At 60.7% G+C, this 114,636-nt stretch carries 107 protein-coding genes and 1 pseudogene (2 of these 108 running past the window's edge); 25 read left to right on the forward strand and 83 right to left on the reverse strand.

What is annotated here, in order from left to right; translation table 11 throughout:
* The 6 genes in view from KP001_RS06915 to KP001_RS06940 are tightly spaced (at most 42 nt apart) and all read right to left on the reverse strand, a layout consistent with a single transcriptional unit that may run on beyond the window.
* On the reverse strand, nt 1–639 hold the 5' portion of the coding sequence (locus tag KP001_RS06915; protein ID WP_217288800.1) for a TSUP family transporter. The gene continues 120 nt to the left of window position 1, outside the view; 639 of the gene's 759 nt are visible here — the first part of the coding sequence; its start codon is at nt 637–639; its stop codon lies off the left edge, out of view.
* Between the two features lie 3 nt (nt 640–642).
* A complete protein-coding gene (locus KP001_RS06920; protein WP_217288801.1) occupies nt 643–2,814 on the reverse strand; it encodes a Y4lR family protein in 2,172 nt (723 codons plus the stop codon).
* Between the two features lie 28 nt (nt 2,815–2,842).
* Nucleotides 2,843–3,427 carry a D-glycero-beta-D-manno-heptose 1,7-bisphosphate 7-phosphatase gene (gene gmhB / locus KP001_RS06925; RefSeq protein WP_217288802.1) on the reverse strand — a complete coding sequence of 195 codons (585 nt, stop codon included), beginning with the start codon at nt 3,425–3,427 and terminating at the stop codon, nt 2,843–2,845.
* 42 nt (nt 3,428–3,469) lie between these two features.
* Complete coding sequence (gene gmhA, locus KP001_RS06930; RefSeq protein ID WP_217288803.1) at nt 3,470–4,039, reverse strand: D-sedoheptulose 7-phosphate isomerase; 570 nt, start codon at nt 4,037–4,039, stop codon at nt 3,470–3,472.
* Between the two features lie 38 nt (nt 4,040–4,077).
* Entirely contained in the window at nt 4,078–5,091 is a 1,014-nt protein-coding gene (locus KP001_RS06935; RefSeq protein ID WP_217288804.1) for a glycosyltransferase family 2 protein, read from the reverse strand.
* Nucleotides 5,092–5,133: 42 nt separating this feature from the next.
* Nucleotides 5,134–6,177, reverse strand: coding sequence for a rod shape-determining protein (locus KP001_RS06940; protein ID WP_015720676.1), 1,044 nt, complete (start codon nt 6,175–6,177; stop codon nt 5,134–5,136).
* Nucleotides 6,178–6,420: 243 nt separating this feature from the next.
* Here KP001_RS06940 and KP001_RS06945 point away from each other — a divergent pair, with 243 nt between their 5' ends.
* Nucleotides 6,421–8,001 carry a peptidylprolyl isomerase gene (locus KP001_RS06945; protein ID WP_217288805.1) on the forward strand — a complete coding sequence of 527 codons (1,581 nt, stop codon included), beginning with the start codon at nt 6,421–6,423 and terminating at the stop codon, nt 7,999–8,001.
* A 106-nt stretch (nt 8,002–8,107) separates the two neighbouring features.
* Nucleotides 8,108–8,998: a phosphoribosylaminoimidazolesuccinocarboxamide synthase gene (locus KP001_RS06950; protein WP_217288806.1), complete on the forward strand. Its 891-nt coding sequence runs from the start codon at nt 8,108–8,110 to the stop codon at nt 8,996–8,998.
* Between the two features lie 100 nt (nt 8,999–9,098).
* Here KP001_RS06950 and KP001_RS06955 read toward each other — a convergent pair whose 3' ends face one another.
* Nucleotides 9,099–9,455, reverse strand: coding sequence for a YtxH domain-containing protein (locus KP001_RS06955; RefSeq protein WP_217288807.1), 357 nt, complete (start codon nt 9,453–9,455; stop codon nt 9,099–9,101).
* Nucleotides 9,456–9,620: 165 nt separating this feature from the next.
* Between KP001_RS06955 and KP001_RS06960 the strand changes: the two genes are divergently transcribed.
* On the forward strand, nt 9,621–10,724 hold the full coding sequence (locus tag KP001_RS06960) for an NAD(P)-binding domain-containing protein (RefSeq protein WP_217288808.1): 1,104 nt from the start codon (nt 9,621–9,623) through the stop codon (nt 10,722–10,724).
* A 320-nt stretch (nt 10,725–11,044) separates the two neighbouring features.
* On the opposite strand, the gene KP001_RS06965 is transcribed toward KP001_RS06960, so the two are convergent.
* Nucleotides 11,045–11,836: a tetratricopeptide repeat protein gene (locus KP001_RS06965; protein WP_217288809.1), complete on the reverse strand. Its 792-nt coding sequence runs from the start codon at nt 11,834–11,836 to the stop codon at nt 11,045–11,047.
* 156 nt (nt 11,837–11,992) lie between these two features.
* On the opposite strand from KP001_RS06965, the gene ptsP reads away from it, so the two are divergent.
* Nucleotides 11,993–14,338, forward strand: a complete 2,346-nt coding sequence (gene ptsP, locus KP001_RS06970) for a phosphoenolpyruvate--protein phosphotransferase (RefSeq protein WP_217288810.1) — start codon at nt 11,993–11,995, stop codon at nt 14,336–14,338.
* A 43-nt stretch (nt 14,339–14,381) separates the two neighbouring features.
* Here the strand turns inward: ptsP and KP001_RS06975 are convergent, their stop codons facing one another.
* Entirely contained in the window at nt 14,382–14,618 is a 237-nt protein-coding gene (locus KP001_RS06975) for a YtxH domain-containing protein (RefSeq protein WP_217288811.1), read from the reverse strand.
* 192 nt (nt 14,619–14,810) lie between these two features.
* Between KP001_RS06975 and KP001_RS22195 the strand changes: the two genes are divergently transcribed.
* Nucleotides 14,811–16,124 (forward strand): peptidylprolyl isomerase, encoded by a 1,314-nt coding sequence (locus tag KP001_RS22195; protein ID WP_217288812.1) that lies wholly within the window; start codon nt 14,811–14,813, stop codon nt 16,122–16,124.
* Nucleotides 16,125–16,373: 249 nt separating this feature from the next.
* Here KP001_RS22195 and KP001_RS06985 read toward each other — a convergent pair whose 3' ends face one another.
* The 4 genes from KP001_RS06985 to KP001_RS07000 form a co-directional block, all read right to left on the reverse strand.
* On the reverse strand, nt 16,374–16,889 hold the full coding sequence (locus KP001_RS06985) for a ferritin (RefSeq protein ID WP_217288813.1): 516 nt from the start codon (nt 16,887–16,889) through the stop codon (nt 16,374–16,376).
* Between the two features lie 112 nt (nt 16,890–17,001).
* Nucleotides 17,002–17,808 carry a glycosyltransferase gene (locus KP001_RS06990; RefSeq protein ID WP_217288814.1) on the reverse strand — a complete coding sequence of 269 codons (807 nt, stop codon included), beginning with the start codon at nt 17,806–17,808 and terminating at the stop codon, nt 17,002–17,004.
* Complete coding sequence (locus KP001_RS06995; protein WP_217288815.1) at nt 17,790–18,527, reverse strand: class I SAM-dependent methyltransferase; 738 nt, start codon at nt 18,525–18,527, stop codon at nt 17,790–17,792. Before KP001_RS06995 ends, KP001_RS06990 begins: the two co-directional genes overlap by 19 nt.
* Before the next feature lie 168 nt (nt 18,528–18,695).
* Nucleotides 18,696–19,451 (reverse strand): slipin family protein, encoded by a 756-nt coding sequence (locus tag KP001_RS07000; RefSeq protein WP_217288816.1) that lies wholly within the window; start codon nt 19,449–19,451, stop codon nt 18,696–18,698.
* A 141-nt stretch (nt 19,452–19,592) separates the two neighbouring features.
* Here KP001_RS07000 and KP001_RS07005 point away from each other — a divergent pair, with 141 nt between their 5' ends.
* Complete coding sequence (locus KP001_RS07005; protein WP_217288817.1) at nt 19,593–20,969, forward strand: sigma-54-dependent transcriptional regulator; 1,377 nt, start codon at nt 19,593–19,595, stop codon at nt 20,967–20,969.
* Between the two features lie 282 nt (nt 20,970–21,251).
* Here the strand turns inward: KP001_RS07005 and KP001_RS22350 are convergent, their stop codons facing one another.
* The 13 genes and pseudogenes from KP001_RS22350 to KP001_RS07070 all read right to left on the reverse strand — a co-directional run bounded on the left by KP001_RS22350 (nt 21,252) and on the right by KP001_RS07070 (nt 32,245).
* Nucleotides 21,252–21,410, reverse strand: a complete 159-nt coding sequence (locus KP001_RS22350; protein ID WP_217288818.1) for a chromate resistance protein ChrB domain-containing protein — start codon at nt 21,408–21,410, stop codon at nt 21,252–21,254.
* Nucleotides 21,411–21,440: 30 nt separating this feature from the next.
* The gene (locus tag KP001_RS07015) at nt 21,441–22,100 is read right to left on the reverse strand and encodes a 3-keto-alpha-glucoside-1,2-lyase-like domain-containing protein (protein WP_217288819.1); all 660 of its coding nucleotides are present in this window, start codon (nt 22,098–22,100) and stop codon (nt 21,441–21,443) included.
* Nucleotides 22,101–22,163: 63 nt separating this feature from the next.
* On the reverse strand, nt 22,164–23,294 hold the full coding sequence (gene chrA, locus KP001_RS07020) for a chromate efflux transporter (RefSeq protein WP_217288820.1): 1,131 nt from the start codon (nt 23,292–23,294) through the stop codon (nt 22,164–22,166).
* 49 nt (nt 23,295–23,343) lie between these two features.
* Nucleotides 23,344–23,547 (reverse strand): annotated as a pseudogene (locus KP001_RS07025) (DUF1259 domain-containing protein); the annotation flags it as partial.
* An 87-nt stretch (nt 23,548–23,634) separates the two neighbouring features.
* Nucleotides 23,635–23,880 (reverse strand): hypothetical protein, encoded by a 246-nt coding sequence (locus tag KP001_RS07030; protein ID WP_217288822.1) that lies wholly within the window; start codon nt 23,878–23,880, stop codon nt 23,635–23,637.
* Nucleotides 23,881–23,968: 88 nt separating this feature from the next.
* Nucleotides 23,969–24,367 (reverse strand): hypothetical protein, encoded by a 399-nt coding sequence (locus tag KP001_RS07035; RefSeq protein WP_217288823.1) that lies wholly within the window; start codon nt 24,365–24,367, stop codon nt 23,969–23,971.
* Between the two features lie 115 nt (nt 24,368–24,482).
* Nucleotides 24,483–25,721, reverse strand: a complete 1,239-nt coding sequence (locus KP001_RS07040; RefSeq protein WP_217288824.1) for a hypothetical protein — start codon at nt 25,719–25,721, stop codon at nt 24,483–24,485.
* 45 nt (nt 25,722–25,766) lie between these two features.
* Nucleotides 25,767–26,063 (reverse strand): sensor histidine kinase, encoded by a 297-nt coding sequence (locus KP001_RS07045; RefSeq protein WP_275423360.1) that lies wholly within the window; start codon nt 26,061–26,063, stop codon nt 25,767–25,769.
* Nucleotides 26,064–26,170: 107 nt separating this feature from the next.
* Nucleotides 26,171–26,458, reverse strand: coding sequence for a response regulator (locus KP001_RS07050; RefSeq protein WP_217288826.1), 288 nt, complete (start codon nt 26,456–26,458; stop codon nt 26,171–26,173).
* 859 nt (nt 26,459–27,317) lie between these two features.
* Nucleotides 27,318–28,460, reverse strand: a complete 1,143-nt coding sequence (locus KP001_RS07055; protein WP_217288827.1) for a (R)-mandelonitrile lyase — start codon at nt 28,458–28,460, stop codon at nt 27,318–27,320.
* A 53-nt stretch (nt 28,461–28,513) separates the two neighbouring features.
* The gene (locus tag KP001_RS07060; protein WP_217288828.1) at nt 28,514–29,788 is read right to left on the reverse strand and encodes a multidrug effflux MFS transporter; all 1,275 of its coding nucleotides are present in this window, start codon (nt 29,786–29,788) and stop codon (nt 28,514–28,516) included.
* A 76-nt stretch (nt 29,789–29,864) separates the two neighbouring features.
* Nucleotides 29,865–31,052: an iron-containing alcohol dehydrogenase gene (locus KP001_RS07065; RefSeq protein ID WP_217288829.1), complete on the reverse strand. Its 1,188-nt coding sequence runs from the start codon at nt 31,050–31,052 to the stop codon at nt 29,865–29,867.
* A gap of 530 nt (nt 31,053–31,582) precedes the next feature.
* Complete coding sequence (locus KP001_RS07070; RefSeq protein ID WP_217288830.1) at nt 31,583–32,245, reverse strand: transposase; 663 nt, start codon at nt 32,243–32,245, stop codon at nt 31,583–31,585.
* 650 nt (nt 32,246–32,895) lie between these two features.
* Here KP001_RS07070 and KP001_RS07075 point away from each other — a divergent pair.
* Both KP001_RS07075 and KP001_RS07080 read left to right on the forward strand, forming a co-directional pair.
* Nucleotides 32,896–33,426 carry a GNAT family N-acetyltransferase gene (locus tag KP001_RS07075; protein WP_217288831.1) on the forward strand — a complete coding sequence of 177 codons (531 nt, stop codon included), beginning with the start codon at nt 32,896–32,898 and terminating at the stop codon, nt 33,424–33,426.
* 537 nt (nt 33,427–33,963) lie between these two features.
* On the forward strand, nt 33,964–36,456 hold the full coding sequence (locus KP001_RS07080) for a M6 family metalloprotease domain-containing protein (RefSeq protein WP_217288832.1): 2,493 nt from the start codon (nt 33,964–33,966) through the stop codon (nt 36,454–36,456).
* Nucleotides 36,457–36,588: 132 nt separating this feature from the next.
* On the opposite strand, the gene KP001_RS07085 is transcribed toward KP001_RS07080, so the two are convergent.
* From KP001_RS07085 to KP001_RS07110, 6 genes are all read right to left on the reverse strand, one after another.
* On the reverse strand, nt 36,589–37,935 hold the full coding sequence (locus KP001_RS07085; protein ID WP_239027924.1) for an efflux transporter outer membrane subunit: 1,347 nt from the start codon (nt 37,933–37,935) through the stop codon (nt 36,589–36,591).
* A gap of 75 nt (nt 37,936–38,010) precedes the next feature.
* A complete protein-coding gene (locus KP001_RS07090) occupies nt 38,011–40,041 on the reverse strand; it encodes a MacB family efflux pump subunit (RefSeq protein ID WP_217288834.1) in 2,031 nt (676 codons plus the stop codon).
* Between the two features lie 2 nt (nt 40,042–40,043).
* The gene (locus tag KP001_RS07095; protein WP_217288835.1) at nt 40,044–41,228 is read right to left on the reverse strand and encodes an efflux RND transporter periplasmic adaptor subunit; all 1,185 of its coding nucleotides are present in this window, start codon (nt 41,226–41,228) and stop codon (nt 40,044–40,046) included.
* A 1-nt stretch (nt 41,229) separates the two neighbouring features.
* The gene (locus KP001_RS07100; protein ID WP_217288836.1) at nt 41,230–41,667 is read right to left on the reverse strand and encodes a response regulator; all 438 of its coding nucleotides are present in this window, start codon (nt 41,665–41,667) and stop codon (nt 41,230–41,232) included.
* An 11-nt stretch (nt 41,668–41,678) separates the two neighbouring features.
* Nucleotides 41,679–42,062, reverse strand: a complete 384-nt coding sequence (locus KP001_RS07105; RefSeq protein ID WP_217288837.1) for a Do family serine endopeptidase — start codon at nt 42,060–42,062, stop codon at nt 41,679–41,681.
* 5 nt (nt 42,063–42,067) lie between these two features.
* Complete coding sequence (locus tag KP001_RS07110; RefSeq protein WP_217288838.1) at nt 42,068–42,565, reverse strand: Spy/CpxP family protein refolding chaperone; 498 nt, start codon at nt 42,563–42,565, stop codon at nt 42,068–42,070.
* Nucleotides 42,566–42,833: 268 nt separating this feature from the next.
* On the opposite strand from KP001_RS07110, the gene KP001_RS07115 reads away from it, so the two are divergent.
* On the forward strand, nt 42,834–43,538 hold the full coding sequence (locus KP001_RS07115) for a response regulator (protein WP_217288839.1): 705 nt from the start codon (nt 42,834–42,836) through the stop codon (nt 43,536–43,538).
* 31 nt (nt 43,539–43,569) lie between these two features.
* On the forward strand, nt 43,570–44,940 hold the full coding sequence (locus KP001_RS07120) for an ATP-binding protein (RefSeq protein ID WP_217288840.1): 1,371 nt from the start codon (nt 43,570–43,572) through the stop codon (nt 44,938–44,940).
* Nucleotides 44,941–44,967: 27 nt separating this feature from the next.
* On the opposite strand, the gene KP001_RS07125 is transcribed toward KP001_RS07120, so the two are convergent.
* Complete coding sequence (locus tag KP001_RS07125) at nt 44,968–45,264, reverse strand: hypothetical protein (protein ID WP_217288841.1); 297 nt, start codon at nt 45,262–45,264, stop codon at nt 44,968–44,970.
* A gap of 367 nt (nt 45,265–45,631) precedes the next feature.
* Here KP001_RS07125 and KP001_RS07130 point away from each other — a divergent pair, with 367 nt between their 5' ends.
* A complete protein-coding gene (locus KP001_RS07130) occupies nt 45,632–45,886 on the forward strand; it encodes a hypothetical protein (RefSeq protein WP_217288842.1) in 255 nt (84 codons plus the stop codon).
* Between the two features lie 93 nt (nt 45,887–45,979).
* Here KP001_RS07130 and KP001_RS07135 read toward each other — a convergent pair whose 3' ends face one another.
* Nucleotides 45,980–46,633: a hypothetical protein gene (locus tag KP001_RS07135; protein ID WP_217288843.1), complete on the reverse strand. Its 654-nt coding sequence runs from the start codon at nt 46,631–46,633 to the stop codon at nt 45,980–45,982.
* 298 nt (nt 46,634–46,931) lie between these two features.
* Between KP001_RS07135 and KP001_RS07140 the strand changes: the two genes are divergently transcribed.
* The gene (locus KP001_RS07140; protein ID WP_224962150.1) at nt 46,932–47,369 is read left to right on the forward strand and encodes a PaaI family thioesterase; all 438 of its coding nucleotides are present in this window, start codon (nt 46,932–46,934) and stop codon (nt 47,367–47,369) included.
* 84 nt (nt 47,370–47,453) lie between these two features.
* Here the strand turns inward: KP001_RS07140 and KP001_RS07145 are convergent, their stop codons facing one another.
* The 18 genes from KP001_RS07145 to KP001_RS07230 form a co-directional block, all read right to left on the reverse strand.
* The gene (locus KP001_RS07145; RefSeq protein ID WP_217288844.1) at nt 47,454–50,057 is read right to left on the reverse strand and encodes a hypothetical protein; all 2,604 of its coding nucleotides are present in this window, start codon (nt 50,055–50,057) and stop codon (nt 47,454–47,456) included.
* A 40-nt stretch (nt 50,058–50,097) separates the two neighbouring features.
* Nucleotides 50,098–51,675 carry a hypothetical protein gene (locus tag KP001_RS07150; RefSeq protein WP_217288845.1) on the reverse strand — a complete coding sequence of 526 codons (1,578 nt, stop codon included), beginning with the start codon at nt 51,673–51,675 and terminating at the stop codon, nt 50,098–50,100.
* Nucleotides 51,676–51,724: 49 nt separating this feature from the next.
* A complete protein-coding gene (locus tag KP001_RS07155; RefSeq protein WP_239027977.1) occupies nt 51,725–52,357 on the reverse strand; it encodes a class I SAM-dependent methyltransferase in 633 nt (210 codons plus the stop codon).
* A 2-nt stretch (nt 52,358–52,359) separates the two neighbouring features.
* Nucleotides 52,360–53,373: a glycosyltransferase gene (locus KP001_RS07160; protein ID WP_217288847.1), complete on the reverse strand. Its 1,014-nt coding sequence runs from the start codon at nt 53,371–53,373 to the stop codon at nt 52,360–52,362.
* On the reverse strand, nt 53,370–54,974 hold the full coding sequence (locus KP001_RS07165) for a hypothetical protein (protein ID WP_217288848.1): 1,605 nt from the start codon (nt 54,972–54,974) through the stop codon (nt 53,370–53,372). The genes KP001_RS07160 and KP001_RS07165 overlap by 4 nt, the downstream gene beginning before the upstream one ends.
* Nucleotides 54,975–55,220: 246 nt before the next feature.
* Nucleotides 55,221–55,562 (reverse strand): DUF192 domain-containing protein, encoded by a 342-nt coding sequence (locus KP001_RS07170; protein WP_217288849.1) that lies wholly within the window; start codon nt 55,560–55,562, stop codon nt 55,221–55,223.
* Nucleotides 55,563–56,168: an outer membrane beta-barrel protein gene (locus tag KP001_RS07175; RefSeq protein WP_217288850.1), complete on the reverse strand. Its 606-nt coding sequence runs from the start codon at nt 56,166–56,168 to the stop codon at nt 55,563–55,565.
* A gap of 74 nt (nt 56,169–56,242) precedes the next feature.
* Nucleotides 56,243–58,141 carry an Ig-like domain-containing protein gene (locus KP001_RS07180; RefSeq protein ID WP_217288851.1) on the reverse strand — a complete coding sequence of 633 codons (1,899 nt, stop codon included), beginning with the start codon at nt 58,139–58,141 and terminating at the stop codon, nt 56,243–56,245.
* 156 nt (nt 58,142–58,297) lie between these two features.
* Complete coding sequence (locus tag KP001_RS07185; protein ID WP_217288852.1) at nt 58,298–59,209, reverse strand: type II secretion system F family protein; 912 nt, start codon at nt 59,207–59,209, stop codon at nt 58,298–58,300.
* A gap of 9 nt (nt 59,210–59,218) precedes the next feature.
* Nucleotides 59,219–60,181, reverse strand: coding sequence for a type II secretion system F family protein (locus KP001_RS07190; protein ID WP_217288853.1), 963 nt, complete (start codon nt 60,179–60,181; stop codon nt 59,219–59,221).
* A gap of 14 nt (nt 60,182–60,195) precedes the next feature.
* A complete protein-coding gene (locus KP001_RS07195; RefSeq protein ID WP_217288854.1) occupies nt 60,196–61,497 on the reverse strand; it encodes a TadA family conjugal transfer-associated ATPase in 1,302 nt (433 codons plus the stop codon).
* 91 nt (nt 61,498–61,588) lie between these two features.
* Nucleotides 61,589–62,713, reverse strand: coding sequence for a CpaE/TadZ family protein (locus KP001_RS07200; RefSeq protein ID WP_217288855.1), 1,125 nt, complete (start codon nt 62,711–62,713; stop codon nt 61,589–61,591).
* A 33-nt stretch (nt 62,714–62,746) separates the two neighbouring features.
* On the reverse strand, nt 62,747–63,799 hold the full coding sequence (locus KP001_RS07205; RefSeq protein ID WP_217288856.1) for a pilus assembly protein TadG-related protein: 1,053 nt from the start codon (nt 63,797–63,799) through the stop codon (nt 62,747–62,749).
* A complete protein-coding gene (locus KP001_RS07210) occupies nt 63,778–65,181 on the reverse strand; it encodes a type II and III secretion system protein family protein (RefSeq protein WP_239027925.1) in 1,404 nt (467 codons plus the stop codon). The genes KP001_RS07205 and KP001_RS07210 overlap by 22 nt, the downstream gene beginning before the upstream one ends.
* A gap of 87 nt (nt 65,182–65,268) precedes the next feature.
* Nucleotides 65,269–66,189: a Flp pilus assembly protein CpaB gene (gene cpaB, locus KP001_RS07215; protein ID WP_217288858.1), complete on the reverse strand. Its 921-nt coding sequence runs from the start codon at nt 66,187–66,189 to the stop codon at nt 65,269–65,271.
* 24 nt (nt 66,190–66,213) lie between these two features.
* A complete protein-coding gene (locus KP001_RS07220) occupies nt 66,214–66,690 on the reverse strand; it encodes a TadE/TadG family type IV pilus assembly protein (protein ID WP_217288859.1) in 477 nt (158 codons plus the stop codon).
* A 190-nt stretch (nt 66,691–66,880) separates the two neighbouring features.
* A complete protein-coding gene (locus KP001_RS07225; RefSeq protein ID WP_239027926.1) occupies nt 66,881–67,078 on the reverse strand; it encodes a Flp family type IVb pilin in 198 nt (65 codons plus the stop codon).
* 627 nt (nt 67,079–67,705) lie between these two features.
* Nucleotides 67,706–69,172 carry a sigma-54 interaction domain-containing protein gene (locus tag KP001_RS07230; RefSeq protein ID WP_217288860.1) on the reverse strand — a complete coding sequence of 489 codons (1,467 nt, stop codon included), beginning with the start codon at nt 69,170–69,172 and terminating at the stop codon, nt 67,706–67,708.
* A gap of 188 nt (nt 69,173–69,360) precedes the next feature.
* Between KP001_RS07230 and KP001_RS07235 the strand changes: the two genes are divergently transcribed.
* From KP001_RS07235 to KP001_RS07245, 3 genes are all read left to right on the forward strand, one after another.
* Nucleotides 69,361–70,770, forward strand: coding sequence for a DUF8689 domain-containing protein (locus tag KP001_RS07235; RefSeq protein ID WP_217288861.1), 1,410 nt, complete (start codon nt 69,361–69,363; stop codon nt 70,768–70,770).
* A gap of 173 nt (nt 70,771–70,943) precedes the next feature.
* Nucleotides 70,944–71,141 carry a GSU3473 family protein gene (locus KP001_RS07240; protein ID WP_217288862.1) on the forward strand — a complete coding sequence of 66 codons (198 nt, stop codon included), beginning with the start codon at nt 70,944–70,946 and terminating at the stop codon, nt 71,139–71,141.
* A gap of 265 nt (nt 71,142–71,406) precedes the next feature.
* Nucleotides 71,407–71,913, forward strand: a complete 507-nt coding sequence (locus tag KP001_RS07245; RefSeq protein WP_217289574.1) for an ATP-binding protein — start codon at nt 71,407–71,409, stop codon at nt 71,911–71,913.
* 269 nt (nt 71,914–72,182) lie between these two features.
* Here the strand turns inward: KP001_RS07245 and KP001_RS07250 are convergent, their stop codons facing one another.
* Entirely contained in the window at nt 72,183–72,689 is a 507-nt protein-coding gene (locus KP001_RS07250) for a hypothetical protein (protein WP_217288863.1), read from the reverse strand.
* A 181-nt stretch (nt 72,690–72,870) separates the two neighbouring features.
* Here KP001_RS07250 and KP001_RS07255 point away from each other — a divergent pair, with 181 nt between their 5' ends.
* The 9 genes from KP001_RS07255 to KP001_RS07295 all read left to right on the forward strand — a co-directional run bounded on the left by KP001_RS07255 (nt 72,871) and on the right by KP001_RS07295 (nt 85,019).
* Entirely contained in the window at nt 72,871–74,085 is a 1,215-nt protein-coding gene (locus tag KP001_RS07255; protein WP_217288864.1) for a molybdopterin molybdotransferase MoeA, read from the forward strand.
* 306 nt (nt 74,086–74,391) lie between these two features.
* Nucleotides 74,392–75,216 (forward strand): c-type cytochrome, encoded by an 825-nt coding sequence (locus KP001_RS07260; protein ID WP_217288865.1) that lies wholly within the window; start codon nt 74,392–74,394, stop codon nt 75,214–75,216.
* On the forward strand, nt 75,216–78,818 hold the full coding sequence (locus tag KP001_RS07265; RefSeq protein WP_217288866.1) for a nitrate reductase subunit alpha: 3,603 nt from the start codon (nt 75,216–75,218) through the stop codon (nt 78,816–78,818). The genes KP001_RS07260 and KP001_RS07265 overlap by 1 nt, the downstream gene beginning before the upstream one ends.
* A 179-nt stretch (nt 78,819–78,997) precedes the next feature.
* The gene (narH, locus tag KP001_RS07270) at nt 78,998–80,452 is read left to right on the forward strand and encodes a nitrate reductase subunit beta (RefSeq protein ID WP_217288867.1); all 1,455 of its coding nucleotides are present in this window, start codon (nt 78,998–79,000) and stop codon (nt 80,450–80,452) included.
* Nucleotides 80,449–80,994 carry a nitrate reductase molybdenum cofactor assembly chaperone gene (narJ, locus tag KP001_RS07275; protein ID WP_217288868.1) on the forward strand — a complete coding sequence of 182 codons (546 nt, stop codon included), beginning with the start codon at nt 80,449–80,451 and terminating at the stop codon, nt 80,992–80,994. Before narH ends, narJ begins: the two co-directional genes overlap by 4 nt.
* Nucleotides 80,988–81,653 carry a respiratory nitrate reductase subunit gamma gene (locus KP001_RS07280; protein WP_217288869.1) on the forward strand — a complete coding sequence of 222 codons (666 nt, stop codon included), beginning with the start codon at nt 80,988–80,990 and terminating at the stop codon, nt 81,651–81,653. The genes narJ and KP001_RS07280 overlap by 7 nt, the downstream gene beginning before the upstream one ends.
* 344 nt (nt 81,654–81,997) lie before the next feature.
* The gene (locus KP001_RS07285; protein ID WP_217288870.1) at nt 81,998–83,383 is read left to right on the forward strand and encodes a NarK family nitrate/nitrite MFS transporter; all 1,386 of its coding nucleotides are present in this window, start codon (nt 81,998–82,000) and stop codon (nt 83,381–83,383) included.
* Between the two features lie 122 nt (nt 83,384–83,505).
* Complete coding sequence (locus KP001_RS07290; RefSeq protein ID WP_217288871.1) at nt 83,506–84,243, forward strand: sulfite exporter TauE/SafE family protein; 738 nt, start codon at nt 83,506–83,508, stop codon at nt 84,241–84,243.
* Between the two features lie 410 nt (nt 84,244–84,653).
* Nucleotides 84,654–85,019 (forward strand): endonuclease domain-containing protein, encoded by a 366-nt coding sequence (locus tag KP001_RS07295; RefSeq protein WP_217288872.1) that lies wholly within the window; start codon nt 84,654–84,656, stop codon nt 85,017–85,019.
* A gap of 198 nt (nt 85,020–85,217) precedes the next feature.
* On the opposite strand, the gene KP001_RS07300 is transcribed toward KP001_RS07295, so the two are convergent.
* From KP001_RS07300 to KP001_RS07320, 5 genes are all read right to left on the reverse strand, one after another.
* Nucleotides 85,218–85,982 (reverse strand): undecaprenyl-diphosphate phosphatase, encoded by a 765-nt coding sequence (locus KP001_RS07300; protein ID WP_217288873.1) that lies wholly within the window; start codon nt 85,980–85,982, stop codon nt 85,218–85,220.
* 171 nt (nt 85,983–86,153) lie between these two features.
* The gene (locus KP001_RS07305; RefSeq protein ID WP_217288874.1) at nt 86,154–86,561 is read right to left on the reverse strand and encodes a hemerythrin domain-containing protein; all 408 of its coding nucleotides are present in this window, start codon (nt 86,559–86,561) and stop codon (nt 86,154–86,156) included.
* A gap of 143 nt (nt 86,562–86,704) precedes the next feature.
* The gene (locus KP001_RS07310) at nt 86,705–87,952 is read right to left on the reverse strand and encodes a glycosyltransferase family 4 protein (protein ID WP_217288875.1); all 1,248 of its coding nucleotides are present in this window, start codon (nt 87,950–87,952) and stop codon (nt 86,705–86,707) included.
* A 19-nt stretch (nt 87,953–87,971) separates the two neighbouring features.
* Nucleotides 87,972–88,910, reverse strand: a complete 939-nt coding sequence (locus KP001_RS07315) for a glycosyltransferase family 2 protein (RefSeq protein WP_217288876.1) — start codon at nt 88,908–88,910, stop codon at nt 87,972–87,974.
* Between the two features lie 127 nt (nt 88,911–89,037).
* Entirely contained in the window at nt 89,038–89,679 is a 642-nt protein-coding gene (locus tag KP001_RS07320; protein ID WP_217288877.1) for a class I SAM-dependent methyltransferase, read from the reverse strand.
* Between the two features lie 130 nt (nt 89,680–89,809).
* Between KP001_RS07320 and KP001_RS07325 the strand changes: the two genes are divergently transcribed.
* Nucleotides 89,810–90,745 (forward strand): hypothetical protein, encoded by a 936-nt coding sequence (locus KP001_RS07325; protein WP_217288878.1) that lies wholly within the window; start codon nt 89,810–89,812, stop codon nt 90,743–90,745.
* Here the strand turns inward: KP001_RS07325 and KP001_RS07330 are convergent.
* The 25 genes from KP001_RS07330 to KP001_RS07450 all read right to left on the reverse strand — a co-directional run.
* A complete protein-coding gene (locus KP001_RS07330) occupies nt 90,713–91,648 on the reverse strand; it encodes a glycosyltransferase family 2 protein (RefSeq protein ID WP_217288879.1) in 936 nt (311 codons plus the stop codon). The two genes, KP001_RS07325 and KP001_RS07330, sit on opposite strands and share 33 nt — an antisense overlap.
* An 86-nt stretch (nt 91,649–91,734) precedes the next feature.
* Nucleotides 91,735–92,691: a glycosyltransferase family 10 domain-containing protein gene (locus tag KP001_RS07335; RefSeq protein ID WP_217288880.1), complete on the reverse strand. Its 957-nt coding sequence runs from the start codon at nt 92,689–92,691 to the stop codon at nt 91,735–91,737.
* 55 nt (nt 92,692–92,746) lie between these two features.
* Complete coding sequence (locus tag KP001_RS07340; protein WP_217288881.1) at nt 92,747–93,466, reverse strand: FkbM family methyltransferase; 720 nt, start codon at nt 93,464–93,466, stop codon at nt 92,747–92,749.
* Nucleotides 93,467–93,532: 66 nt separating this feature from the next.
* Complete coding sequence (locus tag KP001_RS07345; RefSeq protein WP_217288882.1) at nt 93,533–94,729, reverse strand: glycosyltransferase family 4 protein; 1,197 nt, start codon at nt 94,727–94,729, stop codon at nt 93,533–93,535.
* Nucleotides 94,687–95,850, reverse strand: a complete 1,164-nt coding sequence (locus KP001_RS07350) for a glycosyltransferase (protein WP_217288883.1) — start codon at nt 95,848–95,850, stop codon at nt 94,687–94,689. The genes KP001_RS07345 and KP001_RS07350 overlap by 43 nt, the downstream gene beginning before the upstream one ends.
* Complete coding sequence (locus tag KP001_RS07355; protein ID WP_217288884.1) at nt 95,847–96,563, reverse strand: class I SAM-dependent methyltransferase; 717 nt, start codon at nt 96,561–96,563, stop codon at nt 95,847–95,849. Before KP001_RS07355 ends, KP001_RS07350 begins: the two co-directional genes overlap by 4 nt.
* Before the next feature lie 14 nt (nt 96,564–96,577).
* Nucleotides 96,578–99,217: a polysaccharide pyruvyl transferase family protein gene (locus tag KP001_RS07360; protein ID WP_217288885.1), complete on the reverse strand. Its 2,640-nt coding sequence runs from the start codon at nt 99,215–99,217 to the stop codon at nt 96,578–96,580.
* Nucleotides 99,186–99,785 (reverse strand): class I SAM-dependent methyltransferase, encoded by a 600-nt coding sequence (locus KP001_RS07365; RefSeq protein WP_217288886.1) that lies wholly within the window; start codon nt 99,783–99,785, stop codon nt 99,186–99,188. Before KP001_RS07365 ends, KP001_RS07360 begins: the two co-directional genes overlap by 32 nt.
* Nucleotides 99,782–100,660, reverse strand: a complete 879-nt coding sequence (locus KP001_RS07370; RefSeq protein WP_217288887.1) for a class I SAM-dependent methyltransferase — start codon at nt 100,658–100,660, stop codon at nt 99,782–99,784. Before KP001_RS07370 ends, KP001_RS07365 begins: the two co-directional genes overlap by 4 nt.
* Nucleotides 100,657–101,787: a glycosyltransferase family protein gene (locus tag KP001_RS07375; protein WP_217288888.1), complete on the reverse strand. Its 1,131-nt coding sequence runs from the start codon at nt 101,785–101,787 to the stop codon at nt 100,657–100,659. The genes KP001_RS07370 and KP001_RS07375 overlap by 4 nt, the downstream gene beginning before the upstream one ends.
* Nucleotides 101,788–101,794: 7 nt before the next feature.
* Nucleotides 101,795–102,532, reverse strand: coding sequence for a class I SAM-dependent methyltransferase (locus KP001_RS07380; protein ID WP_217288889.1), 738 nt, complete (start codon nt 102,530–102,532; stop codon nt 101,795–101,797).
* On the reverse strand, nt 102,532–103,800 hold the full coding sequence (locus KP001_RS21940) for an ABC transporter ATP-binding protein (protein ID WP_239027927.1): 1,269 nt from the start codon (nt 103,798–103,800) through the stop codon (nt 102,532–102,534). Before KP001_RS21940 ends, KP001_RS07380 begins: the two co-directional genes overlap by 1 nt.
* 30 nt (nt 103,801–103,830) lie before the next feature.
* Entirely contained in the window at nt 103,831–104,685 is an 855-nt protein-coding gene (locus KP001_RS07390) for an ABC transporter permease (RefSeq protein WP_217288890.1), read from the reverse strand.
* Between the two features lie 52 nt (nt 104,686–104,737).
* Complete coding sequence (locus tag KP001_RS07395; RefSeq protein WP_217288891.1) at nt 104,738–105,493, reverse strand: glycosyltransferase; 756 nt, start codon at nt 105,491–105,493, stop codon at nt 104,738–104,740.
* Entirely contained in the window at nt 105,487–106,278 is a 792-nt protein-coding gene (locus KP001_RS07400) for a glycosyltransferase family 2 protein (protein ID WP_217288892.1), read from the reverse strand. The genes KP001_RS07395 and KP001_RS07400 overlap by 7 nt, the downstream gene beginning before the upstream one ends.
* Before the next feature lie 7 nt (nt 106,279–106,285).
* Nucleotides 106,286–107,269 (reverse strand): class I SAM-dependent methyltransferase, encoded by a 984-nt coding sequence (locus KP001_RS07405; RefSeq protein WP_217288893.1) that lies wholly within the window; start codon nt 107,267–107,269, stop codon nt 106,286–106,288.
* A gap of 35 nt (nt 107,270–107,304) precedes the next feature.
* The gene (locus KP001_RS07410; RefSeq protein ID WP_217288894.1) at nt 107,305–108,348 is read right to left on the reverse strand and encodes a glycosyltransferase family 2 protein; all 1,044 of its coding nucleotides are present in this window, start codon (nt 108,346–108,348) and stop codon (nt 107,305–107,307) included.
* Entirely contained in the window at nt 108,345–109,184 is an 840-nt protein-coding gene (locus KP001_RS07415) for a decaprenyl-phosphate phosphoribosyltransferase (protein ID WP_217288895.1), read from the reverse strand. The genes KP001_RS07410 and KP001_RS07415 overlap by 4 nt, the downstream gene beginning before the upstream one ends.
* A complete protein-coding gene (locus tag KP001_RS07420; protein WP_217288896.1) occupies nt 109,181–110,908 on the reverse strand; it encodes a glycosyltransferase family 39 protein in 1,728 nt (575 codons plus the stop codon). Before KP001_RS07420 ends, KP001_RS07415 begins: the two co-directional genes overlap by 4 nt.
* Nucleotides 110,871–111,749, reverse strand: coding sequence for an ABC transporter ATP-binding protein (locus tag KP001_RS07425; RefSeq protein WP_217288897.1), 879 nt, complete (start codon nt 111,747–111,749; stop codon nt 110,871–110,873). Before KP001_RS07425 ends, KP001_RS07420 begins: the two co-directional genes overlap by 38 nt.
* Nucleotides 111,746–112,630, reverse strand: a complete 885-nt coding sequence (locus KP001_RS07430; RefSeq protein ID WP_217288898.1) for a hypothetical protein — start codon at nt 112,628–112,630, stop codon at nt 111,746–111,748. The genes KP001_RS07425 and KP001_RS07430 overlap by 4 nt, the downstream gene beginning before the upstream one ends.
* Nucleotides 112,627–113,430 carry an ABC transporter permease subunit gene (locus KP001_RS07435; protein ID WP_217288899.1) on the reverse strand — a complete coding sequence of 268 codons (804 nt, stop codon included), beginning with the start codon at nt 113,428–113,430 and terminating at the stop codon, nt 112,627–112,629. The genes KP001_RS07430 and KP001_RS07435 overlap by 4 nt, the downstream gene beginning before the upstream one ends.
* A gap of 81 nt (nt 113,431–113,511) precedes the next feature.
* Entirely contained in the window at nt 113,512–113,919 is a 408-nt protein-coding gene (locus tag KP001_RS07440; RefSeq protein WP_217288900.1) for a hypothetical protein, read from the reverse strand.
* 27 nt (nt 113,920–113,946) lie between these two features.
* Nucleotides 113,947–114,156 carry a type IV pilin protein gene (locus tag KP001_RS07445; RefSeq protein WP_217288901.1) on the reverse strand — a complete coding sequence of 70 codons (210 nt, stop codon included), beginning with the start codon at nt 114,154–114,156 and terminating at the stop codon, nt 113,947–113,949.
* A gap of 218 nt (nt 114,157–114,374) precedes the next feature.
* On the reverse strand, nt 114,375–114,636 hold the end of the coding sequence (locus KP001_RS07450) for a sigma-54-dependent transcriptional regulator (protein WP_217288902.1). 1,112 nt of this gene lie beyond the right edge of the window; only the last 262 of its 1,374 coding nucleotides appear in the window; its start codon lies off the right edge, out of view — the gene reads right to left on this strand; the stop codon is at nt 114,375–114,377.

Below are 114,636 nucleotides of genomic sequence, written 5' to 3' on the forward strand. Positions count from 1 at the left end.
CGCCTGTCCCACCCCCATCAGCAGCCCCGCCCCGAGGAGCACGTGGCCGCCGGCCACGAATACCACCAGCGACACGATGTTGCTCACGAAGTTGAAGAGCTTGGTGTATCCGGTCCCCTTGCGCATGTCGAAGCCCAGCCCCAGCATGATAGCGATCACCCAGAAGGAGCCGGTCCCCGGCCCGAGGAATCCGTCGTAGAAGCCGAGCCCCAGTCCGGCCACCCCGTAAAAGAGCCTGCGTGGCAGTCGCGGGTGCACCTCCTGCGCTCCGAGCCTCGGCGTGAAGATGGTGTAGCAGAGTATGGCGAGCAAAAGAAACGGGATGCACCTCTTCAAAAAGCCAGGATCGATCTGCTGGACCGTGTAGGAGCCGAGGATGGCGCCTATGGCGGTCCAGATCACCCCCGGGAGAGCGTCGCGCAGGTTGACCGTGCCCGCCTTGACGAAGTGCGCCATGGCGCTGCAGGAGCCGAAACTGGCCTGGAGCTTGTTGGTGCCGAGCGCTGCCTGCGGCGGGAGCCCGATACCGAGCAGCACCGGGATGGTGATGAGGCCGCCACCGCCGGCGATGGCGTCGATGAGGCCGGCAACCGCGCCGGCAAGGAACAGGACGGGAAAAAGAACCGGTGAAATCTCCATGAACTAGCTGTCACTCCCCCGCCTGCCGTGGTTGCGCTTGCGGTATGCCGCCAAACTCTGTCGTGCTATCGATACTGCCAACGGAATCTCCTTCAGTGCGATCGTTTCATCGGCGACGGCCTGCGCCACGTGGTACATCCGCTGCCAGGGGATGGGCGCCTCCCTGCCCGCCACCTTGAGCCAGAGCGTTTCCAGCACCAGCCGCAGCGACAGCTCCGGGCGCAACTGCTCCAGAACCTGGTCGCACAGCCGCTCCACCGCAGTCACCCCCTTCGCAGGGCCGCTGCCGCCGCCAGCCGCCTCCATGGCGCTCTCAACCGCGCTCCCCTCCACTTTCCACGACCCGAACAGGGCGCGGTAGCGGTGCCACCCTCCCGACTCCGCCAGGGCCATGACCTCCGCGCCGGGACCATCGCCGGGAGCGCATTCCGCGGCCGCCTCCTCGCCCAACTGCCGCAGCGTCCCGACGGGGTCAGGCTCACATCCCTTCCAATGGTCGCGCCCCAGCAGCTCGGCCGCACGCACCAGCCAGTGTCCGGGCACCCTCCCCCGTTCCATCCCGGCCGCGATGGCCATTCCCAGGCGCAGGTCGAGGTATTCCCCGGTCGACGGCAGGCAGCAGCGCTGGCTGCGGGCGGCCCGAATGAAGTCCTCCCTGTCCCTGCGCGTCTCAAGCCGGACCACCGTGCAGTCGACGATGCCCCTTTCCTGCTGCAGCACGAAGGTGCAGCCGGCATACGCCTCATGGTCCGGGACGATCACATGGAAGACCTGCCCCCCGGTTCCGTCCAGGCAGCTGGCGTACACGCTCTCGTCACCGGGCGGATCGAGGTGGGCGCACGCAACGCGCGCCCTGCGCGCGTTGCTTATGGTCTGGTCGACGATGCTGCGGGCCGGCTCGGGAAACCAGTTGCGCGCCATGATCAGGCGGCGCAGCGTGTTCGGCGTGAGGGTGGCGGCCGCAACCGACACCAGCATCCGTGCAGCCTCCCGGGACAGTTCCGGATCGGGATCGAAGATGAGCAGCGCGGCTATCTCGCGCAGGAAGGGGGCGTCGGCGGTCAGGAGCTCCCAAGTCAGCCCGGGCCTCAGTTCCGGGTCGTTTGCCGCGAAGAGTACGAGAATCTCCTGGGCTCCGGCAAAGGGGCAAGTCACTCCCGCCGAGGCGAAATGCCTGAGAATACCGGCGAGGAATTCTTCCCCCGAGGCGGCGGCCACCTCCAGGGGGGACTCCTTGCCTCCCTCCCCTGACCGGCATATCGCCTGCAGCTCGGGGATAAGCTTGACGCGAGCGCGGACCAGGATGTCCTTCACCGAAAGGCGCAGCTCCATGCCGCTCTTCTCCCGGTACACCCGCAGCGCGAGGGCGCTTTGCAACCGCTGCATCTGCTGCCTCGCTCCGATGCGCCCCCCCGCCGTTTCGACCTCGTAGAACTCGAGGGTGAGGGAAAGTATCCTCAACGCGGCCGAGAGCCTGTCGTGATCGGCCTCCTGGGCGCGACCAAACGACGCCAGCAGGGCGGCCAGCTCCTCCACCGCGAGGGGATCGGCCAGCAGGTGACGGTGCAGCTCATCCTGCAGGGGCAAAAGGATGGAGACCGGAGCGCTCACCCCGGCCCGGGCGTACAGATCCACCAGGCGCATGGTGCCGGTCGGCTCTCCCTGCGTGGCGGCTGGGGGGGGCGGACAACAGGGGGTGCAACCGTGACGGACGGATTCGTTCAGCACGCTCTCCAGGTCCGGGGCGGGCATGGCACGATAGAAAAGGTCGCCGGGAAGCGGAAAAGACCTCCCCTGGTAGGGGGAGCCATCGATCAACTCCCGCACCTCGCCGTAGCGCTGGTACATGCGCGCCACCCACTCCGGGCGCGAGTTGAGGGTATGTACGCAAAAATCGAGGAGTTCGGGGGCGTAGGGAACCTGGTAGCTGGAGCCGTCCAGGTAGGGGCCTGAGAAGGGGCCGTCGCCGTCGAAACCAAGGCAGATCATCGCCTTCTGCCTCTGCTTCTGGTCCAGCACCAAAAAGGTAACCCGGCGGCAGTCGCATCCGGGGCTCGTGCAGTAACATTCGACGAAGGCGTAGCTCCCCCTGGGGATGCCGCCGCTGCGCGCGTGCAGTTCCAGGGTCATGGTGGCCCCGGCTGCGCCCGGAAAGATCTGGTGGTAAGGCTTCATGCCCCACTCCTCGCGGGAAAAAGCCGCTTCAGCGCCTCTTGCGCTTCCCCTTCGCCTCGGCGACGAAGATCGCCTCGACCGCCGCCTGGAGGTCCTCGTAGGCACGAACCCCCTTGGGGAGCCGCGCCGATTCGACGGCGCCGTAACCGGTCAGCACCATGAGCGAGGTGCAGCCGGCGTTGAGCCCCGCCTCGATGTCCCCCAGCTTGTCCCCGATCATGTACGAGCGGGACAGGTCGATGTCCAGGTCGACGGCCGCCTGCTCCAGCATACCCGGCGAGGGCTTGCGGCAGCTGCACTCGACGCGGTAATGGCCGACGGCGTGTTCGGGGTGATGCGGGCAGAAATAGCAGGCGTCGATGGTGATGCCGAAAACGCCAAGTTCTTCGTGCATTCGGTCGTGGACCGCCTGCAGAGCAGTCTCGTCGTAAAGGCCGCGGCCGACGCCGGACTGGTTGGTGACCACCACCAGGAGAAAGCCCGCGTCCTTCAACCGCTGCAAGGCGTAGGGAACCCCGGGAATGAGACGGAAATCCTCCACCCTGCTCAGATACTGCACTTCCTCGTTGATGGTCCCGTCCCTGTCGAGGAAGACCGCACGCTGCTTGCCCATGGTACCCCTGGCCTTTCCCGCCGCCCTAAACCCGCCGCGCCATCATGTGAAAAGTTCCCGCTCCACCAGGTCGCACAGGATGTGGATCATGGTGATGTGCCCTTCCTGGATCCTCGGCGTGTCGTCGCTCGGGACCACAAGGGAGATCCCGGCCACGTCCTTGATGCTCCCGCCGTCCTTGCCCAAAAGGGCGATGCTGCGGCACCCAAGCCTCTCCCCCGCCTCCAGGGCGAGCCGCACGTTCGGCGAGTTTCCGCTGGTGGAAATCCCCACCAGCACGTCCCCCGGAGCGGCGTGGGCCTCAACCTGACGCGAGAAGATACGGTCGAAGCCGTAGTCGTTCCCGACGGCGGTGAGTATGGAGGTATCCGTGCTGAGCGCGATGGCCGGGAGCGCGCGACGCTCGAGCTTGAAGCGCCCGACGATCTCCGCAGCGAAATGCTGCGCGTCGGCGGCGGACCCGCCGTTGCCGAAAACAAGCAGCTTGTTACCGTCCCGAAGCGCGGCCGCCAAAAGCGAAACGGCGCTCTCAAGGGCCGGACAGAGGTCCCTTTCGAGCGCCGCTATGACGTGAGCATGGGCCTGGAGCTGGGCCTTGATCTCTTCTTTCATCAACCCTCCGCGTGCCGCGGGGATATCCCGCGGTGATCCTAGTGAAGGCGCACCTTGATCCGCTCGGCAAGCTCGGTGAACGAAAGGTAGCGCTCGCTCCAGGGAAACGGCATCCCGTCCACCGCGGTGACCGGCATGGTGCCCGGCCGCTGTGCGACAAGTTTCTCATAGAAGCGCCTCCTCTTGCCGTCCCAGGAAAGCCGCGGCAGCGAAACCAGCTTCACGTTCTCGTGCAGACAGCAAAGACCGGACTGGCGGGCGGCCTGGCCCAGCGCGCTGGGGAGCAGCACCGTGTAGCGGTCCCCGTGGCGCGCCCCCTGGACCAGCCACTCCAGTTTCTGGCGCAGCAGCTCCAGCTCGACCCCCTTGGGCACGTGCAGGAGATAGCTCCCCCCCTCGCCCCAGCGCTCGCGGAACGCGGTCATGCTCCTTTGCAGGGTCTCGCGGCGCCTCTGTTCCGAGCCCAGCGGCGCCTCCTCCTGGTGGGAGACCGCAGGGCCCGGCACCTGGCAGGTCAGGTACCCCTTGGCGCAGGCGCGCCTGGTGAAGTCCTTCAGGCACCAGGCGCCGCCGTCCAGGTTCTCGTCGAGGCCGCCGATCTCGCGGTAGAGTTCGCGGCGGATCACCATGGCGGCGAAAGAGCCGCGTTCCACCTCGCACGGCCCCTCGCAGGGATCGCCTGGATCGAGACAGGGAAGGAGGATCCCCGCTTCCGGGTGTGCCTCGGCGAACTGCAGCAGCGGGTCGAGCCAGCGGGCGGCTACTATGCTGGTGTTGCGCAGCAGGGCCAGGAAAGGGGCCGACGAACTCTCGAAGCCGCGGTTGACCGCACGGACAAACCCGATGTTGCTGTCGTCGCGCATCAAAAGGGCGCGATCTTCCAGCCCGTCCGCGAACTCCTGCAATATCCTTTCGGTGTCGCGCTCTGAGCCGCAATCGACAATTATGAGACGCGCTTCCGGGGTGTGATTGATCAGGTTGACCAGGCAGTTTCGAGTCTCGTCGGGCCGGTTCCATACGGGTATGATGACGTCTATGACAGCGTCGGTCATGAGTATCCCTCGGGCAGAAACGGCAAATGGGAGAACGGGAAACTAGGAGCTGACCGCCACGTTGCGCAAGAGCGCGAGCTCGTCCAGCACCTTTCCGGAACCGAGTACGACGCAGGAGAGCGGGTCTTCGGCGGTCACCACGGGGAGTCCGGTTTCCTCGCGCAGGAGCACGTCGAGGTTTCTCAAGAGTGCCCCGCCGCCGGCCAGGACGATCCCCTTGTCCACGAGGTCTGCCGCAAGCTCGGGGGGGGTGCGCTCGAGGCAGTTGCGCACGGCGTCCACGATGGCGGTAACCGGCTCGGAGAGCGCTTCGCGGATCTCGTTGGAGTCGATCTCGGTGGTCTTGGGGATGCCGGAAACCAGGTCGCGCCCCTTGACCTCCATGTGCAAGAGCTGGGTGCCGGGGTACGCCTCGCCGATCTCGATCTTGATCAGCTCGGCCATGCGGTCGCCGATCAGGAGGTTGTACTTGCGCTTGATGTACTGGACGATCGCCTCGTCCATCTTGTCGCCCCCCACCCTGACGCTCTTGGTGTAGACGATGCCGGCGAGGGAGATCACGGCCACCTCGGTGGTGCCCCCCCCGATATCGACGATCATGTTGCCGGAGGCCTCGGTGATGGGAAGACCCGCGCCGATCGCGGCCGCCATCGGCTCCTCGATCAGGTACACCTCGCGGGCGCCGGCGGACTCGGCGCTCTCCTTGACGGCGCGCTTCTCAACCTGGGTGATGCCGGAGGGAACGCAGATGACGATCCTGGGACGCACCAGGGTCTTCCTGTTGTGAACCTTGTGGATGAAGTAGCGCAGCATCTCCTCGGTGATGTCGAAATCGGCGATGACCCCGTCCTTCATCGGCCTGATGGCCGTGATGGTGCCGGGGGTGCGACCGAGCATCTTCTTTGCCTCCATCCCGACGGCGAGCACCTTCTGCTGGCCGTTTGGCATCTTCTGGACCGCGACTACCGAAGGCTCGCGCACCACGATACCCTTGCCTTTGAGGTAGACGAGGGTGTTGGCCGTGCCGAGGTCGATGGCCAGGTCGTTAGAAAACATGCCGAAAAGGGCATCGAAAATCTTGAGCATGCATAACTCCTTTGAATTATCTCAATAAACCGGACCCGGGCCCGGCGTCAAAGGAGGAAATATAGCAAATAGTACGCACCCTTGCAACAAAGAAAACCCGCGACACGTCATGCGGCGGACGCGGCTGGCACGGTATACCGCTTCATTCTACCGTTGCTTTTGCGATTAAAGTATATTATCATTCGCAACTCTTGATTATGTTAACAGACTCTATTCTTATGAGCGCAAAGGAGCCGAACCGGAATGCTAGGCGTAATGAGGAAGTACAAGCAATCCATCGTCATCAAGGTTGTATTCGTCGTCATCGTTCTCTCTTTTATAGGGACCATCTTCCTGGTCTGGGGCAAGGGGGGGAGTGACGGACGCGGTGGCAAGAGCTATGCGGCAACGGTCAACGGCACCAAGATATCGCTGGACGAGTTCCAGAAGAGCTACTATCGCACCCGCGGTCTGTACGAGCAGATCTACGGCCGCACCCTCACCCCGGAGCTGGAAAAGCAGATGGGGATCAAGAAGCTCACCATCGACACCCTGATCGACAACGTCCTCATCCTTGGTGAGGCGAAGAAGATGGGGATCAAGGTGAACAAGGACGAGGTCGCCGCCGAGATCGCCAAGATCCCCGCCTTCCAGAAAAACGGCGCCTTCGACTTCGGCACCTATCAGCAGACCCTGAAGGCCAACCGCATCACCCCCAAGGACTTCGAGGAGTCCCAGGAGCAGGAGATGCTGCTGCAGAAGGCGCGCAACAAGGTGAAGGATGGCGCCACGGTGACCGACGCCGAGGTGAAGGAAGCCTTCAAGAAGCAAAACGACAAAGTGAACCTCGCCTACGTCTCCTTCTCCCCCGCCGACGTCAAGGGGAGCGTGAAGCTCACCGACCAGGAGCTCACCACCTACCTGCAGGATCACCAGAACGATTTCAAAACACCGGAGCAGGTGTCCGTCGCCTACGCCGTGGTGAACCCGGCCCAGCTCGCGGCCAAGGTGAGCGTCACCCCGGACGAGGTGCAGACCTACTACCAGAAGAACATCGACCGCTACCAGGGTAAAGGGGGCATCCTCCCGTTCGCCGAAGTCAAGGACAAGGCCACCGCCGATGCCCAGAAGCAGAAGGCAGCCAAGGAAGCCTACGAGAAGGCCGCCGAGGCGGTCAACAAGTTCAAGGCCAACGGCGACATCGATGGCGCCGCTGCAGCGCTGGGCGCCAAGGTGGAGAAGACTCCGCTCTTCACCGGCAAGGCGCCGGCCGCCGGGCTTGCCGGCGAGACCGAGGTGGTCGCACGTGCCTTCGCCCTGAAGCAGGGTGAGTTGGGCGGCCCGGTCGAGACCGCCAAGGGGATCTACCTGGTCAAGGTGCTGGACAAAAAGCCCGCCGCCGTTCCGCCGCTGGCCCAGATCAAGGGCGCCGTCGAAGCCAAGGCCGTCGAGGTCAAGGCTGCCGACCTGGCCAAGAAGAAGGCCGAGGAGGCGCTCGCGCAGTTCGCCAAGGGCGGCGTCGCCGCCAAGGAAACCGGCAGCTTCGGCTACGCCCCCACCGGCGCTGTGCCCGCCATCGGCACCTCCCCCGAGCTCATGGAGGCCGCCTTCACCCTCAACGCCCCCAACCAGGCCGCAAAGCAGCCCTTCAAGGTGGGTGACCGCTGGTATGCCGTGGCGCTCAAGTCCCGCACCGAGGCCCCTCTTACCGACCTCGCCAAGAACTCCGGCTCCATCAAGGCGGCCCTGTTTCCCAAGAAGCAGCAGGAGGCGCTGGAGAAGTGGGTCAAGGGGCTGCGCGACAAGGCGAAGATCGACATCAATCCGCTGGTGCTCCAGGACTAACGGGTAGCAGGGACGCAAAACAGCTTACAGTGTGAGGTGGAGGGTGCGGGTGCACTCTTCACCTTTCACTTTTCACGCTCAGCGCGAATAAAAGGAGAATGCACCAATGACAACACCGGTACTCAACACTGACTTCCCCGGCCTCAAACTTGCCGCACGCGGGAAGGTGCGCGACATCTACGACCTCGGTGAGACGCTGCTCATCGTCACCACCGACAGGATCTCCGCGTTCGACGTCATCATGAACGAGGGAATTCCCAACAAGGGCTACGTCCTGACCCAGATCTCCGCCTACTGGTTTCGCCAAATGGAAGACATCATCAAGAACCACATCATCTCCACAGATGTGGCGGAATTCCCCAAGGAGTGCCAGCCCTACGCGGACGTTCTGGCCGGCCGCTCCATGTGGGTGAAGAAGGCCCAGCCGCTGGCCGCCGAGTGCATCGTGCGCGGCTACATCTCCGGCTCCGGCTGGAAGGATTATCAGCAGACCGGCGCCATCTGCGGCATCAAGCTTCCCGAGGGGCTCAAGGAGAGCGACCGCCTGCCGCAGCCGATCTTCACCCCCTCCACCAAGGCGGAGCTCGGCACCCACGATGAGAACATCTCCTTCGAGCAGATGTGCAAGATCTGCGGCAAGGAGATTTCCGAGAAGGTACGCGAGGTGACGCTGAAGATCTACGAGAAGGCACGCGACCTGGCCGACCAGAAAGGTATCATAATCGCAGACACCAAGTTCGAGTACGGCATATACGACGGCGAGCTGATCATCATCGACGAGTGCATGACCCCCGACTCCAGCCGCTTCTGGCCCAAGGAGAGCTACAAGCCCGGCGGTCCGCAGCCCTCCTTCGACAAGCAGTTCCTGCGGGACTACCTGGAGACCCTGGACTGGGGCAAGACCGCCCCCGCCCCTCCCCTCCCCGAGGAGATCGTGAAAAAGACCGGCGAGAAGTACATGGAAGCGCTGGTGAAGCTCACCGGCAAAGGGATCTAGCCCCCCCGCTTTTCAGACGCAGAAAGGCCCCGCCCCCAACAAGGGACGGGGCCATTTTTTGATTGACTCCTCAGTTCGCCCGCTGCCCCCCTCTTCCCCCCTACCCTATCAGCTTGGCCAGCCGCGACCGCTCTTTCATCAGGCGCGCTTCGCCCTCTTCCAGTGCTTTCAGAAGCCCCTTTTTGGCGCTGTAGGCCATATCCTTGCCCTGATCAAGGATCTCAGAGGCGCGTTCACCGACCGCCTCCGCCATCTCCCCCACCTGGTCGGTGAAGTCCTCCACCGCTTCCAGCGCTTCTTCCCCTTTGCGACGGGCCTTCTTGGCGTAGCGGCCGATGTCCTTGCGGGTTTTCTGACCGCTTTGCGGCGCGTACAACAGCGCGATACCGGCACCTAAGATGCCACCTGCCAGAATCAGCAGCGCCCCAGCCATCACCTTGTTCTCGTTTTCGGCCATAGCCCCCTCCCTCACCAGTGTTGTGTTTTCCGACTGCCATCCATATACTACCCGATGCCATGGCTTTGCCAAGCCAGCTTCTCATTATTGCTAGGAAGCACCCTTTGAAGCGTGTATAGTTGAACCGCTACCGAAACTCCCTATGAGGGATCCGCGAGGAGAAACATGGATCAGAAATACGATGTACTAATCGTCGGCGGAGGCCCCGGCGGGGTGGCTGCGGCGTACCTTTGTCACAAGAACGGACTGAGCCACATACTGATCGAGTCCGGCAAATCGATCTTCCAGGGCATCGCCAACACCTACCCTGAAGGAAAGAACGTCTATCCATCCAAACCCAAGGAGAACCCCGAACCTTTCCTGGTCGAGGAACTGCGTCCGCCCGACAAGCCGGTCACGGTCGAAAAATACATCCAGTACGTGCAGCACTTCGTCCAGCACGAAGGTCTCAACGTGCTGACCGACACCCAGTTCGAGAACATCGAGGAAGGGCGCGATTACCTGAAAGTGCTCACCTCCAAGGGGACCTTCCAGGCGAAAAAGGTGCTGCTCGCCTTCGGGAGCTCCATCCCCAAAGAGCTTTCCGTGTATGGCGACGCCAAGATGGTCGCCAAGGGGCTCGACGATCCCAAGAAATACATCGGCGTGCGCACCCTGGTGATCGGCGGGGGGAACTCGGCCGCCGACGTCATCATCTCCATCCTCAAGGAGAAGAGGAACGCCAACGACAAGGAGCCGGTGTACTGGGCGCACGTCGCCGAGACCTTCGACGTCAACAAGGAGACCGCGCAGCGTCTGGGCGAGGAGATACTGCTGGGGGGCAACATACGGCTTTTGCCCGGCGCCACCCCGAGGATCGGCGAAGTGGACGACGAGGGTGTGGACCGGCTGGTGATCAGGGTCAGCGAGGACAAGATGGCGGGCGGCATAGAGCGCTACCATGCCATGAGTTTCCCGATGAAGAACGTCATCGCCTGCATCGGGAGCCAGGGTCCCACTTCCATCTACGACAAGATCGGGGTGCAGACCATCGCCTGCGCCGAGGGGGTGTGCCAGGTGGCCAAGGAAGGTGACCGGTTGCTCCTGCTCACCTCCGATTTCGAGTCCACGCGGAAAGGCGTCTATGTGATCGGCGGCGCCATCTCCCCCTCGTACATGCGTATCAGCCAGGGCGCCATCCACGAGGAGCGTCATCCCAACCTGATCTACACCGCCGTCAACGACGCCCACCACGTCATCGAGGCGATGCTCAAGAAGATCAAAAAGTAACCGCCCCCCTCTCCCTCTGAGGTGAGGGCCGGCGTGAGGGAGATATCCCCCTCTCCCTCCGGTGATAGGGCCGGAGTGAGGGAGATATCCCCCTCTCCCTCTGGGAGAGGGCCGGAGTGAGGGGAACAGCCCCCTCTCCCTCTGGGAGAGGGCCGGGGTGAGGGAGACCCACCGTCGGCAGCGCCAGCGACCACCCCGGCTATCGGCCACCCTCTCTGGAGGGGAAAACCAAAAAGGGGAGCCCAATCGGCTCCCCTTCTCTTTACTCTATTCTTTAGCTAGTCCCTAGTCCCTAGTCCCTAGTCCCTAACCCCTGCCCCCTACTTCATCTCTTCCTTGAGCCCCTCGATAACCGCCTTGACCTCGGCGATCATCTCCCTGGCCTGGGGCGAGTGCTCCCTCTTCAGGTAGTTCTCGAAGTGCTTGATGGCGTCGGCGGTACGGTCCTGGTCGATGCAGATGTTGCCCAAGGTCAGGTAGCTCATGGTGAAATCCGGATCGAGGCGGATCGCCTCCAGGGTCTCGCGCTCGGCCGCCTCCAGGTCGTCCATGTCGTAGTAGAGCTCGCCCAGGTTGAAACGGGCGGTGGCGTCGGTGGGGTCGATCTCGATCCCCTTGTGGTACGCGGCGATGGCCTTCTCGTTGTCACCCAAACCGTAGTAGAGATCCCCCATGGCGTTCAGGGCGAAGACATTGCCGGGATCGAGCTCAAGCGCCCTCTCGAACGCCTTCAGCGCGTCGTCGGCTCGTTCCATGGCGTTGTACACGAGACCCATGCTGACATAGCCGTCGCAATCCTTGGGCTGCAGTTCGGTCACCTTCCGGTAACAGGCCAGCGCGTCCTTGTGCTTGCCTGATTCAAAATAGACATCGCCCAGGGCGGTAAGCCCGTCCAGGTCCTCAGGGGCGAGTTCCAGCCCCTTCTTGAGGGCGGCGATGGCGTCATCCACCTGCCCCCCCTCGGAGTGTGCCTCGCCGAGGTAGAAGTAACCCTCCGCGTTCTGGGGCTCCAGTGCGATGCAACCCTTGAATGCCTCCACGGCCTGGGCGTACTCGCCGGACTCCATATGCGCTATGCCGTTTGCCAGCTTCTCATCAAAAGTTGTTGCCATTGCCACCTCCACGACTCCAATCGGATTTCATTGGCGCACACTATAACAGAGATAGGACCGCTTTGCCAACTTAAGAGCTGCTAAAATTGCATTAAAAGCTTTCACATATCATTTTACTCATCTATACTGCGACCATCACACGCAAAGGGGTAGGTAATGCCAGAGGAGGCAGGTGAGCAACTGGGACTGAGGACACTGGAGGACATCAGCGCGCTGATTCTCCAGTCCCACGATCTGCAGGAGACTCTGGACAACATCGTCAACCTGGTCGCTAAGAGGATGTCCTCCGACGTATGCTCCATCTACCTCCTGGAGGAGGACGGCGAGACACTGAGGCTGCACGCGACCCGCGGTCTTTCCAGGCTTTCCGTCGGCATCACCATGAAGATCTCCGAGGGCCTCACCGGCCTGGTCGTGGAGCAGCGCGGCGTGGTGGCCACCGACAACGCCCCGCGGCATCCCCGCTACAAGTACTTCAGAAAGACCAAGGAGGAGAAGGTCCTCTCCTTCCTGGGCGTCCCCTTCTTCGAACGCGACACCCCGATGGGGGTACTGGTCATCCAGAACAGGGAGGCCAGAACCTTCACCCCCCACGAGATCAGCGCCGTCTCCACTATAGCCTGGCAGATTTCCAGCATCGTCTCCAACGCCAAACTGCTCGACTCCGTCCGCAAGAAGGAGGAGGAGCGCGCCTTCTACGCCGCCGAGGTTGACCGCCTCATGAAGAGCGGCGTCCTCAAGGAGGGGGGGCGCACCTCGCGCAAGTCGTCTTCCTCCTCCGCCGCCCTGACCGGCATCGGCATCTCCCCCGGCTTCGCCCTGGGCAAGGTCTCCATCCTGCACCACAGAGGCCCCACAGAGGAGGCGATACTGGAGCGCGCCCGCCCCCGCGCCGAAGAGCTGAACATGTTCCAGCAGGCCCTGGAAAAGGCCCGCATCCACACCATATACATGGAAAAGAGGATGGGGGAGATCCTCTCCGAGGCCGACGCGGCCATCTTCCACAGCCACCTCATGATCCTCGAAGACCGCGGCTTCATAGCCAAGATCACCGCCCTCATCGAGGAGGGGCTCGGCGCTCACCGCGCGGTGAACCAGGTGGTCGAGGCCTATGTCTCCGCCTTCGCCCGGATGGAGGACCCCTACCTGCGCGAACGCTCCGCCGACATGGAGGACATCGGCCGCAGGATCTGCGACGCACTGAACGGCCACAGCAAACACCGCGAGCGTCTGCGCGACGATCGCATCATCGTGGCGCGGGAACTGCTCCCCTCGGACCTGGCCATCATGGACCACGGCAAGGTGATCGGCATCGCCACCGAAAAGGGAAACCAGAACGCCCATGCCGCCATCATGGCGCGGGCTCTCGGCATCCCCGCCGTCTTCGGTGTCGAGGGGCTCCTGAACCGGGTCGGCGTGCGCAGCGAGGTGGTGGTCGACGGCAACTCCGGGTGCGTCTACGTGAACCCGGATCAGGCGGTCAAGCAGGAATACGTGCGGCTGCAGGGCGAGTTCGACCAGAGACAGCGCGCCCTGGAGGAAATCCGCGATCTTCCCGCCCGCACCCCCGACGGCTGCACCATCACCCTCTTGGCCAACATCGGCCTCTTGAGCGACCTGAAGGTGGCGCACCTGCACGGCGCCGAGGGTGTCGGCCTGTATCGCACCGAGTTCCCCTTCATGACACGCGCGTCCCTCCCCAGCCGCCAGGTGCAGGCGTCGGTGTACCGCAAGGTGCTGGAAGGATTCCCCGGACTCCCGGTGAACATAAGGACCCTGGACATCGGCGGCGACAAGGGGCTTTCCTACTTCCCGCACCCCAAGGAGGACAACCCGTTTCTGGGGTGGCGCTCCATGCGCCTGTCGCTGGACCGGGAGGACATCCTCAGGGAGCAGCTGGCCGCGATCCTGATCGCCTCGGCGTCGGGAAAGTGCACCCTCATGCTCCCGATGATCTCGGGGGTGGACGAGGTGCGGCGCGTCAAGGTGATCCTCGAAGAGGTGAAGGAAGAGTTGACGCGGGAGGGGCGCGGTTTCGATGCGCGCATCGGCCTCGGCGTGATGGTGGAGTTGCCGGCGGCGGTGCTGGGGGCCGACATGCTGGTAAAGGAGGTGGACTACCTGAGCATCGGGACCAACGACCTCATCCAGTACACGCTGGCCTGTGACCGGAACAACCCCAGGGTGAGGAAATGGTACGACCCGTACCATCCGGCGGTGCTGCATTCGATAAAGAAGGTGGCGGATGCGGCGGCAGGCGCGGGAAAGCCGGCTTCGCTGTGCGGTGAAATGGCGGGTGAGCCCATTAACGCGATACTGCTCATGGGGCTTGGCCTGCGCAGCTTCAGCCTTTCGGCGCCCAATATCCCCCGGGTGAAGGAAGCCGTGCGGCGCATCACCCTTCGGCAGGCACAGGAGATCGGCGACCGGGTGCTCGGCATGGAGAGCGCCCGGGCGATAAGGGAATACCTGGAAGCGGCCCAGCGGGAACTGGGGCTCTAAAAAACAAAGGCCGGACCCATCCAGGGGCCCGGCCTTTTTCCGTTTATATCCAGCAGTCTCCGCCGTCGTAATTGAGCGGATCCGAGCCGTTCTTCCTGGAGCGCATCTTCGCGTTCCTCACGCATCCCTTCAGTTTGTCCAGCGCCTCGTCTTTCGCTTCGCCCAGCTTTTCGCGTACCTCGCGGCCGGTTTTCGGTGTAAAGAGGAGTGCGGCACCCGCAGCTACCGCGGCTCCGGCCAGGAAGGCCAGCAGAGCGGCCTGTTCGCTTTTCTTCGACATGTCGTATGCTCCTTTTGGTTCTGGAAGTTGTAACCGGAGAAAAATGTGCAGTCATTCTTATCACATTCCGCAGCGCAATAAAACCCCCAACAACAAATTATGACGCTTTTCCTTACATTCTGTTTTCTGATTTGAATTGGGCCGTGTTAGATGCTACTATCCGTTGTTAAAAATATCACAAAGGAGATGTGCATGTTTTCCTTTAAGAAATCCACAGTGCCTGCCGTCGCAGCCCTTCTTATGGCCCTGACGATTCCCGCCGGAGCTCTTGCCGAGGAAGCCGGCGTCGCCGCAACTGCTGAACCGGCCGCAAAGAGCGCCGCCAAGCCCGCCAAGAAAGCCGCCGCGAAAAAGCACGCCAAGAAGGGAGCCAAGCCCGCAGCCAAGGTCAAAACCGTCGCCAAGGCCCCTGCAGCCGCCGACAAGGGCGCGGCCAAACCTGCGGTCAAGGCAGCCGTTCAGGAACCGGCCAAGGAGGCCGCCAAGGCCCCAGCCAAGGAAGTCGCGAAGGAAGCAGCCAAAGAGCCGGCGCGAGACCAGGACAAGGATGCGCTCAAGGAAGTGTCAGACCTTCAGAAAGAGCAGCAGCAAAGGGAGCTGGCGCAGCAATCCCAGCATCCGGCCAACGTCGCGGTGCTCCGCGTCAACGGCTCCGTGATCACCAAACTGGATATGGACCGTGCCCTCAAGGTGATGCTGGCGCAAAGCCAGGTGAAGCAGCCACTGGCGCCGGAGGCCCAGAAGGAAGCGGAAGCGGCCGTACTGGAGCAGCTGACCTCGGTTGAGCTTTTGTACCAGGAAGCCACCAAGCTGGAGATTCCCGATCTGGACAAGCAGGTCACGGACAAAGTGTCCCAAAACCGCTCCAAGTTCAAGACCGACGAGGAGTTCATCGATGCGCTGAAGAGCGTCGACATGACCATGCAGGACATGCAGGACTTCACCCGCAAAGACATCGTCATCAACAACTTCATCGAGCAGAAGTTCACCGCCAAGGCGGCGGCCACCGATGCCGAGGCCAAGAAGTTCTACGAGGATAACAAGGACGCCTATTTCAAGTTGCCCGAGGCGGTCCGCGCCAGCCACATCCTGGTGGGAGCCGACGCGAAGGCGACCCCGGAGGAGCGCAAGCGCGCCAAGGAAAAGGCCGAAGCGCTCCTCAAGCGGGTGAAGGCCGGTGAGGATTTCGCAGCGATCGCCAAAGCAGAATCCTCCTGCCCTTCCGCGAGCCAGGGTGGCGACCTCGGCGCCTTCGGCCGCGGCGAGATGGTTCCCGCCTTCGAGAAAGCCGCGTTTGGCATGAAGACCGGTGAAGTGAGCGGCGTTGTCGAGTCCGAGTTCGGCTACCACATCATCAAGGTGACCGACAGGCAGGAAGCCGGAGCCGAGAAGTTCGAGAACGTGAAGGAGAAGATCACCGACTTCCTGAAAAAGCAGAAAGTGCAGCAGGAAATCACGAGCCTCGTGGAGCAGCTGAAAAAGACCGCGAAGATCCAGAAGGACTAGTTTTCAAACTCCTCTGATCGGAATAAAAAAGGGCCCCGTGGTTGCGGGGCCCTTTTGTGTATGTCCGTCTCCCCTCTCCCTCCGGGAGAGGGGCGGGGGTGAGGGCGTCGCCAGTTGCCATCTGTGCCGCAATCCCTTCGTAGCATCCCCCGCACCGCCCTCCGTCACGAAGCGCTGCTCGTGAGCCGGCGTACTCCCTTTTGCGAAGGAGAGACAGAGGGGATTTCCCCTTTGCCTTGGTTAGGCCCCCTACGCCGCTGTAGCCGCCGGCGGCACAAACACCCTGGCCGCCAGCTCGTTATCCAGCATCAACAGCCCCTGCCCGTTGTCGCCGATCAGCTTCAGCTTCCCGATGATATCCCTGTCGTTTTCCTCCTCCTCGATCTGCTCGGTCACGAACCATTGCAGGAAGATGTTGGTGGCGTGATCCTTTTCTGTAAGGGCAAGGTCGGTGAGTTCGTTGATCGAGGAGGTGATGGTGAGCTCGTGTTTCAAAGTCTGCTCGAACATGTCCAGCAGGTTCTTGAACTCGGCAGGAGGTGCGTCGATCGCCTGCAGCTTCACGTGCTCTCCGCGGCTGTTGATGTAGTTATAAAACTTCATGGCGTGAACCATCTCTTCCTGGTACTGGACCATGAACCAGTTGGCGCTTCCTTTGAGTCCGATGGAAGAGGCATAGGAAGACATGGAAAGGTAGAGATAAGCAGAGTAAAGTTCGTTGTTGAGCTGCTTGTTGAGAGCGGAGCACAGCTTTTCGGTCAGCATCAGGTATTCCTCCTTGTAATCAAATAACACGTAGTGTCTTTGTGATCCAGGTACTATGTTACCCAACGCTGTGTCATTGGCAAGCGAGGTATACGCAAGGCAGCAAGCGCGGTCAGATCCGGGAATCGGCGGGGCGGCCGCGCCACCCTTCCAGGTAGCGTTTGTACGCCTTCCTCGCCGGGGTTCTCAGGTAGAAAAGCATGGTGCCGAACTCCGCCAACGCGTTCAGGTAGTCCGTCATACCGACCTTGGACCCTTTTATATCCCGCCATTCCTGCAGAGGAAATTCAACCCAGTTGGCGCTCGCCTCGGCGCTGGAGCATTCCAGCGCCAGTGGAAACCGGGCCAGCATCTCCACGTCGAAGGTCCAGCGCACCTTGAACGGGGTGCCAAAGACGATCCTCAACGCGGTGGAATTTCTGAAGATCTTGGCCCCGCACTGGGTGTCGTAAATGTGCATACCAAGCAGCATCGACGCGAAGGTCGCGAACACACGGCCCAGGTAGTGCCGCAGCGGCCTGCGTTTGATCCTTCTCCCCAACAGGCGTACGCGTGAACCAAGCACCGCATCGACCTGGCGCGTTTCCAGCACCTCGCAGAAATCCGCGATGGCGTCGAGCGGCGTGGCCAGGTCGGCGTCCCAATACCCCACATAATCAAAGGGCCCATCGCACGCATCGAGGATCCCGCGTCTGACCGCCTCCGCCTTGCCGCGGTTGGTCTCGAGATCGAGCACGTCGACCTGCCCGGGATTGCCATCCCGTATGGAGCCGAGAATCTGGAGGGTAGAGTCTGTGCTGCCGTCGTTGACGAAGAGGAAGGACAAGGAGGGGTTCTCGTGCACCAGGGACAGAAATGCCTGCGGCACAAGGCGCTGTGATTCGTTGTAGCAGGGCACTATTATCCTTGTTTTTCGCATAGCACCCATCCTGTCAGCCCCGGGATCTTGATCCCCAGGCGGCCCGCCGCAAGCAGAAGCTTGTTGTCCAATCTCAGCGCCAGTTTGATGAGAGAAGTGAGCAGCGCGCCCCGGCGCCACTGCCCTACCCCCTCCGAGACATCGGCGGAGTTCAGCAACTTGAAGAGCACCAACTTTGGCAGCAGCAATGATGAAAACAGGTAACCCGAGCGCCGGACCTTCAACCCCGCGACCTCGGCGAGTTGAACCAGTGCGGGAAGGCTGTAGCGCCGGTAGTGTCCCAGGAATGCGTCGTGACCGCTGAAAAGGGCCTGGAAGGCGGGCACCGTTATCATGACGGCGCCTTTGGCCTCAAGGTACCTGTTCACAACGTTCTTGAGGAAAGAGACATCATCCTCTATATGCTCGAGCACGTCTAACAGCAGGATCAGGTCGAAGCTCCCCGATTGCGGCAACTCCCTTTGAAAGGAGATATCGGACCTGGCCGCGGTGAAATTTACTAGTTGTTCACGGGTGAGGTTGCTGTCAACAGCAGCGACTTCCCTGTGTCGGAGGCCACTGAAAAGATTTTCGGCAACAAAGCCATCGCCGCAACCGATATCCAGTACCCGCACCCCCTCCGTAAGGTGGTCACAAAGGATGTCGTGCAAGGCATCCAGCCGGGAGGTTTCCCATGGATGTCTTTTCTGGTTATCCGCCTGTGCCTCTTTCAGGTCCATCCGCCGTAACCATGCCTTTGCAAGTTCAAATAAGATGGCGCCAATGTCTCACAACCTGATGGCATAGTCAACGTTTGCCGCGGTTTCCCGCGCTCTGCCCTCGCGTCCCATCCCCTCTCCCCCGCTCCATCCCCTCTCCCTCTGGGAGAGGGCTAGGGTGAGGGTATCCTACATCCGGTCGATGAAAACCTTGATGAGATCGATAGGGACCGGGAAAATGGTCGTTGAATTCTTCTCCGCCGCGATCTCGGTCAGCGTCTGCAGGTAGCGCAGCTGCAGTGACATCGGTTCGTCCCCCATCACCTTTGCCGCCTGGGCCAGCTTCTCGGAAGCCTGCAGTTCGCCTTCTGCGTGGATAACCTTAGCGCGCCGCTCGCGTTCCGCCTCCGCCTGCCTGGCTATCGCACGCTGCATCTCCTGCGGCAGGTCGATGTTCTTGACCTCGACCGTCGACACCTTCACCCCCCAGGGCTCCGTCTGCCGGTCCAGGATCTCCTGGAGTTCCTTGTTGATCTTTTCACGGTTGGCAAGGAGCTCGTCGAGATCCACCTGGCCCAGCACGCTCCTCAGTGTGGTCTGGGAGAGCTGGCTGGTCGCATAGAGGTAGTTCTCCATCTCGACCACGGCCCGTACCGCGTCGACCACGCGGAAGTAGACGACCGCCGAGACCTTGACGGTAACGTTGTCGTGTGTGATCACGTCCTGGGACGGCACGTCCATGGCAACGATGCGCAGCGAGACCCGCACCAGCCGGTCGATGCCCGGGATGATGAGCACAAGCCCTGGACCACGCACCTTCTTGACCCGGCCGAGGCGGAACAACACCCCTCGCTCATACTCGGGGAGGATACGGATGGCATTAGCCAGGAAAGCGACCACGAGGAACAGGACGAACAGGACCGGAAACAGGTTCACGACATTCATGATTCCCTCCGCAGAGAACTCTTAATTTCACCCGAAAAACCCGCCCAAGTATATCGGAACAAGGCTTTACGTCAAATTGGCGTCTTGCCAAATGCGCTCATACGTGTTATTGAAGAAACCTCTAACAATGGAAATTACCGAATGAAACCGACCACCAAGATACTGCTCATAGAAGACGATGACGGCAGCCGCGAGGCGATGCTCATCCTGCTCAAGGCAAGCGGCTTTGCCATCAAGGGATGCTCCAGCGGCAAGGAAGGCCTGGAGCAACTGGCGAGCGAGCCGTTCGACATCGTCATCAGCGACCTCTTCCTGCCCGACGTGAACGGCATTGACATCCTCACGCGGGTGAAGCAGGACTCCCCGCGCACCGAGGTCATCCTGGTCACCGGCCACGGCTCCGCCGAAACCGCGGTGCAGGCGATGAAGAAAGGGGCCTACGACTACATCACCAAGCCCCTCAACATCGAAGAGCTGCGCATCATCATCGACAAGGCCGTGGAAAAGGGGCAGCTCTTAAGCGAGAACGTCTACCTCAAGAAGCAGCTGCAGGACAAGTACGAGTTCGCCAACATCATCGGAAACTCGCAGGCCATGCAGCAGCTCTTCTCGCGCATGAAGCGGATCATCAAGACCGATTCCACCGTCCTCATCCTGGGCGAGTCCGGCACCGGCAAGGAGTTGGTCGCCAAGGCGATCCACTTCAACGGCAACCGGAAAGAGAAGCCCTTCATCGCGGTCAACTGCTCCGCTATCCCGGAAAACCTCCTGGAGAGCGAACTCTTCGGGCACGTGAAGGGAGCCTTCACCGGTGCAGTGAAGGAGAAGGTAGGCAAATTCGAGGCCGCCAACAACGGCACCATTTTCCTTGACGAGATCGGCACCCTTCCCATGCACCTGCAGACCAAGCTGTTGCGCGTGCTGCAGGAGCAGGAAGTCGAGCGGGTCGGCTCAAACAAGCAGATCAAGCTGGACGTGCGTGTCATTTCCGCCACCAACGTGAACCTCGAGGAGGAAGTCGCGCGCGGCAACTTCCGCGAGGACCTCTTCTACCGGCTCAACGTCATCCCGGTCCTGATCCCGCCTCTGCGTGAGCGCATCGAGGACATCCTCCCCCTCACCAGGCATTTTCTGGAGAAGAACTGCCGTTCCATGCAGCGTCCCATCATGCACCTCGACAAGGACGCCCTGGAGGCGCTCGAGGCGTACCCCTGGAATGGCAACGTGCGCGAGTTGGAGAACATCATGGAGCGCATTGTCGCACTCACCGAAGGTGACGTCATCACGCTTCGCGACCTCCCCGCCAACATCGCCAAGAACCACCAGGAAGGCAACCACTCCGTCAGCGTGACGCCGGCCGGCATCGACATGGTGCAGGCCATCAGCGAGATCGAGAAGCGCATGATCGGCGAAGCCCTGCAGCTGTCCGGCGGTGTCAAAGCCCGAGCCGCGGCCATGCTCAGCATCAACCGCACCACCCTCGTGGAAAAGATGCGCAGGCTGGGTATGCCTCTCTAGGCTGCAGCAGCTGTCGGGAGACAATTAAGTTGTTACATCGACAATAAAGTCCTTACATTCTTCATTCACGAGTTGCCGGTTGATGCCGAAACCACCTCCTCCTGGCACCGCAGCAGCACCCCTCAAAAGAAGAACATCCCCCCACAACCAAGATGGTAGTAGTGGATGCGACTCGGTAGAATAGGACCGCGACGCCCCAGTACGAGATGTGATTTGGCAGAAGTGACGCAACTGAAAAAGAGGGAGCCCGGAATTGGGAAAGTTAGAGGGAACTATGGAAAATTAATCAGGCAGATGCATGCCCCCCCATACACCCGACAGATGATGCCGTTCTAAGGTGCGACAAGTGGTAAACGAAACGTCCTTATCGATAAAACACCTGATCAGCCAGGGACAGGCCACCCGGTCCACTTTGACATGCTCTCGCGTAATCCATTTCATCTTGTCCTCCTTTCGCAGCAAGCGTGATGTTCATTGAGCAGTTACCTCGACATTATCGAAGCAGGTCACCGAATCCGCCTTGGTCCATAACCCGACCCGGCCAGCCTTGAAGTCGTCATCGCGGGTTTCGATAACCAGGGCGCCGTTCAAGAACCCGCGCATGGTTTCTCCCTTTACCTCAATCCGTAATTCCTGCCAGTTGCCTGAAGGGACCCGTGCCGAACCTTCCTTGATGAGGCTACGGCTTCCACCCGAGTACCGATAGAGGTTCACGTTGTCTTCCAAGGCGTTGGCTCTCAGGATGTAGTAATTATCTTTGTCCTGAATCCGGAAGATAATCCCGGCAGCCCGGTCGACACTGCCTGAGACGGGTTTGAATCGAGCCGTCGCGACGAAATCAGCGAAAACTTTGTCGCTCAGGGAGAGCGCCGGGTACTGTGCCGATCCCGTTTGGCACAGCACATTTGGCGAACTCGGAGCGCCTGCATCTTTTATAACCTCCCAGGTCCCGCTGAACACCTCGACTCCTGCGGGAACGCCTCCAACCTTATCTGCATCGAAATTCCATCGCAGCGCCTGTCCGGCAGCCCCCCCTTGGCCCCGCGGATACTTCACGGTTGCCTGGGATCTTGTGCAGCCAATCACAAGGGTTGCCACCATCAGAGGAATTATCAAAAGTCTTCTTCTCATCTTGATTCTCCTTCTTTTTTTGCTGCCTGGCCTGAACCGGCTGGGCAGCCCCCTTCCTTCCCTTCAGCACTTGTACAGCATGACACCTGCCACGGCTGCGATAGCGATTAGAAGCGGCTCGGGTATCTTGAAGCGCCAGAGGACCAGCACGCTTGCGAGGCCTATGATGGCGGTCGCGGGGTCAATAATGGAGCCTTCCCCAAGGATGACCGCCGCCCCCGCTATTGCCCCGGACGCGGCCGAAGTTGCCCCCTTTACGAATCCCTTCACGGCGGGCTTTTCCCTATAGCGGATGATATAGCGGCCGACAAATAGGACGAAACAATAGACCGGCAGGAACACCCCGGCTGCAGCCACGAGCGCTCCCCAGAATCCGGCGACCAGATAACCGACGAAGGCTGCAGTGATCACCACCGGGCCCGGAGTGATGATCCCCACGGCAACTGCGTCCAGGAACTCGCGCTCGTTCAGCCAGTGGTAGTGGAGGACCACTCCCTCGTGGAGGAAGGGAACGATGGCCAATCCGCTGCCGAAGGTGAACGCGCCGGCCTTGGTGAAGAAAGTGCCGAGTTCCAGCAGAACCGGAATGCTAACGGGTATGCCTAAGGCCGCCGGAACGCTGAAAAGACTGGAAACCGTGGACCAGGGTTTTGTCCAACTCCCCGCAGGGGCGTACAGGAGCACGCCGACGAGGCCCGCGGCGACGAACAACAGCGCGATTTCGGTACGGGCTGCCACGGTGGCCAGCGCCACGACACCGAATATCGCCCACAGGCGCCGGTCGGAACCGACCGTGGTCCTGGCCAAGCGAAAAGCGGAAAGGGCCACGATGGCGATTATCGCTGGGCCAATGCCGTAGAAGAGGGCCTGAACCACGGAAAGCCCGTGGTAGGCTACGTAAAGATAAGAAATGACGACCACGATCAAGAAGGTCGGTAGTATGAAGACGATGCCCACCAGCGAAGCGCCGACTACGCCGTGACGCAGGAATCCAATCCACATCGCAAGTTGGGCGGCAAGTGGGCCCGGCATCATCTGGGAGAAGGCGAGCCCCTCCCGGTATTCGTCCTCCGTAATCCATTTACGCGGCATCAGATCACGCTGCATGTAACCGGCAAGGGCGATGGGGCCGCCGAAACCGCTGGAACCCAGGCGCAGGAAATACAGGACCAACTCCCAGAGGCTGACCGGCATCAGGGCCTCCCCAGCGTCATTAAGTGTTGTCTCACCTGTCTCTTTCATGTCATTTGGCAAGGTTGATCCTTCCGAGCGCCGCCTTGAGGCCGGTCGCCAGTTTCTCCGGGTCGTCGTAGCCCCATAAGTGGAGGAAGAAAAGGCGCCGAGACTCGAAAAGCATATGGCTGTGCACGGCCGTTACGCTGATGCCATGGCCCACCAGCACCTGGATCACCGGGTTCACTTCGCTGCCGATCAGGACGAAATCGCCGGTTGTGGCAGCCTAAGGAAAGAATAAACAAGGTACGTTTCATTATTCCTCAATTTGCCCTGTTTCGGGCACGTCAGGATATTGCGGTCACTTCGGCTTGACGGATACGTCCCCGAAGAAAATGTACGAGTCCGCCTTGGACCACAGAACGATCCTGCCGTCGATGTTCTCCTTCCAAGTATAGTCGACATACTTCGTGCTATTCAGGGACCCCTCAATCTTCTTCCCGGTGACCACCACACGGAGCGCGTTCCACTGGTTGCCTGGGACCGGGAGCTTGCCGACCCACTGTACCGAGGAGCGCCTCCCTTGTTCCATTTTGAAAAAGACCACGTTGTTTTCCACAGCATTTGCCCGGATGACTAGGTAATCGCCGTTGGGCTTGATGTTGAAGGCCCGGCGGCCTGGTCGATCCTGCAGCTCACCGGTTTGAAGGTGGTTTCAACGGTTCCTCCTGGAAGGTTTTCACTTCCTTGAATACAGAGAGCGGGGAGTAGCGATACGCCTCAAGGTTGTGGAGAAACCCTGTGGAACTCTCGCCATAAAGCGCTCTCGCCTTTGCTCCGGCTGCGGGCGCCATTACCCCCTGTTCCCAGTTTCTACCGTCCACCGCATAGACGGACCTGGAGCCATCCCGGTTGATGTGCCAGTTGCCGATCAAGGAACTGAACGACTTAGCTTCCGTCCCCGGCATCTCATTGCTGAAATCGAAATGCTGCAAACCTTTGGCGAGAACGGGAAGAGATCCAAAGCAAAGGATTGCCGTCACCAGCATGGCTTTCGGATAGGTTCTTTTTTTTGCTATGGTGAAAATGGACATGGCCCTGTTCGTCTCCTTCAGGTCCCGCCGCTGCTAGGTTCAAGCCATCAATAGGAAGGGGCCTGCGCAAGCACAGGCCCCCATGTTTGCCTAGGAACACCAAGAATCGGCGTTGCTATCCCTTTCTGATCTTAACAGCGAGGGTAGTACTGTTTATCTCCGTCTGATCTCCGCTAAAGGACCGGACATTGTAGCGGTTCAGGTCATAGATCAGACGAGCCTTGACCGTGTACTCCCCGGGCTTCAGTCCGGGCGCCCAGGGAAGAATCCGTTCTTCTCCGGCGCGTATGTTAGACTCGTGGGGTCCCTGTGCATCGGCCTGGCTTGCGGCAACAGCGTCGGGACGCTTCTTGTCCTCTTCTAGGAACTTCTTGTCGTCGGGACGGTTGCCGTAGGAGGGGGCGATCATCCATTCCTTGGTCGCCACCTTCTTCCCTTTCTTGTCCGTCACTTCAACGTTCAGGTAAATCGCCCTGCGGTTTGAGCCGGTGGGGACCGAATGTCCCGCGCCGATGTTGATCAGGTGGAAGGTCAACCCGGCTTTTCCTTCCTCGGGCTGGCTGATCGCCATGCTGAGGGCGCTGGCCAGCCGCTGCTGGGAGCGGCCGCCGGTCCAAAGGTGCCGAGACACCGGGCGCTCCGGGTTGTCAAAGTCTTCGGCCACCTTACGCGTGGTGCGCGGCATGTGGCAGTCCTGGCACTGCTGTTTACCCAGCCCCGGCTTGCTGAAATCCTCGCGCCACTCCAGGAAGGTCTGGGTCTGCTTCCCGACGACCCTTTTCCCCATGCTGTGGCAGTAAGCGCACATGGCCGAGGTCTGGATGGGCGGATCGGCTACCGTGCCGTGAGGCGCCGCCACGCTGTGAGGCCCCCTTATCTTGCCTTCCGGGGTGAGGTGGCAACTGGCGCAGGTAATCCCAACCTTTTCCTTGTCCTTCGCCCGCCCTTTGGGCTTGGTCATCTCGGCGATGTTGATATCCGGGATAGCGAAGGGCTCCGGGTAGTGACAGACGTTGCAAGACTTCCCTTCTTCCTCCGCCTCGCGGGCGTGAATTGGATAAGGCTCCACCCCTGCAAAGGCGTGGGCTGTTGCCATGGCCGATACACCGGCCGGCATGGTGATCTTTTCCCCCTCCTTCTGCGGAATGGTCGTCGGCTTGTAGTGAATGTCGCTTCCGAATCCGAAGGCGAACTCACGGTAGATCGCCTTGTGGCACCCTCCACAGGTCTCCGAAGGCGTTGCGGTCCCCTCCGGGAAGGCCATCTCCTCCGCCATCGCGCTGGCTGCGAACGCGGCTGTTGCCAATAGTGCTGCGAATCCGACCTTCAATCCCGATACGGTCCTCTTCTCCATTTTTTCCCCCTCTGTGTTGTTCGCTTTTTTCAAAGCTGTGTATGGTCAAGTTGTGACTGCCGGGATAACGATCCTAAAGGTACATCCTTTGCCATCTTCACTCTCCAGTTCAAGCCGTCCGCCGTTAAACTCCACCGCCCAGCGGGCAATAGCCAGTCCCAGCCCCGTTCCACCCATATCCCGGGAGCGTCCCTTGTCGACGCGGTAGAAGCGGTCAAAGACCTTCGCTTGGTGCTCCTTTGCGATGCCCGGCCCGTCATCTATTACCTCGATTACGGCCCCGTCCTGCCCCCTTTTTCTGACCACCACCCTGATCTGGCCACGTTGTGGAGCATATTTCACCGTTCACCGCATTATCGATCAGGTTGATCACCCCCTGGCGGATCGTAGCGGCGTCGACCTCAGCGTAGGCAGGCTCCGCATCCAGAAGAATACTCTGCTCCTTCTCTTCAGCAAGAACCTCGATGCAGTCGATCACCTCGGCGCACCGAATCCTTCGCGGTCAGGATCAGGACAGGCGTCTCGAATCCGCGCGTCCTGAGCGTTGTCAGGATCTCGATCCCGTCGCGTCCAGGAAGCATCAGGTCGAGAGGGACTAGGTCGAATACTTCCGCGTTCAACTGGAAGAACCCGTCCTCCCCGCTGTAGGCCACCGTTACCTCGTACTGCTCCGCTTCCAGCCCTATTCTTAGGGCTTGAGCCACCTTTATTTCGTCTTCGATCACCAAAACGTGCATGTGCGCTGTATCCTTTGTCTGCATTATTGGCGAGAAGCATTGTCTTCCCAACTGAAGTTATTCTGACAAATTAGTCAGAATTAACACGAAAATGGTGTCAGCACTTCTCGGGGGGTGGCAATAGGAGGCGGCCACTATGCAAAATATGTGACCGCAATCGGGGGATATACAACTTCAGGAACAAAGATATTAAACACGGGAAACAGCAAGTTGCAAATGGGGGGGGTAAATCTGGTGTCAAAATACAAACCTTTGACCATCATGCACTTCCCACGGACCATGGCCAGGACGGGAGAAGGGCTTTTCTCTCAAACAGAACCAAAAGTCACCTGACGTCAGGCAGGTAGTTAGCAGAGAAATGCTGATAGTCCATCTGGGTGGGGCGTTGGCGGCATAGAAGCAACAAACTGCTGTCGTCGCAGTTATGATGGTAGGTGGATACGCTTTTGCTTTGAAGGTTCGGGGAATGCCGTCCTGCTCATGCAGACCACAACTACTCCCTCTTACATCAAAATGTAAGGACTTTATTGTCTGGGGAATCGTCTAATGAAAAACATGCAGGAAATGTAAGAACTAATCGTGCTGAGTCAGATAACGCCACCAGCGTAAAAACAGGGGATTCGCGTCTCATTTTGTAAGGACTTAATTGTCTCCTGACAGCAGCAGCATAGTCGGAAGAAACACATGAGATCATGGGCGTCCCCATGTCCCCCCCCATTGATGACCACGACACGACGCCTCCATGACGCCCCAGACGTTCAAAACCATAAATCAACCGAGGTTACCTGAGGACTTGGCATGGAGAGTCACTGTGATTCTTCTGCAGATGGGAGATCAGCGCCGGCTAGCAGTTGCCTGTCTACTTGGACGCCGGGTCCATGAGGTATTGTTCCTCGCTGACCTGTTCTTTCCAGTCCGCGGTCTTGCCGTCCAGGCTCTCCTGAATGGCGACGTGGGTCATAGCAGAATTTGGCGCGGCTCCGTGCCAGTGCTTTACGCCAGGCGGAATCCATGCCACATCTCCTTGCTTGAACTCCACAATGGGGTCACCCCACTGCTGTATCCGGCCAGCGCCTGCGGTCACGATCAGAGTCTGACCGTACGGATGTGAATGCCATGCGGTTCGAGCACCAGGTTGGAACGTGACGGCTCCCCCGGTAGTGCGTGATGGATCGTGCGCGTTGAACAGCATTTGGATTTTTACGGAACCGGTGAAATAATCAGCTGCCCCCTGGCTTGAAGCCAGTGAACCGCTTCGAGTAACACTGATCCTATGCTCGGTCTGCCTGAGGCCCAACACGTCACTTAATACTTTATTGGCATTTGCGGCTTCCTTCCTGCCAACTGTGATCTCCAGAATATTTATCACATTACGCAACTGCAATTCGGTCAGTCCGACATTCAGCCCGACGTTAAAGTGAGACTGCAACTGAGGATTCACCCCGTCGATGCAAGCCAGGGCCGAAATTGTCGCTATTTCCCGGCTCTGGAAATCCAGGTTGTCACGTCCGAAGATGTCCCCGAAAAGGTGTCCCTTCAAGAAAGCGTCAATGGCCGGGGCGAAAGTAATATATTTCCCTGTGGCAGGTGCACCTATCAGGCGAGTCTGGATCTCCGTTCCGAGTTCGACGCTGCTCTTGCCGGCAGGCATAGGGCCAGGTTCTTTGCCGGGAACGTCCTTGATCCCTTTCCGTTCCCGTTCTTCCAGAACGGCCATGAAGGTATTGATGCCGTTCAGGCTGCGGGGAAAACCAGCGTAGGCGTACATCTGCACGAGTACTTCCTTAATCTCGTTGATGGTCAAACCGGCATCCAGACCTTCATTCAAGGCCGTTTTCAGTTTCTGTTGATTGCCATTGGCAGTGAAAGCAGCAATGGTGACAATCTTATCCTCTTTGGCACTCAAACCTCGGTCTGTCATGGCCTGAACCTCCGAAGCGCCCGGAATAGTCAGGAATGCGCTGAGAATGACCGACAGGATTATTGCTAATTTCTTGTTCATGCGTGCACCTCGCGAAGGTTAATCTAGCTCTTTTTTGGCAAGCCGGTCGGACATCATGTCTGCAATTCGTCCCTAGAAGGGATCAGCAACAACATCGACAGTAGGCAGCCGATGCCGCTTAGGGCGACGACCAGCCCCAGAGGCCAGGGAGTACCGTCGGCCCACAGCCCCACCAGCCCCGAACCGAAGATGCCGCTGCCGTACTGAACGGCACCGGTCAACGCAGAAACGGCACCGGCACGGTGCGGGAAATCGGCCAAGGCACCGGTAATCGAGTTGGCGACGATGAAACCGGTGGTCGAAGCAAAGAGAAACAGAGGCACAACCAGTCCCCAAAGCCCCCCCAGGCCGCTGTGCGCGGCAAATCCAGCCCAAACGCTGGTCCCCAAGGCCGCGATAGTTCCTGACAAAAGAATCCGGTCGTGGCCGAAACGGCCGACCAGCCAACGGTTCAGTATATTGGCAAGCATGATGCCGATGATGCCAAGGCCGAACAGCAAGCCGTAGAGTCGGGCCGGGAAATGGTAATAGCTGATATAGGCAAAGGGGGTTCCGGCAACATAGGCAAACATGCCGGCATAAAGAAAGCCGCCTGCCCCAAGATAACCCAACAGCCGGCGATTCTTCAGCAACTCGACGTAACGAAACAGGGCCCTGCTGAACGGTTCGCTGTTGCGCTTTGCCATGGGCAGCGTTTCCGGTATGGTGTAGAGCGCTCCCAGGGTCACAAGTCCGACGGCGACCAGGAACCAGAAGATCGCCCGCCAACCTGATACAGCGACAATCTGCCCGCCGAGGAGCGGACCGACCAAGGGCATGATGGCCATCACCGTTATCAGGGTGGAAAGCATCTGGGCGGCGCGGGTCCCCTCGTAGAGGTCTCGCACCATGGCACGTGACAAGGCGACGCTTGCGCATGCGCCAAGCGCCTGCACGATCCTCCACCCGATCATCGTCGCCACGTCGTTTGACAGTGCGCAGCCAGCCGAACCGACCACAAACAGGATCAGCCCGCTGCCGACCGCCAATCGACGCCCGTAGCGGTCACTGATCACCCCCCAGACCAACTGCCCCGAGCTGAACCCTATCAAATAGCCGGAGATGGTCCACTCGATCATGCCGGTGCGCGCGTGCAAGGAACGACTCATCACCGGCATGGCCGGCAGGTAAAGATCGGTCGAAACCGAGGCGAACCCCATCAACAGGCTCAGTACACCGAGCACATACCAGCCGGGCCTGGGATCTGTTAGAGCCAAAACATCCCCATCTGTATCGATTTCCGTTCCGCCGCACGGACTCGTACCGCCATTTATTGCAAGAGCTTTCATTTCTCTGTCCACTATCCTTTCAATTGCGGAACCACGGTGCCCATCCGGATGTTCCGAATGGGCACTGACTTGTCGCCTAAAATGCCATGCGCATGATTTGCAACACCTCGTCCTTGCCGAGAGAGGTCAGGATGCCGAGGTTCCCGTTTTCAACGGCTTTCTCTGCCATGACTGCCAGGTCTTCTTCCTTGACGCCTGCCTCGCGCAGGTTCGCCGGCATTTTGATGGCCGAATAAAATGTTTCCAGCTTCTTAACCCCTTCCTCTGCCGCTTTGGCATCATCGTCCTCTCGGACATCCATGACATTGCGGGCGAATCGCGCGAAGACCGGCAGGTGCTCAGGGGCAGTGCTCATGGTGTGGCGCATCCAGGAAGGCGTCAGCAGCGCCAGGGTAACCCCGTGCGTCATGTCGTACTTGCTGGAAAGTTCGTGCCCCATGCCGTGCAGCGGGAAAGGGAATCCCGGCTTTCCCAGCACGAACTGGAATCCCGCCAAAGCCATGGAACTGGCCCACATGATGTTGGCGCGGGCGTCGTAATCCTTCGGGTCCGCGAGAATCTTCGGGGCCTCCTCCAGAACAGCCTTCATGACCCCCTCGTTCATGCGGTCCTGGACCTTCGCCGCCCCCTCGGGAGTAAAGTATTGCTCCATCAGATGGCACAGGATGTCCGCGACCCCCGCCATGGAATGATATTCCGGCACCGTGTAGGTGTACTCAGGGTCCAGGATGGAGAATTTGGGGTTGAGCAGCGGATGCAGGACCACCTTTTTCTTGTGATCTTCGCCGACGGTGATGACACCCCCCATATCCAGTTCAGAGCCCGTTCCCGCCATGGTCAGGATGGTCGCAAGCGGAGCTACCGCGGTGATCTTGGACGAGATACCGGATTCATCGACAAACAGATCGTGCACCTGGCCTTCGTATTTCACACCGGCGGCAATGGCCTTGCAGGCGTCCAGGGTCGAACCGCCGCCCACGGCGAGAATGAAATCGCAGCCGTTTTCGCGGTAGGTGGCAATCCCTTCCTCTACGCTTTCAATCCTCGGATTCGGCTGTATCCCGCTCAACTCAACATAGGCCAAGCCGGCTTTGTGGAGCTGATCGAGGATCGCTCCGTAGATACCGTTTTGCTTTATGCTGCCGCCGCCATATGCCAAGAGCACCTTGGAGCCGCCATGTGTCTTGATGGTCTCGCCGAGTATCTCGATTTGCCCCTTGCCGAAATATGCGATGGTGGGAATGCTGAAGATAAAATTATTCACGTCTGTTCTCCTTTGATGTGTTTGGTACTCGCGTTGATAATCGGATCGTACACCCGTGCAGAAAAAGGAGGTAGTTTGATCCTGTCTGTTTATTGCCTGATCGTCCGGCTGCCGAATTTTTTGGTGCAGCCAGGCTAGGCGGAAGCCGTGGTTAAGGTAGAGGTCTACTTGGTAAATGGCAGGGTAATGTTCGACTAGTTGCGGTTGGAGCTACCGTAGCGCTGGCTGCAGGTATTGCCCGTTGCACCGGGACTAGAAACCTAAGTGGATGCCTGGCATCGGGAATGGGGTTCTGCACCTAAGGAGTCAACTCCCCAGGGCGCACAGGACGGGGGCTGGGGGCAGGCGGTGCGCTGGTGATCTTCAAAACGACAAATGGCGGCAGGTGAGTCCATCAAAATCGAGCGCTGAAAACGTCGGAAGCATGGTAGGCAGCAGCTTGAAGGAAGACCGTTAGGCGAAAGTAGGCGGGAAGTACCTACGCTCAGACGGGGATTGCTGAAGACTGGCTCCAAGGAAAAGGGGACAGGCTACTTTTCCTTTTTAGGGCGCCCCCGTGGATGGAGTGTTGATTCGAGCCCGAGTTCTCCGCAAACAGTTTCTACCCACGCGTCGGCTCCAAACGGTGTGTGCCTGTTGACGCTCCTCCGAAGACGTTCAACTTCATTTGCCGTCATAGGATCGTCTACGTAGCTAGTCCAATCAGCGGGAAGGGCGATAGGTGCATCATCAATGATATTCCTGGGCTGACGACCAAGTCGCTCCACGTGCGAGGACCACTTCCAGTTTTTGCTGCTTTTCACAAGATTTGCCCGAACCGGGTTACCCTCGATATACCGCATCACGGTAAGCAGGTGGTCATCTTCCTGAACAATGAAACTCTTATACCTTCCTTGCCACACATGCCCGCAGGTCCCGTAGTGCTGGTGATACCGTCTCACATGCGAAGTCAGCAGCCATTGCATGAACTTACCAAGCGTCTGCGCCTTCCCTGGATTTATAAGAAAATGAAAGTGGTTTGGCATCAGACAGTAGGCAAGTACCCCAATGTCGAATTCACCCACGGCCTCTTCGATCAACATCAGAAAGGAATAGTAATCGCCATTTTTATGGAAGACTTCCTGTCGAGCATTCCCTCTATTCAGTACATGGAAAAGGAACCCGTCACTGAGCCCTCGTGCTATTCTCGGCATCCAATATCTCCAGAAAAGTAGCCTGTCCCCTTTTCCTTTGTCCGCTAGCGGGAGGTGGCGCCTTGCTTAACCGGCGGAATGCCTACTTCCACGGCACCAAGAGCTCTTGTTCCTGAAGCCGCCGTTCCCAAACAACCGGTGATTTCTCCGTTCCTTATCACCCACACTCCTTGCTGGGGGACTTCAACCTGACAGACCATCCCAATAGCTACGCTGCAGTCGGAGGTGCTGAAGTTAACCGTGTGGTCAACTTGACCGTTGTAGGAACAATCGCAGGCACAGTGAAACACCTGCTGCTTCGGTAGGGCCAACCCCGGACTCGCTGACCCACACAAAACGCCAAGAGACACACAACCTGTCACCAAGTTTTTCGAAAGTCGCCGCATCGTTCTCCTCCCATGCGTAAAATTAGATTTTTCCAACTGAAAGACAATACTACAAGATCAACATGTGTCAATGCCCTGAGGGAAACGTATGGCTGCTTGGTGCCCGAAGGCGTACGGGATCTGGCGATTACTGTTGTTATGACAAAAAGATTGGGCTACCATCTCCTTCCAAATCTTTCTGCTGGTCCTGTGAGATCTCTAGGCAAGGTGCTCATAGGGGTGTATCCCCCACTGCAGCACTTAAATTACAATAAGGAAAGCGTGATGAGCGAACACACTATTGTGCGCTGCAGCTTCGAGCGACATGCGGACGCGATACTGGAAATCTTCAACGAGGCGATCCTGCACTCTACCGCACTCTATGACTACAACGCCCGGACACGGCAATCCATGGTCGACTGGTTCGAGGCCAAACGCACTGGCGGCTTCCCGGTAATCGGAATCGAGGACGGCGATGGGGTGTTGCTGGCATTCGGAAGCTACGGCACCTTCCGCGTATTTCCTGCCTTCAAGTACACGGTGGAACACTCTGTATATGTGCATAAGGATCATCGAGGCCGAGGGCTTGGCCGGACGGTGATGAAAGAGCTGATAGCGGCGGCTCGGGAGAATGATGTGCATGCGATGATAGGCGGGATCGATGCGACCAACGCCAAAAGCATCGCGTTGCACGAGCAACTCGGCTTCAAGCATGTCGGCACCCTGCCCCAGGTTGGATTCAAATTCGGCCGCTGGCTCGACCTGACTTTCTACCAGCTGTTGCTGGAGACGCCGGCCCATCCCAGTGACGGATGAACGGTTCCCTCGTGAGAATCAACCGACGCCCCCCCTTGTCTTCCGATAAGTAAAGCCTCCATGGTATCCGGTACCGTCGCGCTACCAGTCAAACCTCGATCCCCCCCCAGACCTGCGCCCTGGTGTGTCACTTCTACAGCCGAATCGGGTTGAGGAACGCGGGGACGCCACTTGGCTCTGATATCCACCTCAACATTCCTGTCGATTTTATTTACATCCTTTTCCGGTACAGACTTTTCTTGTAAGGCAACGACTTCCACATGTCGCCAGGAGGAGCTGTTGTCAATAGTCCACAAGGCAGCGTGATATTAACAAGTTCCGCATGTCGGATAGCTTTACATTCAGGAAAACACCATCGTGGCCGCTCCCCCCAAACATCTGAAATAATATTAGTTTTATTTATGGCAATGAATTTGCACATTTAGACAGGTTCCTCAAAGCAAGACTCTCAGTGAAAAGGCACAGAACCATTACAGGTAATATTAGCATATCCTTACATCAAGGATTGAATCGTCAACTTATTAACAAGGGGGACGTATGGCTAGGTTACTTAGTTCTTCGTGTGCTAAAAGCGCGAGAAGTATTTCACTGTTGCTTTTGACGCTACTTCTCTTTGTTGTACCTGCTACCACATGGGCGGCTCCTTTCTCTAAATATTTCCACTTCGTCCAGCCTGATCATGAAAAAGTCGTACTTTGGGGAGAAGGTGATGATTTTCATGCGATATTCGAAACCACCGACGGCTATGCAGTGGTTTTCGACCCCAAACAAGGCGCGTACTTTTATGCCACCCGCTCCGAGGACGGCAAAGATCTCGTTTCCACGGGGGTACCCGCACACAAGAAGGCTCCACCCAACCTGGAACGTCACATCCGTGTAGACCCAAAAGCTGCTTCCGCGATCGCGCAAAGCCGGCGCAGGCAGTGGGAAGCAGAGACCGGCCTGTCTGCCCGCTGGGCTTTGCTGAAGTCGCAGAATTTACATCCACCCGCTTCCGTCAATGCAACTGGAGCCCAGACATCGCCACCGGCCACCAGCACCACTGGTACTAAAATCGGGTTGACTCTGCTGATAGATTTTCCGGATGTGCCAGCTACCGTAGGCGCGACGGAAATAGATGGTTTTCTCAACGGCACCTCATATGTCGGGTTTGGCAACAACGGCTCGGTGCGGCAGTATTTCGGGGATGTTTCAGGGGGGCGTCTTGACTACTCTAACGTGATAACCATGTACGTTCGGATGACCCAGCCCAAAACATACTACGACAATACATCACGTGATTGCGGAGCTCAGGGACGGCTCCTGATAAACGACGCCTTGACCATTTTGAAGGCACGGAGCGATTACGCCAGTGTGATACTTCCGACATTCAATACGCTATCCACCGATGGCTCAGGCAATGTTCTGGCATTTAATGTGTATTTTGCCGGTGCAGACAGTGGCGTGTGGAGTTATGGGCTTTGGCCCCACTCGTGGGTGCTTGCGACCTCAGTTCCGTTGGGGGACGGGAAATCGGTCTACCGTTATCAGGTGACCAATGTGGGCCAAGCTTTGGAACTTGGCACGTTCTGTCACGAAAACGGTCATATGCTCTGCGGATTTCCCGACCTTTACGACTACGGCTATGATTCCGTTGGTGGCGCTGGCGACTTCAGCTTGATGGGTTACGGCGGGAGCGGGAACAACCCCGTCCAAGTCGATGCTTACCTGAAGACGGCAGCGGGGTGGGCTACGATTACCAATCTGGATAGTTCTTCAGCCCTGGTAGGGACGCTTTTGTCTGCCCCGACCAGTGGCAGCGATAATTTCTACCGCTATAGCCGGCCGGGGGTGGCGACCGAGTATTTCCTGCTTGAAAACCGGCAAAAGGTGGGACGGGACGCGGGACTTCCCGCAGCAGGTGTCGCCGCGTGGCATGTGGATGAACTGGGAGAGCGTGACAATCAGAGCCTTACGCCAAACCAGTCCCACCATAATTATGAACTCACCTTGGTTCAAGCGGATAACCAGTGGCATTTTGAAAGATATGTAAACTACGGTGACGCTTTCGATTTATTTTACCTCGGCAACGGCGCTGCCTCTTACACGAACATTCTGGATGATTTCAGCGCACCTAATACGAGCTGGTGGGACGGTTCAGCATCGGGAATGAAACTGAGCGATTTTGGTGCATCGGCAACTGCCATGACCTTCAACATCGGTGTTGTCAGCGCCCCGGATTTCTCCATAACCGCTGTGCCAAATTCACTGACCGCGTCTCAAGGGGGGAATGCGACCGCAAACATTACTATACTGGCAAAGGGCGGGTTTAGTTCGGACGTTGCCCTCTCCGTTTCGGCCCTACCGGAAGGGGTGACGGCTCTGCTCGATAAAGTGACTATTACAGCCGGGGCTGGAACAGCTGAACTTTCACTCACCGTCGGGAATACAGCACCGCTCGGCACTTACACGCTGAAGGTAACGGGAGCCAGTGGCACGTTGACTCATGATGCAACCATTTCGTTCACCGTTACCCCATCTCCCACGTATGCAGTAGGTGGAACAGTGAGGTATGGAAGTGAAAGAGGTGCGCCGATTGCTGGAGCTGAAGTTGCCATCGGGGAGAAGGTTACGACCACGGACAGAAAGGGTAAATTTTTGATCACAGGCGTTCCGGCCGGCACATCCCCCCTTACGATCAGCAAGACCGGATTTTATGCCTATGCCGATAGCTCGTTTTATGTCAGTTCCGATCAACGAAGCCTGACCTTCTACCTCACACCGATCCCTACATACTCAATTAGCGGGACTGTCAGGGCAGGGAGCACGACCGGTCCTGTACTGGCGGGAGCGACTGTATCCATCGCCGGCAAGTCGAGCATTACTGGAAAGAAAGGGACCTTCGCGATATCCGGCATCGAGGCGGGAACCTACACCCTTACAGTCAGCAAGAGTGGCTACAGCTCATATACTGATGCTATCACCGTAGTGAATAGTAGCCGGAGCGGACTGAACTATTTCCTGATCCCTGAACCACAACCGACAGACTGATATTAATTGAAGGATAAGAGGCTCCAAGCGGTACCCCGAATACTGCCTGGAGCCTTTGCGTCTAGACGTTAGGGAACAGATCTTCAGCCTCCTTCCATCGGCTTTTCGTGTGGATTTAGGCAGAGGCCCTACCTACCTGCCGCCGAGGGCGAGGCTAAGGGTCATCCTGCTCTTGTAGCGGTTCAGCCGGTTCTGCAGGAGCTGCTTCTCCACGCCACGCCTGGTCTCCTGGGCGTCGAGCCACAACTGCACACTGACCAGACCGGTACGGTAGCGTGCCTCCAGGAGCCGCTCGCTATCCTTCGCATTGGCCAGTGCCTTTTCCAGTTCCTTTTGCTGCGCCTCATATTGCTCGCCCGCCGACAAGGCGTTTTCCACTTCTCCGAGCGCGGTATAGAGAGCCTGCCGGAAGTTCACAACAGCCTCTTCGTACTGCGTCTCTGATATCTTCACGTCCAGTCGCATCGTTCTCTGCTGCACGAAGGGAAGGGTCACCCCCACCCCCAAGGCGGCCACCGGGTTGCTTAGAACCTCAATCAGCGAGGTGCTGCTCCCCCCCAGGCTCCCGGTCAGGGTGAAGGCAGGGTAGTAGCTCGCCTTGGTATAGTCCACCTCGGCGAGGTACCCCTTTAGGCGCTCCCCGGCGGCGCGAAGGTCAGGGCGCCTGCCGAGAATTTCGGCTGGAAGCCCCGCCTCGACCGGTGGCGGAACGATATCAGGAAGCGCCGTCGGCATGGTCGTCCCCGATTGGGGTGCCCGATTGAAAAGGATCGCGAGCGCGTTGCGCGCCTCGCAAAGCTGCCGGACGATTTCGGTCCGGTCGGCGCGCTGGCTGGCCAGAGCCTGCCGAGCCTGCGTGACGTCGATGGCCGAGACCGCTCCGGCGCCGTACTTAGCCTCGGCGAGCGCGAGGCTCTTCCCGGTGTAGGCGATGCTCTTGTCGGTAAGGTCTTTCAACTGCTGCAGGTAGCCTGTCTGCCAATAGCTTTGCGCCGTCGTTCCGATGAGAGCCAGCGCTACGCTATGCCGGTCGTACTCGGTCGCCTGCGCCTCGAAGTTCGCCGCGTCCCGTGCGCTCTCCAGCTTACCCCAGAGATCCAACTCGTAGCTCAGGGTGGCGGTCGCCGCATGGCTCGTGCCACTCGCGCCGTGCCGTTCGCGGTTGATAGTTGTGTTGCCCCCTACCGAGACGCCCGGGGTCCGATTGGTCGCGGTCAGCTCGGACTGCAGTTTCGCCCGGCGCACGCGGATCGCGGCCGCTGCAAGATCGTTGTTCTCTTTAAGCGCCTGCTCCACGAGTGCGGATAATAACGGATCGTTGAAGCCCTGCCACCACCTGTCGCCGGAGGCGACCGCGGAGCCACTGGTGCCAGACTTCGCCTCCCAGGCGACGGGGATATCTACTGCCGGCGCGGTTTGAACGCTTCGGGTAAGCCCGCTGCATCCGCTGCTCAGAAACAGCAGGATAAGCCCGAGCACCCATGCGGCCGATGAACCGCAGCGAAGACAGGATTGGGCGGAAAAAATGTTTCCCAGGGTTTTCCCCCTCATTGATTACTCCCTCGCCAGCGCCTGGATCGGGTCCAGGCGGGCGGCATTGCGCGCAGGGAGGTACCCGAAAAGTACCCCCACCAGCGTCGAACAGAGGACGGCGGAGAAGACGGACAGGGCGGAAAACTTCAAGGCGAAGCTCGTCACGAAGACCGCGAAGAGGGCGGAGACACCGTAGGAGAGAACGATCCCGATCCCGCCGCCGATCAGGCAGACCAACACCGACTCGATCAGGAACTGCTGCATGATGTCGCTCTTCCTCGCCCCCACCGCCATCCGGATGCCAATCTCGAAGGTCCGCTCGGTCACCGACACCAGCATGATGTTCATGACGCCGATTCCGCCCACCACCAGTGAGATGACGGCTATAGCAGAGATCATGAGGGCCATGGTGGCCGTTGTTTTCGACACCGTCTTCATGATGGAATCAGAGCTCGTGGTGTAAAAGTCCTTGGTGCCGTGCCTGAGCGACAGGAGCTTCACGATGCTCTGTTCGGCGACCTGGTTAGACAACCCCTCCTTAACCCTCACCGTAAGCGAGTCGAAGTGCGTCTGTCCGAGAATCTTCCCCATGGCCGCAGTGTACGGAAGCCAGAGTTCGAGGTTCTGGCTGTTGCCGAAGGGTCCCTCCTTGGGCTTGGTCACCCCGATCACCTGACAGGGAAGGCTGTCAACCATGAGCACCTTGCCAATGGGGTTCTCCCGTTCACCAAAGAATTTCTGCCTGGTGTTCGGATCGATGACGACGACCTGTGCCTGCCGCGCGACGTCGGCGGCGCCGAAGAAGGAACCATCGGCCAACTCCAGGCCCCGGACCCGGAAATACTGCTCCCCGACCCCTTTGACGGAGGCGTTCGCCGACTTGCTGCCCAGGCGGACCAGAAGGGTCGCGCTCGTTACGGGGGTTGCGCTGTCGGTGTAAACCTGCGACGCCACGACGGCCAGGTCCGCCGGCACCAGTGTCTCTATGCTCCCCGACTTCTCGTCGCCGAAATCGCTCCCTGGATAAACGTCAATCACGTTGGTCCCCATGGAACTAATATCGTCGATCACCTTCTGGCGAGCCCCCTGGCCGAGCCCCACCACCGACACCACAGAGGTGATGCCGATGACGATCCCGAGCATGGTGAGAAGGGTGCGCATCCGGTGCGAGGCCATGGCGATCATGGCCATCTTGAAGGCTTCGGCGAAACGGCCCCAGGTATTGCTCCCCCCTTTTGTCCTCCCCGTCCCGTTCCCCTTCTCCATGGCGGTCCCCTCGCCAGCGCTGGGGCTGCCCCCCTTCGAAGGGCCTTCAGCCAGGAAGCCCTGGTTAGCCGGCGAAACGGGGGGACATGCACCCTCGGAGCCGCTCCACGAATCGCTCAGGATCTCGCCGTCGCTGATCTCGATTATGCGCCGCGCGTTTTGCGCCACCTGCTGGTCATGGGTGACCAGTATCACGGTGTGCCCCATGGCGTTCAGCTCGTGCAGGATCGCCATCAGTTCCTGCCCGCTCTTCCGGTCCAGTGCGCCGGTCGGCTCGTCGGCGAGGATAACCGTCCCACCGTTCATGAGAGCCCGGGCGATGCAGACCCGCTGCTGTTGCCCCCCGGAGAGCTGGCCAGGCCCGTGATCGCAGCGCCCGGAAAGGCCCAGACGGTTGAGGAGCTCGTGCGCCCGCGCCCGCCGCGACGCTTTGTCCGCCCCCGCATACACCGCCGGGATCTCCACGTTCTGCACCGCGTTTAGGTGCATCATCAGGTGGTAGCGCTGGAAGATAAACCCGAAGTGTTCTCGGCGCAGGCGGGCGAGTTCGTCGCTGGAGAGTTCGGCAGTGTCGCGGCCAAAGATCCTATAGCTCCCCTCGCTGGGGCGGTCCAGGCAGCCCAGGATATTCATCAGCGTGGATTTCCCCGAGCCGGAGGCCCCGACGATGGCAACCATCTCTCCCTCGCCGATAACCAGATCGACCTCCTTCAGGACCACGAGTTCCTGATCCCCGGTCATGAAGCGCCGCACCACCCCTTTTATTTCCAGGATAGGCCCACTCATGGTCAGCGCCTCGGCGGCGGGGACATCACCCCCCCCTGCGCCTTCGGCACCGTCGAGCTGTCTCCGATGACTACCCGCTCCCCCTCCTTCACCCCTTCGAGCACCTGCACCGCGACATTGTCGCTCAGGCCCAGGCGCAGCTTCCGCGTCTCAGGTCGTCCCTCGCGCAGCACCTTGACCGTCCCTCCCCCGTTCCCGCCGCGGTTCTCCACCGAGGCGAGGGGAATGCAGAGCGCGTTCTTCACGCTGGCGATCACCACGGACACCTGCGCCGTCATCGAGTTGCGCAGCCGGTGATCAAGGTTGGGCACCTCGAACAGGCCATAGTAGTAGATGGCCGTACTGCTGCCCGAGTTCCCCGTACTGGCGGAGGAGGTGGTGCCCGTGCTGACGGCTGCGGGCTCGATCGCGCGCAGCCGACCGGTGTAGCGTTTCTCCGCGTCGCCCAGGAGCGAGAAGTAGACCGGAAGGCCCGGTTTTATCCGCATCACGTCGGCCTCGGAGATCTTAGCCTTCACGGTCATGGTGTCCAGGTCCGCCAGGGTGAGGATGGTGGTCGCAGCCTGGGTCGACACCACGGTCTGTCCCTCCTCCGTGATGATGGAGAGGACGACGCCGTCCATGGGCGCCACGATCCTGGTGTAACCCAGGTTGGCGCCCGCCGTGTCGACGGCGATGGTCGACTTGCTGATCTGCGCGTCCAGAGCGGCGAGTTCGGCACGGGTGGTCTCCACCTGCGCCTGCGCGCTCTCGAGGTCGGCGCGGGAGGTGGCATCGAGCGCCGCCAGTTCCTTCTGGCGCCGGTAAGCTAGGGTGTACTGCCTGAGCAGGGCATCCTTGGCGTTTCTCTGCGCCCGGACGTTGGCCAGGGTCGCTTGCGCGTCCTTAAGTGCGTTTGCCTGCAGCACGGGATCGATCTCCGCCAAGAGTTGCCCCTTGCGCACCACGTCTCCCGCCGCCACGTGCAACTTCTTCAACTGCCCCGAGACCTGGGCTCCCACCTCGACCGTCTTTTGCGCGGTGAGGATACCGCTTGCGAGGACCTTCTCCTCGATGTCGCTTTTTCCTGCGGTGGCGGTAATGTACGCCGGCTCCTCCTTGGCGGACAAATAACGGGCTCCAAGGCCCGCAAATGCGGCGAGTGCCGTGATGGAAATTACTGTCATTGCGATGAGCTTTCGGTTCATTTCACGTCCTGTTGCTGTTGGTCCGGTGCAGGCCTCCCGGCATCTGAACGGAAACGGCTTGGGTGCTGCCCGGTTGGGGCACATTCTCTCCCCGAAGCAGTGCAAGGATGTCCTGTACCCGGCAAGGTTTAGCCACCACCTGCGAGATCCCGAGGCCGGCAGCCTGTCGTACCACGCGGGGAGAGGCCACGCCGGTGCAAAGCACCACATCCAGATCCGGGGCAAGCATCCTTGCCAACCGGCTCAGCTCGAAGCCGTCCATTTCCGGCATCTGCAGGTCAGTTATCATAAGTTCGCACGAGTGCTCGCTGAGGATGCGGAGTGCATCGTTGCCGTTATCAGCCGTTAAAATGGTGAGGCCTTGGCCGGCAAAGATTGCGGCCAATAGCCGTAGATATTGAACATCGTCGTCCACCACGAGTGCGGTTCGATATTTCATCCGGTCCTCCGTCACGTGGCCGATGCGATGAAGGAAAGGTTGACGAAGCGCCAGCCGCGCTCCCCCAGAACGAAGATGAAAATGGGGTCGTGCGGGTCGTGCCCCCGGAGCACCCTCTTCAGGTCCGCGATGCTGCCGATCCTGGTGCTGCTGACCTCGGCTATGAGGTCGCCATTTCTCACCCCGCCGAGCCAAGCCTCCTGGTTCCGGTCTACCACGAGTGCCACCACGCCCCGCTTGCCGTGCTTCTCCCGCTTTTCCCCGTCCAACTCGATCTCGGTGAGGGTCATGCCGAGGAATGAAAGCGTTCCGGCTCCCTCGTCCGAGGCGACCCGCCCCGCCGCCGTGGTGCCGTCCGTCTGCGCGCATGGGGTTGCCATGAAAGAGCGCTTCATGGGGGTCACCATCCTTCCGGCGCAGCCGGAGCCGCTCCGCCTTCTTCGGGCCCCAGGCAGGGGGGGCGCAGTTGCCCCTTTTCGGGACGGAATCTTTTAGCCTTTGCCCGCTGGTTCGCAGTCAGAAGAAGATCTATGCGGTGCCGCGTCTTCAGATGGCCTACCATCCGATCCGCATCCAGGTCCGCCAACGCCCTGGAAAGCTTCCTGGCAGCCTGCTCATCGAAGGACGCCGCCTCCCCGACCTCTCTTAGCTCCCTGCGCAGCGCCTTCTCCTTCTGTCGCCGCAAATCCTCCTGCGCCCGCTCCTCGCTCAGGATCGCCGCCACCTGCTGTTGCTGTGTTTCTGTCAGTTCCAGCATCCGGGCCAACTCGCCGTGGGAAGGGCCTGCTCCGCGCTCTTCCCCCCGGGGAGATGGCAACGCCGGGCCGGGCACCGCGTGCCCTGATACCGCAGCAAAGAGAACCGTTATCGCCGACACCACCAATACCGTGCTTTTCATATCGTGCCTCCTTCAAGGATCGGGGGCTGCCGTCACCCCGTTGACATGGAAGCGATACTACGCCGTGCTCCGGTCAATTTGGGTGAAGAGATGTGGGGAAGTGTAAGCAACGATGCGGAATTTCCCGTAGTATCTTTACATTTCTTAACAGCATGCCGATGGAGTTTCATATATAATCGCCTCGGTTTCATAGTTCTCCCCATCGCTCTTCCTCACCGTACCCCTATCTGACGATGTCAGGGCGACGAACAATAGGATCAACCCGTAAATGAAAAAATCGATTCTGGTGGTGGATGACGATACTGGACTGTGCGAACTGCTGGCAAGCTACCTCGGGAGCGAAGGGTACGCGGTGGATGCTGTGCACGACGGAGCCCATGGGGCTGAGCGGGCCGTGACAGGCGGCTACGCGTTCATCGTCCTTGATGTCATGCTGCCGGGACTCAACGGCTTCGACGTCCTGCGCCGGATCCGGCAGAGTTCGCAGGTGCCGGTTCTCATGCTGACTGCCCGTGGCGACGACATCGATCGCATCGTCGGCCTGGAGATGGGGGCAGACGACTACCTCCCAAAGCCGTTCAACCCGCGCGAGCTTGTGGCGCGACTACGGGCGATCCAGCGCCGCAGCGAAGCGACCCAGCTTGGTGTGGAGCAACGGGGCGACCTGCTGGAGGTAGGCGATCTAAAACTCGATATAGGGACGCGCAGCGTGACCATCGATTCAACCGCTGTCGAGGTCACATCCCTCGAATTCTCCGTGCTGGAGGTGCTCGTCCGCCACGCGGGTACGGTGGTGAGCCGCGATGAACTGACACGCCAGGCGTTAGGACGGGATTTCACCAGCTTCGACCGGAGCGTCGACGTGCACATGAGCAGCCTGAGAAGGAAGCTCGGTCCCTCGCCCGGCGGTGACGAGCGGATCAAGTCGGTGCGGGGGGTGGGGTACCTGTATGCGCGTTCCGGGCAGAGGTGACCTGCACATGACAAGGATTTAGAGGCCTGTTATGCGTGGCATATTCTGGAAGATATTCATGTGGTTCTGGCTGGCGACCGTCCTGTCGGGGTTCGTCTTCTTCCTCATCGCGATAAACCTCAGGCTCACCCCGATGCGGGACGGGCACAGGCGCTACTTCGACAACGAACGGCATCGCAACCAGAGCCAGGCTGTCGAAATCTACGGACGCACGGCGGCTGCCATCACAGAACGAGAAGGAAGTCCTGCCTTAGTCGACGCGAGCCGCCCCACTGGCGCACAAGGGATCTATCTTTTTTCAGCCAATGGCACTCCCCTCTCCAAGGGTGTTCCCCAGCCGGTGCATAGCGCCGTGCTTGCGGCCGTAGGAACAGCACCGCAACGGAAGCTGCCCCCGGAGGCGGTAGTAGTACGGGTGCTGGGGCCAAACGGCACCCCCTACTTCGCAGCAGCCAGTTTCCCGGCACCGCCGCCTCCGCCTGATTTCCCGCCCTTCCCGCTTCCGCCGCATTTCTGGCTGCAGCTTGCCGTGACCCTGGTGGTGAGTGGCTTTGTATGCTACGTCCTGTCCTGGCGGCTGACCGCCCCGGTAAGAAGGCTGAGGGAGGCGACGCAGGGCCTCGCCGCCGGGAAACTCGGCAGCCGGGTTGCGGTCCCAACCGGGGACACAGGAAACGAACTGAGCGACCTCGGGCGTGACTTTAATACCATGGCGGCCCGCATCGAGCAGTTGGTTAAGGCGCACCAGCAGCTCGTGCGCGACGTGTCCCACGAGTTGCGCTCACCTTTGGCGCGGCTGAACGTAGCGTTGGAGCTTGCCCGCAAAGAGTCCACCGGTTCCGCGGCTCCCGCTCTGAACCGGATCGAGTACGAGGGGGAGCGGCTGAACCAGCTGATCGGGGAGCTGCTCACCTTGAGCAGGCTTGATGAAGAGGGCACCGGCATGGGGACGGCAGTTGACCTGGCCGAACTCGTGGGAGAAGTTGTGCGGGACGCGGAGTTCGAGGCGTGCGCGGCGAACCGTCACGTGCGCGCGAGCGCGGTGCAGGGACTGCAGGTTTCAGGGAACCGTGAGTTGCTGAGACGGGCACTGGAAAACGTGGTGAGAAACGCGGTCTGCTACACGCGGGAAGGAAGCTGCGTGGAGGTCATCCTTGAAGGGCACGGGGAGCGGGAGGCCGTTATTCGGGTGCGCGATTCCGGGCCGGGGGTGCCGGACGCCGAACTCGCCGACATCTTCCGCGCCTTCTACCGGGTAGGGGAAGCGAGGGACCGCCAGTCCGGGGGGACCGGCATCGGGCTCGCCATCGCCGAGAAGACAGTTGCCCTGTACGGCGGGTCAATCAGCGCTAGGAACCTCACTGCAGGAGGCCTTGAAGTGGAAATCCGCCTCCCAGTATAGGGGCGGATGCCTGTCTCCCCTCACCCTTTATTCCACGAGAGGTGGAGCCCATTGCAGCGACGGACCCGATTTTTTTGCCTTTGGCTGAGGCTCTTTATGGGTCTGCTCATCAGCAGGCTGTTTTCCCAGCAGGAGCTTCTTCACCTTTTCAGTTAGCGACACAGAACTTTCACTTATCGCGATATCTTTGATGTCTTTTGCTGCTCCAGCCAGCTCGATGGTCTGCTCATAGCCGGAGCTGTACCTGATTACCAGGGTGTCGGCGCTAGCCGTCCCACTGACTGCAAGGAATATGGCAGCCACGGGTAGGAATCGGAAATTCATGCGGGTTCCTTTCTCGGGAGAATGATATTGGCGCTTCGTCGCTTAATTAAGTGACAGCCGGTTCAATGTTAATAATGCCAGACGTATAGCCGATATACAACCAATCGCGGTCCAGCAGATCCCCCCACTATGCCTATCCCCCCTCCCTTTGCACCACCTTTCCCTATTGCCTGCTTAGAAGCTGGGACATCCATGAGCATCGCGTCGGGGGCATGAGCCTTACGATCGGGGACATGAGCCTTATGATCGGGGACATGAGCCTTATGATCGGGGGCATGAGCCTTACGATCGGGGACATAAGCCTTATGATCGAGGGCATGAGCCTTATGATCGGGGGCATAAGCCTTATGATCGGGGCATAAGCCTTATGGTCGAACACATGAGCCTTATGGTCGATGGCATGAGCCTTATGGTCGAGAACATGAGCCTTATGGTCGAGAACATGAGCCTTATGGTCGAGGGCATGAGCCGTATGGTCGAGGGCATGAGCCGTATGGTCGAGGGCATGAGCCTTATGGTCGAGGGAACGGGCCTTATCGTCGAGGGTATGAACCTTATGGAGGACGGCAGGAGCCTCATGATTGAGGGTGTGACCTTCTTGGTGGAAGGGAGAGGGTTGTGAGGATGGAAACTTGGGCTCGCCAAGCACAGATGAGGCGAGGGGCGCCATGATGGCGCCCCAAGGGATGATAGGGATAGGTACTCTACTTTCAGATTAGGATATTGCCACGCTGGTGATCGGGGACCAGGGGCCAGGTCCATCGGCACCGTGGTGTCTCATACGGAAAAATGTGTTGCCGGCTTGCAGGTTCTCCATGAGCATCTTGGAGGCATCGGGAAACATCGAGTGGTGAAACCAGTCGGACTCACGTGTAGGATCCCCCCTGTTGATATGAATCTCGTGATTGTAAGCACCCGGTACGGTCGAGGCACTGCCAAGGGCCTGGCCCAGTTCACCGAGGTTTATTACGGCAAAGTCTTTGGAGGAGGTCAGGGGCAGCTTGGTCCTTTTATGAGCCCTGCGCTCCTGAGTTATCAGGAAACCTGTGGTGGACAGTGCGTCAGGATTCCGCACTGAGCTACCCTCCAGAAGAGGGGTGATCTGGTCCAGAATGACCACTATCTCCTCCATGATCTTGTCTCGATCATGAATCAGGAGCCGGTCGCCGTTACTGGCTGCCCGGAAGGCCACTTCATACACATCGGTCTTTTCGAAAAACTGCTGAAGAAGTGCGAGATTCGCACCCCAAAAGGTATCAGGATAATTCCGGTTATTGGTGAGAGAACGTCTCACTGTTAGAATGAACGCGAGAAATCTTGTCGGGGTCAATTGTCGATAGTTTCGCTTTATCTTACGCTGCACCATCATCGCCACCTCCTTGACTCGGATTTGTTGAAATGCACAGGCATTGGCAGAATTTCTTCCGCCAAGATACACAATTAAACATCTTTAATTTGATAAATATATAGAGGGTCGGCTACCTGTCAAGAAAATATTTTTCCGGCGGGGCTCACCCCGGGGGAAAAGCCGCAAGCTGTTGGGCAGGGGAAGTTGGAATGAGAGGGGGGGCTCTGTCAGGTGGTCCACTGGCCGGAAACTTTATTATTGCCTAATGTAAGAGATGTTTTGTATCGTATGAGCGATTGTTTCTGAATCCGGAGGCTACGTGTACAACTATGAAGCGGAAATGAATAGCGGCCAGCAGTTCCAGCTACCAGGCTGGATCTCCTGCGCCCCTTTCGAGGAGTACCTCGGCATGCAGATAGAGGAGTCCGGCGACGGACGAGCGGTGCTGAGCATGCCGTTCAAGGTGAAACTGGCCCAGGGGGTGGGACTGATGCACGGGGGGGCAATCACGTCGCTGGCGGACACCGCGGTGGCGATGGCGATAAAGAGCATCCTGCCGGAGGGCTCCGACTTTGTCACGGTGGACCTGCACTTGAAGTTCTTCGCGGCGGTGCACGAGGGTACGGTGCGTGCGGTGGCACGCGCCATCCCTCAGGACGAACGCAAGATCGTCGGGGAGGCGGAGATTTTCAACGGTGAGACCAAGGTGGCGGAGTTCAATGCGTTCTTTATCGTGAAGAGGAGGGGGACGACGTAACTGCGGTTCTGCTAAAGCAAATCCCCCTCTCCCCCTCGCGAAGATTCACAGGGATGTGTTCTTGTATAGGAGAGACGAGGCAGGTTACTGGGAATACTCTTTCCAGACGAGGCCGGTGTCGGCGTTGAACTTGGTGATGCCTTCGCTGTCCTGCATGCTGCCGGTAAAGGCTTCGTCTTCTTCCCAAAGGACGCCGTCCGGCATCAACACCCTGGCTACAACCGCCTTGCCGGCGATGGTCTTGGCGCCGAGCTGCTTGGTCTTGCCGCCCTTGTTCAGCTCGAAGACCTTTAGGGTGAACTTCATCGGTGCCGGATCTTTGCCCTCGTTCTCGGCTATGAAGGTGTAGATCCCCTCCCCCGTCTTCTCGATTACCGCTTCCCTCGTCTTCTCCTGGGTCTTGACCACGACTGGCGACATCTTCTGCTCACGCCTGGACTCGCTGCGGGTCATCGCCCTACCCCTTCTGGATTTCGGGTACTCCTTGAAGGTGACTGTCACCTTGACGTCGCCGGTCCCGGCAACGATAAGCTTCAGGTCGCCATGCATGGAAGGGATGACAATCCCTTTCTCTTCCGGCGGCTTCTCTGACGGCTTCGGGCCCACCGTTTCCTTCCTGGCCTGCTCGGGGGGCTTTACGGGGCTTGGCAACTGGCTGGCGGCCGCGGCGACTGCCCGGCGGGCTTGTTCGGCCCTTTCGGCGGCTAGACGCTCACGCGCCAGTTGATCCGCCTGGGCACGCAGTGCAGCCAGACGCTCGGCCTCGGCTTTCCTTCTGTCCTGCAGTTCCTGCTCCAGCCTCTTCTTTTCCGCTGCCGCGAGGCGGGCAAGTTCGGCATTCTTTGCCGCCACCTGCGCCCGTTCCTGAGCGAGCTTTTCCTGCTGCGCCTTCAGGGCTGCCAGTCGTTCCTGCTCGGCTCTCTTCTTTTCCTGCTGTGCCTGTTCGGCCAGCTTCTTTTTCTCCGCGGATGCCTGGCGACGCTGTTCCGCCTGCTCTGCTGCCAGTCGCGCGCGCTCCCGCGCCTGGCTTTCCGCCTCGGCACGCTGCGCGGCCTTACGCTCCTTGTCCGCCCGTGCCTTCTCCTCCGCCAGCCGCTTCTTCTCCGCGGCAGCCTGGCGCCGCTGTTCACTCTTTTGCGCCTCGCGCTCTTCCCGCTCGTGAGCAAGCCTTTGCGCCTCGGCGCGCTGGGCGACCTTGCGCTCCTGCTCGGCCTTGCGTTTCTCCTGCAACGCCTGCTCGGCCAGCCGCTTTTTCTCCGCAGCCGCCTGGCGACGCTGTTCGGCCCTCTCCGCTTCCTGTTCTGCCCGCTCACGCGCGACCCTTTGCGCCTCGGCACGCTGGGCTTGCTTGCGCTCCTGCTCGGCCTTGTGTTTCTCCTGCAACGCCTGCTCCGCAAGACGCTTCTTCTCCGCAGCCGCCTGGCGACGCTGTTCGGCCCTCTCCGCTTCCTGTTCTGCCCGCTCACGCGCGAGCCTTTGCGCCTCGGCACGCTGGGCTGCCTTGCGCTCCTGCTCGGCCTTACGCTTTTCCCGCAGCGCCTGTTCGGCGAGGCGCTTGTTTTCCGCAGCGACTTCCCGCTCCTGCCGGGCCTTTTCCGCCGCCAACTGTGCACGCTCACGGGCAAGTTCCTCAGCCCGGGCCTGCTCGGCGGCGACACGCTCCCTTTCCACTTCCAGCTTTTCCTGCTGCTCCTGTTCCGCCTTGGCGGCAGCCTCGCGACGCTCCTGTTCGGCCTTTTCCGCCACGACCCGCTCACGCTCCCTGATCAACCGCTCCTGCCTGGCCCGCTCCGCCGCTCGCCGCTGCAGCTCGGCCTGTCTCTTTACCTGTATTTCCCCCTCGGCTTTTTTCGCTTCGGCTGCCCGACGCTCCTGCTCGGCTTTCTCCGCTGCCACCTTCTCACGCTCTGCCGCCAGTTTTTCCTGCCGCACCTTCTCGACTGCCCTTCTTTCCAGCAGCGCCTTCTCGCGGGCAACCTTGTCTTGCTCGGCTTTCACTTTGAGCGCTTCAGCCGCCTTGCGTTCCGCTTCCTTTTGCTCGGCCAGTTTCCGTTCCGCCTCTTTTTTCTCCGCAGCCTTGCGGTGACGTTTTGCTTCCTCTTCGGCCTGACGTTCCTGCTCCGCCTGCAGTGCCGCAAGGCGTTTGCGCTCTGCCTCCTCGCGGGCGCCGGCCTCTTCGGCCGGATCGGGCTGGGGGGGAGTATCCGCTTCCTCGACCTCGGCGCCGTCGTCTTCTTCCGGCTCGGGTTTGGCCTTGGGAATCAGAGCCGCGCGTTTCTCGGGGGGGGGCGGGGATTTTTTCGGCAGGCTCGCAGCCACCCTGGTGACCATCACCCCCATGGCAGCCGCGTCCGTTGCCTCGGGCGGAGGCTCATCAAGCGCGTCACCCGTCTCCACAGCGGCGGGTTCGGGGGGGACCGCCGCGGGAGTCCCTTGGGCGAGTTCCGCGGTGGGAGGTGCAGCGGTCGAGGAAGCGCTTGCCTGGTCGGGGATCGCGGTTTCAGTCATGGGAATGGATGAAGGGGTAATCCAGAGGATGTCGAACTTGGCGGCGGTTCCGGTCTGGGGGTAGAAGAGCGATGTGGAAGAGAGCACGATGAACAGCAGCGCGTGGACCCCGAGGGAGCCCAACGTGGCCCAGAGTACTCCGAACCGGTCCGCCCTTTTGTTCAACACGTGATGTTCCATAAATTCACCCGCTCCACGCGATGCCCGCGCACCTTTCGGTTCAGGCCTTGTCCTTCTTGTCGTCCTGGACCACTGGCCGCACGTTCGGGTACCTATCCAGGAGATACTTGTATTCGGGGATGTTCCTGACGAAGATGTTGGTCACCTTGTCCGCGTAGATCAGCTTCCAGTTCCCGTCTATGAGCAGGTGGCGCGCAAGCGGCGTGTCCGCAGGGAAAATGATCCACGATATCCGGTATTTTCCCAGTACCTTTTCCCACCCCTGCTTGAAGTTGGTTACGCGGAAATATTCCTTGAGACGATCGGCGCCGTACATGTCCAGCCTGCCGTCGATAAACACCTTGTACGCCGGCGCGGCCGCGTAGATCATGCAGTCGCCGAACTCGTCGTTGTTGAACATGTTGCCGGATATCTTCTCTCTTTTCAGGAAATCGATGGCGGCCATCGGCTTGATTTTCGGGTCGAACTGGAAATGGACCCGCCCGGATTCCGCCAGGAACAGCACCGCCGCGATGGCGACGAGCGGCCAGACGTACCCGGTCGTGCAGGAATCGATGCGGGATATGTTGCGCGACCTCTCCTTGAAGAAGCGCGCCAAGCCGGAATCAGAATCCCTGAGCGCCTGGTTGAGCCTCTTGGTCACGACCGGGGCGACGATGATGCCGAAAAGAGGTATGTAGCGCGCCGAAAAGAGGGCCATGTGGGTGAAGAGGATGATGAGGATTATCTCGATGACGTTCAACTTGTACCTGGAAAGCCCGACCGTGGCGAGCAGCAGGAAAATGAGCAGTTCGAAGTACTTTATGTAGTACTCGTGGAAGTTGGGGGAGAGAAATTCGGAGACGCCGTCCATGAGGTCCTTGGACGAGGTGAGTTGGAACGGGAACAGGAGGATGTGGAACCCGTAGGGGTTGATGACACTGACGGCGATGCAGGCCGCGATGGCGATTGCGAGGCCGCGCAGTTTGCGCAGGCTCACCACTCTCCCCTTCCCCCGCTGCCTCAATGCATCGACGCAGTTACCAAGGAGATACGCGCCCAGGAGGATGAAGCCGCCCATGAAACCGCCATGGAGGTTCGCCCAGAGGATCATGATCACGGGGAGCAGATAGAGGAGGTTCCTTTCCTGATACTGGTACAGGTCCAATATGTAGTACCACGCCACCATGATGACCAGCGAGAAGATGTGCGGTCTGGCGAGCCAGTGCAACTGCGAGGCGCCGCTCACCAGGATGACCACGAGAAGTGAAACCAGGATATCGCTGTCCCCTCTGTGAATGATCTTGAAGAGCAGGAACGAGGAAAGCGCTATGAAGAAGGCGAAGAAGATGACGACGCCTGTGAGCCCGAAGCCCCTGTGCACCAGCGCCATGATGATCTCGGAGAGCCATTCGTGGGCGGTCCAGGGAAGCGGCGGGGAGAGGAAGGAAAACATGTCGTGGCGTGGGATGCTTAGCGTGTCGAGTATGTAGTCACCCACGCGGATATGGTATCCGGTGTCGCCGTCGTTGAGCAGCTTCTGCCCCGAATAGAGCGCAATCAGGAGGAAGATGGCGATGAAGAGGAAATCGCCGATGGAGGGAATCAGTATGGTCTTTTTGTTTTCAGGCTCGCTCAATCGATACCACCTTTAGCAGTACTCATCACAGGAAATCAAATTCCCCCCGTCACGCGGCGACGGCCCGGATCAGCATCTGTTTGCCCAACGGCTTGAAGGGAGACATGAGATACAGGCGAATCAACAACGGAGAAACAGGCAAAACCGACTTTATGGTCAGCGGCAGAAACCGCGGCGCGCAGTGAATCACCCTGAAGCCGTAACAGGAGAGGAAGTCGCTCAGGCTGCGGTCGGAATACACGGTCCTATGGCTGAAGTCGTCGAAGTATTCCCGGTAGGCGAACCGGTAGTTGGGCTGCAGGATGTTGAGGCTACCACCGGGAGCGAGCTTGTCGCGTAGTTGCGCCAGCGTTTGTGACAATTCGTCCTGGGTCAGGTGCTCGAAGAGGTTGCTGGCGAGGACGAAGTCGACGCAGTGATCCGGCACACCCCCCAGGTTGGTGGTGCTGGCGATTATGGGCTCCACACCGGGAGCGGCGTGCGCCGGCATCCCTTCCCAGAGGTCGAGGGCGATGCGACGTGCGCAGCGGATGTGGTTGATGAAATGGCAGTACCCTGCCCCCAGTTCCAGCACGCAGGCTCCCTCCTGGATCAGGGGCTGGAAGTACGCATCGCACAGCGTTTTCCAGAGCAGGTCCCTGCGCTCATCGTAAGGGAGGCGTATCTCGTGGTAGTTCTTCATGGTCACTGCCGTTTTCTCCATCCCAGTACGATGCCGAGTATCATCCGGCTGCCGACCTTAAGGGCCTTCCAGTTGCTGGAATTGCCCCCCTTGCTGAAACCGACCCGGTTGTGAAAGGTTATCGGGCACTCCACCACGGCAAGGCCACGCGCAAGCGCCGTGTCCAGGAGATGGGCGTTGAACTCCAAGTTTATCGAGGGGTTCAGGCTGGGCAACAGGCGCTCCAGCGGCCGGTTCCGGCAGAGTTTGTAGGTGGTCCCGACATCGGTGAAGGTGCCGCGTCCCAGGTGTTTCACCTCGAGGAGTTTCCCCGCGAAGAAATTGCCGTAGTACATGAAGGTGCTCAACTGGGTGCGCTGCTCCCGCAGTTGCTCGCTGATGCGCGTGCCGTTGACCAGGTCCGCGTGCGGCAGGTAGGCCAGGAACTTGTCGATGTCGTAAGCCCGGAAAGTCATGTCCCCTTCGCACAAGAGGGTAAGCTCGGTATCGGTGTAACGAAGCCCCTCGCGCAAGGCGCGATAGACGCAGCTGCCATATCCCGGCACTGGTTCGTGCACCACGAAAGCGCCGGCTTTTCGGGCCACCTCCGAAGTGCGATCGCTGCTGTTGTTGTCCACCACCACGACGCGCCGCACCAGCGGGTGCGCTGCGAAGTCCTCCACCGCGCTCCCTATGCTCAACTCGTCGTTGAAGGCGGTCAGAACCACCGTAAGGCTCTGCTCTTTGGAGGGGGCCCAACGTACGACCCGGTTGCCGCGCTTGTAAGGGAGCAGGACGAAGAGGTCGCACAGGATGAGGATCAGGCCGGCGACGACCGGCATGCCGCTGTACCAGACGATCCTGTCCACCACCCAGAGCAACTGGCCGTCCGCCTGCAGCAGCAGTCTGAAGAAGCCGAGCAGCACACCGGTCAGGTAGACGCCCAGCCCGAGGCCTGCGATAAGGAGGCCGTAGAGGAAGGCGGGGAACCTGGCGAGCCCCGGGGCAACGGTGGCGGAGGAGCTGATCTCAGTCATTTGCGCCTGTAGAGGTACCACTGGTTGGACTCGGCAGCGAGCCGGAAACGGGCTTGCAGCGCCGGCGTGTAGATTCTCATCAGCCCCGCGTTCATTCGCCCAGGCGCCGCGGGCCGCTTCGGCACCATGACGATGTCGGTATCGCCGAAAAACTTCGCGTCGGAGGGGCGGTGGCTGTCGCTGAAGGTGTAATTGTAAGCGATGGCCGCCATGCCTCCCTTGGGAGCAGGCCGTCCCAGGGCGTAGGGAAAAGGATTCATCATGTCCATGGTCAGGACCTTTTCCGACGGAGCGGAACGTTGCCGCAGCAAAAGGGTCCCGTCATTGACCGACTCGACGTATGCGTGGCCGTTGCTGTCAGGCTCAGCCTCGTCGTCGTAAAGGAGCATCTCCTTGAGGCGCGGCTCGATGAATCGTGTCACCGACGCGACCCCTGAGGGGTGCGCCTTCTGCATGACGCCATAGGCGAGCCCGGTTGCCTGGCTGCAGAAGGAAACAAGGATGAAAACCGTTCCGATGAGGACGGTACTCTTGACGCCGACAGAGGACCGCCTTGCCTCACCGCCGGGGTTATTCCGGCTCCAGGCGCCGAGGTCGATGACCACCCACAGGGAGTAGATCGCGGTAAGCGGCAGTTCCGAGTACTGCTGGTTGCTGCACAAAAGCAGCATGTCGACCGCGAAGACGAAGCAGCCCAGCAGAACGCCGGCAAGGCGGCGAGTTCCCGTGCCCTCGCCCTTCGCACGGGCACTCTGAATGGTCAACAGGAGCACGAACAAAAGGGAGAGCGCGTTGAGGGTGAACTTCCGGAACACCTCTGCGTAACTGAAGCTTTTGGACCGTGCGCCGGCGGCGATGTCGAGGTCCCGCAAAATGGCACCTATATCGAACTGGAGGTATGCCAAAAAAGCGAGACTCACCAGGCAGAATCCGGCGGCGATGCCGGCCAGGCGCCGCTTGTCGAAAGGCTTCCACAAAAAGGAGGCACCGATGAGAAGAACCGCGGCAGCGAAGTAGTTGGCCTTTAGGAACAGGCAGAGAGCAGTGACCGCGCCGGTGGAAAGTCCGCCGAGCAGCCGGTCCCTGTCCGGCAGGCCGCTGCCCCCCAGGAAAGCCTCGATCATCAGCAAGCCGAGCAGCGCGTAGCCGTAGCGGTTGTAGAACATGGCGTGGCTCGAGTTGAGCGCCCCCCACCCCAGGGAGTACGGGGAGACCACCAGTAGCGCCAGGTAGAGGCAGAGCAGGAACCGCGGCGCAGCCGGCACCGTGTCGCGGCAGAGACGGTAGCCCCAGATGCCCACGGCGAAGGCGAACATCGCGTTGCCGTACCCGATGGCGTCGACGGAGTAGCGCGAGGCCGCCAGTCCGGCTGCCACCACCAGGAAGGAGAGCGGGCCCCAGGGGCTGGTGTAGTCGAGGTGGGGGCGCTGCCCCGTGACCACCCGCCACCCGTTGTCGAGCAGGAAAAATATGTCGTGTCCGAACTTGCGGGTGGGAACGGCGCCGGTGTAGACCGCAGCCGCGCAGATGCCGACCAGGAAGAGCAGAAACAACAACAGGTGGCGGTTGTCGCCGCGAGAGGCGCTGCTGGAACGATTCATAGAGATCAATGTTCACCGCCAATGTGGCGCAATAACTACATCGATAAATTGTTTCTTGAAGTCATAACCTTCCCCCGCATACGTCCAGCTCCCCTCTCCCTCTGGGAGAGGACCAGGGTGAGGGCGTTGCCAATGTCACCATAATCGCAGCCGGCAGATCCCTCACCCGCCCTTCGGTCACCCTCTCCCTGAGGGAGAGGGTGACAAACGCGCCACGGCGGGCAGGCCCGTAAAGGGGAAGGGCATTCACGCAATCTCGATCTTGTTGCCGATGACGGTAACGGTGGCGTCCAGTGTGCCGGCGGGGAGTTCGAGCACGCTGGACGCCTTGGGGTGGAAACCGGACACGCGGTTGGGAGCGAGCGTAGTGGCGACCGCCACGACCCGCTGCTCCCCGTCCAGGAAGGCGACGTCGATGGGGAATTTCATGCCGAAGGTATGAACGCTGTTGCAGGGCCTGATCCACAGTCCCTGTCCCCGCGGCAGCTCCTTTTTGCCGAGCAGCCCCTTGAGCCTGGTCACAAAGGTATCCGCGACCGAGACGGCCCGGGCCAGCTCCATCCCCGATGTGACGTCGACCGCCCTCATCTAATCCAAGATCTTTTCCGGCAGGAACAGGCGGATGCCGACCGTGCCGACGAAACTGTTGGGGTTGTACTCCTGCGGCGTGGTCTTGATGTTTCCGGCCGGGGCGAAGATCCCTTTCAGTTCAGCGGTCAGAGCGATGCCCCTGGTGGCGAAATAATCGATACCTGCACTGACATGCCCGCCGGTGGTCCATTCAAGGCCGTACCTGCGGTCGCCGAGGTTTTTGAATTTGCCCTTGATGAAATCGACTCCGGCTCCGAGGTAAGGGACCAGGGGCTGCTCCGGGGTAAAACGGTACTGAAGCCCAAGTGAGATATCGGTCAAGGTCGCCTCCCCCACCTTCCCGCCTGCCGCCTGGACATTGAGGGTCGGGGCGTGCGTGATGTCGAGTTCGGCGGCGACGTTCTTGCCAATGCCGTAGATCACGCCTCCGCCAGCGGCAAGGCCGGTGTTGGTATCGTCGACCCCGGTGATGAAGTCATCCTGCACCGGCATAAGGAAGCCGACCTTGCCGGTCAGGCCGATCCTGCCGTCGATGTCGGCCGCAATGGCGGGCCCTGCTGTTAGAGTTGAAATAAAAACCATCAAGAAGATAACTCTGCGCATCATGCCTCCTCGAATTTGTATATGGCAAGGACCGTCGCAACCGATTGCAGGTCCAGGATCGAACTGACGCCGGCCTACGGGGCCTTTGCTTGCGTGATGGTGACGTTAAACCCGCCGTAACTAAGTAGTTGAACGCCATCCGCAGTGGTAGCCGTGGCCTGATAGATCACAGATTCAGTATTGGTTAACCCTGGGCCTGGTGCCCCTAGACTTACATTACAGGTGAATATCCCCATTCCATGATCATCCGTCGTCACCTTTATTTTCTTTTGATAATCGGCGGGAACGGAATAAACGACCGGGTCCCCCGGAAGGGGTGGAACCAGTTCAATTCTCGTATCGGGGTTTCTACCTGTGTTGGAGATCCCTAGATATACGTCAAGTCGGGGCAGCGGGATGCCGTTATTGTCGAGTACCTGGAAAGGCACTAGTTGTTTAAAGGTCGCACCTAAAGCATCAGCCGCAATAGTCCCAGAAAGAGTGTTGAGGTTGCCATTTGGATCAGTCGTGGGGGCCAAAGTAAGGAAGTTTATCACGTAGCTGTTCTGCCGGATGATGTCGATGGTATGGTAGGCAGTCACTTCCTTATCGTTAACCGTCGTGGTTGACTTAACGATTATGCTCGAGCTTGTTGGAGCCGCATCCGACCTGAGGCGGCACACGGCATTGCCTATTGAATCGGTATTAACGGTCAAAGTTTCCTGGACAATGCCAGATGGATCCCGGATGGTGGCTGAACCGCCGACGACGCTGAAGGTGACCGGGTTGTTCTGCACCGGTTTCGGTGGGGACTGCATGTCCGTGACGGTTGCGGTCAAGATGACGTCGCCGCTGATACCTACCGTCTGCTTGTCGCTGGCAAGCGTCATCTTGATAATGGACGCGGAGAACGGCTGCGTCGTGATCTGAACCGGTGCGACCGCGGTAACCACGGTGCCGTCGATGGTAGCGGTAGCCTGCAGAATGACGGCAGAGGTGGAAGCAGGGTTGAGGGCGCGGACGCGGGCAATCCCCTTGCCAACCGAGTCCGTGACGGCGGTGGGGGTGATTATCGCGGCTTCCCCCGAGGCGACGCTGAAGGTTACTGTCTCACCGCCTACTGGCTTGGCGCCGGAATCTTTCAACAGCACCGTGACGTAAAATTCCTCGTTGTTGTCCACTACCTGCTTGCTGGGAGCCATGGTCATGGTGTAGCTGACCGTGGAGGTGGTTGTCGGCACCACCTGGAACGGAATGTTGGCCACCACCTGGGCCCCGCCAACCGTCGCGGTTGCTTCGACGATGACGTTCGATACCACGGTTGAATTGCCGGCTTTGACTATTGACGTGGCCTGGCCGTTGGAATCCGTGACGGAATTCGCGATCTCCATCGATGCCTGTCCCGCGGTCACCCGGAAAGCGACCGGGAGGTTGGCGATGGGGTTGTTGGAGCCGTCTTTGGCCGTGGCGACAACGACCTGATCCTGGTTGGGGCTGACCGTCAGCGAGGTCATGCTGAGGGACAGTCTGGTGCTGTTCAGGTTGGCGTCGGCCGGGGAAACCTGAAAGTTGCCGTAGCCGGTAACGCTATTGTTGATGACGGCCGAGGCGCCCTGCACGATGACGTTGGTGGTGACGGCGGTGGCAGTCGTCCTGATAAAGGCCAGGGCGATACCGTTGGAATCGGTCTTGGCCGAGGTGGTCACGACCGTTGCGGGACCGGCGGTGATGGAGAAATTCACCGTCTGGTTGGCTACCGGGTTGCTAGAGGCGTCCTTCAGCGAGGCCGTCACTATCATCTGCTCGTTGGCAAATGCCGACGATTTTCCTGGAATGAGGGTCAGGCTGAAGGGGGGGGTACCGGTCGTCGCCCCGCCGACGGTCCCGCCGGAATTGAACGGGTCGGCGTTGCCGCTGGAACTTGAGCCACATCCGGCCAGCCCAAGCATCAACACCGGTAATAATATCAAAGCCAACTTCCAAAAATATCGCATGCCCCCTCCTCATATTGAACGAGCTGATATCAACGTGTTTTACTACTTCTTGCAGAGCCTCGAATAAACGAGAGCCAGTTCCACTGCGATGATCATCAAAAGAGCGCTGTTTAAATCGAAGTGCATGACCGTTCCTCCTTTTAGTTATGCTGCATGCTATTTCAAAAGGGTCTTGCTGATCTGAACATAGGCCGGCCCCAGGATGACCACCAAAAGCGCAGGGAAGACGAACACAACCAAAGGAAAGATCATCTTGATTGTGGTCTTGGCGGCGGCCTCCTCGGCCAACTGCCTTCTCTTGGTGCGCAGGGTCTCGGCATGAACGGAAAGGGCCTGGCTCAGGCTGGTGCCGAACCTCTCGGTCTGGGACAGCATGGTGACGAACGACTTCACGTCGTCCACCATGGTCCTCTCAGCCATGTCCTTCAGCGACTGAATGCGCGGCTTCCCCGCCCTGGTCTCCATGCTCGCCGTCTTGATTTCCTTGGCGAGGGGGTCGTTGGCGAACTGGGGGACCTCCGTAGTCTTGATGAGTGCCGCGTCCATGCTGAGCCCGGCGTTGACGCAGACAGTCAAGAGATCGAGGATGTCAGGAAGAGTATGAAATATCTGCAGCCTCCGCTCGTTGTACTGGTGAGAGAGCCAGTAACTGGGCGCCAGATAGCCGATGATCGCCAGCATAAGCGTCACGAGGAGCAAAAGCCGGTTCAACTCCACCCCCTTCAGCATGACGTAAAACAGCACGAAGACGCCGGGCAAGAGGATGGTGAGCAGGATCTTGGCCCCAAAGAACACGTAGACGCTCTCCCGCTTGTAACCGGCGGCGACCAGAAGCCTCATGTACTTCCCCTGTTCCTTGGATGACAGTTTGAGCGACTTGCCCAACTGCCCCAACTGGTCGTACCATTTAGGCGATTCCGCGACCAGTTCGACCTTGCTTACTTCCTGCACTTCCAACTTCTCGAGCCTCGTCTGCACCATGCTGCGTCGCGCCAGGTACGGATAAATGGCGGCTACGGTGAGGAGCACGATGGCTAAGAACACGGCTGCTGTTATTGCGAGAACCATGGCCGCCCCCTATATCCTGATCCTGATAATCTTCCTGATGACCAGGAAGCCGAGGATCTGCAGAACCACTGCGAGAGAAAGGACGTACAGCCCCTCGACCTCTTTGTAGAGAAGCGACTCGTACTTGGGATTAAGGATGTTGAACACGACGAAGGTGAAGGCCGGCAAAACGCCAAGCACGTATCCCGTCATACGCCCCTGGGCGGTGTAAACGCGCACCTGCCTGCGTATCTTGAGTCTCTCCCGGATGGTCGCGGCCAGATTCTCGAGAATATCTGAGAGGTTACCGCCGACGTCGTTGTTTATGGAAATGGCGGTGGTGAAGAATCTGAGGTCGAGGCTTTCAACCCTCTCGTTCAGGTTGTTCAGAGTCTCCGTGATCCTCAAGCCAAGCAACTGCTGTTCGTAAGCGGTCTTGAAAAGCTCCCCGACCGGGTCCTGGATCTCCTCCCCGACCAGCTGAATCGCACTGGTAAAGGAGTGTCCGGCGCGCAGTGAACGCGAAATCATGGTTAGGGCGTCAGGAAAAAGTTCCGTGAACTTCTCCAGTCGCTGTCGGATCTTGAAGGAAAGATAGGCGAAAGGGAGCAGCGATATCGCCACGGCCACGGCCAGTGCGATGAGAAACGACTTGAACAGCAGCACGACGACGATGAAGCCGACCACGGTTACCGCCGCGGCGAGCATGAGAAAACGGGACGCTGTCAGGTCGAGTCCGGCGTGGTCGAGCTTCTTGTCCAGGTCCCGGGTCAGGGGGAGCGTGGCAAGAATCCGGTCAAGCGGCGGTATCTCTCTGATTATCTCCGCCCGCAGGTCTTCCGGCATTCCCTGCGCGTCGTTATCCCGGGCCAGACGCTGCAGACGCCTTTTGAGCTCGTACTTTGGGGAGGCCGTTACCGAGGTGACCCCGAAGTACAGCGCCAGGAACAGGAAGAAAACGGCCAGGAAAGTGACGATGATGATGGGTAGCATCGAATTATCCGCCTCTAGTTCTCGAAAATGCCCTGGGGAAGTTCAAAGCCGTAGACCCTGAAGCGCTCGGCGAAGGTAGGCCTCACCCCGGTGGCCCTGTAGGTGCCGACGACCCTGCCATCCTTGTCGATGCCTTTCTGGTCGAAGACGAAGACGTCGTGCATGACGATGGTGTTCCCCTCCATACCGGTGATCTCCGAGAGCTTGACGACCTTCCTGGTCCCGTCCGAGAACCGGACCAGTTGGACAACGACGTTCAGAGCCGCGGCCACCTGCTCGCGGATGGCGCGCTCCGGCAGGTCCATGCCCGCCATCAGCACCATGGTTTCGATACGCGCCAGCGCGTCACGGGTAGTGTTGGCGTGAACGGTGGAGATGGAGCCGTCATGACCGGTATTCATGGCCTGGAGCATGTCCAGCGCCTCGCCGCCGCGGATCTCGCCCAGGATGATCCGGTCGGGGCGCATCCTGAGGGCGTTGCGCACCAGGTCGCGCTGGGTCACTTCCCCCCTCCCCTCGATGTTGGGAGGGCGGGTCTCCAGGCGCACCACGTGTTCCTGCTTGAGATGCAGCTCGGCGGAGTCCTCGATGGTGACCACGCGCTCGTCATGGGGTATGTACTCGGATAGCACGTTCAGCATCGTAGTCTTACCAGTGCCGGTACCGCCCGAAACCAGGATGTTGAGCCTGGTGCGGACCGCCCCTTCCAGGAGCTTCTCCATGCGGGGGTCCAGGGTGCCAAGGTTTATCAGGTCACTCATCTTGAGCGGGTCCTGTCCGAAACGCCGGATGGAAAGCACCGGCCCGTCCAGGGCAAGAGGCGGGATGATGGCATTGACGCGGGAGCCATCGGGAAGCCTAGCGTCGACGTAGGGCGATGACTCGTCGATGCGCCTCCCCACCTTGGAAACGATCCTTTCGATGATCTGCAAGAGGTGCGCGTTGTCCTTGAAGCAGACGTCGCTCTTGACCAGCTTGCCGAAGCGCTCCACGTAAACCTGGGAGCACTTGTTCACCAGGATGTCGGAAATGTGGGGGTCCGCCAACAGGGGCTCCAAAGGTCCCAGGCCGAAGGTCTCGTGCTGGATCTCCACGACCAGGCGGTCCCGCTCGAACTGGTTTAAGGGCACCCCTTCCTCGATGATCAGGTTCTCGATGACGAAACCGATCTCACGGTTGAGTTCGTTGGCGCCCAGAAGATCGAGCTTGGCCAGGTCGAGGCGCTCTATCAGCCGCCGATGGATGCGGCTTTTCAGGTCCTGGAAGAATTCCTGGTCGTTGATTATCCCCGGCATCTGAAATGGGTTATTCGGCATGGGTCAGACCTCTCGAACGCGGGCGGGGCGGCTGTGACAGCTGGGTGTCCGCCCCGTTGGCCCGTTTTTACGGATGGGCCTCCCGCTGGGATTATGGTTTTGCCACCAGTTCGGCCAGATTGAGAATCGCCTTACTGACGGTGGAACCCGGGGAGAACTTAACGACCGGCATCCCCTTGTTGATTGAATTGACCACCTCGACGTAATCGTTGGGAATGGTCTGGAACACGGCATGCCCCAGCACCTTCTCGGCATCCTTGATCTGGATGTCGGCCTTGGGGAGGTAGCGGTTCACGACCAGCTTCAAACGGTCCTTGCGCAACCCCTTTCTTTCCATGGCGGTGAGGTAGCGCTTGCTGTTTTTGAGGGCGGGAAGGCTCAGGGCGGTGGTGAACAGGATCAGGTCCGATGACTCGAAGATGGCCATGTTGCACCCGGCGAGCGGCCCCCCGCAGTCGACCACGACGTAGGTGAACACACTTCTTAGAAAGGAGAGGATGCGGTGCACCTGGTCGGGAGTGATGGAGATGGCGTCGTCGACCTCGTTGGGCTCGGTCAGCACGAACGGGCCGGAAGGGTGACGCGTCATGACCGTCATCAGGAAGTTGGCGTCGAGACGGTCAATGTTGCTGGTGACGCTGCTAAGGGTGTACGTCGGGTTGACGTCGAGGAAGGTGCTGATGTCACCCGAGTAGAGGTTCAGGTCCACCAACGCCACCTTGACCCCCTCGGAGGCGAGACTGGCAGCCAGGTTGACCGCGACCGTGGTGGTACCCATCCCACCGGTGGGGTAGTAGACGGAAATGATCTTGGCCCGGGAAGCCTCCTCGGTCTTGGAGAAGATGAAGCGCCCCACCTTCTGCAGGGCAAGTTTCAACTCGTCCTGGGTCAGGGGGCGCAGCATGTATTCCACGGCTCCAGCACGCATGAGGGAGAGGATCCAGTCGGAACTCTTCTCCGAAGAGCTGACGATCACCGAGGTCCTGGGGAACTTGGAGGTGATATGCTGCACCTCCTGCATGCCGCGCTGAATGTCATTCACCTCGAGGATGACCACGTTGGGAGAGCTCTTCTCAATGATCCTCAGGCCGGCGCTGAAGTTGTCCACCGAGCCGACTATGCTGATCGTCTCGGCAAACGGCTTCAGCGTCGCCTCGATTGACTCCCGGGCGGAAGCTTCGCTGTCGATGATGGCTAGACTGATATGTGGAGGCATAGGTGTTCTCTTCCCTTATGTTATCCGATGCTTTTATTTCACCAGGGTGGCTTTACCACCAAGGAAACTGGCAGTGGAGCACCCCTGGCAGTCTATTCTTTGAATCTCGGCGTAAGCCTCCCCCCCCCCGGCTGTAGTTTTCACATTAATGATATCGACCTCGGCATACTCGACCAGCTTGGTGAAGCTCTCCCCCCAGGAAACGGAGGAGGGGCAGACCTCGAATATGGGCACCAGGATGGTCCATATCTTGGTACTGGGATCTCTGGCGGCCAGGTAGGCATCGTGCAGGATATCGATGGTCTTACCTAAGCCATTGTTGGTCCATAGGGTCTCGCCGCAAAGCCCCAGCGGGATTTCGTGGTCGGGGTCGTTGATGAGCTTGGCAACGGTGCCGTTGGGGCCGAGTTCGGTGGCTTTCGAGCTGGCGGAAAACTCGGTCCAGCCCACCGTGTACAGCGGGTTGGAAACCCCGGCCGGGTCCACAGCCTTGGTCTGGTTGAAGTACACCTTGAATGGCAAGGTGGTGACTCCGCACAGGCTCTGGCAGAGAACGATAGGGGCCGAGGGCTTTGGGGGCCTGCAGGCGATCGCTTCGGCCCTGGCTGCCATGGTGTCCCAGTTCATCACCTGGGCGAAGAAGGTGTCCACCGGCTTGTTGTCCGTGCTGATCCCGGTCCCCGCCTCTGAGGTCCTGCGCGTCATGACCTTGACTGCGTTGGCGACCTTGCCGAAGGGGACCACGGGGAGCAGTTTCTTCGTCTTCTTGTCCCAGTACCCCACCACTATGTCGCCGTTTGCGCTGTTGGTGGTGTTAAGGTCGACTTTCGCCGTTTCGCCGGCGGCCTTGTTGCGCTCAGTGAACTGCTTCGCAGTCTGCCGGGCGACCGTGACGTTGGGCAGTTGCGATACCCCCGCGAGGGCTCCGGAATCGGCGGCGTTTTGCAGCTGCCCCTTGGTCAGGTACATGTGCCCCATGTCGACTGCGAGACCGACAAAGGCAAACAGGACCAGGACCATCAGCGCGATGTAGACCAGAGCGAAACCCTTCTGGTCGGCTCTTACTATTTTCCTAAAGGCATCCATGACAGTTCCTTCTCCTGCTCAGGAGTAAGCTTCTTGTCAGTCGGCAGTTCGGTCTTTCCCCCCGGCACTGTTGGCTTCACGAGTTTGGGCGTGATGAAGAACACAAGTTCCTTCTCGGTGATGTCTTTGCTGCTGGAACGAAACAGCGCCCCCAGGATCGGGATGTCGCCTAGCAGGGGGATCTTGGACATGTTCCTGACCTCATCCTCCTGCAACAACCCCGCGAGGATCAGGCTTTCGCCGTCTCTCAGTTCCACGCTGGTTTCGACCGTCCTGGAATCGATGATGGGGTAGCCATTGACGGGGAGGAAACCCTGGATACTGCTGACCTCGGCAGGATTGATCTTCAGGGAGATCATGCCGTTTTCCAGCACCTCGGGCTTGAACTTCAGTTTTATGCCGATCGGCTCGTACCTGATGCTGGTGGTGGCCTGACCGTTGGTGCTCTCGATGATGGCGATGGGTACCTTGCTCCCCGCCAGGAAGTTCCCTTCCTGCGAGCTCTTGACCAGAAGGTTCGGTTCGGCAAGCACCTTGGCGAGCCCCTTCGAGCTCAGCGCCTGCAGAACCGAGGAGATGCCGGCGGGAAAATAGGACACGCCGGCCTGGTAGGTATCCAAGGTGGCGAAGTTGCCTATGCCGGTCCCCACCCCGGTGGCCTTGCCGTCCGGTCCGCCGATCACGTTGGAGAACCCCTCGGCGGTGTTCCCCTTGACCAGAAAGCTTATGCCGAGCTTCTTCAGGGATGTCTTGTCCACCTGGGCGACCTTCACCTGCAAAAGCACCTGCTGGGGCTCGTTCACCGTGATGTTGTTGATGACCTTGGCGGAGAAGGCCTTGGCGAGTTCCTGGGCCTTGGTCCTGGTCTGGTCGTTGGCGACGTTGCCCGAGAGCACCACGGTGTCATTGGCGTACTGGACGTCGATGGTGTCCTTGGGCGCCATCTCCCTGATCTGGCCCTGGATGGTCTCGCGGTCACCGACTACTCTCAGGTCGAAAAAGGTCGCGACCGGGCGTTCGTCCCCCTCCCCCTTGGTCCAGATGATCATGCTGGTACTGCCGATGTTGATGCCGTCCAGTTTCAGCACGTATTCCGAGAGGACCTCGGGCACCACGAACTTGTTGGTGTTCCCGGTATCGGTCTCAGAGCTCCGCTTCCTCGCCGCCCCGGCCGGTATCACGTTGGAGGGGTCGGCGGTGCCAGGCTTCCCCGCGGCGACCGTCTCTTCGACATCCTTTTCCTTGGCCTCCTTTTTGGTATTGGCGAGGGTCACCAGCACGATCTTCTTGTTCTGACTCTTGAAGTCGACCAGGATGCTCTTGTAAAGTCCTACCTCCAGGGGTACGCCCGCGTTGGCAGCGGTCACACATGCACAGGTCACTAACAGCGCCCAAACCAGCAACTGCACTTGTTTTTTAAGGACGATTATCATCAAAGCACCTCATTCATGAGCTATCTGTCAGCCGGTCTATTGAAGAACGAATTCCTTGGTGGTGCGCACCCCGCCGTCTATGAGGGTCACCGTGTGGCTTGAGCGCGCGGCAGGCGCGGGCGCCTGGGCCTTGGGAGCCGCAGCGACGCGCTGCTTTTTCACCGCCGGGCGCTTCGCCACGGGCTTGGCCGGTTTGGGCGCGGGAGCAGGTTCAGGCGCCGCGACGGTCGGCTGGGGCGTACCCGCGAGGACCTTGGCGATGGTCGCGCCTTTGCCATCGGTTGGCTTGGAATCCGCTATGTTCCTTAGCAGCAATTGCAGCGTTCCCCTGCTTGCGCCGAGGACAAGCCGCTCCGAGTCGTCCGGGGTAACGTCGAGGGTGACGGTAGGGACCACGACCGGTTTTCCTTCCTTTTGTTCGGTGATCTGGCCGGTGGCGAGGACGGGGACGTTCTGCAGGATGATCTTGCTGATTTTCTCGTTCTGGACGCCCGGGATGGGGGTGGTGAGCACGATGTCGACACGGTCGTTGGGGGTGATGAAGCCCGCCACGCCGGCAACTTCGTTGACGGCGACGGTCACCGCGCGGTGTCCAAGCGGGATGATGTAGGTCAGGAAACCGGCCCCCTGCCCCCCCGCTTTCGGCTTGAGCTTCTGCTCGGTCACCGCGTCCCCCTTGGAAATGGCGCGGATGGCGACGCGGCCCACCAGGGGTTTGGCATCAAGCGCGCTGCCCGGCGGGATACTGTCCTTGGGCCAGGAGGTCACCTTGAGCTGAGGCTCGCTGATCGTGGTGCCGGTGGGGATTTCGCTGGCGGCAACGACGATCTTCTGTGGCTGCACCGCCTTGGTCTTGTCCATCTCCCCTTGCAGGTAGTGGAAGGTGAGCCAGGCTGCAATTCCTGCAAATACCAGAGCAAGAATCGCCACTACGATCACTGCCTTGGGTCGAGTCATAGCACCTCCTGAAGTAAACCAAAACTATTCATAACGCATCGAAGCTTCGGCCTTGATCCGGTTGGTAATGGGAATGAGTATGGGAAGCACCGCCTCGAACTTGTCCCAGGTCAACGTGATGCTGACGCTGTCACCGGAACTGAGGCCTGCGGGGGTTGCCAGATCGGTATAAACGATGTCAACAACGACCTCGTTTTTGGGGATGCCGTTGAAGAGCGAGTTGCAAATGCTGCGGTACACAGCCCCGTTAGACGCTGCGTATTCGCTGTCGGTACAACTCATGGTATGGGTGACGCCGGTGGCAGCCATGCCGTCGGGGTGCAGCGCAGCGTCGAACTTGGGGGTCACGGCCGCGGCACGGGCACCCGCCCGGGCGGCATTGTTGATCGTGTTTTTGAGGTAGAGAAAACGGCCGAACTCAAAAAGCCCCATGATCAGCAGTATCAATAGGGGGAGTACTATTGCAGTCTCAACAAGTGCCTGTCCTTTTTGGTCTTTCATTATTTTTCCCTAAACTATTTTGTCATTGCCTATGACACTATTGGTATTCTTTTATACAAAGTAACACAGTTGTCAAGCAATCTAATACAAAAAAAGGAGAATCTTAATTCTAAAAGATTAACAATCTTTCAGCAAAAAGATTCTCCCTATACCTAAATAAGGATTGCTACCCCAACATTAAGAGAACAGCTTACTGCGCCAAAGCGGAGTTAACGGTATTGAAGGCTTCAGACGTCTTCCCCCCCAAGGCCGTCATTATGACGATACACACGATGGCGATCAGAACCAGGATGAGAGCGTACTCCACCAAACCTTGACCCTTCTGGCTTTTCAAGTTTTGAACGCCGGCAAGCAGATGCAGGTAAACCATTTTGATCCAGTCACTCATAACACGTCTCCTTTTGTAATTAAGATCCGCCCAGCGTCAGGCAAAGGCGGCGCTGCAGAATCATTTACCGGCGTTTTGCACGCTGGAGTTTACAGTCTCATAGGTGTTATTGAGCTGCTGACCAAAGGCCACCAACATGGCGAAGATCACCATGGCTATCAAAACCAGCAACAGCGCGTACTCAACCAGCCCCTGCCCACTGCAGTCGGCAAGTCGCGAACGAATTCCAATTAAACACTTATTACCTATTACCATAGATGACCACAATTGAACCAGGGCAAGATGGGGATACCACATTTAATGACAATGTATAGTTCGTTATTAAGTATTGTCAACAATAGCCCTAACACTAAATTATTATTGTTTTGTAATTTTTTGTTTAAATATTATTTTACGTTAATTTAATCACAGTGACGTGGTTGTCCAGACAGTAATCGTCCAGCACAATGCGTGCCGCGCACCTCACTATGAGAGAAAATTCGTGATTTTATACTGATTACTGTTTCTTAGCGGCTGCGACGCGAGGGAGGGAGGACGGCATGGACCGGTGGTTGAGGGGTTACATGTAAACAATGTGTAAAACGCCCTGTAAAGGAAGTGTAAAGCGGCGTAAGCATAGAGGTGGGGTTACTTCATGTCGTCCCTGCTGATCCCGTGCTTCTTGATCAGGGCGTACATGCTGGGACGGCTGATCTGCATCTGGCGGGCGGCCTTGGCGATGACGTAGCCGTTTTGCTCCAGCACCTTGATGACGTAATCCCGCTGGGCCGAAGCCGGCTTCGGTTCGGGGTCCGGGACCACGGCGGGATCGACCTGGTCGAGCTCCATGCACTCCGGGTCTATCACCCTCCCCGATGCCATCAGGAAGCCGCGCCGCACCTTGTTTTCCAGCTCCCTCACGTTGCCCGGCCATGGATGTCTGCGGATGGCCTCCAGGGCCTCCTCGGAAAACTCCATGAACCTGTTTTCGTTGCGGGAGAATTTCTCCAGGAAGTACGTGGCCAGACGAACCTTGTCGTCTCCCCGTTCCCGCAGGGGCGGCAGCTTGATGGTGAAGGAGTTGAGCCTGTAGAAGAGGTCGGTGCGGAACCGTCCCTGCGCCATCGACAACTGCAGGTCGCAGTTGGTGGCCGCGACGATCCTCACGTCTATCTTTTTTGAGAGCGCCGACCCAACCGGCTGCACCAGCCTGTCCTCGAGAAAGCGCAAAAGCTTCGCCTGCAGGGTGGCCGGCAGGTCCCCGATCTCGTCGAGAAAGAGCGTGCCGCCGTCGGCGGACTCGAACTTCCCCTTTTTGGTCGCGTAGGCCCCGGTGAAGGCCCCCTTCTCATACCCGAACAGCTCGGCCTCCAGCAGGGTCTCGGGGATGGCCGCGCAGTTCACGGCGACGAAGGGGCCGTCCCTGCGGCCGCTCAGGGTGTGCAAGGAACGGGCGGTCACTTCCTTGCCGGTCCCGCTCTCCCCCAAAAGGAGTACGCTCATCTCGGTGGGCGCCACCTTCCTCAGCATGGAGAACACGGTCAGCATCCCCGGGGAGGTCCCTATGAACTCGCGGTCAGGGGAGCGGTGCTGGATCTTCAAGAGTTTGGAATCGACGAAGTGGATGATCTTCTGGATGTGCTCCAGGTTGAGGCGGCTCAGGCGGATGTTGAGACGTTGGGCGAAGGTGTTCTCGATGTGCCGTTCGAGGTAGTTCTTCTTGGAGAAGTTGAGGTAGAGGTTGCAATTGTCGCACGACCCTTCGCGCGAGTCGTCGGGGTGGCCGCAATAAGGGCAGGAAGAGGTCGGGGGGAGGTGGTCCCTGATGTGCTCCCACAGGGCCTGCATCGTGTTCTGGTCGGAGTAGTAGAGACGGATGGCGGAGCCCCCCTTCCCCTGGCGCACCAGCTTGGCCAAAAGTTCGACCTCGCCGGTCCCGGGAAGGACGGGCCTGATGGCGAACAGCTCGCTCAGCTGGGTGGAAAGCCCGACGACGAGGGCGCCGCTGAGACTCAGCTCCCTGATGGTCACCCGCTCTTCCAGCGTGTCCTCCCTGGCAAGGTAGCACACCGTCGAGTCGAGATGCGTCCGCACCCTGACATCAAGCCTGCCCATGTTCCCCCCTGAGTGCCATCAGCGACTTAACTGGACTCTTTAGTTAAAACATGACAATATTCTAGCGAATCAGAAAGTATTAGACAAGGATAATCTCTGTCACAACATCCGTGCAGTTTCTTTACATACCGTATTTTTGAGGTAAATCTTACCACGAAGCCGCGCATATGACAGTCATGGGGGACACAATGTTCATTCTCGGAGAGAAACTGGTTAAGGAAAACATCATTACCCAGGCGCAACTTGACCAGGCCCTGGATCGGCAGCGCAGGCTCGGCGGCAGGCTCGGGCACAACCTCGTCGCGCTGGGCCACGTCACCGAGGAGGACATAAAGAGGCAGTACCAGAAAAACCCCCCTCCCCCGAAATGCGTCGAGGACACCGGGCTCGACCTATCCTTCATCACCGACCTGATCTTGAAACACATCGTGTTCATGGGGGAGTTCCGCATGGGGGACGTGGTGGACCGGGTCAAGCTGCCCATTACCATCGTGAACCGCGCGCTGGAGGTGTTGAAGCGGGAGAAGTTCGTCGAAATCAAGGGGGCGACGAGCTACGCGTCGGCCACCTACAGCTTCAAGGTCACCGAGTCGGGGCAAAAACGGAGCCTCGAACTGATGGACCTGTGCCGTTACGCCGGTCCCGCGCCGGTCACTCTCGACGAGTACCAGGCCATGGTCGAGTTGCAGACCGTGAAGTTCATCACCATCAGCGATCAGACCCTGAGGGACGCCTTTTCCCACCTGGTCTGCAGGGAGGACCTGTTCCGGCGCCTGGGGCCCGCCATCACCTCTGGGAAGACGGTCTTCATCTACGGCCCTCCGGGTAACGGCAAGACGGCGATAGCCGAGGCGGTGGGGCGCGTCCCCACGGACTTCATCTACGTCCCCTACGCCATCGACGTGGGGGGCCAGATCATCAGCGTCTTCGACCCGGTGAACCACATCCCGGTCTCCCCTGCCCTGCTCCCGGAGCACGTGGACCAGCGCTGGGTCCTGGTGCGCAGGCCGGTGGTCATGGTCGGCGGCGAGCTCACCATGCGGATGCTCGACCTCGATTTCAACCGCATCTCCAAGTACTACGAGGCCTCGCTGCAGTTGAAGGCCAACAACGGCATCTTCATCCTCGACGACTTCGGCAGGCAGCAGATCGAGCCCCGGGACATCCTGAACCGCTGGATCGTCCCCCTGGACCGGCATATCGATTTCCTGACCCTGCACACGGGGATGAAGTTCGCGGTCCCCTTCGACATGCTGGTCATCTTCGCCACCAACCTCGACCCGGCCCAGCTTTTGGACGAGGCGTTCCTGCGCAGGATCAGGTACAAGGTGGAGATAGACCGCCCCACCGAACCGGAGTACCAGCGGATCTTCAAAATGGTCTGCGACTCGAACGAGGTGCCGTTCAGCCAGGAGGCCTATGACTACCTGATCAGTTACTGTTACAAGCAGTACGGCGCCTTGCCCAACGCCTGTCACCCCCGTGACCTCATAGAGCAGATCATCGTCGAGTCCCGTTACAACAACCGCCCCGCCCGGCTCTCAAAAGAAAGTATTGAGATGGCATGTGCCAATTATTTTGTTAAAATGGAAGCATAGATTTCGTGCTATGACAGGCGACCGCCGCATGCGGCGGTGAAGCACGTGCACCTTATACGAATGGAGGGTTCGGAATACAGCTGCAATGGCGTCCCGTGTCATCCACACTAGTCCGGTCATTCATCCCGATGCTATTCCATTTTGAGAGGATGCCATCAGCGGGGGAGAGGACGATGATGATACGCGTGGTGTACGACGAGTACCAGACGGGAAAGGTTCACGACTATCTGCTCGACGCCCTGATCATGCAGCGAAAGATCGTCGGGTTCTTCCGTTCGGACGGGTATGTCCAGCTCGACCACGGCCCGGTGAGGGGCTCAGGCGGGCAATACCACGGGCATGACCGCAGGCGCATGCTCAAGGCGGCGTAAGCGTCCGCCCACCGGCCTGCCACAGGTTTAAAAACTTCCCTTCATGACGTCGCATTGCGGGACTGCCACAGCAGCAGTTCCCAGGGGGACGTCTATTTACCCGGCCAGTTAAACCGCTCTCCCACGAACACAGAGTCTTTCTACCCTCTTTCCCAGCTTTTCCCGTTTGCATCTACCCGGAAGAAAATCCCCCCTGTCCCCTCTTCTCGCAAAGGGGTAAACGTCACTTCCCTGACGGCGGCGCCGGCACCCCCTTTCTCACCGCATCGGGGATACCGAAAAGAACCTGGCCCTCCTGTTCGAGAAGGCGGAGTTCAAGGACTGGATCCTGTTCTTCGACAAGGCGGACGCCCTCTTTGGCAAGAGGACCGACGTACGCGACGCCCACGACCGGTATGCCAACCAGGAAGTTTCCTACCTGTTGCAGCGTATCGAGCAGTACCACGGACTTGTGATACTGGCGACCAACCAGCGCAGCCACCTCGATCCGGCGTTCGCGCGGCGGTTCCAGAGCATCATCCACTTTCCCATTCCGCGCCCCGAGGAGCGTTACCGGCTCTGGTGCAACGCATTCCCGTCCCAGGTGGAGATCGCACCGGATATCGACTGGAGGCAGATAGCGGCGCGCTACGAACTCCCCGGCGCCGGGATCATGAATGTGACGCACTACTGCGCGCTGGAGGTGCTGGCGGACCAGACGCGGCGGCTGGAGTTGAAGAGGCTGGAGGCGGCGATCTTGAGGGAGTATGTGAAGGAGGGGAAGGTGGTTTGAGGACACCGCGCTTTGAAAAGAGCTGTGAAGAGGAGGCGTATGCAAAGGCAGGCGGTGGCAAGAGCGAATGTAGCGAGGGAATGAAAGGCGGGCGAAAAATTTTTCGCCCCTACAGGTGGACGGGGGTCGAGGTAAGAATCATCGGCCATCGTGGCGCGCCCCCTTTTGAGGCAGCCCCCCCCGTTCGCCGGGTTCACTGTAGGGGCGAATTCTATTCACCCATGCCGGGTTCCGATCACTGTAGGGGCGAATAATTATTCGCCCAAGGTTCAAAAATTCCTGCTGTCGTAGGCCCAGTGCAACAAGGCCTGGCGCTGTCTTTTGCGGCAGGTGAGCACGCCTTCGGGGCAGTTGTGCCTGATCTGGGCGATGTGGCGCACCATCGCCTTCCAGCGCTTGATCTGGCGCGCGTCGTCGGGGCACCTGCGCCCCATGTAATAGCGGCAGTACCACTGGAACCAGCCGCGCGGGTCGTCGCTGTAAATCCACCCTTTCTCGCGCCAGTAGGAGAGCGGCTTAGAGGCGTTGACGCCGAAGAAGTTGTATTCCGGCACATGCCGCTCGTGACAAAGCCGCGCGTTCGCAAACCACTCCTTTGGGAACTCATCCCGGCAGTCGGTCATGTACTTGCCGCCAAAAACACCCATCTCCAGCATCTCCTTCGGAGTCAGGTCCGGCGTGAACTCCGGATGAAAGTTCCGGCCCTCCGGTTCGGTGCGGTAATAGACGTAGTCCCGCTGCATCATGTCGTTGACGCACACTCTGATTTTTTCCACTGTGACTTGTACTCCTTGCACAAAGGGGTAAAAATATCCCGACCAAATGTACAATGGGCAGAACGAGTGTCAAGGAGCGTAAAACCTGTTGCGGGTACCGCCCCCGTTTTGTTACAACCGCCCCTGTTCCAATGTCTGTCAGCAGCTGATCAGACTAACCTGTGAGGGAGGCAGAGCCGCCATGATCAGTATCGAAGAAGCACAACGGATCATCCTCGAAAACATCGCTCCGCTGGAAACCGAAAAGGTGACGGTCTTTCATGCCCTGAACCGGATCACCCCCAAAAACCACATCGCCCCCTGGGACATCCCCGCGGCTGACAATTCCGCCATGGACGGCTTCGCCTTCCTGCACGCCGGGGTGCGGGATAACCGGCTCAGGGTATGCGGATTTCTCCCCGCCGGCGAGGTGCGCTGCGAGCCGGTCCCGCCGGGCGAGGCCGTAAGGATCATGACCGGCGCCCCGGTTCCTCCCGGATGCGATACCGTGGTCCCCATCGAGGACGTCGAGGAGGAGGGCGAATGGATCGTGCTGCGCGGCAAGGTCAAGGCGGGAGACCACGTGCGCCGACGCGGAGAGGACATATCGAGGGGGGACGTGGTCATTGCCGCAGGGTCGATGTTGCGCCCGCAGGAGATCGGCATGCTCTCCGCCATGGGAAGCACCTCCCTCGCGGTGCACCGGCGGGCACGCGTTGCCATCCTCGCCACCGGGGACGAGTTGCTGGAGCCGGGGGCGACTCCCGAACCTGGCAAGCTCATCAACAGCAACAGTTACAGCCTCGCCGCCCAAGTGCTCGATGCCGGGGGAGACCCGGTGCTCCTGGGGATCGCGCGCGACACCCTGGAAGCCACCTGCGACAAAATCCGGGCCGGCTTCAACGCCGACTTCCTGGTGATCACCGGCGGCGTTTCGGTGGGTGACCGCGATTTCGTGAAAGCCGCCATCGAGGAACTGGGCGGAACGGTCAGCTTCTGGAAGGTGAACATGAAGCCCGGCAAGCCCCTGGCCTTCGCGACCCTGCAGGGAAAACCGGTCTTCGCCCTCCCGGGCAACCCGGTAGCAGCTATGGTCTCCTTCGAACTTTTCGTGCGCCCTACCCTGCTGAAGGCGATGGGACACACACGGGTGTTCCGGCCGGTGGTCCGGGCCGAGTTGCAGCAGGCGACAGCCAACAAGGGGAGCCGCCCACACCTGGTGCGCGGCATCGTGTCGCAGCGAAACGGCAGCTACCTCGTCTCCACCACGGGAAACCAGAGCTCGGGACGCCTCTCCTCCCTGATCCTCGGCAACGGGCTGATGAAGCTCGCCCCCGAATCCATCCATGCCGCCGGCGAGACGGTGGACGTCATACTGCTGGACCGCAGTTTCGAGATGAGTCCCCTCGATGGGTGATCGCCCGCCCCTCCGCCGCCCATCGTATCATGCCCGCCGCCCCGCGCGGCGGCATGGTTTCACCTGCCGAAACCTTGCTTGACTCCCTCTTTCCTGCAACTTCACCCCTCGATGCTATAATGAATGCCGTCCCCCCTGGACCTCATTAGCGAAAAACCCATTACGGGTTTTTTGATTTAGGTCAAGAACCTTCACAAACTACTGTTCTAGAGTCTCCTCTATCCGAAGTGTTTACAACATCGCCCCGCGCTGCTGCAAAGGATCGGCAGGGCGTCTCGACAAGCCCTAAGCCGAAGGAGAGCCTCCATGCCACATTCGCCCTTGACGCCGATCCGTTTTATTATCGCAATCCTGCTGGTAGTAGCAGTATCCGGCACCGCGCTGGCCGACGGGGGGAAGGAACTCTTCGACAAGCACTGTACCTCCTGCCACAGCATCGGCGGTGGTGACGGCGGCGGCCCTGACCTGAAGGGGGTCGGCGGCAGGCGTTCGGCCGAGTGGCTGGTGAAGATCATCACCGATCCCGGCAAGCTGACTGCGGAGAAGGACCCGGCCCAGGCCGAGCTGGTCAAGAAGTTCGGCTTCGAGATGCCCAATGTCGGGGTGAACCGCGGCGATGCCGAGAAGATCGTGGCCTTCCTCGGGGGAGGTGCGGCAGCCCCGGCCGGAGCCCCGGCCGCCGCAGGTGGCAAGGAAGCGGCCGCGCCGGCAGCGGGAGAGGCGCCGCAGCCGGCGGAGATCGTGGTGACCAAGGAGCTTCTCGCCACCGGCCGTGACCTTTTCACCGGCAAGCAGCGCTTCGCCAAGGGGGGGGCGCCCTGCGTCTCCTGCCACCGTTTCGACTACCCCGGCGTCTACGGCGGCGCGCTCGCCGCGGATCTCACCAACCTCTACGGCAAGATGGGGGAAACCGGCGTGCGGGGCGTGCTGAAGAGCCTCAGTTTTCCGGTCATGAAGAAGATCTACGCGGAACGCCCGCTGACCGATGAAGAGTCCGCGGCGCTCACCGCGCTGTTCAAGGACGCCGCGACCAGGAAGCACGCCGCGTGCGATCCGTATCCCGCAGCCGGGCTCGGCTTCTTCGCCTTGTGCCTGATCGCGGTGCTGCTGTTCAAGAGGAGAACCAAGTAATGTCACATAACAGGATCAAGGATGACTGCTCGGCGCACAACCGCCAGTGGGAGGAGCTGTACCGGAACCGGGCCCAGTATGACAAGGTGGTGCGCTCCACCCACGGCGTCAACTGTACCGGCGGCTGCAGCTGGATGGTGCACGTGAAGGACGGCATCGTCGGGTGGGAGCTGCAGGCGAACGACTACCCGCAGTTCGACGGCAGCATCCCGAACCACGAGCCGCGCGGTTGCACCCGCGGCATCAGCTTCTCCTGGTACCTCTACAGTCCGCTGCGCGTGAAGCACCCCTACCTGCGCGGGGCGCTCCTGGACCGCTGGAACGAGGCGAAGAAGGTCCACTCCGACCCGGTGGATGCCTGGGCCAGCATCGTCGAAAATCCCGACTCCCGCGCCTCCTACACCGGGCAGCGCGGCATGGGGGGCTTCAGGCGGGGGGACTGGGAAACCGTCACCGAGCTAATCGCCGCCTCCAGCATCTACACGGCCAAGAAGCACGGCCCGGACCGGGTGGTCGGCTTCTCCCCCATCCCCGCCATGTCCATGATCAGCTACGCGGCGGGAAGCCGCTTCCTGCAGCTCTTCGGCGGCGTCGCCCTAAGCTTCTACGACTGGTACTGCGACCTCCCCCCGGCATCGCCGCAGGTCTGGGGCGAGCAGACCGACGTGAACGAGTCGGCGGACTGGTACAACGCCTCCTACATCGTCCTATGCGGTTCCAACGTCCCGATGACCCGCACCCCCGACGCCCACTACCTCACCGAGGCGCGCTACCGCGGCACCAAGGTGGTGGTGATGTCGCCCGACTATTCGATGGCGAGCAAGTTCGCCGACGCCTGGCTCCCGGTCGAGCAGGGGCACGACGGCGCCTTCTGGATGGCGTTGAACCACGTCATCCTGAAGGAGTTCTACGCTGAGCGCCAGGTCACCTTCTTCGAGGAGTACGTCACCAGGTACACCGATTTTCCCTTCCTGGTGGAGCTTACGCCCTCCTCCCCTCTTCCTCCGGGAGAGGGGAGGAGTGAGGGCGTCTGGCGCCAGGGCGAACTGGTGCGCGCCGCGCGCTTCGAGCGCTCGGCTTCGCTTGAGCACGCGGAGTGGTGCCTGTGTGTCGCCGACAAGAGCGGCGAGGTGCGCGTTCCCAACGGCAGCCTCGGCTCGCGCTGGAGCAAACAGGAGGGACAGTGGAACCTGGACATGAAGGACGTGGTCGACGGGGGTGAGATCGACCCCGCCCTCACCTTCCTGGGACAGGAGACACGCAAGGTGCTGTTCCGCTTCGAGGGTGAAAAGGACGCGGTCCGCGAGGTGCCGGTACGCCGCGTGCTGACGGCCGGCGGGGAGATCGTGGTGACCACGGTGTTCGATCTGCTCATGGCACAGTTCGGCGTCTCCCGCGGGCTTTCCGGCGACTACCCCCACGGCTACGACTCCGACCTTCCCTTCACGCCGAAGTGGCAGGAAAAACACACCGGCATCGACGCGGAAACCCTGATCAAGATCGCGCGCGAGTGGGGCGAGAACGGCGAGCAGAGCCGGGGACGCAACATGGTCATCATCGGCGCCGGGGTGAACCACTGGTACCACAACGACCTGATCTACCGTGCCGCCATCACCGCGCTCATCCTCACCGGGAGCGTCGGCAGAAACGGCGCGGGGCTCGCCCATTACGTCGGGCAGGAGAAGGTGGCGCCCCTCTCCCCCTGGACCTCCATCGCCATGGCGCAGGACTGGGTCAAGGGGAGCCGGCTGCAGAACACGCCGAGCTTCTGGTACATGCACTCGGACCAGTGGCGCTACGACCGCAACTTCGTCGACTACTTCAAGCCGGAGACCGGCGACAAGATGCCGATGCACGCGGCGGACTTCAACGCCAAGGCGGTGCGCCTCGGGTGGCTCCCCTTCGCGCCGCACTTCGACGCCAATCCCCTGGAGCTCATGAAACAGGCTAAACGCGAGGGGTGCCAGGATGACGACGCCGTCCGCTCCTGGCTGGTGGACCGGCTGAAGAGCGGCAAGAACCGGTTCGCCATCGAGGACCCGGACGCTGCCGGCAACTCGCCCAAGGTCTGGTTCATCTGGCGCGGCAACGCCATCTCCGCCTCCGCCAAGGGGCACGAGTTCTTCCTGAAACACGTGCTCGGCGCCCCCAACTCCAGCGCGACCGCCAAGGAAGTCGCCAAGGGGCAGGTGCAGGACATCGTCTGGCACGACAAGGCGCCCGAGGGGAAGGTAGACCTGGTCGTGGACCTGAACTTCAGGATGGATACCTCGACCCTCTACTCCGACATCGTGCTCCCCGCCGCCACCTGGTACGAGAAGAGCGACCTGAACACCACCGACATGCACTCCTTCGTGAACTGCATGGATGCGGCCGTACCCCCTTCCTGGGAATCCAAATCGGACTGGAAGATATTCAGCAAGATCGCCAAGAAGGTGAGCGAACTGGCGGCGACGCACCTCCCCGAGCCACTGAAGGACGTCATAGCTGCCCCGCTTCTGCACGACACGCCGGGTGAGATCGCCCAGCGCTCGGTCAAGGACTGGAAGCTCGGTGAATGCGAGCCGGTGCCGGGGAAGACCATGCCCAACCTGGCCATCGTCGAGCGCGACTACGTGAACCTCTACAACCGTTTCCTCTCGCTCGGCCCCAACATCGGGCACTTGGGATCACACGGCAACTACTATGACGCGGACGACGAGCACGAGAAGCTGCTGAGGGAACTCCCGAACCGGAGCTGGAACGACAAGAGCTACGTGGACCTGGCGGATGAAAAGGTGGTGGCGGACGTGATCCTTTCGCTGGCGCCGGAGACCAACGGCGAACTGGCGCACCGTGCCTACCAGAATCTTGAGAAGCGGGTCGGAAAGCCCTTGGCGCAGATCGCGGAGGGTGCGCGGGAGGTCCGGGTGAAGTGGGAGGACGTGACCCAGAAGCCGCGCCGGGGGATCAACTCGCCGATCTGGAGCGGGCTTGTCAACGGCGGGCGCCCCTACTCCCCCTACACGCTGAACGTGGAGCACCTGGTGCCCTGGCGCACCCTGTCGGGACGGCAGTCGCTCTACCTGGACCACCCGTACTACCGCGAGTTCCACGAGGGGCTTCCGACCTTCAAGGGGAAACTGAACCCGGCGCTTCTGGACGAGACCGAGGGGGAGACGGGGCTGGTGCTAAACTTCCTGACCCCGCACGGCAAGTGGGGTATCCACTCCACCTACTCGGACAACCTGAGGATGCTCACCCTGTCCCGCGGCGGGCAGGCGGTCTGGCTGAACCACCTGGATGCGGCCGGCGCCGGCATCGAGGACAACGAGCAGATCGAGGTGTACAACGCCAACGGCGTGGTGGTCTGCCGCTCCATCGTATCCTCCAGGATTCCCCGCGGCGCAGCCGTCATGTACCACGCGCCGGAGCGGACGCTGAACATCAAGAAGTCCAAGAAGAGCGGCAAGCGGGGTGGCGTGCACAACAGTCTTTCGCGGATCCGTCTGAAGCCGACCCTGATGCTCGGGGGGTACGCGCAGTTCAGCTACTACTTCAACTACTGGGGCCCAACCGGCGTGAACCGCGACAGTTACGTGGTGGTCAGGAAGCTGAAGTAGGAGCGAAGGCAAGGAAGCCCCCCCCGGCGACCTGTAGGGGCGAATAATCATTCGCCCACCCCCGCGTCGCACCACCTGACAGCATCACCTTCACGAGGGAGGGTGGACGGGCGAATGATTATTCGCCCCTACAGTAGACGACGCCGCCTTTCTCTAAGGCGGCGATCAAGGAGCCATATATGGATGTAAGAGCTCAGATAGTGATGGTCTTCAACCTGGACAAGTGCATCGGCTGTCACACCTGTTCCATCTCCTGCAAGAACATCTGGACCGACCGCAAGGGCGCCGAGTACATGTGGTGGAACAACGTCGAAACCAAGCCGGGCGTCGGCTATCCCCGGCAGTGGGAAGACCAGGAGCGCGTCAAGGGTGGCTGGGTGGTCGACGGCAAGAAGCTGAAGCTGAAAGCGATGGGCAAGGGCCCGACCCTCGCGAACATGTTCTTCCAGCCCAACATGCCGAAGATCGAGGACTATTACGAGCCTTTCGACTTCGACTACGGCAACCTCGCGGGCGCCAAGGAGTCCAAAGACCAGCCGGTCGCAGAGGCATTCTCCCAGATCTCCGGCAAGAAGATCGAGGAGATCCAGGGGGGACCGAACTGGGATGACGACCTCTCAGGGTCCCAGGTCTACGCCGCCAATGACCTGAATCTCAAGAACAAGAAGGTGATCGAGTCCTACGACTCGATGTTCATGCAGTACCTGCCGCGCATCTGCAACCACTGCCTCAACCCGGCCTGCGTCGCCTCCTGCCCCTCCCGCGCCCTCTACAAGCGGGGCGAGGACGGCATCGTCCTGGTGGACCAGGAGGTCTGCAAGGGGTGGCGCTTTTGTACCAGCGCCTGCCCGTACAAGAAGGTCTATTTCAACTGGAACACGGGTAAGGCGGAGAAGTGCATCTTCTGCTACCCGCGCGTGGAGACCGGTCAGTGCAACGCCTGCGCCCACAGCTGCGTCGGGCGCATCCGCTACGTGGGGGTGCTGCTCTACGACGCCGACGCCGTGGAGGCGGCCGCGCTCCATGGGGATACCGAGCTCGTCGAGGCGCACCGCGGGGTGATCCTCGACCCGTGCGATCCTGAGGTGTGCAGGCAGGCCAGGGAAAACGGGATCTCGGACAACTGGCTGGAAGCGGCGGCCGCATCGCCGGTCTACGCGCTGGTGAAGGAATTCCGGATCGCGCTCCCGCTGCACCCGGAGTTCAGGACGCTTCCCATGGCGTACTACATCCCCTCCCTGTCGCCGGTCCTTTCGACCTGGGGCGATACCCACAAGCTCCTGGAGCACGGCTTGATCCCGGCGCTGGAGACCCTGCGCGTCCCCATCGGGTACCTGGCGAGCCTGCTGTCCGGTGGCAACGAGGGGGTCATCGAGGAGGTGCTGAAGAAGCTGATCGCCGTGAGGGTACAGATGCGGGCGGAAAACCTGGGGCTGCCGGCGGACCCGGCACTGCTCCAGGCGGCGGGGCTGGACGAGGCGGCGGCGAAAAAGCTGTACCGGCTCTTCACGGTGGCGGGGTACAACGAGCGAAACGTCATTCCGCCCCAGCAGCGCGAGGAGCAGGACCCGCAACGGCGCAAGCAGGAAGCGGGCTTCGGCATCCTGAAGAAGACCAGGGGAGGCAGCAAATGAGCATGCAGCAGAGTTACCACGCCCTGTCGAGGCTTTTCGATTATCCGCGGCAGAGGGAGGAAGTGGAGAGTTGCTACGACGCCCTCGCCACCTACCTGAGGCGCAGCGGCATCGAATCGCGCGCCCGCCTCTTTGGTGAGATGTTGGGGAATAGCACCCTTTCAGAGTTGCAGGAAGATTACGTGGCCCGCTTCGACTTCAACCCGGCGGCGGCTCCCTACCTGGGGCACCACCTGTACGGCGACAACCAGAAAAAGGGTGGCTACATGATCCAGGTGAAGCAGGAGTACGGCAGGTACGGCTTCGAGGCGCCCGTGGACGAGCTTCCTGACCATCTGGCCGTGGTGCTCGCCTTCCTGGCGCACCTCGCGCGCCGCGGCGAGGACGAGGTGCGTCGCGAGTTCATCGGGAAACTGGTTCTGCCTGCCATCAACAAACTGCTCGGCACATCGGAACAGCGCGACACGTCCCCCTGGCTCACCCTGGTCGAGGCAGCCGAGCTTTTATGCAGCGCGGATTGCCGTGAGGAGGCAACATGCTGAACTCTTTCATCTTCATCGCCCTGCCCTACGCGGCCCTGGCGCTGGTACTCCTGGTCACCCCGTACCGCTTCCTGAGCAACAGGCTGACCTGGTCCGCCTACTCGACCCAGTTCCTGGAGCGCAAGGTCCTCTACTGGGGGATCAACCCGTGGCACTACGGAATCCTCCCGATCCTTTTGGCGCACGTGGTCGGGTTCGCGTTCCCCGGCGTGTTCAAGCCCTTTTTGGGCAATCCGGAAACGCTGCTCGGCGTGGAAAGCGTCCTGTTCGGGCTGGGGGCCTTCGCCGTCTTTGGGGTGTTCCTTCTGCTGTTGCGGCGCGTCAACTCGGGGATGCTGAAGCGGGTCACCTTCAGCTCGGACTGGCTGATCCTGTATCTGCTGCTGTTCCAGGCCGGCACCGGGATCTACATTGGCTACTTCATGCGCTGGGGTTCGCAGTGGTACCTGCACACCGCGGTTCCCTACCTCTGGTCGATCGTGTCATTCCAGCCGCAGATCGAGTACGTCGCCGACCTCCCGCTGGTGTTCAAGCTGCACGCCGCCTGCGCTTTCCTGATCGTGGCCGTGCTCCCCTTCACCAAGCTGGTGCACATGCTCTACCTGCCGTTGGATTTTCTGAAGGATCCGCCGCTTTTGTACCGGTGGCGGTCGAAGTAAGTTGCGCGGAGCCACGCTCCCCGTCCGTCCCCTCTCCGGAGGGAGAGGGGGAACTGCGACTTCTGCACCGTGTCATCCCCTCTCCCCCTGGGAGAGGGTGGCCGCAGGCCGGGTGAGGGACGTTGCACATGGCACAATGTCGCTTTCGTGCCAAGCCCTCACCCCCGCCCCTCTCCCGGAGGGCGAGGGGGGAACTGCAACTTCTGCAATCAGCACTGTGTCATCCCCTCTTCCCCTGGGAGAGGGTGGAACTGCGACTTCTGCACTGCACTCTGCCATCCCCTCTCCCGGAGGGCGGGGGATGAATGAAGCAATGGACCATTTGAGAAATATTTGGAGGGATGATGTCGTCACGCGTATTGGCAGTATGGACCCCGGAGGACGCACAGTTCTGGGAGCAGCAGGGTAAGGCCATCGCCTACCGAAACCTTTGGATCTCCATCCCGTCCCTCTTCCTTTCCTTCGCTGTCTGGATGGTCTGGAGCGTCGTCGTGGTAAACCTGCAGTCGATCGGGTTTTCCCTCGACGCGGACAAGCTGTTCTGGCTGGCGGCGCTGCCGGGCCTCTCCGGCGCGACGCTGCGCATCTTCTATTCCTTCATGGTCCCCATCTTCGGGGGCAGGACCTGGACCACCATCAGCACCGCGTCGCTCCTGATCCCGGCTGTCGGCATCGGATTCGCCGTGCGCGACCCGGGCACGAGCTACAGCACCATGCTGCTGCTGGCCTTTTTGTGCGGCCTCGGCGGCGGCAACTTCGCCTCCAGCATGTCCAACATCAGCTTCTTCTTCCCGAAGACGCTCAAGGGTACCGCCCTCGGACTCAACGCGGGCCTTGGCAACCTCGGGGTGAGCGCCATGCAGTTCCTGGTGCCACTGGTGATTACGGGGGGGATGTTCGGCGCCCTGTGCGGGGATCCCCAGGTCTGCGTCATCAAGGGTGTCTCCACCTCGGTCTGGATGCAGAATGCGGGCTTCGTGTGGGTCCCCTTCATCGTGCTCTCCACCCTGGCCGCATGGTTCGGCATGAACGACATCGCGGAGGCCAGGGCGTCGTTCAAGGAGCAGTCGGTCATCTTCAAGCGCAAACACAACTGGATCATGTGCTGGCTCTACCTCGGCACCTTCGGATCGTTCATCGGCTATTCCGCCGGTCTGCCGCTCTTGATCAAATCACAGTTCCCGACCGTCAACCCGATGCAGTACGCCTTCCTCGGGCCTCTGGTGGGGGCGCTGTGCCGGCCGCTTGGCGGCTGGATCGCCGACAAGGTCGGAGGCGCCCGGGTCACCTTCTGGAACTTCGTCGCCATGACCGCCGCCGCCTTCGGGGTTCTGCACTACCTCCCCGCCCAGGGGAACCCTGGCAATTTCTGGGGATTCCTGGCCATGTTCATCGCCATGTTCATCACGACCGGTATCGGGAACGGATCGACCTTCAGGATGATCCCGGTGATCTTCCTGACCGAGCGGCAGCGCGCGGCGGGGGACGTCAGGCGCGAAGCTCAAGCCAGGGCCGCGGCCGAGGCGGCGAAGGAGGCAGCGGCGGTGCTCGGGTTCTGCTCCGCGTTCGCGGCCTACGGCGCCTTTTTCATCCCCAAGGCCTTCGGCAGCTCCATAACGCTGACCGGCGGACCGCAGGGCGCACTCTACGGCTTCCTCGCCTTCTACGTGAGCTGTATCGCCCTCACCTGGTATTGCTACTCGCGGGAAAACGCGGAGATGCCCTGTTAACGCGGGCGCATGGGACAGCGCCGGGGAAGTATGGTATCTTCTCCCGGTGGTTGAACAGGCAAGTCGGCAACAACACTGAAGGGCGGTGGCGCTGAGCCGCGGTCAAACCACCAGAGGGTTACATGATCCTGGAACTTCTGATACCGATGTTGTTGTGCACCCTGCTGGTTGCGGTCCTCTACTCGTGCGTGGGGCACGGCGGCGCCTCGGGGTACATCGCGGTGCTGGCGCTTTTCAGCGTGGCGCCGGAAGTGTTCAAGCCTACCGCGCTCACCCTGAACCTCCTGGTGGCGGGAATCGCCACCTTTTCCTTCGCCCGCGCCGGGCATTTCTCGTGGCGTCTTTTCTGGCCCTTCGCGGCCACCTCGATTCCCTTCAGCTTCCTGGGTGGCTACCTCACCCTCCCCTCTCACATCTACCGGCCGCTGGTCGGGGTGGTGCTGCTTCTCTCGGCGTCGCGCCTCTTGCTGCAGAAAAATCAGGGGGCCGTGGGCACCACTCCCCCTGCCACCCCCACCGCCCTCTTCATCGGGGCCGCCCTCGGGCTTCTCTCCGGCCTCACCGGCGTCGGGGGCGGCATTTTCCTGAGTCCGCTTTTGTTGCTGTTCAAATGGGGTGAACCGAGGGAGGTGTCGGCGGTTGCCGCGCTTTTCATTCTGGTCAACTCAGGAGCGGGTCTGCTTGGGCATTTGAGCGGGGTGCAGGCGATACCCGGTTACGCACCCCTTTTGGCCGGCAGCGCCGTTTTGGGCGGCGTGGTCGGCTCGCTGCTCGGTAGCCGTCACCTCCCCGTCCCCACCATCATGCGTGTCCTTTCGCTGGTCCTCACCATCGCCGGTTTCAAGCTGCTGCTGGTTTAGCGTCTGTGAGTCCCCTCTACCTCTGGGAGAGGGTGGCCGAAGGCCGGGTGAGGGGTGTTGCAGTACGGCACCATGCCGCTTCCTGGCGAGGCCCTCACCCCTGCCCCTCTCCCATAGGGCGAGGGGTGGACGTTTAATGGGTCGCTGCCACAGGCAGGTCTTCTTCCGCGGGGCGAAACTGAAACTGCAGCTGGTTTCGCGCCCAGGTGAGCCCCCTCTCCCCCTGGGAGAGGGTGGCCGAAGGCCGGGTGAGGGGTGTTGCAGTACGGCACCGGCCGCTTCCTGGCAAGGCCCTCACCCCTGCCCCTCTCCCATAGGGCGAGGGGTGGACATTCACTTAAAGAAAAAAGGAACCATCAGCACATCAACAATTCTCCCTCTCCCTGTGGGAGAGGGCCGGGGTGAGGGCGATGCCACAAGCGACCTACTCGAAACTTCCGGAAGGGCTGCGGGACTTCGCCCGCTCTCTCAGAGGTAACCAGACTGATGCGGAAAACCTGCTCTGGCTGCTGCTGAGAAATAGGAGGTTAGGCTTCAAGTTTCGCAGACAGCACCCGGTTGCCGGGTACATCCTCGATTTCTTTTGCCACGAGGCGGGGCTGTGCGTTGAGCTTGATGGTGGGGAGCATAACGCCCCGGAGGCAGCGGCGAGCGACGAACAGAGGACAAAGAAGCTGAATACGCTGGGAATTACGGTGCTCAGATTTTGGGATGATGAAGTGCTGACAAACACGGAAGTTGTGCTGGAAAAGATTTACCTGGAGTTGGTTAAATAGTTTTACGCAGGTGGGAACCCTCACCCCTGCCCCTCTCCCAAAGGGCGAGGGGGAGACACGGAGCTCATGGAAATACGGACCATCCATTACTGCGACAATCTATCCCCCCTCTCCCTCCGGGAGAGGGTCGGGGTGAGGGCGATGCCCCAGCCGGTGCTTCGCCACCTCCTCCTGCCTGACGCCCCTAGCAGGCCACGCCTAGAAGAGAAAAACCAGAAACAGCACCCCGACCACGATGCGGTAGATGCCGAAGGGGATGAAGGTGTGGCTGGTGACGAACTTCAAGAGCGCCTTGATGCCGATCACACCGAAGATGAACGAGGTGACGAAACCAACGGCGATGTTCTGCCAGTCCGCAGCATGAAAAACCGTGTAGTTCTTGTAGATGTCGTAACAGGTGGCGGCGAACATGGTGGGAAGCGCCAGCAGGAAGGAAAATTCGGCGGCATCCTTCCGGTCCAGGCCGAACAGCAATCCCCCCATGATGGTAGCCCCTGAACGCGAGACGCCCGGTACCATGGAGAGACACTGTACAAGACCTATGGAGAAGGCCTGCCGGTAGCTGATCTCATCCAGGGTGTGGGTGGTGGCAGGGCGGTCTTTCATCCAGAACTCGATGACGATGAAGGCGACCCCGCCGACGATCAGCATGTAACTTACCAGCGAAGGCTGGAAGAACGACTTCACCAGCTTGTAGAGCAGGAAACCGATGGTGCCGGTGGGAAGGAAGGCGAAGCATACTTTCTTGACCAGGTCGGGGCGCGCGAACAGCTGCTTGCGGTACACCTCGACGACGGCGAGCATGGCACCCAGTTGGATGACCACCTCGAACACCTTGTGCGCCTCGGACTGCTGCAGCTTCAAAAGGGCCGACGCCAGGATGAGATGCCCCGTGGAAGATACGGGAAGGAACTCGCTCAACCCCTCCACGATGCCAAGTACTATCGCCTCAAAAATACCCACGAGAAACGCTCCTTTAATTACACCGATTCAAGCGAGACAAAATACCCGATCGTGCATGTGTTGTAAAGGAACAAGCGCGTGAATTTTTACGGCGACGGGGACAACGGCCCACGCGGTAAATAACCTGGAACCAGTGAGGCGCGCGCCCCATGGTTCCAGGCACGGAAGTGGTCAGTGCTGCAGTTTGTCGTAGGCTGAATAAAGGGTGTTTTCCTCACTGCGCAGCCTACGGGAGATGGTGGCGAAGAGTCTCCCCAGTGCCTTGGCGAACTCGATGTCGATCACGGCATCATCCGGGGAGTATTTCTTGAAGAAGGCTACGGCATTGCCGGAGATCTCTTCCATATCCTTGGCGTAAAAATCCACGGTGCGCTTCAACCCCTGGTCGGTCTGGGCGGCTTTGTTCAGCACCGGGTAGAGTTGCGCGTCCTCCTTGCGCAGATGTGCCAGCAGCGTCGATTGCGCTGTCAACAGGAGCCTGTGCGCCTCCTTGTTGGTAATGCTGGTATCCTTCACGCGGTTGAGCATCTCCTCGATTGCCACGTGGTCCTTTTTCAACTCATCGATCAGTCTAGACATCGTCACATCTCCTTACCGCTTTCGGTCTGCCCTCAGGCGCTTCTCTTGTGTGATTCAGTATAGGCGCGGCTAAAAGGGGGGGACTTGACGCAGATCAAGAATGTGCAGCGAGGATGCGAAAAAACGGGGAAGGCGAATCCATCCTAAGAAACGAGTTCTTCGTAGAGGCGAAGGTACCTTTCAGCGCAGGTGACGATGTCGAACTGCCGTGCGATTTTCTGACGGCAAGCGGCGTCGAGAACTTCAGACGGGACCTCACGCTTCAGCACCCAGGCCATCCCCTCGGCGAGCGACTCGGGTTGGAAGGGGGTGGCAAGGAAACCGTTCACCTTGTGGTCTACCAGATCCGGGATCCCCCCGACATTGAAGGCAACGGACGGCGTTCCACAGGCCATGGCCTCCATGATCGTGTTGGGCAGGTTCTCCTGCATGGAAGGGGCGACGAACAGGTCAACCGCACTGTACAGGAGGTTCAGGGTGAGTTCGTCGTGAAGGTAACCAAGGTAGTGCGTTCTCAGCCCAAAGTCGGGGGCATCCTCCGGCTCCGGCGAACCGAACACGACGATCTCGCATTCCGCTCCGAAGCCTGCTTCGCGGAGCTTGGCCAAAGCTGGGGCAAGATACTGGAAGCCCTTGTTTTTATCACTGGTAGCGCTGAATGCCCCGAAGAGGATGTACCTCTTGTCGGGCGAAAACCCGAACATCTCACGTGCGGTATCCCTGGTGACGCCCGGAATCCGTGTCAGGTCGAGCCCGTTGGGGATCACTTCGACGCGCAGGTCCCTGAACAGGGCGCTCTCCTTCGCGCAGCGGGCCAGCCAGCGGCTCGGGGTGACAACCGTGAGCGGCACCCCTTGCCACGCCTTGGCCTTCCTGCGCCAGGTCCAGCGGGAGAGATCCATCTCGCAGTTCGACCCTAGAACCGGACAGCGCCCGCAAGTGCCGGTGTAGCGCCGGCAATCCATGGGGAGGTGACACCCTCCGGTGAAGGCCCAGGAGTCGTGCAAGGTCCAGACCATGGGGCGACGCAACTTCGGGATCGTCTCGATGCGCAAAAATCCCGCGCTTACCCAGTGCAAATGCACCAGTTGCGGATCGATGTGCCTGAGCCGCGGAAGAACGTGATCGGGCAGGAGGTTCGCGAAAAAAGGGGCCCGGCTGCGCCTGGGGTACAACGAGAGCGGAAGCGTCTCCAGGGGTGGCTTCAACAGCGCCGAGACCCTCTCCGTCAGGCTTTGGGGCGCGTGGACCTGCGGGTAGCGCTCAGCGGGCGCCTTTTGCACCAGCATGTGCGCGTCGACACTGGCGTCACGCAGAGCAGAATGCAGACGGGCGGCAGCACGCGCAGCGCCGCCTTCCCCGTAAAATGTGTTGAGCAGGAGAACTTTCACTGGCCCCTCGGTGGGAACGCTATCGCGGCTCACGGCGCAACAGGCGCCGCAACCTGGCAGCCGTGCGTCCCAATAGCAGCGCCTGGCGCAGCGGCATGTGAATCGATTCCTCGAGTTGGCTGTCCAGCAAGACGTTGCGCTTCATCTCGCAGGGGTGCAACAGCGGGAACGCCATGGCGCGGGTAGGCAGACCGGCATGTTCTGTCACGGCCTTGGTATGAGTGGCTTCCTCGCCGAAACCGATGTTGGAAACCAGGTTGACCGCAGGCATGACGCAAAGGGTGTCATGCAGGAAGCAACAATAGGTGAACTGGTGGTCCCAGGTGTCGATATCACCCCGGTGAACGGCGTCGAAGAGCACCCTCCAGTAACGGGCCACCGCTCTTTGCGGAAAGAGCTGCTTCAGCCAGCCACTTTTTTTCACCGCGGGCCACGATTTCATTTCCACGTCGTAGCGCCGCCAACTGCGCCGCCAGGTCGCCCAGCCCCATATGTGCGGGCGGCGCGAAAAGTAGTAGCTCTCCGTGATCTCCGCGCTGTCGCCATGGAAGTTGTTGCCGCTGATCATGGCGACCCGGTCGTCATCCCGGAATTTCTCCAACAGCTCGTCGCAAAAGCGGAAGAAGGTGGGCTCCGGCACGCAATCGTCCTCGAGTATCACCGCCTCCCCGACCGTCCCGAAAACCCAGTCCATACCTGAGGAGATACGACGCTTGCAGCCAAGATTCACGTCGGAGAAGTTGAGCAGCACCTGGCAAGGCCAGTCTACGTTGGAAGCGATGGCGCGGGCGGCGGCGCACTTCTCCGCTTCCCCCTCGCGGTCGGAGCGGGGGCCATCGGCTATCACAAGCAACGTGGGCGGAGCTGCTTTCCGGATGGCCTCGAAAACACGCGCGGTGGTATCGGGCCTGTTGAATATGAAGAAGGCTACCGGCGATCGCATCTGCCACGTTGTCATCAGAATCCCTTTTACGAAAAATCTCAGCGATAATAGTGCATTTCATTTTGGATGACAAAGGGTTTCGAAGGCGCCATCGTCACGCTGCACCAGCCAGCAGGTGTCGCACCATCACGCTCGCGCTCCCTCACCCACGCTTCCGGGCAGTGGCGTAGATGGATTCATGCCGCCTCACCTGCTGATCCAGGTCCGGATCGAACTCCCGCGAAGCGACATCGACAAAGCCGGCGCTCTCCAGCGTGCGCAGCAGGTTTTCCTCGTCGAACATGTAACGGTGAAAGCCATCCATGTAAAACATGTAGTTGACGTAGTTTATCCTGACGCTGAAATCCAGGGTTGGATGCTGGCAAAACCGCCCGACATCGAATTGATCCGGATGCGCGTACCCGTCAAGGAAGATGCCGGCGTCGGGAACGCAGACACTTAAGGTAGCACCCGGCTTCATGACCCGGCGGCATTCTCCGAGCAGCAGGTGAACCTGGTCATGATCGAAATGCTCGAGCACGTGTTCAGCGTAGATGAAGTCTATGGATGCATCCGGAAACGGCAGCCCCGCCCTCAGGTCATAGGGGTACGGGGCCTTGATGTTCAGGTCCACCAGCATGAAGCCGCTTCTCTTCACATCGGCCCCGAGTTCCACCCTGTTGGTGCGCTCCTTGTCGAAGAAAAGCCGCACCTTCGCCTTACCCAGCAGGCAGCAGGCGATGCAGTAAAGCTCATGGTATATGACGCTTATTGACCTGCGCATTCTTATTCTAATCAATGACATCAACACGAACCTCCTGACGGGGGCATCCGAAACGGGGCACCCGCGTGGCGACAAAATCCTTGAGATCATCATGCAACTCGCGTAGATTCCGGTTGTCGTCCCCATCTACCGCAAGCGCAAAGGGTACAGCGTGAATCGTGACACCAGGATAGTGTTCATAAATACCGGGCGGAGTTTTTTCCTTCCCTATGTCCTGCACCAGGCGAAGCAGTTAAATCCATCGTCGGCCGTGGTGCTGATCGGGGATACCGGGGGTGAAGACGACCTGATCCAGTTCGAGCAGATCGAAAATCTCGCCAGCGACGACATCGACAGCTTCCGCGCTAACTACGTTCACAGATCCACCAACCCTGAGGCATTCGAGCTTTTTTGCTGGGAGCGGTGGTTCTACCTGCGCAACTTCATGCGCAAGGAGCAGGCGGACTCGGTACTGTACCTGGATTCCGACGTGCTCCTTTACAGCTCCCTGGAGGATATCCGGCGCTGCTATGACGGCGTGGACTGGGAGTGCGGATTGAGCGTCCCACCGGGGGGACCCGCTTCAGGACACATAAGCTACTGGACCAGGGAAGCCATCGAGGATTTCTGCCAGTTCGCGGCGGCGAGTTTCCTGGAGGGCTGCGCGTCGCAGATCTACGACCAGAAGTGGCAGCAGCACCTGGCTGACGGCGTTCCCGGCGGCGTCTGTGACATGACGACCATCGAGCTTTTTTACCAGTCCAACAGATGCCGCATCCTCAACCTTGCCGCCCCGTACCGGGGGAACGTTTTCGATCACAACATCAACTTCGGCGACAACGCCGAGCCCGGGGAGTACGTGGTCGAAGGCGGCATCAAGAAAGTGAGTTTCAAGGGGGGCGCGCCGTTTCTGTGCCGCGCGGAGAACGGCCAGATGGACCGGGCTCATGCCCTGCACTTTCAGGGGAGCGCCAAGCGGCTCATCAGGAATTTCTACAGAGGCGGATCCTTCCGGGGAAAGGCCAGATACGACATGATCTTCCTTTTCCACTCGCTGCGTCTGCGGGCAAGGGTCTTACTGGACCGCTTTGCGCGACCGTCTGTCTGAGCAGTACTCCATGAGGGCCCCCAGTTCACCGGCAAGCGGTGAGAGTGCGTAATAGAGGGTCCTTTTGAACGGCCTCCGCCACGCGGTGCCAAAGAGCAGGACGCCCTTCACGCCGGTGAACAGCAGTGATGCGAGGATCTCGCGGAGAGAACGCTCAACCCTGAAGGTCAGCCCATGGTTCCTCCCGCTGAGATATCCGGCGCTGATCAGGTAGAAAAGAGAGGTTTTTTCCGGCCGTACCAGATGACGCACCCGAACCGAAGGAACGTAAAAAATCTGCTCCCCCCCCTCGTGCATCAGCAGGAAAAGGTTGATCTCCTCCCCGAAAGCGGTCGTAGTCCCGTTCATCCCCAGTTTGTCGCTGAACCCGCCAAAGCGCGGCAAGAGCTCTTTCCTGAACACCATGTTGAGACCGATGATCCATTCCTTGCCGATGGCTATGGGCCTCTCCTCGCTCCCCATATCGAGGGAGCCGTACTCGGGTGGAAACCACCCGGGAGGATCGGACAGATAAAAGCCATCGAAGGGACCACCGAACACCCCGACCTCCGGACGCCTCCCGACAAAGTCGCAGATGGCGGAGACCCACCCCTCGTAGGCGATGGCGTCATCATCGATGTAGGCGACGTAGTCTCCCCGCGCCTCCAGCCAGCCGCGGTTCCTGGCGTTACTGAGCCCCTGTTTGGGTTCGCTGATGACCCGGAAATTGCGAAACTGTTCCGCAAAGGAGGTGGCGATTTCAAAGGTTCTGTCGGTGGAGTTGTTGTCCACGACGACCACTTCAAATTTTTCCGGTTCCGCCTTCTGTGCCGCCAGCGACTGCAGGCAGGAGCCGAGGATGTCGGAGCGGTTGTATGTGCATACTACGACCGAGAGCGTTAACGATCCGCTAGGGTCAAACATGTGTCACCTCTTCCTGCCATTTCTTTGCAACTTCAACTCTCACCGCAACAGGCGCCAAAGCCCCGATCTTCATGCCGCCGCAACCGTTAGCGGCTCAACCTGGCACGCAGCGAATCGGACGTTCTCCCGGCCCACAACTGCAGCCTGAGCTGCGCCCGCTTTATGAAATCCGTCTTCCTGGCTTTGCGCACCGGATGGGGATGGGAAAAAATCTGGTCAAACCGGTCCAGGACATTTTTCTCGTTGATGAATTCGTTGTCTTGACCGTTTGCGAAACAGTGCTGCGAGAGATAGGCACGGTAGAGGTCGTCGTCCCGGTCGATCTCGGCCACCCTCGCCACGACCTCCTCGAAGCTGCCGTAATCGTGGCAGTTGATGAAGGCCTTGGGGTTGAAATCGCGGCCGACCAGCGGGTTCCCCCAGTAAATCGGGACGGTACGGGCGATAAAGGCGTGCAGGAGCTTCTCCGTGGTGTACCCCGGGTGGGACTCGTTCTCGAAGGCGATGGTGAACTTGTAGTTGCCGAGGAAGTCCAGCTTGTCCCCGACGAGATGCCCTATGTTGTTACGGACCTTCCCCCCCGAATCGACCCTTTTGTACTGCTGCAGCCGGTCAAAGAACTCCATCCGCTCCCTGGCCCGGTCGTTGGAGTAGACGAAGTTACAGAACTTCCTTTGTTGCCGCATGATGGCATCGACGTCGACATCTTCCGTCGTCCTGTGCAACTGCCAGTCCAGTCCATACAGGGGTAGACGGTAATTCCTGTCGGTGACGGGGTAGTCGAAGCTGAAAGCGTAGTCGCAGTCGTCGAAATCGGGGCGGATGTTCTCGCCGGTGTAGAAAATCCGGACGCAATCGTAGCTGAGATAGTCGTACCCGGAGTCGCCGCCAAAGCAGGAGTAAATGAGGAAGTCCGGGCGGTCGGTCAGCACCAGTTCGAACCGCTTGGACAGAAGCCGGTACAACGGGTTGTGGCGCCGTATGACGTCGTGGTCGTTGGAATGCCAAAAACCCGTGAAGTTGATGAGTATCTTTCTCTGCACGTCGATGCTCCGATCATCAGAAAACTGCTTCCGTCCGCGATCCCGTCCGGGTGATCTACCGCCTCACGTAGAACTCGTCACCCACGATCGAGTGGAGCACGTACCCGTTTTTCCTCATAAGCAGCGGGATCCGGCAATCGTCGTAGTTATTTTCCACCCCGACTACCGAGATCTCGAAGCGGCGGAAGTCTATCGTCTTGAGAATCGAGTATTCCGCCCCCTCGGTGTCTATGTTGAGATAGTCCACCTTCCTGATGCCATGCCGGTCCAGCAGTTCGTTAAAGTTGCAGCACTCCACCTCGATCTCGCGGCAGGTTCCGCCGTGTCGCGCGATCTCGTCGGCGATCCTCTGCTGGTGTTGGGGGTCGTACTCGTCGACCAGCCCGCTCAGCATCTCGGCGTACCCGGAAACGACCTGGAATTTCGCCGTCCCCGGCTTGGCGGCGATGCAGGCGTTGACGAGGATCCCCCCCCTGTTCGCCTTGAGTTTCCGGAACACCTCCGGGATCGGTTCCACGGCGATACCGGTCCACCCCAGGTTGCGCTCCAGGTGGCAGGTGTTGCTGAAGCTGATGCCGTCGTTCGCGCCGATATCCACAAAGATTTTGGTGACGGAGTCTTTGCACAACACCTCGGCGACCCATTGATCCTGCCCGCACTGGCTATAGTAACCGGCAGCCTTGAGTTCGTGCAGGTCAAACTGCCTGCGCGTGGCGGAACGGGCAAGAACCCGATGGCACAGACGGTTCAGCCTGGATGCGATTTTATGGAACACGGCACTCTCCCTTTCTTCCAGTCCTTCGTTTTGGTCGATCCGCCCTCGCCTGCCGCATGCGCTGCGCTAGGGCCGCGCGCTCTCGAACAGAGCGCGATAGTAGCGGTCGAACCCTTCGCCCCGAAAGCGAGCAGCGGCGTAGTGGCAGGCGGCAGCGGACAACCGCTCCAAAAGCGCGCGATCCGCGTGCAGCCGCGCGATGAGCGCAGCGAAAGCCTCCACGAGAGCTGCCTCATCGGCACGCTCCTCGACGAGGCAGCCGTTCTCACCGTCGCGCAGATGAAACGGTATCCCCCCTACAGCGGTCGCCAGTGGCACGACGGCGTGAGCCATCGCCTCCATGATGACCATCGGAAACCCCTCCCGGCTCGAAGGAAGGATCAGGAGGTCGTTCTGCCGGTAGTGCGCCTTGATCTCTGCGGGATCATGCAGCTCGCCGATGAAACGCAGCCCCTCGCGGTCAGCGCCGGCCGGGTAGGCATCGGCGAGGTCGCCGATCAGCGTGAACTCGGCCGGCACCCCCATTCGCACGCAGGCCCGGGCGACGCGCCCCACGAGGTGCGCCCTCTTCTCGCTGGTGCCCCTGCCGACGTACAAAACCCTCAGCCGCTCGCCCCTGGGCGCGCGCACGAGGTTGTCCGGAACGTCCACCTTGTTTTCCACCAGGTCGATCCGCTCCGCCAGTTCCGCACGCACGCCGTGCTGACGGTAAAGCTCGACCAGGTCGATCCGGCTTTTCTCATTGATGACCACGCGGCGGTCGAGGCGCTCCACGTACGGCAAGCTCACCGTCTCCGTTCCGCAGCCAAAGGCGTGGATCAGGTCGACGCAGCGTGCGCGTTGGTGCAGGCGCGGCAAAAGCAGGTAATAGAAACTGCTGTTGGAGCCGAACACGACGGGGCTGGCGCAGCGGTTGATGCAGGCGGCGAGGTACCCGGTGAGGATGGTCTCGAATCCCCTCCTGCCGGCGGGCCAGGACAGGTCGAGCAGCCTGCCGCAGGCGGAAAACTCCTCCTTCAACGCGGAAGTCTCGGACCTGTTGGTGATGACTATCCACGGCATCTTGTCGCCGTGCAGCCTCAGGATATCGGCGTGCACCCTCTCGGCTCCGCCGACGTGGTAGCAGGGGAAAAAGAAGAAGAGCCCCGAATCGTTGCGCAGAGGTATGAGCAGGGCCAGCATGGCGCCCAGCCTGAACAGGATCTCGTGCAGGAGCGCCTTCATGGCCACCTGCTCCCGATGAAGCTCACCGTCTCGCGCCATGCCCCCTCCGCGTCGAATCGCTCGGTCACGCGCGCTCTCATCTCTGCGCCGGTCGTCGCGCGCAGGGGCGGGTCCTGCTGCAGTTGCGCGATCCGTCCGGCCAGCGCCGACGCGTCACCAGCAGGCGCGAGGAAGCGGAGCCCTTGCGGCCCGACGGCCTCACGGATTCCGGGTATGTCGGTCGCCACCACCGCCAGGCCGCAGGCCATCGCCTCCAGGACCGCGTTGGGGAGCCCCTCGCTTCTGGAACTGTGCACGCAGAGGTCGGCGGCGCTCAAAAGACCGGCGACGTCCCCCACCTCCCCGAGGAATCTGACGGTATCGACAAGGCCAAGGGAGTCGACGAGGTTTCGCACCTGGTCCCCCTGGTCCACCCGCCCGGCCAGCAGCAGGACCGGCGCCGGCGCCCCCTGCGGCTGACGGTCGGCGAGGATGCGCCAGGCGCGCAGGAGCGTCTCGTGGTCCTTCTGCGCATGCACGTTGGCCACCATGCAGGCAGCGAACGCCTCTTCGGAAAGGCCGATCCGCCCGCGCCATTCCCCCCTACCCGACAGCGGCCGCGCCGGCAGTATCCCGTTCGTGATCACCGCGACCTTGTCGGGAGAAACCGGGAACGCGCTCAGCAGCGCCTCCCTCCCCTTGTCCGAGTTGGAGATGAAACAGGGTGTCAGGCGCGCCGCGAGACTGCGCCAGAGCTCCGGCTCCAGACAGAAGCCCTCGTCGCGCTGGTTCCAGACGCAGAGCTTCGCCCCGGTGAACCTCCAGGCGAGGCCGCAAAGGACGTTGGGAAAGAAGGTGTAGGGCATCAGCAGGTCCGGCTTTTGACGTTTCAATAGCGCGGCGAACCGGCGCAGTTCGAGCAGGTTGGCCGGGATGTGGCGGCGCTCCCACCGCCACGAAACGCCTGTCCCCTCCCACGGGATGTCCGCTTCGTCGCAGAGTTCTGAAAGGCGACCATTCCCCTCCTGAAGCCCCAGCACCCGCACGTCGGCCCCGTGCCGCTCTTTCAGGTACCTCCCGAGGAGCAGGCCCTGGCGCTCGGCGCCGCCCAGTTCGAGGTTGCCGAACACGAAAAGTATGCGCGCCCCCTCGAGGCTGTTATCTGTTCCCCCGCTTTTCAATGTTTCCTCAGTATGTAGACGACCCTCGGGATGATTTCATGGTCGCGACGGATGGTGTGCCGGATCTCGAAACCCGCGCCGGCGGCGAAGGCCTGCACCTCTAAAGGGGAATACCGCTTCTTGTACTCGGTCGGCGCACGCTCCGCGACCGGCTTGTTCCAGTCGGAGCTCAAGTACTGGTTGTTCACGGCCCGGTCATACGAGGTGTCGATGACATCCACGATGAGGTGCCCCCTGTCGGTGAGGACCGCGGCGTAGCGAACGAGAAAGGCGCCCAGGTCAAAGCCCTCAACGTGGTAGGTCCAGTTGAGCGCGAGGAGCAGGTCCGCCTTTTCCGGCAGTCGCACGGGAGCAAGTGCGTCATCCTGCCACAACTCGACCGGGGCGTGTGCCAGACGCGCCAGCTCCTCTCCCGCGCCGATCGCCGCGGCGCAAAGGTCGCTTCCTTTCAGGTTGCGATACCCCTTTTGCGAGAACCAGATCAGGTTCAGGCCGCAGCCGCAACCGGTTTCGAAGATGGCGCTACGCCTTGGCAGGTTCCGCGCGACCCACAGGGACGGTTCGCAGACGTACCACCTCCCCGCCCGGCCGGAAAAGGCGTAAAAGAACCACTCTCCGGCGCGGTGCCTTTCAATCACCTCCCGCACGGTATCGGCGGGGAGGTCGATGCGGCTTTTTCTCTCGTCGAGGTATCTCCTGATCTTGCGCAGCACTCTGAACCTGCTCCTTACCCTGCGAGCCCGGCTGCCAACCGGCGCAGGCTGGTGACCAGGCCGCCCTTCTCAACCGGCCGGGCCTGGTACCGGGCGACCGCCCTCGCCAGGGCGGCGTCGAGTAGTTCGACCGAGAGGTCGTAGTAGCTGAACACGCTTTCCGGGTAGAACCTGTGGTGGTGGTAGCGGTACCAGGTCTCCCTTTCCAGCTCCAACGCGGGAAGCACGGATTCCAGATGGACCCCGTCGGCGCTCAGCACCTGGAGGCCGAATTCCCTGCAGACCTCGAAGGTCGCGTCGTTGGTCCGGTTGAACGGTGCGATGAAAAACGCGATTCGCTTCTCCGGGAACAGACGCCGCAGGATGAGGAGCCCGGCTTCGATGTCCTCTCTTTGCTCTTCAGCGGTCATCCGGGAGTAATCGGTGTGGTACAGGCCGTGTAGCGCGATCTCGTCCGGTATGGTGTTCAGGTAGTCGATAAGATCCCGCCTCTCCTCGAAACGGCCGGTGGAAAGGGTCCGGATCACGCCGTTCTCCAGGTTGGCGACCGTGTCGTACCCCTCGTACTCGACGGGGGTATCTCCGTGGCGGTACATGGTGTTGGTGCACCCCCTGAGGGTTACCCCGTGCACCTGCCGCAAACCGTGCTTGTGGAACACGCCGCAGAAGCGCCGGAATTCCGGCAGCGAGGTGTCCCAGGAGACGTCGTCGTTTCTGAACCTGGGGCGGGAGACCTCCTCGTACACCTCGTCGAAGACACGCCCGAAGGACGAGGCGCACACCTCCCAGTTGCGCTCACGCCGCAGCAGCCGCGCGTTTTCCCGCCCGGCTTCACGCACGCGATCGAGGTTCGCCTCGCACCACGCGAAAGCCTCGGCGAAGGCCTCCGGGGTGCGCTCGGAAACGATGAGGCCGTTGACGCCGTGTTGGACCAGTTCTGGGACGATGCCGACGTCGGTGCAGACCGGGAAACAGCCTGCGGCCATCGCCTCCAGCAGTGGCAGGGGCTCTCCCTCGTGGCGCGAGCATACGGCGAGGACATCGAGCTTGTTGTAGAAGCGGTTCATCCTGCCGTGGGAAAGGGCGCCGCCCGCGGCCAAGAGCCTGAACCGGTCGCGGCAGGCGGGCTCCAGGATGTCCCGGTACCCTTTCACCTCGTCATTGACGTTACCCGCCCATCCTATGGTAAGGGGACCGGTCCTCTCGCGGTCGCGGTGGAACAGCACGTGGGAGAACCCGTTGGGGGTGTGGCGCACCCTGGGGTGGAACGGCTTGACGAGGTCGGTGAGACGAAGCGAGGTGCAGATGACCGTACCGGCGTCGCCAAGGTAGCTCGAGACCATCTCTTCCGGCGTGCATGAGCCGTACAACGGGTCTTCCCAGCGGTGGCTCGACACCTCCTTGATGGTGCGTTCGGGGGCGAAGCCGAACTGCTGGTGCCAGGTCTCCCCCCAGAAGAAGACGTACAAGAGGTCGTAACGGGAAGGGTCCAGCGACGGTTGTTCTTTGACGTACCTGATATCGAACTCGAAACGGTCGCCCAGCGCGCGCGCCAGCTTTCGCGCCGAAATGTCGAAGGCCCACCCCTTGACGTCCACCAGCATGAGGATGCGCGGCTTTCTCCTGGGCTTTGGGCGCACCGCGTCATTCACGGCAGGAACCGCGGCGGCAGGGACCAGGGCCGAAGGGAGCCCGTTGGCTGCCAGGAACTCCGCCATCCTGACCGAGAGCGCGTCCCAATTCCTTCTGACGCGGTCGGCATCGAACACGCGCGCGTCGATGTCCCTGGCGAGCGCGTGATCGCTGTAGTTCCTTATGTCGAGAAGGGGGAGCCCGACCAGCTTGCAGAACTCCGCGGCCCGGCTGTCGTGGGACACGAGGTAGGCGGGCTTTCCGTAGGCTATGGAGAGCATGGCGAAGTGGAGCCTGAAGCCGAGATTGACCTGCTGCCTGCGCACGATGTCCAGGTAGAGACCGGCCTGCCAGGCCGGGTCCATGAGGATTTCCACCCCGTACTTGTGGGCGAGGTCCTCCGCTACCGGGATGTCGTAGGGGCTTTGCAGCACGACGGAGGGGTGATACCGGCGGCACAGGAATTCAAGCGTCTCCCGCTGCCGCGCGTTCCAGGCGTCCTCTATGTGGAGCAGCCGGGCTCGCGGGGTGAGCGTGTACCCCTCGCCGGACGGGGTGAAGTCGGGGCAGCCAAGACCGTGAAACAGTACCGGACAGCCGCTTAACACCACGTTGTCGACCCCTATGGAGCGAAGAAAGCGCAGCGAGGCTTCATCCCGCACCCCGGAGACGACGCATTTCCTGTGGATGGCCCGCACCGCGTCGACCCCTTCCCGGTTCATTTTGGGAATGGCGCCTATCGCCGCACTGCTGCCGATACCGAAGGGGATCACGGGGATGCAGATCCGTTCCACAACCGCCGCGGTGAGATTGCAGGCGAAAACGTGCTGGTACAGGTTGGTTCCGCAGATGATGAGTGCGTCGCAGCCGTTGATGGCCGCCAGTTCCTCATCGCCAAGCGGCGAGGTCAAAGGAAAACGCAGCACCTCGCCGGCGGGCACCAGCCGGGTCACGGCGGACTCTATAATCGCGTCGCCGGAGTTGTCCCCGTTAACGGCTGCGGTCAGAAGCGCAAGTTTCATAGTTCCCTTTTACGACGTAGATCCATTCGTTGTTGCCGAGGTGCTTTTTGGCGAGCACGGGCGCCTGGAGGCGGACGAACAAGCTGTCAAATTCCTCCCAGGCGAGGTCGTTTTTCCATCCCTGCAGGTTCCTGCGCTCGGCGGTGGTGAAGCCGTTGTAGGAAAAGACCACGAAGGAGGCGTTCCCGATGGCGTGCGCCAGCAACTCCAGGGGGTGGTCGAGGTACTCCAGGACACCCATGCAGAAGATGGCGTCGAAACAGCCGGGCGGAAGTTCTCCCGCGTTGAAATCGCAGATGACGGTGTCCGAGGACCGGCTGCAGTAGTCGTACGGGGTGTAGTCCCAATCCGCAGGAATGATCCGCCGCAGGGTCTGTCTGCCGCAACCGTAGTCCGCAACCCGGGCGCCATGGGGTGGGAGGTGCTCCCGGGCGAGGCGGACGGCCTCCTCAGCCCTTTCGGGCCACTCCAGCAGGTTGTCTCCCACGTTGCGGCTATGCAGGTCCTGGCGCTCCCCTCCGGGTGCCCGGCGTATCAGCAGGCGCTGCAGCAGGTTCCTAAGTGTCACTTGGTGGCCTCTATGTAGAGCTTGTATTCCCTGTCGAACCGGGACAAAAGGGCATGCACCTTGCGGTTCTGGATCAGGTTCCCGGCGAATGATTTCCTGAGCGGTCCCGATTCGGGAGCATACCCCTCAGGGAAGACGACTCTCAGCGGCGGTGCGGGAGCCACCTGACGACCGCGCCACGGGGAGACACCGGTGAAGCCGGCCCGGGACAGCCCCCGCAGCAGCGACCGCTTGGTGATGAAGTTGATTTCACGCACAAAGCCCGGGTTGTACCCACGCATCCCGGCGTACGCCTCGCCCAGACGTCCCTTCAGAAAGGGAAACCAAAGGCATCTATAGTGCCCTTCATAGAAGGAGTCGTAGTTGCAGGTGGAGAGAAAAAGCCTCCCGCCGGGCTTGAGTAGCCGGTACATCTCCCGGAGCACCTGCTCCGGTTCCCTCACGTGCTCCATCACCTCGAAACTCAGGATGACGTCGAAACTTTCCGAAGGGAGACCGGTATCCTCCCCCCCGGCGTTGAGGTACCGGTAGTCGAGGTGCGGGTTCAACGCCTTCATTTCCTGGATCGCCCTCCCGAGCATGGCGTAGGAGTTGGCGCAGGGCTCGATGCCGGTGAAGCTCCCCCCGAAGAGCCCGGTCCCGAGCAGGCAGCGGGTCCCGATACCCGACCCCACCTCGAGGACGCTCATGGTCCGGTCGATCCCAAGTCCCGCCCCGACGGGGTACTGGGCCTGGAAGTGGGCGGCGAAATCGAGGTAGTAATTCTGGTAGGCCCGCGGCGGGTCGGCGCCGATCAACGCCGCCTGCTCGACGGAAATTTCCCGCATCAGGCTGAGCAGCGTATCGCTTACGTGCAGCGTTACCGGCGCGCTCACGCGTCACCGTCCCTGCCGGAGCCGTCTTGCGCCTTCCCCCCGCGGCAGAGGTTCACCACGCTCCTGACGGCGTCCGCCATCCTCCCTGCCACCCTTCTCCCTGGCAGAGCGATCGTTTTCCGCTGTTTCTCGTCACCGGAGATGCCGGCGGTGATGTTCCCGATCGCCCTTTTGAAGACCGCGATCTCGCTGTAATCGGTGACGGCCCTCTTCCAGCCGTTCGCGGCGATGATCCTGCGCTCCTCGTCGTGTGCCAGGTAGTACCGGCAGAGCTCGATGCACTCATCGACGGTGTCGAACCCCACCACCTCCTCCCCGAGCCGGTAGATCTCCCCCAGGTGCCCCTTGTTGTCGCATACCTGCAGGACGCCGTTGGCGGGAAGATAGAAGGTCCGGTAGTTGATGGGTCCGGTCGAGTTGTGGATGTTGGGGCCGATCTTCGCGCGGCGCAAAAAGGAGAGTTCGCGCTCGTTGGGGAGAAAGCCGCGCGGCCAGCCGTTGCCGTAAAAATCGGCATCGGGGAAGGCGGCGGCGAGCCGGTCCAGCCGCTCTTTTCTCCAGGGGGCCTCACGGTCCATCATCATGAACAGATCGATGTCGCGCTCCCCGGTCAGCACCTCCTCGTAGGTGAGGGACGGGTCGTAGATACCGGGCTGCAGCCCCATCGGCGCCCAGACGGCGTTCTTCGCCCCCCAGCCGCGGTAGGTTTCGACCTCGGCTATGTTTCCCACCAGGCAGAGATCGTACGCCGCCGCCACGGGGCGGGAAAGGTTGTCGGAGTTCTCCGGGTCGTCGAAGCACTGGAAAACGGTGAAGACCGGGAGGCCGGCGACGAATTCCGGGTGCAGGTTTATGCCGGGGCCATTGATCAGGACGTCCTTCCCCTCGAGCGCCCTCGCCAGTCTCTCGTACATCTTTAAGAGGGTCCTGTCGCCCCGGCGCCATCTTTGATCGAGCTCCTTGAAGCCGAGGCAGGGTCCCGGAGGGTTGAGGGTCAGGCAGAACCCCTCCACGTCGAAACCGGCCTCCTGGAGCCGCCGGAAATAGGCGAGGCACTGGTCCTGGACGTTGCCATAGGCCTGAGAGCCGAACCACGAGTAGCCGTATAGGATTTTAAGATCGTGCATAAAACCTTTATTCCGGAACCCGGCAGATCCCCATCCACGAATCGCGGATGTGGAAGATCCGTCCGCCGATGAGCCCCTTGCGGTAGAGCTTCTCGACGCCGAGGCAGACGGAGTCGATCCAGGGGTATTTCTTCACCAGGTGCGGGTTGAAGTCGTGCCAGATGATGAAGCCGCCGGGGCGCATGTGGGGCAGGATCTTCCTGGTGTCGTTGAAGACGTAATCGGTGTCGTGGCAGCCGTCGATGAAAGCGACGTCGATTGTGCCGATGTCGGGGGTCCAGGTCGCGCTGTTGGCGTAGATCTGGGTGATGTTGCTCCGGTTGCGCTCCCGGAAGGCGCTGCCGATCACCTCGCGCTCCATCGCCACGGTGGTGAGCGTCCCCCCCCCTCCCGCCGCCAGCTCCTCGGGGGGGATGTTGATGGTGAAGATGCTGGTCTCCGGGGCGTTCACAGACATGAGCAGCGTCGCCATCCCGTTGGCGGTCCCTATCTCGAGGGCCACTTTGGGGGAGACGTTGCGCATCACCGTGGCGAGACTCTCGGCGTCCCGTATGCGCCGCTCGTTGACGTCCTCGACGTAGTCGAAGTCGTACATGTCGGGGCGGTCCAGCAGCGGCTCCTGCCGCCAGCCGTAGACCTTCATCAGTTCCCTGAAGTGGTTCAGCTCGATCACCGCGCTGTCCAGGTGCCTGAACTTCCTGCCGGTGACCGTATCGGCCACCCTCCTCCCGATTGCCCGTATCATCAGGTCGTACCGCCTTTGCTCGTCGTGATCGTTTCCCAGCGCAGCCAGGGGGCAAGCTTGCCGCGGATCGGCTCCGCCGGATAGGCGCGGTTGGCCTTGCCGGTGCGCTCCACCCGCAGCGGGATGGAGATCCCATCCGGGTAGCAGGTCCGCACGTTGAAAATGGTGGCGAAGATCTTAAGGGTATAGCTGGTCGGCGCCAGGAGGTCGGCGGGGATTTCCACCCTGGAGAGGAAGCCGCCGGCCTCCACGGTGGGGATGCCGTCGCCGTCCTCGTCGTTGAAGCTTCTGAAAAGGAGCGTCCCCTGGTCGTCGTACAGGTCGAGGAAGACGCGCAGCCCCGAGGTCCTTTGCAGGACCTGATAGGCGATCTCCACCTCGAGCGCCGTGCCGTTCTCGACGCTCTGCTGGACGTCCCGCCCATGCTGCCTGAGCGCTATCCGGTCGAAGCGGAAAACCGGGTCCGCGGGGAGGTCCCGCAACAGTTGGTCCAGGCTCCCGCAGTCGGCACCCCGGCTACCCTCCCGCAGGTACTCCTCGATGGCCGCCTGCGGCGTGCCATCGACCACGATCTCCCCTTCCCTCAGCAGGATGGCGCGTCCGCACAGCTGGCGCATCGCCTGCATGTTGTGGCTCACGAAGAGCACGGTGCGCCCCTGGGTTCCGACATCCTGCATCTTGCCGAGGCACTTGGCCTGGAACTGGGCGTCTCCCACCGCCAGCACCTCGTCCACCACCAGGATCTCGGGGTCGAGGTGTGCCGCGACCGCGAAGGCGAGGCGGACGTACATCCCGGAGGAGTAGCGCTTCACCGGGGTGTCTATGAAGGCGTCGATCTCGGCGAAGGAGACGATCTCGTCGAACCTTTTCCGGATGTCGGCCTTGCTCAGGCCGAGGATGGCGCCGTTCAGAAAGACGTTCTCCCGTCCGGTCAACTCGGGATGGAAGCCGGTTCCGACCTCGAGGAGGCTCGCGATGCGCCCCTTGTAGCGCACCTCCCCCCTGGAAGGGGCGGTCACCCGGGAGAGGATTTTCAAAAGGGTGGACTTGCCGGCGCCGTTTCTGCCGATGATGCCAAGGACGTCCCCCTGCCTCACCTCGAAACTCACGTCCTTGAGCGCCCAGAACTGGTCACCCCCGTGCCGCGCGCACGACCCGCCGACGATGGAGTTGGGGTCCTCCCTGCGGCGCACCCTGGACCACCAGCTCTGCAGATCCAGGGCGAGGGTGTGATGGTTCACGACGCCCAGCCGGTACTGTTTCCACATATGATCTACCTGTATAACGGGCTGGGTCATCTAGACGGTGTCCATGAAGGTCTTTTCCACGCGGCTGAACAGCAATACCCCGACCAGCAGGACTGCAGCGGTGGCGGCAAGGCTCTGCAGCCAGCCGGCAAGGGGGACCGGAGCCCCCCCGAGGAAGGCGTGGCGGAAGAGTTCCACCACGGGAGCCATGGGGTTCAAGTCGAGAAGCCAGCGCCATTGGGCAGGAACGGACGACGAGGGGTACACCACGGGGGTGGCGAACATCCAGAGCTGCACTCCGAAGCCGACCAGGTGCGACAGGTCGCGGTAGCGCGTGGTCATGGCGGAAACGATGATGCCGAAGCCAAGGCCGAGGGCCGCCATCTGCAGCACGAGAACCGGCAGCAAAGCCAGCGCGGGCTGCAACCCGACAGGCACTCCGCTCCAGCGGTAGTAGGCGATGAAGAGCAGAAAGAGCACGAGCTGGATACCGAAGGAGACCAGGCTGCTGATCACCACGGACACCGGGACGGCGATGCGCGGGAAATAGACCTTGCCGAAAATGTGCGCGTTGGCGACGAAGGTGTTCGAGGTGTTGTTCAGGCAGTCGGCGAAGTACCTCCAGGCCACGACGCCCGACAGGTAGAACAGAAAGGGAGGGATCCCCTCGGTGGGGAGCTTCGCGACGTTACCGAAGATGACGGTGAAAACCAGGGTGGTCAATAGCGGCTGGATCAGGTACCACAGCGGCCCCAGTATGGTTTGCTTGTAGACGGCTACGAAGTCACGCCAGACAAAGAGGGCGACCAGGTCGCGGTATCTCCAGATTTCCTTCGGGTCGACGTCGAACCAGCCGCTGCGCGGCCTGATTACCTTGTCCCATCCCCTGTCTGCTGCCTTCTCCATTGAACTCCCTGGGCGGATCAGCCGCGACCACGCTGGACCGACGGCGAGCTGGTCATGGCGATGCCAGCCTGCTGCGCACCAACCACGTGATCTTCTTGAACAAGGCACCCGCGTGGCGCAGGTAAAGCGTTTTGTGCCTCATGATGATCAGCGCCATCATGGCGAACTTGTGGCCAAAGCACATCGAATGATCCCGCGACACGCTTCGAACCCGGTAATAATACAGGATCTCTGGGATTTTTGACACCTCTTTGTTGAGCCGGGTCATGGAAACCCAAAAGTCCCAATCCTCCCACCCGTAGACAAACATGGGGCTGTACCCACCCACCCGTGCCCAGTCGCTCTTCCTGAAAAACGCGGCCGGATGGATCAGGTTGTCGAAGAGTTCGGCCACCGGGTCGTAGGGCGGCAGGTCCCAAAGCCCCTGTTCCTCGCCGAACTTCTCCTCGTCGCAGTAGACGATTCCCACCTCGGGGCGCGCATCGAGGATGGCCACGGCCTTCTCCATGTAGGTGGGGGCGATCCGGTCGTCGGCGTCCAGCGGGAGGATGTAGCTGCCGCGCGCCCGCGCTATCCCGGTGTTTCTGGCCCGGGAGACGCCGCCGTTCGCGGTGCGGAGCACCGTGGTCTTGGGGCGCCGGTACCCCTCCAGAAGCCGAACCGTGCCGGGATCGGTGGAACCGTCATCGACGATGATGATCTCGAAATCGGCGAAGCTCTGGGCCAGGACCGAATCGACGGTCTCGTCGAGAAAGGCGCCATGGTTGTAGCAGGGGATCACCACCGAGACCTTGGGAGGGGTCAGCATGCGTCCTCCGTGCCGGCCAAGGCGATCAGCCTCCTGATGAAGATCCTGTTCAACTCCTTCTTGACCAGGTACTCGAGCCGGTAGGGGAACTGCCAGCTGCCGCGCTTTTCGAGGAATTCCAGACGGACCTGGAACTCCTCTGCGTAGGCGCTGGCCGCTTCCATGGTGGAGCGGCTGCCGCCGTGCACGCAGAAACAGGCCAAGGGGTGGTTCACGGTGACCGGGTCTCCCAGCGCGCCAAGGCGCAACCAGAGGTGGTAGTCCATGCAGTAGCGCAGCGAGAGATCGAAGCCCCCCACCTGAAGGAACGCGCTTCTCTTCACGAAGGTGGCCGGATGCAGGATGATGTTGGAATGAATCAGCCTGCGGTACGAGTAGCGGCGCACCTTGATCTCGCGCAGGAAGCGCCCGGAGGGATCGACGAAGTGGAAACCGCCGGTGAGCCACACCCGCTCCGGATTCGCCTCGAAGATGGAGGCGACCTCTGCCAGCACGCCGGGGTCGAGGTAATACTCATCGGAGTGCAGGTGGGCGACGATCTCTCCCGTGGCGAGGGCGACCCCCTTGTTCATGGCGTCGGAAATGCCGTCATCGGGCTCGGAGACCCAGCGGATGCGCGGGTCGCGCGAGGCGTAGCTACGCACGATGTCCACGGTGCCGTCACTCGACCCGCCATCGACGATGACGTACTCGAGCTCGGGGTGGCTCTGGGCGAGCACGCTCTCGATGGCGCGCCCGATCTGGGCGGCGCTGTTGTAGCAGATTGTTATGACGGAGATCTTCATGACGGCGTCAGTTCCTGACCAGCCAGAAGGAGCCGGGCTCGCACTCGGGATGGCTGCCGAGGACGGGGCACTTTGCGCTGAGGAGGTCGAAGTGGTGCTGCTTCAGATAGTTCACCGCGCCTATGATCCTGAACTCGCGGTTCAAGGTCAAAAAGGCCTCGAGGAGGTACTGCTCGTTCCAGAACTTCACCTCGTCGACCAGCCACTGCTCGAAATAGTCCCGCGGCGTGAGGATGTCGTGCACGTGCACCACGACCCCGGGGCGAAGCGTGGGCAGAATCTGCAGGTAGATGGCGAGGACGTCCCCCTGGGGCCTGATCATGTGCGAGGAGTCCACGAAGAGGATGTCGCCGGGGCCGAGGGTCGAGAAGATAGAGGGGTCCACCTCCTCCACCCGGTGACGCAGCACCTCCACCCCCGCCTTCTCCAGCCAGGGCATCTCGTACGGCTCGATGCAGAGATGACGGCAGACGTAGCCGGGGTTATCCTCCGCGTTCTTCCTTATGGCGTTGCGCACCATGAGGGTGGAGTTGCCGCTGCCGATCTCGATCACGTTCGCGGGCGCCAGGCGGCGCACCATGCTGTAGAGGTATTCCGAGTCGCCGGCGCAGAAGAAGTCGTTACGGTAGTGGTACTCGAGCTCTCCGGTCGGCTCGTACGGGAAGCGGGCGAGCTCATCGGCGTAATGAAACTCACCCAGTATCTGCAGCTGTTCGGAAAGGTTCCACTCGATCCCGGGCAGTGCCCGCTCGGCGCTCAGGGGGTGACGCAGCCCGCGGCAGTCGAACTGCGGTTCGTAGTAGTGGCGGACGACAGGGAACACCCCGACCTTGAAGAGGATCCGGCGGGTGAGCGGCATGCGCTGGATCCCCGCCCGACGGATGAAGGCGAACAGCAGCGCCCCGAGGAAGGTGAAGGGGGCCAGGCAGATCTCCAGAAGCGGGAGGACCCGGTGCACGAGCGGCGCTATCTTTTCTACCAAGCGGTTCATCTGACTCCCAATGCCGGGCGCGGGGAGCGCCCGCTTCAATCGCGGGTAAGGGTGACGGCGGCGCCCTTTTCGCGCCATCCACCGCACATGAGGGTGAAAATCATGGCGACGCGGTCCCACTTCCCCAACAGGGCGCGGGTGAGGAGCGCTCCCGCCAGGGTCAGGTACACGGTGGGAAGCGCCGCCGGGTACCACCGTCTGGTGAAGAAGATCCGGTTGCGGATGTTCCAGTAATCGCAGGCGAGGCTTTTGCGGCCGGGATGGCTGCTGGTCCCTATCGCGCCGCCGACCTTGTGGTAGACCACGCTGTCCGGGGCGTACAGCATGCGGAAGCGGCCGCGCGAACGGAGCACCCAGTCGAGCTCCTCGAAGAACAGGAAGTACTCTTCGCACATGAGCCCGACCTCGCGCAGGAAGTCGGCGGAAACCAGCATCGACGCTCCGACGGGATAGCTCATGCGCCGCTCCACCTGGTCACGGTCGACCCGCTGCGGCCAGCGCCCCAGCCGCCCCAGGTGCCAGGCAAGTCCGAGCCAGCGGCAGTACCATCCGCCCCCGAGCGCCTGGACACGGCTGGGCTCCCCGTAGAGGAGCAGGGTCGAGCCGCAGATACCGGCTCCCGGGGTCCCGGCGAGGCGGTCCACCAGGTTCCCGAGCGCCTGGGGCTCCACCACCGTGTCGTTGTTGAGCAGCCAGACCCAGTCGCACCCCCTGGCCAGCGCGTAGCGCAACCCCACGTTGTTCCCCCCGGCGAAGCCCAGGTTGGCGCCGCACTCCACCAGGATCAGCGGGGCGTTTTCGTCCCGGTCTCCGCCGGCCTCGGCCGCGGCTTTCCCGTAGCGCACAAAAGGGATGGGGCGGTCAAGCGGCGAAGCGGCGAGACGGGCATAGCGCCCGCCGACCTGCGCCGGCTCGGTCCCGGCGGCCCATGCCCCGATCCGCTCCAGCGAGTTGTCAGTCGAACCGTTGTCGCAGACCACGACCCGGAAATCCCGGTACTCGGAGCGCAAAAGCGTTTCCAGGCACTCGAGGGTGTCGCGCCAGCCGTTGTAGTTGACCAGGATGACGTAGCCGCTCATCGGTAGATGGCGAGGGCCACCAAAACGGCCCAAAGCCCCCCAGTGACGAAGAGCGGCAGGTCCTTGAGCAGGGCATCGGTCGGGTCCCCCCCCCCTCCCCTCTTGACCCGCATGGTGTAGCGCAACAGCCCGAAGGTGCAAAGCGGCACGGTGTAGATGAGAGCGTGCCGGGAGAGCGCGTACATCGTGTAGGTGACCAGCACCGCCGCGCCGGTCATCGCCATCGCGAGGTCGAGGAATCCGGGGGGATAGCTCTCCAGGCTCTTGCGGTGCTCCCCGGCGCTGTCCCCAAGCCCTCCCTTCTCGCAGAGCCTCTTGCCGGTGCTAAGAAAAAGGGAGAGGAGAAAGACGGACAGGAAGAGCCACTCGGAAACCATCACGCCGGAGGCCGCCCCCCCCGCCTGAAGTCTCAGCACGAACCCGGAGGCGATGCAGAAGATATCGACGATGGGAAGCGCCTTGAGCCTCAGCGAGTAGCAGACGTTGATCACGAAATAGGCCACCAGATAGCGCCAGAAGTCCCCTTGCGCCATGAGCCCGCAGCCGATCCCGACAGCGGCGAGCAGCAGCGCGAAAAGCGAAGCCGCGGGGAGCGAGATGTCGCCGCTGGCCACGGGTCTGCCCCTTTTGACCGGATGCAGGCGGTCGCTTCCGGCGTCAACCAGGTCGTTGAAGACGTAGGTGGCACTGGAGGCGAGACAGAAGGCTGCGAAAGGAAGCCACATCCTCTGCATCATCCCCGGCTGCATGATGGCGCCGGAGAGGAAGGCAGGGAAGAAGAGCATGAGATTCTTGAGCCACTGGTGGGTACGCAGAAGACGAAGGTAGGGAATCATCGCTCCTCCAGCGCGGCGGCAAGCTTCAGTGCGGCCTTGATGTAATAGGCGTCGCGGGGGGCGGCTGTCGCGCAGCGGACGAAGCTGGCGCGGGCGCCGCCGCGGTCACCGCTCTCCAAAAGGAGCTGGCCGTTGTTGTAAAGGAGAATCGGGTCACCGGTCAGCGCGAAAAGCGCCTCGCTCACCGTGACGAGCTCGGAGATCAACGCCGCCTTCTCGGGGCCAGGCCCGAGCTTGGGCACGATGAGGTAATCGTTGGCCCTCAGTATCTCGAGCAGGTCCTTGTCCTGCTTCACCAGGTTCCACCCGTGCAGGTTGATGAGCCGGCGCTTCTCCTCCGGAGGGACCCCCTGCAGGCGCACCAAAAGCCTGTCCTTGCGAATCATCCGCTTGAGCATCTCGCTTATGTTGAGGGAGGAGGCAACCTCCAGCTCCTTCGCGGCCTCGGCGTACCTCCCCGCCTTGGCGTAGGCGATGGCCAGTTCGTGATGCAGCATCCCCACCGTGGGACTCGTGGCGATGCTGTCCTCGAAGAGGGCGATGTTGGAGCCCCAGATGCCGGTCCTGTGCCACGTGGCGAAGCCCGCAGCCGCGATGCAGCAAAACACGGCGATGAGCGCCAGGCGCTCCCGCAGTTGGGGAGCCCCGGCGGCATACCCGGTCAGGCCGATGGCGAAAAAGGCGGAAGGGATGTAGAGGTAACGCTCCGCCGCCACCGTCCAGGCCACGTCGAAGACACCGACTGCGACGGCCGGCAACAGGAACAGCGCCCCTATGCAGAGCATGGTGACGGTGGGGTAGCTCCTGCGCGCGAAAAGGCAGAAGAGGACCCCCGCGACGGCCGCGACCAGGTACCAGGCGGAAAGATCGACGATGGCGAAGCTCAGGGGCCAGGGAAGGAACATCTTCTTGACATAGAACCCGAACACCTCTCCGCCCAGAAGCAGCGACGCTGCGGGGCTTTTGATGTTGGCTATCAGCAGCTTGGCGAGGCTGTTCTCCCCCGCCGTCCTGGACAGCAGGACCGCCGAGATGAGGACCCCCATCAAAAGGTAGCAGGCTACCAGCACCCTTGCCTGCATCCGCACGGACTCCACGTGGAGTCCGGGGTGGAGATGCCTCAAGAGGGCGATCAGCAAGAGGGAAGCCGGGACGAAGACGATGGCGGTCTCCTTGGTCATGACGCCGGCGACCAGGAGGGCGATGCTGGCCACGGTGTGGCGCATCCTGCCGGTCTCCATACCCTTGAGAAGCGATATGCAGGCGAGCAGCACGAAAGAGGCGGCGAGGGGATCGGTGCGTCCGGCGATCCAGCTCACCGCCTCCGAGTTCACCGGATGCACGGCGAAGAGCAGCGCGGCGACCAGAGGCGCCCACCTGGTGCTCTCCGGCAGGAGCCGGCGCCCCAATAGGAGGACGAGCACCGCGTTGGCGGCGTGGATCAGGATGTTCTCCAGGTGCAGAATGATGGGATTCTGGCCGAACAGGAGGTGGTCTAGATAGAAGCTGAGAGCGATCACGGGGCGGTAGTAGTACCCCTGCCCAGGCGTGAGCGCGTCGGTCAGCCTGAGCCCCTGGGAACCGTAGAACTTCATTATGCCCACGTCGTCGATGGAGACTACGGTGCCGAAAACGGCACGGCTGTAGACTGCGAGGACGACTACGACCAGGAACAGCGCCTGCTTCTTAAGCCCGGTCGTCGTGCTGGTGAGCGAGAATCTCAAGTAGGAACGCCTCCATGTCCTTTCGTTGCGGCTCGATACGGTCGATGGTGGCGCCTGCGGCCACCAGATCGGAAAGCACCTGTTGCAGCTGCGCCTTTTCGACCTGCAGCTCCTCCTGGGCGCCCCCCCGGGTCACCTGCAACAGGTACCCTTCCAGGCCACTTTGCAGAATGTTGGCGACGCTGTCAATCGCCCGCAAGCGTCCGCCGACGACGATTCCCACCCTGTCGCATACCACCTCGACGTCGGCGGTGATGTGCGTGCTGAAAAAGACGGTCTTGCCGCGCCTTTTCAGGTCGCGGATGATCTCCTTCACCAGGGACCGCCCCACGGGGTCGAGACCGCTCATCGGCTCGTCCAGGATGTAGAGGTCGGGGTCATGGAGCATGGCCTGCGCGAGCCCAAGCCTCTGCACCATCCCCTTGCTGTAACCCCTCATGGGACGGTCCGCCGCGCCGGCGAGATCGAGCAGTTCGAGCAGTTGCGCCGACCGCGATGCTATGGCCCCGGCATCCATGCCGAAAGCTCTCCCCACGAAGCGAAGGTATTCCCGCGCGCTCAAGAAGTCGTAGAAGGAAGGGTTTTCCGGAAGGTAGCCGACCCGCAGGTGGGAGGCAGGATCCTGCACGGGCTTCCCGAACAGCGTCACCGTCCCCGCGTCCGGGCGTATGAATCCCATGATGGATTTGATGGTGGTGCTTTTGCCGGCGCCGTTTGGCCCCAAAAAGCCGAAAACCTCCCCGCTCCCCACCTGGAGGGAAAGGTCGCTCAGTGCGGCCACTTTGGCAAGCCTCTTGCCGCGATAGGTCTTGGAGAGGCGGTCGATTTCCAGTGGGTTCATTTACTGTCTCCTCGCTTGCGATCACGCATCAGCCTTTCCGCCGGGGTGAGGTAGGCGAACTTGCTGGTGCTGCGCACGATTCCCTTTTCGTCGAAGTAGTACTCGCCGCCGTACGGGTCCCTGGGCAGCTCTTTCAGAACGCCTTGGGCGACCAGGTCGGCGACCCGGTCGGGCTTTCTGTGGAACCTGCGCTCGAACTCCTCTCCCGCCTTTTGCACCGTCAGCGCCCCGATGAGCGCCCGCTTCCTGGTCTGATAGACCTCGAGGAGCTTGCGGTCAATGGTGCGACGCTGCATGAACTCGATGAAGTGCAGCCCCAGTTCGTTCTCGCCGGACTCGGAGAAGTAGCGCGCGGTCAGGTTGGCCATAAGCGGCTTGCCGGACAGCTCCGCGGCCTTTTTGAAGTACCGCGCGGCGCTGGAGTAATCCTTCTGGAAATAGGCGCAGTTGAAACCGGCGAAGAAGGGGAGCTGGTAGTCCCAGGTGCGGTACCTCATGCCGTAGTCGAGCATCGCGTTCACGTCGGTTATCTTCTTCAGGTCCCAGGTGAAGGCGGCCTGAGTGAAGTAATAGACGTCGGCGTTCCAGGGGTCGAGTTTCGACGAGGTGACCAGCGTCGCGTACATGTTCCCGTACTCCGGCTGCAGCACGATCTTTTGCTGCCACCTTTCCACCAGTGTCCCGTAGTAGAAGAGCACCTTGACGACGGCGTACTGCGCGACGAGGTGCCGGTGCTCGCCCGCCAGAAGCTTCAGGATCTTCGCATCCGGCAGGGACCCGAGCTTCACCGCCACGGGGCGGTTGGCCACCGCGGTGGTAAAGGGGATTATCACCGCCAGGTAGGAACAGAGAAGGAGTGCGAAGACGATCCTGGCCATCACGGCAACTCTCTCCTGGAGAAGCTCCAGACCGATACGGAGAGGATGATTCCCGTGTAGCAGGCGAAGTAAAGCAGCGTGAGCAGGAGCGTCACGGGTGCCAGGGGGAGCGCGTAGATGGCGTTGGTCTTCAGATCGAAAGCCGAAAAATTGGGAATGACGTAGTAGACCGCCTTGATGGCGACCCGCGCGATGGGGACCAGTTCCTTGCCGTACGCCCCCATGGTCATCTCGTACACGTCCTGGCTCGCGCTCCCGGTCATGTAGACCGCGATGGCGCCGAGAAAGGGGAAGTAAAAGGAGGTACTGACTGCCGACAGGAGGATGGCGAGGGCGAGTAGCAGCACGGACTTCAGGTACTCGAAGAAGACCGCCGCGAAGAAATTGTCCCAGCGCACCGGGATGTCAGGGGGGTAGCTTCCCGCTGCCACCTTGATCGCGGCAAACGAGCCGGCACCGAAGACGACGGTTATCACTGCCAGCAAAAGCGCCACGGCACAGAACTTCCCCAGCACGAAGGAGGTTCGGGAAATGGGGAGCCCCAGAACCGACGAGGTGTAACGTTTCTCCACGTCGCGCCAGAGCGACGACGCGCCGGTCAGCACCGCGACCACAACCAGCAGAAAGGAGAGCGTCGAGAGACAGAGCGTCACCGAGAGTTCCTGTACCTGGCGCATCGAGAACAGGCTGAATGCGGGGATCAGGATGAGGGCAAGCAGGGCAAGGCAAAAGAGGAGATACAGGAACCGGTCGCGCAGCAAGGAGGCAACACTCAGGCGGAAGAAATTCTCAAATGTCGACATCAAGGATCCCTCGTGCGGTAGAAAAAAACGGGGTGCACAGAAAACAATGCACCCCGCTCGGACTAACAGATGGTACGAAGACTACTTGCTGGCAGTCCAACCTGCACCGAAGTAGGTGGAGGGAGTGGAGCCGCTGGCCAGGGACGCCGGGAAGGAAGTGCCGGAGGGGAAGCCCGGGGTGACGGTTGCGCCGGCAGCGGAGATGCCAGGGGCGGCGACGTCTACATAGTAGATGTTGGTGTCGACGGAGGAGGAGCCGTAAACCCTGCTCCCCTGGCCGTGGACGGCGCCAACGGTGTAGGAAACGCCGGTAGCGGTGGCGGAGTCGTATGCCATGGCTACGTTTGCGGAAGGTTTGAAGTCGAGCATGCCGTTGGTATCGGTGCCGAACGGAACGGTGCCGGAAGCGCTCGGATTGGTAAAGTTAACTGCATATGCGGACCCTACGCCAACAGCCAGAAGGGCAACGATCGCTAATACTTTCTTCATGATAAGCTCCTTTCGAAATAGAAGTTATTAGTACGGGTATTTCTGATTATCGGCGTAGTACGACTCGAGAGCGGTCTTGGAGTTTTTGAGGTCGCTCAGTGCTGCGGAGTTGTACGCCTTCTGCCTGTACGCGGAGAACTGCGGAATAGCGATGGCAGCGAGGATGCCGATGATCGCAACGACGATCAAGAGCTCGATCAGAGTGAAGCCTTTGTTGCTTCTCAGTTTGTTTAACATCTGTTTCTCCTTTTTCGTTGGTGGTTGCCGACTTGTAGGTGTGACTGTTACATCCTTACCGCAAGACATTACCCTTATAGCAACATGCGGGCCAATCCGTAAAAAACTGGCAACTGCGTGTACACACTAGGTTTTACCGTAAAAAGCCCGTGGCGGCGCGGAAACAAAAAACGTCACAGGGACAATTTTGGCAACAAAAGAGTGACGTTTTTTGTCAGTCACTCCTCATCCATGCCGAACTTGGCCAGGCGGTAGCGGAAAGAGCGGAAGGTCATCCCCAGCAGCGCCGCCGCCCGCTTCTTCACACCGCCGCTCTTCTCCATCGCCTGCACGAGGAGCTTTTGCTCCAGGCTGTCGAGGTAAGCCTGCAGGTCCAATCCCTCTTCAGGAATCTCCAGTTCACTGGAAGGAAGAGCCACCGTGTGATGCTCACGCACCGAAGCGGGAAGGCAGTCAAGGCCGATCACCCTGCTCCCCAGC

The organism is Geomonas subterranea (genome assembly GCF_019063845.1).
GTDB lineage: Bacteria > Desulfobacterota > Desulfuromonadia > Geobacterales > Geobacteraceae > Geomonas > Geomonas subterranea.

Coding starts and splice junctions, on each gene's coding strand:
- KP001_RS07380 (WP_217288889.1), bottom strand. CDS start 102,532: ATGATACGGGCAATCGGGAGGAGGGTGGCCGATACGGTCACCGGCAGG.
- KP001_RS07400 (WP_217288892.1), bottom strand. CDS start 106,278: ATGAAGATCTCCGTCATAACAATCTGCTACAACAGCGCCGCCCAGATC.
- KP001_RS06995 (WP_217288815.1), bottom strand. CDS start 18,527: ATGGACCTGAAAGAGGCACAGGCGGATAACCAGAAAAGACATCCATGG.
- KP001_RS07055 (WP_217288827.1), bottom strand. CDS start 28,460: ATGAACAAGAAATTAGCAATAATCCTGTCGGTCATTCTCAGCGCATTC.
- KP001_RS07320 (WP_217288877.1), bottom strand. CDS start 89,679: ATGTCATTGATTAGAATAAGAATGCGCAGGTCAATAAGCGTCATATAC.
- KP001_RS06985 (WP_217288813.1), bottom strand. CDS start 16,889: ATGCTGACCGAAAAGCTGTGCTCCGCTCTCAACAAGCAGCTCAACAAC.
- KP001_RS07375 (WP_217288888.1), bottom strand. CDS start 101,787: ATGCACGATCTTAAAATCCTATACGGCTACTCGTGGTTCGGCTCTCAG.
- KP001_RS07190 (WP_217288853.1), bottom strand. CDS start 60,181: ATGCTACCCATCATCATCGTCACTTTCCTGGCCGTTTTCTTCCTGTTC.
- KP001_RS06940 (WP_015720676.1), bottom strand. CDS start 6,177: ATGCTCAAGATTTTCGATGCCCTTTTCGGCATGTTTTCTAACGACCTG.
- KP001_RS07075 (WP_217288831.1), top strand. CDS start 32,896: ATGAGCGAACACACTATTGTGCGCTGCAGCTTCGAGCGACATGCGGAC.
- chrA (WP_217288820.1), bottom strand. CDS start 23,294: ATGCCGGTCAGCCTCTGGGAGTTGGTCCTGTATTTCCTGCGCCTGGGT.
- KP001_RS07295 (WP_217288872.1), top strand. CDS start 84,654: ATGCCACAAGCGACCTACTCGAAACTTCCGGAAGGGCTGCGGGACTTC.
- KP001_RS07095 (WP_217288835.1), bottom strand. CDS start 41,228: ATGAACCGAAAGCTCATCGCAATGACAGTAATTTCCATCACGGCACTC.
- KP001_RS07390 (WP_217288890.1), bottom strand. CDS start 104,685: ATGGAGAAGGCAGCAGACAGGGGATGGGACAAGGTAATCAGGCCGCGC.
- KP001_RS06975 (WP_217288811.1), bottom strand. CDS start 14,618: ATGTCGAAGAAAAGCGAACAGGCCGCTCTGCTGGCCTTCCTGGCCGGA.
- KP001_RS07155 (WP_239027977.1), bottom strand. CDS start 52,357: ATGAAGAACTACCACGAGATACGCCTCCCTTACGATGAGCGCAGGGAC.
- KP001_RS06945 (WP_217288805.1), top strand. CDS start 6,421: ATGCTAGGCGTAATGAGGAAGTACAAGCAATCCATCGTCATCAAGGTT.
- KP001_RS22195 (WP_217288812.1), top strand. CDS start 14,811: ATGTTTTCCTTTAAGAAATCCACAGTGCCTGCCGTCGCAGCCCTTCTT.
- gmhB (WP_217288802.1), bottom strand. CDS start 3,427: ATGGGCAAGCAGCGTGCGGTCTTCCTCGACAGGGACGGGACCATCAAC.
- KP001_RS07360 (WP_217288885.1), bottom strand. CDS start 99,217: ATGAAACTTGCGCTTCTGACCGCAGCCGTTAACGGGGACAACTCCGGC.
- KP001_RS07185 (WP_217288852.1), bottom strand. CDS start 59,209: ATGGTTCTCGCAATAACAGCAGCCGTGTTCTTAGCCATCGTGCTCCTC.
- KP001_RS07315 (WP_217288876.1), bottom strand. CDS start 88,910: ATGACAACGTGGCAGATGCGATCGCCGGTAGCCTTCTTCATATTCAAC.
- KP001_RS07175 (WP_217288850.1), bottom strand. CDS start 56,168: ATGCGCAGAGTTATCTTCTTGATGGTTTTTATTTCAACTCTAACAGCA.
- cpaB (WP_217288858.1), bottom strand. CDS start 66,189: ATGACTCGACCCAAGGCAGTGATCGTAGTGGCGATTCTTGCTCTGGTA.
- KP001_RS07220 (WP_217288859.1), bottom strand. CDS start 66,690: ATGAAAGACCAAAAAGGACAGGCACTTGTTGAGACTGCAATAGTACTC.
- KP001_RS07035 (WP_217288823.1), bottom strand. CDS start 24,367: ATGTCCATTTTCACCATAGCAAAAAAAAGAACCTATCCGAAAGCCATG.
- KP001_RS07130 (WP_217288842.1), top strand. CDS start 45,632: ATGGTCGAACACATGAGCCTTATGGTCGATGGCATGAGCCTTATGGTC.
- KP001_RS07235 (WP_217288861.1), top strand. CDS start 69,361: ATGTTCATTCTCGGAGAGAAACTGGTTAAGGAAAACATCATTACCCAG.
- KP001_RS06960 (WP_217288808.1), top strand. CDS start 9,621: ATGGATCAGAAATACGATGTACTAATCGTCGGCGGAGGCCCCGGCGGG.
- KP001_RS07000 (WP_217288816.1), bottom strand. CDS start 19,451: ATGAATGTCGTGAACCTGTTTCCGGTCCTGTTCGTCCTGTTCCTCGTG.
- KP001_RS07135 (WP_217288843.1), bottom strand. CDS start 46,633: ATGATGGTGCAGCGTAAGATAAAGCGAAACTATCGACAATTGACCCCG.
- KP001_RS07305 (WP_217288874.1), bottom strand. CDS start 86,561: ATGTCTAGACTGATCGATGAGTTGAAAAAGGACCACGTGGCAATCGAG.
- KP001_RS07110 (WP_217288838.1), bottom strand. CDS start 42,565: ATGAAAAGCACGGTATTGGTGGTGTCGGCGATAACGGTTCTCTTTGCT.
- KP001_RS07205 (WP_217288856.1), bottom strand. CDS start 63,799: ATGGATGCCTTTAGGAAAATAGTAAGAGCCGACCAGAAGGGTTTCGCT.
- KP001_RS07120 (WP_217288840.1), top strand. CDS start 43,570: ATGCGTGGCATATTCTGGAAGATATTCATGTGGTTCTGGCTGGCGACC.
- KP001_RS06920 (WP_217288801.1), bottom strand. CDS start 2,814: ATGAAGCCTTACCACCAGATCTTTCCGGGCGCAGCCGGGGCCACCATG.
- KP001_RS07345 (WP_217288882.1), bottom strand. CDS start 94,729: ATGGCGCGAGACGGTGAGCTTCATCGGGAGCAGGTGGCCATGAAGGCG.
- KP001_RS07290 (WP_217288871.1), top strand. CDS start 83,506: ATGATCCTGGAACTTCTGATACCGATGTTGTTGTGCACCCTGCTGGTT.
- KP001_RS07230 (WP_217288860.1), bottom strand. CDS start 69,172: ATGGGCAGGCTTGATGTCAGGGTGCGGACGCATCTCGACTCGACGGTG.
- KP001_RS06965 (WP_217288809.1), bottom strand. CDS start 11,836: ATGGCAACAACTTTTGATGAGAAGCTGGCAAACGGCATAGCGCATATG.
- KP001_RS07395 (WP_217288891.1), bottom strand. CDS start 105,493: ATGCTGACCCCTCCCAAGGTCTCGGTGGTGATCCCCTGCTACAACCAT.
- KP001_RS06935 (WP_217288804.1), bottom strand. CDS start 5,091: ATGACCGACGCTGTCATAGACGTCATCATACCCGTATGGAACCGGCCC.
- KP001_RS07100 (WP_217288836.1), bottom strand. CDS start 41,667: ATGAAATATCGAACCGCACTCGTGGTGGACGACGATGTTCAATATCTA.
- KP001_RS07170 (WP_217288849.1), bottom strand. CDS start 55,562: ATGAGGGCGGTCGACGTCACATCGGGGATGGAGCTGGCCCGGGCCGTC.
- gmhA (WP_217288803.1), bottom strand. CDS start 4,039: ATGAAAGAAGAGATCAAGGCCCAGCTCCAGGCCCATGCTCACGTCATA.
- KP001_RS07005 (WP_217288817.1), top strand. CDS start 19,593: ATGAAACCGACCACCAAGATACTGCTCATAGAAGACGATGACGGCAGC.
- KP001_RS07050 (WP_217288826.1), bottom strand. CDS start 26,458: ATGCACGTTTTGGTGATCGAAGACGAAATAAAGGTGGCTCAAGCCCTA.
- KP001_RS07445 (WP_217288901.1), bottom strand. CDS start 114,156: ATGTTAAACAAACTGAGAAGCAACAAAGGCTTCACTCTGATCGAGCTC.
- KP001_RS07280 (WP_217288869.1), top strand. CDS start 80,988: ATGCTGAACTCTTTCATCTTCATCGCCCTGCCCTACGCGGCCCTGGCG.
- KP001_RS07060 (WP_217288828.1), bottom strand. CDS start 29,788: ATGAAAGCTCTTGCAATAAATGGCGGTACGAGTCCGTGCGGCGGAACG.
- KP001_RS07080 (WP_217288832.1), top strand. CDS start 33,964: ATGGCTAGGTTACTTAGTTCTTCGTGTGCTAAAAGCGCGAGAAGTATT.
- narH (WP_217288867.1), top strand. CDS start 78,998: ATGGATGTAAGAGCTCAGATAGTGATGGTCTTCAACCTGGACAAGTGC.
- KP001_RS07160 (WP_217288847.1), bottom strand. CDS start 53,373: ATGACTGAGATCAGCTCCTCCGCCACCGTTGCCCCGGGGCTCGCCAGG.
- KP001_RS07145 (WP_217288844.1), bottom strand. CDS start 50,057: ATGGAACATCACGTGTTGAACAAAAGGGCGGACCGGTTCGGAGTACTC.
- KP001_RS07415 (WP_217288895.1), bottom strand. CDS start 109,184: ATGATTCCCTACCTTCGTCTTCTGCGTACCCACCAGTGGCTCAAGAAT.
- KP001_RS07225 (WP_239027926.1), bottom strand. CDS start 67,078: ATGAGTGACTGGATCAAAATGGTTTACCTGCATCTGCTTGCCGGCGTT.
- KP001_RS07410 (WP_217288894.1), bottom strand. CDS start 108,348: ATGAGCGGCTACGTCATCCTGGTCAACTACAACGGCTGGCGCGACACC.
- narJ (WP_217288868.1), top strand. CDS start 80,449: ATGAGCATGCAGCAGAGTTACCACGCCCTGTCGAGGCTTTTCGATTAT.
- KP001_RS06990 (WP_217288814.1), bottom strand. CDS start 17,808: ATGCGAAAAACAAGGATAATAGTGCCCTGCTACAACGAATCACAGCGC.
- KP001_RS07260 (WP_217288865.1), top strand. CDS start 74,392: ATGCCACATTCGCCCTTGACGCCGATCCGTTTTATTATCGCAATCCTG.
- KP001_RS07180 (WP_217288851.1), bottom strand. CDS start 58,141: ATGCGATATTTTTGGAAGTTGGCTTTGATATTATTACCGGTGTTGATG.
- KP001_RS06955 (WP_217288807.1), bottom strand. CDS start 9,455: ATGGCCGAAAACGAGAACAAGGTGATGGCTGGGGCGCTGCTGATTCTG.
- KP001_RS06950 (WP_217288806.1), top strand. CDS start 8,108: ATGACAACACCGGTACTCAACACTGACTTCCCCGGCCTCAAACTTGCC.
- KP001_RS07405 (WP_217288893.1), bottom strand. CDS start 107,269: ATGAACCGCTTGGTAGAAAAGATAGCGCCGCTCGTGCACCGGGTCCTC.
- KP001_RS07330 (WP_217288879.1), bottom strand. CDS start 91,648: ATGTTTGACCCTAGCGGATCGTTAACGCTCTCGGTCGTAGTATGCACA.
- KP001_RS07440 (WP_217288900.1), bottom strand. CDS start 113,919: ATGAAGAAAGTATTAGCGATCGTTGCCCTTCTGGCTGTTGGCGTAGGG.
- KP001_RS07105 (WP_217288837.1), bottom strand. CDS start 42,062: ATGAAGCGCTCTTTCATGGCAACCCCATGCGCGCAGACGGACGGCACC.
- KP001_RS07125 (WP_217288841.1), bottom strand. CDS start 45,264: ATGAATTTCCGATTCCTACCCGTGGCTGCCATATTCCTTGCAGTCAGT.
- ptsP (WP_217288810.1), top strand. CDS start 11,993: ATGCCAGAGGAGGCAGGTGAGCAACTGGGACTGAGGACACTGGAGGAC.
- KP001_RS07090 (WP_217288834.1), bottom strand. CDS start 40,041: ATGAGTGGGCCTATCCTGGAAATAAAAGGGGTGGTGCGGCGCTTCATG.
- KP001_RS07265 (WP_217288866.1), top strand. CDS start 75,216: ATGTCACATAACAGGATCAAGGATGACTGCTCGGCGCACAACCGCCAG.
- KP001_RS07165 (WP_217288848.1), bottom strand. CDS start 54,974: ATGAATCGTTCCAGCAGCGCCTCTCGCGGCGACAACCGCCACCTGTTG.
- KP001_RS07040 (WP_217288824.1), bottom strand. CDS start 25,721: ATGGAGAAGAGGACCGTATCGGGATTGAAGGTCGGATTCGCAGCACTA.
- KP001_RS07200 (WP_217288855.1), bottom strand. CDS start 62,713: ATGCCTCCACATATCAGTCTAGCCATCATCGACAGCGAAGCTTCCGCC.
- KP001_RS07070 (WP_217288830.1), bottom strand. CDS start 32,245: ATGCCGAGAATAGCACGAGGGCTCAGTGACGGGTTCCTTTTCCATGTA.
- KP001_RS07115 (WP_217288839.1), top strand. CDS start 42,834: ATGAAAAAATCGATTCTGGTGGTGGATGACGATACTGGACTGTGCGAA.
- KP001_RS07195 (WP_217288854.1), bottom strand. CDS start 61,497: ATGCCGAATAACCCATTTCAGATGCCGGGGATAATCAACGACCAGGAA.
- KP001_RS07285 (WP_217288870.1), top strand. CDS start 81,998: ATGTCGTCACGCGTATTGGCAGTATGGACCCCGGAGGACGCACAGTTC.
- KP001_RS07435 (WP_217288899.1), bottom strand. CDS start 113,430: ATGTCGACATTTGAGAATTTCTTCCGCCTGAGTGTTGCCTCCTTGCTG.
- KP001_RS07255 (WP_217288864.1), top strand. CDS start 72,871: ATGATCAGTATCGAAGAAGCACAACGGATCATCCTCGAAAACATCGCT.
- KP001_RS07425 (WP_217288897.1), bottom strand. CDS start 111,749: ATGAACCCACTGGAAATCGACCGCCTCTCCAAGACCTATCGCGGCAAG.
- KP001_RS07015 (WP_217288819.1), bottom strand. CDS start 22,100: ATGAGAAGAAGACTTTTGATAATTCCTCTGATGGTGGCAACCCTTGTG.
- KP001_RS07240 (WP_217288862.1), top strand. CDS start 70,944: ATGATGATACGCGTGGTGTACGACGAGTACCAGACGGGAAAGGTTCAC.
- KP001_RS21940 (WP_239027927.1), bottom strand. CDS start 103,800: ATGTGGAAACAGTACCGGCTGGGCGTCGTGAACCATCACACCCTCGCC.
- KP001_RS22350 (WP_217288818.1), bottom strand. CDS start 21,410: ATGAAATGGATTACGCGAGAGCATGTCAAAGTGGACCGGGTGGCCTGT.